68 protein-coding genes (1 of these 68 running past the window's edge) are annotated in these 93,805 nt (G+C 45.5%); 39 read left to right on the forward strand and 29 right to left on the reverse strand.

Features of this window, described 5'->3' with window-relative positions:
- Positions 1–918, forward strand: the 3' portion of a protein-coding gene (locus tag NB504_RS18070) for a magnesium transporter (protein ID WP_017046070.1). The gene continues 429 nt to the left of window position 1, outside the view; only the last 918 of its 1,347 coding nucleotides appear in the window; its start codon lies beyond the left edge, outside the window; its stop codon occupies positions 916–918.
- A gap of 122 nt (positions 919–1,040) precedes the next feature.
- On the opposite strand, the gene NB504_RS18075 is transcribed toward NB504_RS18070, so the two are convergent.
- The 6 genes from NB504_RS18075 to NB504_RS18100 all read right to left on the reverse strand — a co-directional run bounded on the left by NB504_RS18075 (position 1,041) and on the right by NB504_RS18100 (position 6,297).
- Positions 1,041–2,456, reverse strand: coding sequence for an aspartate kinase (locus tag NB504_RS18075; RefSeq protein ID WP_258429554.1), 1,416 nt, complete (start codon positions 2,454–2,456; stop codon positions 1,041–1,043).
- A 48-nt stretch (positions 2,457–2,504) separates the two neighbouring features.
- Positions 2,505–2,891, reverse strand: a complete 387-nt coding sequence (locus tag NB504_RS18080) for an ectoine synthase (protein WP_013867980.1) — start codon at positions 2,889–2,891, stop codon at positions 2,505–2,507.
- 9 nt (positions 2,892–2,900) lie between these two features.
- Positions 2,901–4,166, reverse strand: a complete 1,266-nt coding sequence (ectB, locus tag NB504_RS18085) for a diaminobutyrate--2-oxoglutarate transaminase (protein WP_047689962.1) — start codon at positions 4,164–4,166, stop codon at positions 2,901–2,903.
- 11 nt (positions 4,167–4,177) lie between these two features.
- Positions 4,178–4,744 (reverse strand): diaminobutyrate acetyltransferase, encoded by a 567-nt coding sequence (gene ectA / locus NB504_RS18090; protein WP_017046068.1) that lies wholly within the window; start codon positions 4,742–4,744, stop codon positions 4,178–4,180.
- A gap of 490 nt (positions 4,745–5,234) precedes the next feature.
- Positions 5,235–5,744, reverse strand: coding sequence for a hypothetical protein (locus NB504_RS18095; RefSeq protein WP_017046067.1), 510 nt, complete (start codon positions 5,742–5,744; stop codon positions 5,235–5,237).
- A gap of 40 nt (positions 5,745–5,784) precedes the next feature.
- On the reverse strand, positions 5,785–6,297 hold the full coding sequence (locus tag NB504_RS18100; protein ID WP_010318565.1) for a nicotinate-nicotinamide nucleotide adenylyltransferase: 513 nt from the start codon (positions 6,295–6,297) through the stop codon (positions 5,785–5,787).
- Between the two features lie 104 nt (positions 6,298–6,401).
- Here NB504_RS18100 and nadE point away from each other — a divergent pair, with 104 nt between their 5' ends.
- Positions 6,402–7,232 (forward strand): ammonia-dependent NAD(+) synthetase, encoded by an 831-nt coding sequence (gene nadE / locus NB504_RS18105; RefSeq protein WP_258429557.1) that lies wholly within the window; start codon positions 6,402–6,404, stop codon positions 7,230–7,232.
- A 93-nt stretch (positions 7,233–7,325) separates the two neighbouring features.
- Here the strand turns inward: nadE and NB504_RS18110 are convergent, their stop codons facing one another.
- On the reverse strand, positions 7,326–7,787 hold the full coding sequence (locus NB504_RS18110; protein WP_170899270.1) for a TetR/AcrR family transcriptional regulator: 462 nt from the start codon (positions 7,785–7,787) through the stop codon (positions 7,326–7,328).
- Positions 7,788–8,297: 510 nt separating this feature from the next.
- On the opposite strand from NB504_RS18110, the gene NB504_RS18115 reads away from it, so the two are divergent.
- Together NB504_RS18115 and NB504_RS18120 are read left to right on the forward strand one after the other, a co-directional pair.
- Positions 8,298–8,600: a YfcZ/YiiS family protein gene (locus NB504_RS18115; RefSeq protein WP_010318562.1), complete on the forward strand. Its 303-nt coding sequence runs from the start codon at positions 8,298–8,300 to the stop codon at positions 8,598–8,600.
- A 121-nt stretch (positions 8,601–8,721) separates the two neighbouring features.
- Positions 8,722–9,348: a hypothetical protein gene (locus NB504_RS18120; RefSeq protein ID WP_013867989.1), complete on the forward strand. Its 627-nt coding sequence runs from the start codon at positions 8,722–8,724 to the stop codon at positions 9,346–9,348.
- Between the two features lie 54 nt (positions 9,349–9,402).
- Here NB504_RS18120 and NB504_RS18125 read toward each other — a convergent pair whose 3' ends face one another.
- The gene (locus NB504_RS18125) at positions 9,403–10,509 is read right to left on the reverse strand and encodes a 1-acyl-sn-glycerol-3-phosphate acyltransferase (protein WP_026028217.1); all 1,107 of its coding nucleotides are present in this window, start codon (positions 10,507–10,509) and stop codon (positions 9,403–9,405) included.
- 176 nt (positions 10,510–10,685) lie between these two features.
- On the opposite strand from NB504_RS18125, the gene NB504_RS18130 reads away from it, so the two are divergent.
- Together NB504_RS18130 and NB504_RS18135 are read left to right on the forward strand one after the other, a co-directional pair.
- Entirely contained in the window at positions 10,686–11,294 is a 609-nt protein-coding gene (locus NB504_RS18130; RefSeq protein WP_258429558.1) for a hypothetical protein, read from the forward strand.
- Positions 11,295–11,391: 97 nt separating this feature from the next.
- The gene (locus NB504_RS18135; RefSeq protein WP_096037146.1) at positions 11,392–13,260 is read left to right on the forward strand and encodes a methyl-accepting chemotaxis protein; all 1,869 of its coding nucleotides are present in this window, start codon (positions 11,392–11,394) and stop codon (positions 13,258–13,260) included.
- A gap of 85 nt (positions 13,261–13,345) precedes the next feature.
- Here the strand turns inward: NB504_RS18135 and NB504_RS18140 are convergent, their stop codons facing one another.
- Positions 13,346–14,707: an alpha-amylase family protein gene (locus NB504_RS18140; RefSeq protein ID WP_258429559.1), complete on the reverse strand. Its 1,362-nt coding sequence runs from the start codon at positions 14,705–14,707 to the stop codon at positions 13,346–13,348.
- Positions 14,708–14,979: 272 nt separating this feature from the next.
- Between NB504_RS18140 and NB504_RS18145 the strand changes: the two genes are divergently transcribed.
- Positions 14,980–15,660, forward strand: coding sequence for a DsbA family oxidoreductase (locus NB504_RS18145; protein ID WP_258429560.1), 681 nt, complete (start codon positions 14,980–14,982; stop codon positions 15,658–15,660).
- A gap of 120 nt (positions 15,661–15,780) precedes the next feature.
- Here NB504_RS18145 and NB504_RS18150 read toward each other — a convergent pair whose 3' ends face one another.
- A complete protein-coding gene (locus NB504_RS18150) occupies positions 15,781–15,981 on the reverse strand; it encodes a restriction endonuclease subunit S (protein WP_013867995.1) in 201 nt (66 codons plus the stop codon).
- Between the two features lie 58 nt (positions 15,982–16,039).
- Positions 16,040–17,956, reverse strand: coding sequence for a methyl-accepting chemotaxis protein (locus NB504_RS18155; RefSeq protein WP_258429561.1), 1,917 nt, complete (start codon positions 17,954–17,956; stop codon positions 16,040–16,042).
- Between the two features lie 282 nt (positions 17,957–18,238).
- Between NB504_RS18155 and NB504_RS18160 the strand changes: the two genes are divergently transcribed.
- From NB504_RS18160 to NB504_RS18190, 7 genes are all read left to right on the forward strand, one after another.
- Positions 18,239–19,195 (forward strand): MoxR family ATPase, encoded by a 957-nt coding sequence (locus tag NB504_RS18160; protein ID WP_064626305.1) that lies wholly within the window; start codon positions 18,239–18,241, stop codon positions 19,193–19,195.
- A 20-nt stretch (positions 19,196–19,215) separates the two neighbouring features.
- Positions 19,216–20,142: a DUF58 domain-containing protein gene (locus NB504_RS18165; RefSeq protein ID WP_017048975.1), complete on the forward strand. Its 927-nt coding sequence runs from the start codon at positions 19,216–19,218 to the stop codon at positions 20,140–20,142.
- On the forward strand, positions 20,139–20,609 hold the full coding sequence (locus tag NB504_RS18170; protein ID WP_258429562.1) for a DUF4381 domain-containing protein: 471 nt from the start codon (positions 20,139–20,141) through the stop codon (positions 20,607–20,609). Before NB504_RS18165 ends, NB504_RS18170 begins: the two co-directional genes overlap by 4 nt.
- Positions 20,610–20,616: 7 nt before the next feature.
- Entirely contained in the window at positions 20,617–21,585 is a 969-nt protein-coding gene (locus NB504_RS18175; protein WP_258429563.1) for a VWA domain-containing protein, read from the forward strand.
- The gene (locus NB504_RS18180; protein ID WP_258429564.1) at positions 21,578–23,509 is read left to right on the forward strand and encodes a VWA domain-containing protein; all 1,932 of its coding nucleotides are present in this window, start codon (positions 21,578–21,580) and stop codon (positions 23,507–23,509) included. The genes NB504_RS18175 and NB504_RS18180 overlap by 8 nt, the downstream gene beginning before the upstream one ends.
- A complete protein-coding gene (locus tag NB504_RS18185) occupies positions 23,503–25,155 on the forward strand; it encodes a BatD family protein (protein WP_309303458.1) in 1,653 nt (550 codons plus the stop codon). The genes NB504_RS18180 and NB504_RS18185 overlap by 7 nt, the downstream gene beginning before the upstream one ends.
- A gap of 118 nt (positions 25,156–25,273) precedes the next feature.
- A complete protein-coding gene (locus tag NB504_RS18190) occupies positions 25,274–25,990 on the forward strand; it encodes an SIMPL domain-containing protein (protein ID WP_258429566.1) in 717 nt (238 codons plus the stop codon).
- A 47-nt stretch (positions 25,991–26,037) separates the two neighbouring features.
- Here NB504_RS18190 and NB504_RS18195 read toward each other — a convergent pair whose 3' ends face one another.
- Complete coding sequence (locus NB504_RS18195) at positions 26,038–28,185, reverse strand: GGDEF domain-containing protein (protein ID WP_258429567.1); 2,148 nt, start codon at positions 28,183–28,185, stop codon at positions 26,038–26,040.
- A 290-nt stretch (positions 28,186–28,475) separates the two neighbouring features.
- Here NB504_RS18195 and NB504_RS18200 point away from each other — a divergent pair, with 290 nt between their 5' ends.
- The gene (locus NB504_RS18200; protein ID WP_258429568.1) at positions 28,476–28,958 is read left to right on the forward strand and encodes a murein L,D-transpeptidase family protein; all 483 of its coding nucleotides are present in this window, start codon (positions 28,476–28,478) and stop codon (positions 28,956–28,958) included.
- 119 nt (positions 28,959–29,077) lie between these two features.
- Complete coding sequence (locus tag NB504_RS18205; RefSeq protein ID WP_010318547.1) at positions 29,078–29,422, forward strand: YajD family HNH nuclease; 345 nt, start codon at positions 29,078–29,080, stop codon at positions 29,420–29,422.
- 17 nt (positions 29,423–29,439) lie between these two features.
- On the opposite strand, the gene NB504_RS18210 is transcribed toward NB504_RS18205, so the two are convergent.
- Positions 29,440–29,655 carry a DUF3820 family protein gene (locus NB504_RS18210; protein WP_026028221.1) on the reverse strand — a complete coding sequence of 72 codons (216 nt, stop codon included), beginning with the start codon at positions 29,653–29,655 and terminating at the stop codon, positions 29,440–29,442.
- A 110-nt stretch (positions 29,656–29,765) separates the two neighbouring features.
- Complete coding sequence (locus NB504_RS18215) at positions 29,766–31,721, reverse strand: LTA synthase family protein (protein ID WP_038220420.1); 1,956 nt, start codon at positions 31,719–31,721, stop codon at positions 29,766–29,768.
- Positions 31,722–31,994: 273 nt separating this feature from the next.
- On the opposite strand from NB504_RS18215, the gene NB504_RS18220 reads away from it, so the two are divergent.
- Both NB504_RS18220 and NB504_RS18225 read left to right on the forward strand, forming a co-directional pair.
- Complete coding sequence (locus NB504_RS18220; protein WP_106439595.1) at positions 31,995–32,504, forward strand: cytochrome b/b6 domain-containing protein; 510 nt, start codon at positions 31,995–31,997, stop codon at positions 32,502–32,504.
- A 350-nt stretch (positions 32,505–32,854) separates the two neighbouring features.
- Positions 32,855–33,214: a diacylglycerol kinase gene (locus tag NB504_RS18225; protein ID WP_013868010.1), complete on the forward strand. Its 360-nt coding sequence runs from the start codon at positions 32,855–32,857 to the stop codon at positions 33,212–33,214.
- 166 nt (positions 33,215–33,380) lie between these two features.
- On the opposite strand, the gene tdh is transcribed toward NB504_RS18225, so the two are convergent.
- Positions 33,381–34,412, reverse strand: a complete 1,032-nt coding sequence (gene tdh, locus NB504_RS18230; RefSeq protein ID WP_258429569.1) for an L-threonine 3-dehydrogenase — start codon at positions 34,410–34,412, stop codon at positions 33,381–33,383.
- A complete protein-coding gene (locus NB504_RS18235) occupies positions 34,409–35,605 on the reverse strand; it encodes a glycine C-acetyltransferase (RefSeq protein WP_258429570.1) in 1,197 nt (398 codons plus the stop codon). Before NB504_RS18235 ends, tdh begins: the two co-directional genes overlap by 4 nt.
- Positions 35,606–35,780: 175 nt before the next feature.
- Between NB504_RS18235 and NB504_RS18240 the strand changes: the two genes are divergently transcribed.
- On the forward strand, positions 35,781–36,704 hold the full coding sequence (locus tag NB504_RS18240) for a LysR family transcriptional regulator (protein ID WP_258429571.1): 924 nt from the start codon (positions 35,781–35,783) through the stop codon (positions 36,702–36,704).
- A gap of 9 nt (positions 36,705–36,713) precedes the next feature.
- Positions 36,714–37,097 (forward strand): VOC family protein, encoded by a 384-nt coding sequence (locus NB504_RS18245; RefSeq protein WP_017046047.1) that lies wholly within the window; start codon positions 36,714–36,716, stop codon positions 37,095–37,097.
- Between the two features lie 29 nt (positions 37,098–37,126).
- Here NB504_RS18245 and NB504_RS18250 read toward each other — a convergent pair whose 3' ends face one another.
- Complete coding sequence (locus NB504_RS18250; protein WP_017046046.1) at positions 37,127–37,504, reverse strand: hypothetical protein; 378 nt, start codon at positions 37,502–37,504, stop codon at positions 37,127–37,129.
- 332 nt (positions 37,505–37,836) lie between these two features.
- Between NB504_RS18250 and uhpT the strand changes: the two genes are divergently transcribed.
- From uhpT to NB504_RS18270, 4 genes are all read left to right on the forward strand, one after another.
- Positions 37,837–39,231 carry a hexose-6-phosphate:phosphate antiporter gene (uhpT, locus tag NB504_RS18255; RefSeq protein WP_017048964.1) on the forward strand — a complete coding sequence of 465 codons (1,395 nt, stop codon included), beginning with the start codon at positions 37,837–37,839 and terminating at the stop codon, positions 39,229–39,231.
- Positions 39,232–39,426: 195 nt separating this feature from the next.
- Positions 39,427–40,032, forward strand: a complete 606-nt coding sequence (gene uhpA / locus NB504_RS18260; protein WP_258429572.1) for a transcriptional regulator UhpA — start codon at positions 39,427–39,429, stop codon at positions 40,030–40,032.
- Positions 40,032–41,567, forward strand: coding sequence for a signal transduction histidine-protein kinase/phosphatase UhpB (uhpB, locus tag NB504_RS18265; RefSeq protein ID WP_258429573.1), 1,536 nt, complete (start codon positions 40,032–40,034; stop codon positions 41,565–41,567). Before uhpA ends, uhpB begins: the two co-directional genes overlap by 1 nt.
- Before the next feature lie 19 nt (positions 41,568–41,586).
- Positions 41,587–42,921: an MFS transporter gene (locus NB504_RS18270; RefSeq protein ID WP_194567289.1), complete on the forward strand. Its 1,335-nt coding sequence runs from the start codon at positions 41,587–41,589 to the stop codon at positions 42,919–42,921.
- A 46-nt stretch (positions 42,922–42,967) separates the two neighbouring features.
- On the opposite strand, the gene NB504_RS18275 is transcribed toward NB504_RS18270, so the two are convergent.
- Entirely contained in the window at positions 42,968–43,354 is a 387-nt protein-coding gene (locus NB504_RS18275) for a cytochrome b562 (RefSeq protein WP_013868020.1), read from the reverse strand.
- 98 nt (positions 43,355–43,452) lie between these two features.
- On the reverse strand, positions 43,453–44,196 hold the full coding sequence (locus NB504_RS18280; protein WP_064626355.1) for a phosphatase: 744 nt from the start codon (positions 44,194–44,196) through the stop codon (positions 43,453–43,455).
- 189 nt (positions 44,197–44,385) lie between these two features.
- On the opposite strand from NB504_RS18280, the gene NB504_RS18285 reads away from it, so the two are divergent.
- A complete protein-coding gene (locus tag NB504_RS18285) occupies positions 44,386–47,262 on the forward strand; it encodes an HD domain-containing phosphohydrolase (protein ID WP_258429574.1) in 2,877 nt (958 codons plus the stop codon).
- On the opposite strand, the gene trmY is transcribed toward NB504_RS18285, so the two are convergent.
- The 7 genes from trmY to NB504_RS18320 all read right to left on the reverse strand — a co-directional run bounded on the left by trmY (position 47,259) and on the right by NB504_RS18320 (position 52,911).
- Positions 47,259–47,858 (reverse strand): tRNA (pseudouridine(54)-N(1))-methyltransferase TrmY, encoded by a 600-nt coding sequence (trmY, locus tag NB504_RS18290; protein ID WP_013868023.1) that lies wholly within the window; start codon positions 47,856–47,858, stop codon positions 47,259–47,261. The two genes, NB504_RS18285 and trmY, sit on opposite strands and share 4 nt — an antisense overlap.
- Positions 47,859–47,937: 79 nt before the next feature.
- Positions 47,938–49,170, reverse strand: coding sequence for an organoarsenical effux MFS transporter ArsJ (gene arsJ / locus NB504_RS18295; RefSeq protein ID WP_094132340.1), 1,233 nt, complete (start codon positions 49,168–49,170; stop codon positions 47,938–47,940).
- A 42-nt stretch (positions 49,171–49,212) separates the two neighbouring features.
- Positions 49,213–49,710, reverse strand: coding sequence for a cyclin-dependent kinase inhibitor 3 family protein (locus NB504_RS18300; protein ID WP_258429576.1), 498 nt, complete (start codon positions 49,708–49,710; stop codon positions 49,213–49,215).
- A 12-nt stretch (positions 49,711–49,722) separates the two neighbouring features.
- Entirely contained in the window at positions 49,723–50,724 is a 1,002-nt protein-coding gene (locus NB504_RS18305; RefSeq protein ID WP_094147402.1) for an ArsJ-associated glyceraldehyde-3-phosphate dehydrogenase, read from the reverse strand.
- A 21-nt stretch (positions 50,725–50,745) separates the two neighbouring features.
- On the reverse strand, positions 50,746–51,087 hold the full coding sequence (locus NB504_RS18310) for a metalloregulator ArsR/SmtB family transcription factor (RefSeq protein ID WP_258429577.1): 342 nt from the start codon (positions 51,085–51,087) through the stop codon (positions 50,746–50,748).
- Between the two features lie 351 nt (positions 51,088–51,438).
- Positions 51,439–52,497, reverse strand: a complete 1,059-nt coding sequence (arsB, locus tag NB504_RS18315; protein ID WP_017046038.1) for an ACR3 family arsenite efflux transporter — start codon at positions 52,495–52,497, stop codon at positions 51,439–51,441.
- 84 nt (positions 52,498–52,581) lie between these two features.
- Positions 52,582–52,911: a metalloregulator ArsR/SmtB family transcription factor gene (locus NB504_RS18320; RefSeq protein ID WP_017046037.1), complete on the reverse strand. Its 330-nt coding sequence runs from the start codon at positions 52,909–52,911 to the stop codon at positions 52,582–52,584.
- A 299-nt stretch (positions 52,912–53,210) separates the two neighbouring features.
- Between NB504_RS18320 and NB504_RS18325 the strand changes: the two genes are divergently transcribed.
- The 4 genes from NB504_RS18325 (at position 53,211) to NB504_RS18340 (ending at position 59,592) form a co-directional block, all read left to right on the forward strand.
- Entirely contained in the window at positions 53,211–54,701 is a 1,491-nt protein-coding gene (locus NB504_RS18325) for a SulP family inorganic anion transporter (protein ID WP_017048956.1), read from the forward strand.
- Positions 54,702–54,711: 10 nt separating this feature from the next.
- Complete coding sequence (locus NB504_RS18330) at positions 54,712–55,560, forward strand: universal stress protein (protein WP_258429578.1); 849 nt, start codon at positions 54,712–54,714, stop codon at positions 55,558–55,560.
- A 263-nt stretch (positions 55,561–55,823) separates the two neighbouring features.
- A complete protein-coding gene (locus NB504_RS18335) occupies positions 55,824–57,020 on the forward strand; it encodes an acyl-homoserine-lactone synthase (RefSeq protein WP_258429579.1) in 1,197 nt (398 codons plus the stop codon).
- The gene (locus tag NB504_RS18340; RefSeq protein WP_258429580.1) at positions 57,013–59,592 is read left to right on the forward strand and encodes a hybrid sensor histidine kinase/response regulator; all 2,580 of its coding nucleotides are present in this window, start codon (positions 57,013–57,015) and stop codon (positions 59,590–59,592) included. The genes NB504_RS18335 and NB504_RS18340 overlap by 8 nt, the downstream gene beginning before the upstream one ends.
- A gap of 357 nt (positions 59,593–59,949) precedes the next feature.
- Here the strand turns inward: NB504_RS18340 and NB504_RS18345 are convergent, their stop codons facing one another.
- A complete protein-coding gene (locus NB504_RS18345) occupies positions 59,950–60,258 on the reverse strand; it encodes a hypothetical protein (protein ID WP_258429581.1) in 309 nt (102 codons plus the stop codon).
- A 330-nt stretch (positions 60,259–60,588) separates the two neighbouring features.
- On the opposite strand from NB504_RS18345, the gene NB504_RS18350 reads away from it, so the two are divergent.
- The 10 genes from NB504_RS18350 to NB504_RS18395 all read left to right on the forward strand — a co-directional run bounded on the left by NB504_RS18350 (position 60,589) and on the right by NB504_RS18395 (position 89,557).
- Entirely contained in the window at positions 60,589–61,569 is a 981-nt protein-coding gene (locus NB504_RS18350; protein WP_258429582.1) for an AraC family transcriptional regulator, read from the forward strand.
- Between the two features lie 260 nt (positions 61,570–61,829).
- The gene (locus NB504_RS18355; RefSeq protein ID WP_258429601.1) at positions 61,830–62,708 is read left to right on the forward strand and encodes a helix-turn-helix transcriptional regulator; all 879 of its coding nucleotides are present in this window, start codon (positions 61,830–61,832) and stop codon (positions 62,706–62,708) included.
- A 374-nt stretch (positions 62,709–63,082) separates the two neighbouring features.
- On the forward strand, positions 63,083–65,026 hold the full coding sequence (locus NB504_RS18360) for a TonB-dependent receptor (protein WP_309303459.1): 1,944 nt from the start codon (positions 63,083–63,085) through the stop codon (positions 65,024–65,026).
- A 4-nt stretch (positions 65,027–65,030) separates the two neighbouring features.
- Entirely contained in the window at positions 65,031–66,299 is a 1,269-nt protein-coding gene (locus tag NB504_RS18365) for an MFS transporter (RefSeq protein ID WP_199871047.1), read from the forward strand.
- Between the two features lie 111 nt (positions 66,300–66,410).
- Positions 66,411–72,599: a non-ribosomal peptide synthetase gene (locus NB504_RS18370; protein WP_258429589.1), complete on the forward strand. Its 6,189-nt coding sequence runs from the start codon at positions 66,411–66,413 to the stop codon at positions 72,597–72,599.
- Positions 72,600–72,673: 74 nt separating this feature from the next.
- A complete protein-coding gene (locus tag NB504_RS18375) occupies positions 72,674–84,577 on the forward strand; it encodes a non-ribosomal peptide synthetase/type I polyketide synthase (RefSeq protein WP_258429591.1) in 11,904 nt (3,967 codons plus the stop codon).
- Complete coding sequence (locus NB504_RS18380) at positions 84,564–85,664, forward strand: thiazolinyl imide reductase (protein ID WP_017046026.1); 1,101 nt, start codon at positions 84,564–84,566, stop codon at positions 85,662–85,664. Before NB504_RS18375 ends, NB504_RS18380 begins: the two co-directional genes overlap by 14 nt.
- Entirely contained in the window at positions 85,661–86,515 is an 855-nt protein-coding gene (locus NB504_RS18385) for a thioesterase II family protein (protein ID WP_258429594.1), read from the forward strand. Before NB504_RS18380 ends, NB504_RS18385 begins: the two co-directional genes overlap by 4 nt.
- Positions 86,508–87,902, forward strand: coding sequence for a salicylate synthase (locus NB504_RS18390; protein WP_017046024.1), 1,395 nt, complete (start codon positions 86,508–86,510; stop codon positions 87,900–87,902). Before NB504_RS18385 ends, NB504_RS18390 begins: the two co-directional genes overlap by 8 nt.
- Positions 87,899–89,557 (forward strand): (2,3-dihydroxybenzoyl)adenylate synthase, encoded by a 1,659-nt coding sequence (locus NB504_RS18395; RefSeq protein WP_019281883.1) that lies wholly within the window; start codon positions 87,899–87,901, stop codon positions 89,555–89,557. Before NB504_RS18390 ends, NB504_RS18395 begins: the two co-directional genes overlap by 4 nt.
- A gap of 348 nt (positions 89,558–89,905) precedes the next feature.
- Here NB504_RS18395 and NB504_RS18400 read toward each other — a convergent pair whose 3' ends face one another.
- Both NB504_RS18400 and NB504_RS18405 read right to left on the reverse strand, forming a co-directional pair.
- Positions 89,906–91,603 carry an ABC transporter ATP-binding protein gene (locus NB504_RS18400; protein ID WP_258429597.1) on the reverse strand — a complete coding sequence of 566 codons (1,698 nt, stop codon included), beginning with the start codon at positions 91,601–91,603 and terminating at the stop codon, positions 89,906–89,908.
- Positions 91,596–93,251: an ABC transporter ATP-binding protein gene (locus NB504_RS18405; protein ID WP_258429598.1), complete on the reverse strand. Its 1,656-nt coding sequence runs from the start codon at positions 93,249–93,251 to the stop codon at positions 91,596–91,598. The genes NB504_RS18400 and NB504_RS18405 overlap by 8 nt, the downstream gene beginning before the upstream one ends.
- Positions 93,252–93,805 lie beyond the last annotated feature (554 nt).

Consider the following 93,805-nt stretch of genomic DNA (forward strand, 5'->3'; position numbering starts at 1 on the left):
AAAGTGTATACCTTGCCTTTCAGCATCAGTGTCGACAAAGCCAAGATACTATTGGAGAAATATCATTATGACTCTCCACAACATATCTATTTGATCAACAAAGCAAAAAAATTCCAAGGTATCGTGAGTTATACAGAAATTTTGCTTGCTGAAAGCAAAACTTTACTGAAAAACATCAAGCAAGATGATCTCTTTACGCTGAATGCTCACCAGTCACTTTCTGAAGCAGTAGAAGCGTTAGAACATTCCCAATTGCCGACTGTCGCCATCATTGATAACCATGAAATCTTAGTGGGTGAAATTGACTGGCAATTTGCCCTGAGTACACAACGAGAGATTTACGAATCGCGCTTAATGGCAGGTACAGGTATGGATGAAGGAGATGACTTATTTGCACCCATCATTAAAAGTTCCAAAAAACGAGGCCTTTGGCTCGGGATCAACCTGCTGACCGCCATCCTCGCTTCGGTCACTATAGGTATGTTTGAAACGGTCATCTCGCAAGTTGTCGCGTTAGCGGTGTTGATGCCAATTGTTGCCTCGATGGGCGGTATTGCGGGAAGTCAAACCTTAACCTTGATGGTACGTGCCATGGCATTGAACCAAATTACACCGGGTAACCGTTTTGCGTTGCTCAAAAATGAAATTGGTATTGGTTCCATTAACGGTTTGTTATGGGCGTTGATCATTGGTGCCTTGGCAGGGCTCTGGTTCCAGTCAGCGATGATTGGCGCCACCATTTCACTGGCCATTGTTGTAAATATCATTACCGCCGCGCTGTTTGGGGTACTCATCCCGATCACGCTTGATAAGTTTAAGCTTGACCCAGCATTAGCGGGCTCTGTCATCTTAACCACAGTAACGGATGTTGTCGGCTTCTTTGCCTTCTTGGGCACAGCAAGTTTAGTGATGTTGTAGCTTTCCAAACCGCTTGAAACCTAAGCGAGCTAAACCACTTAAAAAACAGCCGCTCAGAAAATAAATCCCCAATCACGTAGATTACTATGTGATTGGGGGGAACGATCCTTCAATCTGAACCGCTAAGCCGCTTTTTTGGTAGATAGCGGTTTCGCAATCAACACATCATGTAAAACACAAATGGCGCGATTGTAATCGTTGTCTTCTACTACGAATTGTACATTGACATTACGCATCGACGAGTGAGCGGCAATAGGGCTAATTTTTGCGTTAACTAATGCTTGCATGCCTTGCGTTAATGCGTTGTTGGTGTTCATTGATGCACCGATTGCGGAAATGAGGGCGACCATTTTTCCTGATACGGATGCATTCGGGTAGCGCTTCTCTATTTTGTACAACACGTGGTTTAAGTTATCGCTGCTGCCACTGAGGTAATACGTCATCGAGTTTGCATTCATCTCTTTACCAACGAGATGTACCTTAGCTTCGGCGATCACTTCCATCAATTCATAACTGGCATTATCAATTTTCCCGACCATGCTTTGGTCAAAAATATGCAAGGCGAACACTTTGTCCTTGCCCGCAATAATCTCTACCTTGTTGTTCTGAGGCTTATGGACATTGGAAATGAGAGTACCTTTATGCTCTGGTTCGAACGTATTTTTGATTTTGAGCTCAATCCCCTGCTGACGCAGCCCAGCCGCCGCATTCGGATGAATCGCTTCCATACCTAAATTAGCCAGTTGGTCTGCTACGTCAAAGTTCGTCAATCCCATCGGACTAACCTTATCGGCACCTACAATTCTCGGGTCTGCGGAACTTAAGTGATACTCTTTATGGATGATCGCTTGCGTTGCGTTGGTTAATGCAGCAATGCGGCTAAAGGTCATTTCACTATAGCCACGATCATAGGTTTTCATTAATCCTTCATTACAGTAGGCGTAGCCAGTCACGATTGGCAATTGCGTTGCTACATCAATGTCTTCGAAGGCAGCCAAAATCACCTCATCTAAGCTTCCTGCTTGCCCATTATTCCACCCGGAGAGATCAATGAAGCATGCATTAATCCCAAGAGTTTTTAGCTTCAAACTGGTGTTATAGGCACTATGAGCCTCGCCTATTGAAGATAAAAATTCTCGCACCTGAGGCAAATACTGACGCAATGAAAACTGCCCGTATTGACACGTTTCTAGAATATTATTAATGCAGTTGACTGCTTCTGAGATCCGCGAACGAATAAATTTATCCGCGCGAATACGACTCATCGGATCGGCGAACAAATGCTCATTAATTAGCAACATGCGCTGTTCAAGTTGGTACATGGCTTCTTGCCATTGCGTATCATGTTTCGCGATCATCTGGTAAATACCGGGCTTGCCAGTGCGTTTGCATTCCAGTAGGGCATCGGTAATGGTTGCATACGCTGATACCACAAACACTCGATCATAAGGGTGATGAGGCCTTAGTAAAATATTGTCGAGCACAGCATCAAAAGCGCTCATTGATGTTCCACCGATTTTTTCTACGGTGTAAGACATGGGATCTCCTTTTCTTTTAAATTGAATGCAGTGAATCGTCGCGAGTGATTACTCAATGATTGGGTAAACACCTTTTTCATCATGCGTTTCAGTTCCTGTCAGTGGCGGGTTAAAAACACATGCCATAACCATATCTGCACCAGAATAAGCTCTTAAATAGTGTTCATCATGTTGATCAAGGATGTACAAAGTGCCGGGCTTTATCGGGTAAGTTTCCCCTCCTATCACTTCGATTTCCCCTTCACCTGACATGCAATACACGGATTCCAAATGGTTTTGATAGTGAATATGGGTCTCGCCGCCTTTAAAAATGGTCGTAACATGGAATGAAAAACCCATATTGTCATCTTTCAGCAGCATACGAACGCTTTCCCAAGTTTGAGCAACAACCCGGCGCTCACTTTGGCGACACTCTTCTAATGTTCTAACAATCATTTTTTATTCCTAAGATGCTTTTTTTATTAACTGAGAGGCTAGCTCTTCTACCGCTTGTGCAAAAATATCTAAACCTTGGTCGAGTTCGGTTTCCGTGATAGTGAGTGGACAGAAAAACTTAATCACTTCGTCATTTGGGCCTGCGGTTTCAATCACCATCCCTAGTTGAAAACAACGACGAGCAATTTTATGGGCGATCTCACCACTGCTACATTCAATGCCTTGCATTAGTCCACGCCCTTTGTGGCGGTTAAACAGTGTGGGGAAACGACGCAGTGTGGTTTGAATGACATGCGTCACTTGCTTGGCTCGATGTGCGATATGAGTGGTAAAATCATCATTTGACCAATAGGTTTCCAGCGCTTTTGTAGCGGTTACAAAGGCGTGATTATTACCGCGAAAGGTTCCGTTGTGCTCTCCCGGTTTCCACACATCTAACTCAGGTTTCAGCAGCACAATTGCCATAGGTAACCCATAACCACTGAGTGATTTCGATAGCGTCACTATATCCGGTTTTATTGCTGATGGCTCAAAACTGAAAAAGGTTCCCGTACGTCCACAACCAGCTTGAATATCGTCAACGATAAGCAGAATATCGTTTTTCTTACAGAGACGACTTAAGCGTTGCAACCACTCGTTGGACGCGCAATTTAAGCCGCCCTCGCCTTGGACAACCTCCAATAATACCGCAGCCGGTTTGTCTAAACCCGATGAGTTATCATTCAGCATATTTTCAAATAGCGACAGGCCATCAATATTGGCATAGCCATCATAAGGGAGCCGCGTCACGCCACCTAAGCTAAGCCCAGCGCCGCCTCGATGATGTTGATTTCCTGTTGCGGCAAGTGCGCCATAAGAGCAACCATGAAAGCCGTTAGTGAAAGCCACAATATTACTTCTACCCGTAGCTTTTCTGGCCAGCTTCATTGCCGCCTCTACAGCATTAGTCCCAGTTGGACCAGTAAACTGCACTTTGTAGTCGAGGTTTCTTGGTTCAAGAATGAGACTTTCAAATACCGCGAGGAACTCAGCCTTGGCAGAGGAGTGCATATCCAAGCCGTGAGTAATGCCGTCTTTATCAATGTACTCCAATAGCGCCTGCTTAAAGAGGGCGTTATTGTGACCATAATTTAACGAACCAGCTCCAGCCAAAAAATCTAAGTAGCGATCACCAGAATCGGTAAATAGCCAGCTCCCTTTTGCCGTAGAGAAAACCACGGGAAAGTGATTGGCATAAGATTGCACGTTTGATTCTTTCTTTTTAAAAATGTCCATAACGATGATAGTTATCCTGTTAAGTTAGAACGAGGTTTGAGCGGAATGCGGTACAAATACTCGGTATCATGCTCTCCTTCAAAGTGACGAGTTTGATCGAGAAAGGTCGATACCTCTCCTTGCTCGCCATGTGCTCGATCAAACTTCTTAAAGAGGCTCCATGAACCTTGATTGTTTTTCGTGATAGTCGTTTCCAATACACGAACATCAGCCATAACGTCACGAGCGAGCAATTCATGTAACAAATGTGAGGCAAGTCCTAGCCCACGAGCATTTGGATGCACGGCCACTTGCCAAATAAACAATTCATCAGAATTGTCAGGCTTTAAATAGGCCGAAATAAACCCCACGGTTTCGCCATTTCTTTCCGCTAAGATGCAGGTCTCTTGAAAGTGAATCGCTTGTAGGAAGTTACAGTATGAGGAGTTTTCATCTAAGGGAGGGCATAGCCCAATCAAATCATGTACACGCTGCCCGTCGGCTTGATTAGGGGTACGAAACGTCCATTGTTCTGTCTTTGTTTGCATAATTTCCGGGTATGCAACCCAAGGTGCTGCTGTAATCATTGTCTGCCACATGAATAGTTAGAGCTCTAATTAAAAACCTCTATATAAACTAACAGTACAAATGAAAAATTCAACCCAAAAATTCAAAAAAACAACAACAATATATATAACTCACTGATTTAAAATAAATAAATAAGATTGAACATTTAACCAAAAAACAACCAATTAGTTAGATGTGTAATTAAATAAAAGTGAGATAGCAGAGTGAATGTGATTGAACCTAGCGGCATTAGCAATCTGAGTCGTTTTTGCAGTTTGCATTTGCAGCCTGCAAAAATTTTCTTGGGGAAGTTTGAAAAAACAAGGAAACAATAGCAACTAAGCGCTATAAAACTTGGCACGTATGCTGCAATAACTATATCGACCCTTCTTAAGCCGAGGGTCACCTAGCCAACTGACGTTGTTAGTGAATACTCTTTGTTCACAATTTACATAGGCCAATCGCGAATATTGCGGTTGGTTTTTTTGTTTTCTGAGGGAGTGTGTTTACTGAGGGAAAACGTTAGAAGGGAACTTCAATTTGCATCATGACAACGCTGTCGAAATCTTCATGCCAACGATAGTCAAAACGCATGCGCGGCTCACCCGCTTTTTTCTCGCCAAAACCGATACTCAGCTGTAAGCCGTGACTCATTAACCACTCTTCGGTTGACATATCACTTTGCTCGTCAAGCAATTCAGAGGGTATCCAGACTCCAAAGCCAATGTAGCTTGTGGCCAGTTTCTGAGTAAACAGGGGATCCGAATCGGCTTTTAAAAACCAATCGGCCCAGTAAGAAGAGTCGGCTGGAGATTCTTCAAATAAACCTAGAGCCAGCAGTTGTTTCGATGCGTAGCCCATACTATCTAATATAGAAAAGCAGACGCCCGATGCTGGTAACATTGTTGGGCTACTATCTGCACCTAGTGTTAATTCTAACTCTGGCGTTAATAATGAACCGGAATAGAGATCGCAAGCTTCCGTCAGCGACGAAAACATGATTAACGCACAAACAGCCACATTTAACTTCATGAATGCAAACAGCTCCGACCACGAAAAGGGCGTGGATTGTCTAGTAAAGTTTTCTTTGCTGCAAGATTTTCCTAACAGAGATAGTCGTTAAATCGGCAATATCTAAATTTTCAGCTAACCGCTGACGAATATCAGTACTACGAATCGCGACTTTTTCAGGACAGGCCATGACTGACCAGCGTTGCAAGATATCTTGAGCTTTATAGAATTTCGCAAAATTGAACAGATTATCCGGGCCCATTACAAAAGTAATGTCAGCATCAGGTGATTGTTTTTGCAGTAATGACAAAACAGCGTGAGTTGTGACGCTCTGCCCGGGCTGTTGCAGTTCCTCTTCGACTATTGAGCGTTGTATCTTATCTGACTGCAAATCACGAATAAAAGCATCAATAAGTTCACAACGGATCTCATAACTGAGCATCTGCTTACCCCAAGCGTGTGAAATGCTCGGTACCAACAGAATTAAATCGAAATGGCTTAGCGATTCAATCACACTTTTATGTCCTAAGCTCGGAGGGTTAAAAGCACTCCCAAAGACGGCAATTTTGGTCATAGCAATCCTATTCAAGTCTGAAAACCATTTTCTCGGTTTTCTAATCTGATGATTTCGGTATGATACACCAAAGATTTATATTGCTTGCAGGAAAAGGAACCCTAATGGAACAAATGATCCGTGATGAGATGCGTGTTCTCTCATCCATTGACCCTGTTTATGAAATTGAACGGCGCGTTGAGTTTATTAAACGCAAATTGGTTGAATCTGGTTGTAAGTCTTTAGTGCTTGGCATCAGTGGTGGCGTCGACTCAACAACGTGCGGCCGTCTAGCCCAGCTCGCCGTGGCACAACTCAACCAAGAATACGCGGTTAACGACTATCAGTTTATCGCCGTTCGTTTGCCCTATGGCGAACAAAAAGATGAGGATGAAGCGCAGCTTGCTCTCTCCTTCATTCAACCTACACACTCAATTTCGGTCAATATTAAAGCAGGTGTAGATGGCCTGCACTCAGCCTCTCTTGATGCGCTACAAGGCACAAGCTTAACTCCAACTGACAGTGCCAAAATTGATTTCGTGAAAGGAAATGTAAAGGCGCGCGCTCGCATGGTCGCGCAGTACGAAATTGCAGGTTTTGTTGGTGCGTTAGTACTCGGCACGGATCATTCCGCAGAAAACATCACCGGTTTTTATACTAAATTTGGTGATGGCGCGTGTGATTTAGCACCACTGTTTGGTTTGAGTAAACGTCAAGTGCGCGCGGTAGCGGCTCAATTAGGCGCACCACAACAATTGGTTCAAAAAACACCCACCGCGGATTTAGAAGAGCTCGCACCACAAAAAGCAGATGAAGATGCGTTAAACTTAAGTTATGACCAAATCGATGATTTTTTAGAAGGGAAGCCTGTTTTACAGCACGTGATTGACCGTCTTGTCGCGATTTACACAGCAACTCAGCATAAACGTCAACCGATCCCAACGTTGTACGACTGATCGACACAATCTCTCTATAAAAAGCACTAAAGCCAACTTCTCAGTTGGCTTTAGTGTTAAAGTCGACAATACAAGCTTGCACAAAGTGCCAAATTATTGACTCATTTTAATCAGTGATTTACCAATCAGCCACTCAAGCTCCCTTGCGCTCTCTTTGCCAAACTGTACAGCCACCGTTTTGTATAACCGATCAACACCGTTTGCTGCAAATTCATCCGCATTTTCAGTCGTCACAACATGATGAAATAATAAACGCAAAATAGCCAAAAATTGTGCATTTTCCAGCGCATTTATCCAGCTATCTGAAAAGCTTGAAAGGTCATTTTCAAAATCTAAATGCTCAACAAACAGCTTAAAAATCCGCCCATCTAAAGCGGCCGTAAAATCGGTTTTCTTTGGAAAATGGTGGCTAATCCCCGTTCGTGAAACCCCTGTTTGCTGACTCAACGTGGTATACGACATTTTGTCGTAACCCAGTCTCAATAACTGATCGACAACAGCATCCATTATTCTCTGAATGGTGATTTCAGTATCTTCTTTACTACGCTTTGGCATGGTCCAGACTCTTCTCTTTTTTATTAATCCATCTAACTCAATTGCGATGATAGTGCCGTTTCGCGAATCACCCCTCGTGGTATGGCATTTTCTGTCTAAAAAACCATCCCTTAAAACAGTAAATTCAAACCAGAATTATCTTGTTAAAAGCGTTATCTACTGGCTTGTTACTGTCACTCCTTTAGCTATCACTAATGAAACTTAAATTTCCAGTTTATTAGTCATCACCACTAATGGATGAAGCGCAATTTATAATATTAATAATTGTTTCAACCGAATAATCGTACAATCGTCAACAATTCGCAACGAACTGAACACTGTTCTGACAAATTTATGACACAAAAACTAGTGATTATTTGAGCAGTATCACACTCATTAATTCATAACGATGGCTAAAAACTTTCGAACAACCAAAATAAGACGCGATTTACCCCAAACCTGATTGGCTTTTTGTGGCTGATAAACGATTTGCCCGTTAGAATGTCCATACATTTACTAAGAGGATTCACAATGAGTATCGAAAAAGACGTTGATATCCAAGTCTGCGAAGCATGTGGCTGCGCTGGCGAAATTGGCTTTATTATCAAAGAAGGTGATGAAGTTGCCGAAGTGATGGTCATGGCACCCAACAAAGCTCAGCTAGAAGCTGAATTTGAGAAGTACCTCGCTCTTGCCAAACAAGTTTCAGATAATGTTGAGTTTGAAGTTTCACCGTTAGACGATAACTCTACTGAATTGCATGCACGTTTCAAATTTGAAGTCAGTGCCGAAAAACTTATTTTTGAACTGAAGTCGCGCTCTTTGGCTCGTTAATCTAATTGCTCTTAGCGGGCCTAATCATGGCTCGCTTTTTTATCGCCCAAGCACTTTGCTTTCTCATCCTAGGCAATGCATTATTGAAGCTTAACCGTAATCTGCCGATACTCTAGGTATCGTGTCTTCATCTGCAGGCTTTATGAATAAGTTTTCGCTTTTACTAACATTATGCAACCTTCTCTATGCCTCTTGTGCATGGTCACAGCCGCTCGATCAATATCAAATCCTTAACCACCTTGATAATTATGGCAATCTCTATTTGCGTAATAAACCCTACACAACATTGCCCGAAAATCTCACGCTTAAAGGCAACCTAAATATTGCTAAGACATCGATAAAATCCCTGCCTAAGGGCTTGAATGTGCAGGGTAGTTTAGAAGCATCTAATAGCTTGCTAGAGAATATTCCAAAAGGTACCACCATTCGTGGTTATGCGAACTTACTGGGTAGTAAAATCAAATCGTGGCCAATGAGAATCAAGGTCGGTGGTTACCTGAATTTCACGGATACACCGCTTGAAACGCTGCCTGCGAATCTCTTAGTCAAGGGGGATTTGAGCGTAATTCGAACGCCATTAACCCAATTGCCCGAAGGTTTGGTTGTGGAAGGGAGTTTGTTTATTGGCGGTTCCAAAATCACCGAATTTCCTGACACGATGACCGTCAATGGCAATATTTATTTGGGAGGTAATGTCATCAGTAAATGGCCAAGCAAACTGACCCTTGGCGGCGCGGTCGCAAGATAGGCTAGAAAAAGAGAAGAGAAGAAGCCGTGAGCCCCTCTCTTCATCGTTTAATGATTATTGCTGATTCTTTACTGGGTTGGCGTAGCTATCGAGTAAATAGCGCTGTGCCCCTTCAGGGATCTGAGTCAGCTTGCTTTCTAAGTGAGCGCGGATATCTGGCGTGATATCACTACTTTCTATCCCAGCCGCTAACTTATTGATCGGGAATAATTTGTAGTTTGCGTGAATTTGGCGATCGATCTCTTGCGCCAATGCTTCTGGCGTTTCAAATGCTTGAGTAATCACTTCACCAAAGCCAACATGCACTCGGCCTTTCTCACCGACAATACCTTGGACAATGCTTTCAATATCTTCAAATTCCCCTTTTTCATAACGCCCATGCGTCGCTTTTTCATATAACTCACACGCTTTGGCCATATCACACGGATCGTTTTCATATGAAATCGCGACCGGGACAATTTTGAGCGATTGAATATACTGAGCAAACTCTATTTTCTGCTTGCGCCCTTCCACATGGAACATTTTCAAAATGGCCGGATCGGTAAAATCGTTACCATCTTTTGCTCGTCCCTCTTTTTGCGCTATCCAGATAGAATTTCCAGTTTCAAGTGAGTGTTTAATGTAAGCAGATAAGGTACTGAGCGCTTTCATCATCTCGCGCGGGCCTTTAGCCGAGCGTTTCACAATAAAGCTCTTATTAAGACGCATCAGCTCTGTAGCACAAGGCTTTTTCAATAAGTTATCACCAATCGCAATACGTACAGTTTTATGCCCAGACATATACAGACCATAATTGACCAATGCTGGGTCCATCGCGATATCACGGTGGTTCGAAATAAATAAATAAGCCGTCTGTTTATCCAATTTATCGAGACCACTGAAGGTGACACCTTGTGTCGTTGATTCTAGTGTTTTTGTGAGGTATTTTTTCACTTCAAGTTGGATTGCTTCCACGGACGTGAGTTTGGCCCATTTAAACTTTAAGTATGCTTTTACAAAAGGGCTCAGTATCGATTTTAGCCAAGCAGATCGTTTATCAAAACGATGTTGCAAAATAGCTGAGATAAATTCTTCATCATTGATTAAACGGTCAATAGCCGCTGGAATCTCATCGTCGTTGTAAGGACGGATATCTACATAAGGATCAGTTGTGGTGGTCATATATTCATACATCAAATAAAAAGCTGGCTCATTCTACGCATAGTTGACGTAGCTCGCAGCTACAGTCGTAACAGATTCACTAAGGTCAGACCAGAATAAGGTGATTTTAGTTCGCATATTTGGCATTTTCTGTGAGACAAGGTACTCTTAGCGCACCAAAATCAGTGAGAAGTACCATGAACTACGCGATTCAATTTGAAGCCTTACTGTCTGCTAACTTAGTTGTCACCCCTCGCAAGAAAGTCATCAAACACAGTTTGATTCGAGTAATGAGCGGATTAGTACTGTGTAAACTTGGCAAACATGAATATTCAGTTGAAGCAAAGCAGAGTTTTTGGATCCCTTTTGACTGTTTATGCTCGCTGACTATTTTTCCTAATACGCAGTGGCAGCGTGTCGATTTTTCAGTACGTTTAACCGCCGCTTTTTCCCATCAAGCGGGTTACGTCACCTTATCTGAACTGAGCCAAGCTGCTTGCGATCACCTGAGTCAATGTCAACCTAACGATGAAATCTATTCGCACCTTCTTCATGTACTAAAAAGCGAAGCCACGCATTTTAAGCCCAAGTTATCGTTAAACAACTTCAGCGAAAAATTGTCAGCCTGGCAACCACATCAAGTAAGTGAGCTGCCAATTGAATGTCAAATCGCACTGCGTGTTCGTGAGGCACAAAAACGCAAGCTGTCTGGCATCAAACTGAGCCAAATCGTCGATGAGCTTTTCCAAGGAAATGAACAAGAGTGCCAACAACTTGCGCTTTTAGTTCTCGGGCGAAATTTGTAATTTTTCGCTTAAAAATGGATTGTTTACTGGCTGAATGATCAATCCCTAACTATACATTTATTAATAATATTAATATTTATTGATGGAAGGGATTGCCATGAAATTCAGCCATAAGATCGTCGCGGCGTCATCTTTGCTGCTGTTGGTCACCGTTACTCTGCTGACGATACAACAATACTTCACCGTCCAAAAAGAAGTGAAGTCACAAGTTGAAGCGAGTGTAACTGAAATAGTGGATGGGGTTAGCAATACAGCTGGTGCAGAGATCAATAGCCGCAAGGCCATTGCCGCTTACGCCACCAGCATGTTGGAAGTCGACATTAACCGAGAAAGTATGTCTAAGGTCATCACAAGGCCGATTGTCAAACAAACTTTTTTACTGGCTGGGGTCGGTTTTGAGAGTGATGGCTCTTACATCAGTAATGATCCTACTTGGAACCCAGGCGCATCATGGAATCCACGCGTGCGCCCTTGGTATATTGATGCAAAAAATGCCGACAAACTGATTATTACTGCACCTTACGCCGACTCTGCCACTAATGAAATATTGGTGTCTATTGCTACCCCAGTTAAAGATAATGGCAAATTTATCGGCGCCATTTTCTACGATGTTAGCCTTGCTGGGTTAGCAGAATTGGTCAACACCGTAAAATTATTTGATGCAGGCTATGTGTTTATTGTTTCATCCGATGGCACAACCATAGCCCACCCTCGAGCAGAGATGAACGGCAAGCCAATGAAAGAATACTTAGGCAATGCCGTTATCGTCGAAGAGCCTAAACAAGTGCTGATCGATAGCAAACACTACACACTCGATTTTTCAAAAGTCCCTGGAGAGGACTGGTACGTCGGTGTCGTTTTGGATGAAGAGATCGCCTATGCGTCTTTAGCAACACTGCGCAACAGTTCGATCATCTATACGTTAATCGCTTTAGTCTTCAGTATTGCGATACTGCTTGTGCTTATCCGTCTGTTGATGAAACCGCTTGATGCACTCAATAATGCAATACAGAACGTTGCCTCTGGTAGTGGTGACTTAACCCAACGCTTAGCCACCGACACGGATAAAGAATTCTCGGTATTAGCGGTCGGTTTCAATACCTTTACTGAAGCCTTACAACAACAAATTACCCAGTCTAAAGCCATCGGTTCAGAAATTTTACGCGGTTCGGAAATGACCTCTATGGGGTTGCAAGAATCGGCCGAAGCGATGCGTGATCAACTGCATGAACTTGAGCAATTAGCCACGGCCATGCATGAGATGGCCACCACTTCTGGCGATGTCGCCAACAACGCGCAAGGCGCGGCATCGGCGGCAAAAGATGCTGATGATGCGACTGAATTTGGTACCAATGTTGTGACCCAAACCACGCAAGCGATCGATAATCTTTCGACGCGTATTGATGAAGCAGTAACAGAGGTAAGTGCACTAGAAAATGCAACGGCAAACATCGAAACCATTTTGAAAGTGATCAACGACATTGCCGACCAAACCAACTTGCTGGCACTAAACGCAGCGATAGAGGCGGCTCGGGCTGGAGAGTCAGGCCGAGGCTTTGCGGTCGTTGCAGACGAAGTGCGTACGCTGGCGCAAAGAACGCAGCAATCCACGACGGAGATCCGTAATATGATTGAGAAGTTGCAGTCGAGCGCTACTTCTGTTGCCAATGCGATGAATCAGAGTAAAACAACGGCAGCTGAGGCGGTCAATCGTGCCGAAGAAGCGAATAATGCTCTGCTGAAAATCCGCGATGCTATTCAGCAAATTAGTGATATGAATATCCAAATAGCTTCGGCAGCCGAAGAACAAAGCTTGGTAGCAGAAGAGATCAACAACAACACGGTTAAGATCAAAGATCTTTCCGTTCAAGTTGCAGACGCCGCTGACAATGCCAACATCGCCATGCAAGCTCAAACCGAAAATATCAGAGAGCAAGATGCTATATTGAATAAATTTATCGTTTAATCCTCTACCGCAGCAACTGGGTAGACCAGTAAAGGCGCCGATTACGCGCCTTTACTTTTCTAACGACTCACCGTTTTATTCACCATCAGACATTTGATAGCCGACAAAGCATCGCGCTAGAACGAGCGGCGATATCCATGACAATCTTTTGGTTATTGGGTTGATACTGCTGCTTCGTAAACAATTCTACCATTGGATTTGCCCAATCAATTTCAACGCGCTGACTGCGTTGAGATTTGTTCAAAACCACTATCCCTTCCTTACCGCGGCTGAACACTAACAAGTCATCACTCGCTTCTAGCGTTTTCATTGGCAACGCATGCATTTTATTATGAAAAGCAATACACGCCGCCATTTGTGGCGAACACCATGCCTCTTGCCAGCGCGGAAGACCAGCATGGTTCAAAATGCCACTGGTGTTCAAATCAGTGTAAATTAATGGCACTCCCCCATCGCGACCAAGAATGTAGCTGTAGGCGATATTTTCTAAGGCTTCATCCATGACGAGGTCGGCAAACACAGCGTTGTTGGGGATATCATGCGTAATGGTGAACGTAATCGCTCGGTTGTTGGAAAGCGCCTGACCAAAACAATAAGGGTCAATCAGCCATTTCAGGCTACCTTTTGTTTGTAACGCATCGTATACCGTTTGAAATAGTGGGAAATCATAAGCACCCAACTTGGTTTCTTGCAGATAAGGCTCGAGAAAAAGTTGGTACTCTTCTTTGGTTGCACCGCCATCAGTAATGATCTCGCCAAAAATATGCATGCCTTGCGTAATGTCATCGGCCCATACTTTCTTCAAATGCTCAATAGACATATGCTTAGCAGCATCAATTCGAAATCCTTTGACTCCTAACGCTTTCAATGCCCTTAAATAAGCCTGTTGTTGCACAACCACATGTTCATTATCACGCAACGTGGGTAGGCCCGGATCATGCGCCCCTCCAGTAATGCGGCCATTTTGCACTTGCCAACGATCCTTCCAATCTTTTATACCAAACGCTTCCACAAAGTCATCTTTATCAAAGAGTGGCTGGGTCAGATCACCAAAGAGGCGCAGCGCTTGGTACTCATCGCTTTTATTCTGGTAGGAAGCTAAGTCTTGTGCGCTCGGGTATTGTAAATCCAAACGTAATTTGGATTCGTTGGCCATATGGTTGAACACCACATCGGCATAAATTCGCAAGCCTAATGCGGTTAAGGTTTCAACCATTTGTTTAAAATCATGGGTATTGCCCAGTTGATTATCAATGATGCGATAATCTTGCGGCTGGTAACGTTGCCACCATTTTGTACCTTGAGCGGTTTTGAACGATTTCATCGGCGGTGAAATCAACACCGTTTTATAACCCAGTTGGAAAATTTGCTCTGCACGCTCAGCGACTAAACGATACGGCCAATCAAAAGCATGCAAAATCACATCGGTTGGTTGAACATTTGTCATACGTCAATGTCCCTGTTCATCATGGTTAACTCACAAGTTGAAAGAGGCGAAACCTCACAATACGTCACTTGTTTCTCAAAGCGCAGTTTAATTCTCTGCATTTAACGTTTTTAGAGTATAGAGAGCGTTTCAGCAATTCCATCAGCCTTATTGCAATATTGTTTGTATGAGAGAAAAGGCGTAGAGCGATAAAAAAGCGCCTAGCTTTCCAAAGGGCTACACAACAAGTCACAGTTTATGCTGATAATCTCGCTATAATTAAGGTCAGTGAATTGCCAATCGCGGTAGGGAAGAAAATGAAAAAACTACGCATTGATATCGTGTCAGATGTTGTCTGCCCTTGGTGCATCATTGGCTATAAGCGGTTAGAGCAAGCGCTGCTGGCTCTCAGCGATACCATCGATGCAGACATCCATTGGCACCCTTTTGAACTCAACCCTGCTATGCCTGTAGGTGGTGAACACCTACAGCAACATTTAGCCAAAAAATATGGCACGTCGATAGAAGCAAGTTTACAAGCACGCCAAACCCTCAGCGCCCTAGGGCAAGAAGTCGGCTTTCAATTCAACTTCAGTGACGACATGCGTATTTATAATACCCGTAAAGCGCATCAATTATTAATGTGGGCGAATAGCCAAGGAAAACAATTAGAGCTGGAAATGGCACTATTTCGTGCTTATTTCACTTTCGGACAAGCCTTAGATGACGATGATGTCTTGCTCGACCTAGTACAGAGCCTTGGTTTAGACAGAGAAATCTGCCGCGCAGTTTTAACTGATGAGTCGTGGGCGAAAACCGTTTCTGTCACAGAGCAACAGTGGTTAGAGGCAGGAATTCAAGCTGTGCCAGCCTTGATCATTGAGCAACGCCATCTTATCTCAGGCGCGCAAACGACAGAGATCCTTCAACAGGCACTCGAAGATATCGCGCAACAGCTTCCTATGACTCAATAACGTTTTCTGATAAAAAAGGGCACCACTACTGTGTGCCCTAAAATACTATTGTGTACTCTAAATACTATTGTGTACTCTAAATAAACTTGTGTGCTCTAAATTAAATAAAGTGGGTTTGAATTAATGGACGGGGGTATCCGTTTCTGTAAAGAATTGTCCAAAATGCTTTTCCAGCACTTCTGGCGTCAGCTTGCCTTCCGCTTCTAGCTGCTTAAGCTCAGCCACAATCGCTTTTTGCTCTTCCAACGAAGGCAGTTTCACTTCAGGTTCACCCGCCACCTGTTGCGACAATTGTGCTAACTCTTTTTCGAAATCACTCATTTTACTTACCTAAACATAAACGTAATGGGGGAAGTGTACCGATTTCCCCCTCATGATTCTAGAGCTTAAAGCTACCCACCATTTTATCTAAACGGCCAGACAGATCACGCAACTCTTGGCTCGCTTCTGCCAACTCTTCTGCGGTGCTGGTGGTCACTTCATTGATGGCGTTGATCTCTTCAATATTTTGATTGATTGTGTGCACCACCGTTGATTGCTCTTCAGTCGCCGTGGCAACCTGAGTGTTGCGATCGGAAATATCGTGGATCCTGTTTGAAATATTCACTAAAACGTTCACCGCTTCATCGGAAGCGTCAACCCCTTCCTGTGTAACAGCCTTACCAGAAGACATCGCCGAGACCGCATCTTTTACATCGTTTTGTAATTGATTGATCATCTTTTGAATTTCTTCCGTTGAAGAGGCCGTGCGGCTGGCCAAATTGCGTACTTCGTCTGCCACCACAGCAAAACCTCGACCTTGCTCTCCAGCTCTCGCCGCTTCAATTGCAGCGTTTAATGCCAGCAAGTTGGTTTGTTCAGAAATACCACGGATAACACCTAAAATAGAGCCAATATCTTGAGTGGTCGATGCTAGCTGCTCCACCACTTTACCCGTATTTTCGATATCCGCTGCTAAACGACTGATGGCATCTTTGGCTTTGCTTACCACTTCACGTCCTACTTCAGTGTTATCAGCCGCGTGATTTGCTGTTTCAGCTGCCGTCGCCGCGTTAGAAGCAATTTCACTGATAGTGGCCCCCATTTGATTAATCGCCGCCACCACTTGTATAGTTTGGTCACGCTGTTCTTGGCTATTGTCATGAGTTCGCGTCGATTTTTCCGACACCCGACCCGCCGCCGACTGCAATGCATGGCTGGTAGAAGCGACTTCTTTCATCGATTGATGAATCTTCTCAATAAAACCGTTGAAGCCCGCTGATAATTGAGCGATTTCATCGCGGCCCAATACCTCAATCCGTTGCGATAAATCACCATCGCCTTTCCCTAAATCGGTAAAGCGTTGTGCAATCTGTTTAATTGGGTTGGCAATACTATTCGCGAGAAAAAGGCCCATCAAAATAAACAAACCCGCCACAGCTAAGGTTGTGAACAACATTTTTTGCGCAACAGCATTTAATTCGGCGAAGACTTCCGACACAGGTACTGAACCAATCACAAACCAGTCCATCGATTTCACGTAGACACTAGCGACAAAAACATCTTGGTTTTGATAGGTTGTCGAAATCAGGTTGAAGCGGCTTTTATTCAATAGTTGGTTTGCGTTTGAGCCGTACAATTGTGTTAATGAGGCTTTAGCTTTCTCTTTTTGGCGATGGATTTGCACTTCCCCTTTCGAGTTGGTCAAAAAGACAAAACCTGTGTCCTCGATTTTAAATCCATTGAGCAGGCTCACCATGTCATCCATTGATTTCGACAAACCAGACATCGTATCGCCACTGACATTTTGATAGTTGGCAAACATTTTCACTTCGCCACTTGCCTCTTGGAACATACTGACCATGGTCTTTTGTCCCGATTGCGTAAAACCAAAAAACCAGCCATCTTGCTGTTGATTAAGCTGACGCAGAAAACCATTTTGGTTCCAGTAATACGCCGTTTTTCGGTTAGCCACAGAAGCATCATTTAACGAATATTGATCGCGTACATTATTGAGCTGCTTAATCAGCATCGCCTCAGCGTCAGCATTAATATCGGTCGTCTGAACGGCTTGCTTGATGAATTCATTATTGGCTAGTTGCTCAGCAGAAAAGAGCAATTGCGATACTTCTCGATCTATCTGGCTACTGATTTGATCAAGTAACGAGGGAAGTTCGATATCAATTAATCGGTGCTCCAGTACCTCTCGTGCTTGACGCTGCGCCATTACACCAACGATAACCGTCGAAGCGAGTACCGCGAACGTAATTCCTAATACAACCTTTTGCTTAATACTCATCGAATTAAGTTTGAACATTATTTGCGCTCTTTATTATTGGCTTGTCATGAATAACTCTTTTGTATCGGCAACAAACCCTCTCTCTTGAGAAATTTATCGATAGAATCGATTTATCTTCACGTAGAATGTGATCATGGCCAACAATGGTTGTTCCTAAGCATAGTCGAGTATGGTGACCAAACATTCTTTCGTTTCGCCAAATGGATAATAATTCGCCAATCAGTTGATGCATCACACTTTTCATGGAACTTTTCGAATCAATAAATTACTAATTCAGCAAAACAACAGGAGACCCATTCAATGCCATCGCACGCATTTCAATCGCTACAACACTATTTAAATCAGCAAGTCATAGGCCAGACAGGTTTGGTTAAACAGTTATTAGTTGCACTTCTTGCTGATGGGCACATTTTGGTCGAGGGGCCTCCTGGCCTTGCAAAAACCCGTGCCGTGAAATCACTCGCCGATTGCATAGAAGGTGATTTTCATCGAATCCAATTTACGCCTGATCTGCTCCCCGCCGATTTAACCGGTACAGATATCTTCCGCCCTGAAACAGGTGAGTTTACCTTTCAAGCGGGCCCGATTTTTAACTCATTAGTATTGGCTGATGAAATCAACCGCGCTCCAGCCAAAGTACAAGCTGCGATGCTCGAGGCGATGGCCGAAAAACAGATCACGGCAGGTCGAAAAACCTACCCGTTACCTGAACTTTTTTTAGTGATGGCTACCCAAAACCCTATCGAGCAAGAGGGTACTTATCCTCTACCCGAAGCGCAGTTGGATCGTTTTTTATTGCATTTAAATGTTGATTATCCAGACGCTGAAAATGAACTCGCCATTTTACGTTTGAACCGCGGGGAAGCGCAGGGAATTGAGAAAGTCTCTCCGCCAACACTAAGCCAAAGCGATATTTTCAGTGCTCGGCAAGCAGTGCTGAACATTCACATGGCCGAACCTATTGAGCAATATATTATTCGCCTGATCATGGCAACGCGTAAACCCGCAGACTACGATGCCACGTTAGCACAATGGCTAGAGATGGGCGTCAGCCCGCGAGCAACCATCGCGCTTGATCGATGCGCTCGCGCTCATGCATGGCTCAGTGGGCGTGATTTTGTCAGCCCTGAAGATGTTCAAGCGATGGTATTTCCGGTTTTGCGCCACCGTCTATTATTGAGCTACCAAGCACAGGCTGAGGGCGTACATCCCAACCAAGTTATCACTCACTTACTGTCACTGGTTGGTAGTGCTTAGCACTAAGACTAAGGTTTACTATGCAAGAGTCACTTCCACCGTTTAGTACGGGTGTCACACTTTCATTGGCTGAACTGTTGCCTTACAAACAGCACGCTATTCGCTGGCTGCCACCTGCTAAAAGTTTATGGGCGCAAGTATTGGGGCAGCATCAGAGCAAGCAACTCGGCCGAGGAATGGACTTTGCTGAGGTCAGGCAATACCAAGCAGGAGATGATATTCGGACCATCGACTGGCGCGTTACTGCGCGTACGGGAAAGCCTCATACCAAACTGTTCAGTGAAGAACGAGAAAAACCCGTCATTCTTTACGTTGATCTGAGCCGCTCTATGCAGTTTGGATCGCAGTTAATGCTCAAATCAGTGCAAGCGGCGCACATGGCAAGCTTGCTCAGTTGGTTAAGCATTGCCAATAAGGACCGAGTGGGCGCGGTGATTGATACTGGTTCGACACTGGTTGAGTTAAAACCGACTAGCCGCCAAAAAGGGCCATTACAGCTGTTGCAACAGTTGGTGACACTACAAAACCAACAGCTGCTGGAGCTTGATAAAACGAAATCACACAGCATGCAGCGCGGCCTAACTGCGTTGAATCGTTTGTGTCCTAAAGGCAGTGAAGTGATTTTGATCAGTGACTTCGTCCATTTCAATGCCACATTACAACCAATACTCAACCAATTGCAGCGACATAATCGTGTAAAAATTGTGCACATTTACGATCCATTAGAGCAAGGAGAGACCCAATTTCGCGGTGTAGAACGCGTAACCGATGACCAACAGACGAGCTGGCTCAACTTTTCGAAAAATAGTACGCGCTTAGGGTTAAAAAAAGCCTTTGAATCTCAAAAAGAAAAACTAAAATCATTGAGTCAAACTATGGCAATTTCTTATACCTCACTCTCTAGTGAGAAACCTTTGTTGCAACAACTATCCGGATATAAAGAATGAAGGAATCATCAATAGCTACACTTTTAGATTTAAGCGCGATGCAACTGCCTGAGCTACCCTCTTGGTTTCCCTTGGCTTGGGGATGGTGGGCAAGCGCGGCGGGCATACTGCTCTGTCTGCTGATTCTGGTGTTCGTCATTCGTTGGCGTCGTAAACGCTTAGCCCCGAAAAAAACGGCGCTGCGTTTACTCAACCCCCAATTTGGGCATTTAACTCCTTCTTCAGCGATTGAGCTACTTCGTCAAGCCGCGCTTTGTTACTACCCTCGAATGGAAATCGCACATCTTACCGGCAAAGAGTGGTACACCTTTTTAGATTCACAAATTTCTTACCCTCTTTTTGTTCCCAATGAAACATTGTGGCAGCAAGCGTTATACCAAAAGCAGAAAACAGAAAACAGTCAAGAGCTGATTAATCACTGCTATCAATGGGTTAATGATGCTTTGCCGCCTAAAAAACGGAGATAGCTAGGCTTTGGCAAATATAGAGTTATTGTGGTGGTGGATGCTATGTCTGCTGCCACTCCCGCTGGTCGTTTATCAATTCTTACCACCAGCAAAAGAAAGGGCAGCGATTCACCTGCCCTACCTTCCTAAAGATAATCAGCGTCAAGTACCAAACCAGATCATCGCTAAAATCATTGCGAGCGTTATTTGGTGCTTAGTATTGATCGCCGCAGCCCGTCCAGTGTGGTTTGGCGACCCGGTTATTGCTCAGCCCAAACACCGAGATCTGATGCTGGTGGTTGACCTCTCTTACTCCATGAGCCAAGAAGATATGCTGCTTGGCGATCAGTACATTGATCGTTTGAGCGCCGTTAAAAATGTGCTCTCTGATTTTATTGACAAGCGCGAAGGTGATCGCCTTGGGTTAGTCTTATTTGCCGATCACGCCTATCTACAAACGCCTCTGACTCTGGATAAAAACACCATTCGCCAGCAGCTTAATCAAGCCGTCCTTAAGCTGATCGGCACCCAAACCGCCATTGGTGAAGGGATTGGGCTTGCGACCAAAACGTTTATCGATAGTGATGCCCCACAGCGGGTGATGATTTTACTCAGCGATGGCAGCAATACCGCTGGCGTGCTCGACCCAATCGAAGCTGCGAAAATTGCCCAAAAATACAATGCCACCATTTACACAGTCGGTGTTGGCGCTGGCGAAATGATGGTCAAAGAGTTTTTTATGACTCGAAAAATCAATACCGCGGAAGATTTAGATGAGAAGACGTTAACACAAATAGCGACCATGACTGGTGGCCAATATTTTCGCGCACGAAATAGCCAAGATCTGGCCAAAATATACGACACCATTAATCAATTAGAACCCATAAGCCAAGCAAGCCAAACTTGGCGTCCACAAAGCGAATGGTTTGGTTATCCGTTGGCGATAGCGCTCGCGCTTTCTGTACTCTTAGCGCTACTAAGGAGAAATCATGTCTGAGTTTGTTTTTCTTACACCTTGGTGGTTAACCGCACTATCCCCCTTAGCACTACTGCTGGGCTGGTTCACTCTGCGTGCCAAACGACACTCTTTGATAGCACCTCATCTGGCTAAGGCGATGGGTTTGAGCGATAAAAAGCATAACGCGACCATTGTGATCATCAGCATCAGTTGGCTGCTCGCAGTACTGGCGCTAGCTGGTCCGAGTTTTGAATCTCAAACACGCCCCAGTTACAGCAATAGTAACGCGCGCGTATTAGTGATGGACATGTCACTATCGATGTACGCTACTGATATAAAACCCAACCGCTTAACGCAAGCGCGTTATAAAGCGCTCGACTTACTCACACAATGGCAAGAAGGTAGTACAGGGCTTGTCGCCTATGCTGGTGATGCCTATACCGTTAGCCCATTAACCACCGACACCGCAACCCTAAGCAACTTAGTGCCCAATCTATCGCCCGATATTATGCCCTACCCCGGCGCAGATGCGGCTCGCGCGGTTCAATTAGCCATCGACATGATGAAAAATGCCGGCCTTGCACAAGGTGACATTGTGTTATTGACCGATGACATCGACTCACAAGAGCAAGCTCAGATTGAAACACAGCTTACCAATACGCGTTGGAAATTAGTGATCTTAGGCATTGGTACACAAGCGGGCGCGCCTATTACGCTCAGCGATGGCAGCTTACTGAAAAATGCACAAGGGCAGACCGTGGTGGCCAAGACCAACTTTGCCAATATGCAGTCGCTCGCGCAGAATATAAATGGATTATTTACGCCAATCAGCTTAGACAATAGCGATGTTGCAATGATCGCTAAGCTAGACCAAAACGAACAACCACACAGTACAACCAAGAGTCAACAAATGGTGAAAGAGCGCGTTAACAATGGCTATTGGTTAGTGCTGCTCCTCATTATCCCGTGTTTGCTTTTGTTTCGCCGTGGCGTCATTTTTTCTTTATTACTGCTCTTCATCCCTACACTACACAGCAATAGTGTACAGGCTTCTCCTTGGCTAAATAGCAATCAACAAGCCAAAAAAGCGTTTGATGCAAAGGAGTATCAAGCGGCCAGTGAACAATTTACAGACTTAGAGTGGAAAGGCATCGCTCAATATCAGGCTGGAGAATATCAGGCAGCGGTGGAGACCCTCTCTCAACTGCCACAAGACAATGTGCGAGTGCAAGACAATGTGCGAGTGCAATACAACTTGGCCAACGCCTACGCGCAAAATGGAGAATTGGAAAAGGCCCAAACCTTGTATGAAGAGGTGTTAAAACGCGACCCAAACCATAAAGATGCTCAGCATAATTTGGAAATCGTAAAAAAAGCGCAGCAACAGCAACAGCAACAGCAACAGCAACAGCAACAGCAACAGCAACAGCAACAGCAACAGCAACAGCAACAGCAACAGTCTGGTGAGCCTTCCGATCCAAATCAAGATCAAAATCGGTCGGAAAATAAAAATAATGCGCAGAATAAAAACGATGCACAACAACAAGATGGCGAACAAACAGAAGATAAATCTGACGACCAAAGCGATGGCTCACCGCAGAACGACGGCTCTCAGTCTTCGCCTCAATCGGCACAAAGTAAAAATGAGCAAAGTGAGCGCTCCAAGGTCAACACGGCGGATGAATCGCCTGCCTCTCAACAGCCGACTGAAGCGACTCAAACAAATGGATCAATGAACAACGAAGATGAGGTCAGTGACAAAGAAGCCTCTGAGCAGCAAACACAGAAGCAATCGCAACAGCAAAGCGATAGCCAAACTGTTGACCCGCAACTTCGCAAGCTAGAACAAGTCGAAAGTGCACGAGATCCTAGTGGCTTACTCAAAGCACAATTGTTGCTACAAGCAAGACAACGGCAAGAAGACCAAGCACAACCTCCACAAAACAACAGCAAGAAGTGGTAAGTATGAAATCGATCAAGCGTTCATTTTGGGCTGCGATTATCAGCCTAGTTTCTGTTGCTCTACTGAGCTCGGCCGCTAACGCGGCTGCACTTTACGCCAGCGTCAGTAAAAATAAGGTCGCGAAAAATGAAGTATTCCAATTACGAATTGTTGCCGATGAAAAAGTATCGACCGATGCGATCGACTTTAAGGTGTTAGAAGGCGATTTTTTTCTTGGCCGCCCAAGTTTTGGTACTTCGGTGAACATCATCAATGGCGATCGCAGCACGCGCAGTGAATGGAATGTATCGTTGGCAGCCAACAAACTCGGCATACTGACCATTCCTAGTTTTAGCGTCAATGGGGCAACTACTCAACCGATCGCGATTCAAGTTATCGCTGATGGTGAAGCGCCCAAGCAATCTGACCTTGTTGAAATACAAGCTGATCTAGAACGTAGCAAACTCTACCCGAGTGAAAGCACTTTTCTCAATGCTCGCCTAATCATCAAAGCTGATCCAAGAAGGCTGCAAAATCCACAAATTACGCCACCCGCTGTACAAGGATTAGAACTGACGACCGAGGGAGAAGCTAACCAATACCAAAGCTTATTGGATGGGGTTGAAGTCACTGTTGTAGACCAAAAATTTAGAGTCACGGCCCAAGAGGCAGGAACTTTCACGTTATCCGGCCCTGCGTTTAAAGCTGGCCTCATCTATGGTAACAACCAAACGGGCAGCACCCGCTTGCTGCAAGTCGATATTCCGGCCAAAACCTTTTCGCTGACCGTACTGCCGAAACCAGATAGCTATCAAGGCACTTGGCTACCTACACCAAAACTAACACTCAACCAAACGTGGCGAGATGCCACAGGGCAGATCATCACCGCCGAGAGCTTTAAAACCAAAGTGGGTGAATCGTTGACTCGTGAATGGATTCTGACAGTGAAAGGCCTTACGCAGACGCAGTTGCCTAACCTCTCAGTGCAATATCCAGACTCAATTCGGCTCTATGCTGAAAAGCCTCAGTTTAAAAGCTTAGATAATGGCGATGTGCAAATGACGCTAAAACAAGTACTCATCCCCAAAACCGTCGGTAAGGTTGAGCTAGCGGATCTCACCGTCAGTTGGTGGGACACCAAAAACGAATCTCAGCAAAGCGCGCAAGCCAAAGGATTAAAGCTAGAGGTTTCGCCAGGTGAATTACTCAACCCATCCACCTCTGTGCTGACACCACCAACAGTACAAACCGTCACCGTTAAAGATGCAGGATACTGGCCCTACTTTACCGCATTTTTTGCACTGTTATGGATGGCGACTATGGTAGTCGCTTGGTCATTTCGTAACGCGCCACAAACAGCAACACAGGAAACCAACGCTCATCATCAACCGCTTGAAGGCCACCAATATCAACAGTTAAAAGAAGCTGTACAAAGCCAAGATGGTGCCAAAATCAGCTATTACTTCACCCTCTGGCGCGATTCAGTCGTATTAAGTGATGAAGAGAAAACCGCACTAGATGCACAAGTCAACCAGCAACTTAAAACTTTGTACGCACCTCAGAAAAGTGATTGGGATGGCTCAGCGTTAATCTCTATGATTGATGCCATTCAAAAAAAGCAAACTAAGCGCCAGAATAAAAAGTTAGAATCTCTGGCAAAACTCTAACCGAAAATGGCTGTCGAAATCACAATCTCAAATCTAAGGTGTGTTGTTATATCCAAACGACTAGCCGCTGTGACTTCAAGTCATTTTGGGACTGTTGCCAACAAAAGGAAAACAAGGCATGCAAATAAAAAGTAGCGCTTCATTGATCATCGGTTTGAGTTTAATACTCGGGCTCACAACCCTCGGTTACTTTGTGCAGCAAACGGCTGTGAAATATAAAGAGTATGAGCGCGTGGTGACCGTTAAAGGATTATCAGAGCGAGAATATCCCGCCGACACAGTTGTTTGGCCGATCCAATTTAGTGTGGCCGATAATGATTTACCCACCATGTTCAACACGATTGAAAAGCAGAGCCAACTGGTGACCGCATTTTTAGCTCAACAAGGCATTGATGAAAAAAGTGTCTCGCTATCATCGCCAGCGGTGATCGACAAAAAAGCACAGCAGTATGGCGGAGAAAATTTAGTCGAGTTTCGTTATTTAGCGAACCAAACCATTACGGTGTACAGCAATCAAGTTGACCTAGTGCGCGAGGCCATTAATAAGCTCGGCAATTTAGGAAAACAAGGCATCGTTTTTAATCAAGATCCTTACAACAACCGCGTTGATTATTCATTCTCTGGACTGAATGAAATCAAACCCGACATGATTGAAGAAGCGACCAAACAAGCAAGAGAAGTCGCAGAGAAATTTGCCAAAGATTCGCAAAGCTCACTTGGCAAGATTAAACGCGCTTCACAGGGACAATTTAGTATTGTGGATCGTGATAACAATACTCCTTACATCAAAAAAGTACGCGTCGTTTCAACGGTTGAATATTACCTCTCAGACTGAATAATCTGCTGTTCTCATTATCCTTGCCATGACTCGCCGCGCCAACACTATGAATTTGGCGCGGCGACTTTATCACTTCGAGTATGGTGTTTTTGCTCAGAGTAACCAACGACTTGGTTTCTACCATTATCTTTTGCTTGGTAAAGTGCCTTATCTGCTTTGCTGTACATCTCCTCAAACTTAAGTTCACTGGGAAGGTACTGGGCAATAGTGTAACCAATCGAGACACTTAAGCAGTCACCATCAGGGTTCTCACTATGTTCAATCTGCTCTCGTTCAATACTAAAGCGTATGCTTTCAGCCAACGCTTTCACTTCTGCTGCATCGCGGTTGGCCACCAACAATATAAATTCTTCACCACCAATTCGGCAAAAGAGTTCATTCTCTGCCTGAGCATGTTGGTTGAGAATATGGCCAATGCGAATCAAAGCAATATCCCCTTCCAAGTGACCGTAGTAATTATTAAATAAACCAAAGTGATCAATATCAAGCAAAATTAAACCATAACTTACGGTCTCATTTTGTACTCTCGAACCGATGCGTTCCAATAAATGAGCTAACATCCGACGATTTCCAAGGCGAGTTAATGGATCCATTTTGGCCATTAAGTCCAGTTTGTCGTTCACTTTTTGTAACTCATAGGTACGGTTACGCACCTCAATTTCTAAATTCTCATTCAGTTCACTGATCGCCTGCTGAGCACTGGTGCGCATCAATACTTCGGTTAAATTAGAGGCGAACATGCGGATCACTTCTCGCAGTTGTGAGGTCAGTGGTGAGCGGCGGATCAAATTGTCCGCAGCAATAAAAGCAATAGGTTCGCCATTGTTGGTAAGCATGGTCATGGCTGTCCAGCCAAAACCAACAATGTTGCTGTCATGATAAATAGGGACTGACTCTTCAAACACCACCTCATTGGGGTTGGCTTTGGCCATATCAACAATCATATTATTGGTGGTCCCAGAACGAAAATACGATTCATCCACAATGTTGCCTTGGATATCGGTTCCCCACGTTCCTTGAATGTACGAGCAGTGTTTATCGGTCAAAAAAACTGCCATCCGATCAATGCCCATGCGGTTAATCGCAAAACTGACCGCCGATTTGCACACGTCACTCACCGTCATACAACGTGACAGTTCAACCATGCTCGCATGCAACATGCGAACATTTTGCTCCTGACGCTTGCGAATATAAATTTGCGCAAGCAATGAACCAAAAGATTCCAACATCTGCTTTTGGTATTCAGTAATGGGCTGTCGATTAATGTAGTTATCAATCGCGATCCAACCAATGGTTTCATTACCATCACGTAGGATTAACATCCCATTCCACCCTTGTCCTACCACATTGCCCGCCGTGTATAGAGGGGCATCGTCGATCAGCACCAAACTTTTAGTATCATCAGAAAGACCGCTTAAATAACTTTCTTCTAGCTGGTGCAAATCGTATTGGGTATGGTGTTCGCTCACCGTTTTTCCGCTTTCATCCGTACCATAAGTTCCGCTAAAACAACGTTTTTTCATATCAAGAACTAAAAAAGCGGCTCGATCAAATCCTAAGCGTGTTTTCGTTACATCAACGGCCGCTCTGTGCAGCGCATCTAAATTGTCTGGGTTAGCCAGTTCAATCGCTAATTGATGAACCAGCTTCATATTATCAATGAACATTTCGCGCTGTTTAATTTCATCCAAATACTTTGCTTCGCGGATATCTCTATTTTTAAACTCCTTTGCCGCTTCTGATTCCGCGCGAAGACATTGCCAACGAGCCGCAATCAGTTGTATACAATCGAGCTCTCCGGATTCTGTTTTCGCATGAATGTTGACGTTATCAATTGCCTCAAGCAGCAAATAGGTTCTTAAATCAGGGTGGTTATCTAACATAAAAAGATAAGACTCACCGCCCATCACACTACGGTAGTCCCAATTGCAGGTGTTGATCGCTAGTGGAATTAGACCATCAGAGGTGTCAAATTGTGCGGCCCAATTCCAAAAGGTATTTGGATAATTTTGCAGAGCAGTCGGTAAGTTGTACTCAAATAATGACTCATGGCGCTTGTTTAATGTTGGTGCATGAAAGATCCGCATTGATTTTGGAGAAATGAAACTTTGAAGAAAATCAAACGTTGCTTCCGCGAGCATACGGTGGCTGCGAGCAGAAGAAATCTGTTTGAGTAAAGTACGAGAAAACATATGAGCGGCCTGACATTGTAATAATTTTCATTGCAAAATTAGACAAAAGATCATGTGCAATCAAACTCTTAAGAAAGTCACTGTTAAGTCGGCCGCAAATTTGCACTCTATGTTTTTACATCCTAGAGTTAACCTACATTTTTGAGATTCTGTTTCCATTTATTACATGGTTAACCCTATTATTTTTAGCATTGTCTTATTTACAAGACACCATTGACAACTAGCCACGTTCATTCTTCCGCTGCATAATGTCTCTCTTTTTGCCACCTTATCAGTACTGACACTCGCTTATGACCCGATACTTTAGGCTACTTTTGTTTCTATGTTTTTCACTCAACAGCGCAGCGGCTGAGATTGATCTGGTCAAAGTGGATAAATCTAAACGTCGCATGTACTTAATCTCGGGACAGCAGATCATTCAAGAGTATCGAATTGCCTTGGGTAAAGAACCCAAAGGACATAAACAGCAAGAAGGCGATCAACGCACCCCAGAAGGTCGATACTATCTTGAAGCTATCAGTAATGATTCTGGCTATTATCGTTCGATTCATATCGGTTACCCGAATCATCAAGATAAAGTGCATGCACAGCGCTTAAGCATCAATCCCGGTGGTGATATAAAAATCCATGGTCTAAAAAATGGCGACAAGCAACGACCAGAATATGTGCAAAGTTTTGATTGGACTAATGGGTGTATTGCACTGACTAACTCAGAAATGGATGAATTTTTGAGCCTAGTCAAAGAAGGCACGCCGATTGAGATTGAGTGGTAAAAGTGACTTACGCTAAGGTGTGAGGGAGTGCATTAAAATAAATCACACAAACTTTGATTAGCGCAGATTTTTGGTTTTTAATATCGAAAAAGTATTTTTAATCAATGGTTGGAATTAACATGTCGTCAGATTTTTATGGTTCAAGTGCCAATTATGCTCGTAAAGAGAGCGGTTACCGAGAAAAAGCACTTAAACTTTACCCTTGGGTGTGTGGCAATTGCGCGCGTGAATTTGTTTATTCAAATTTACGGGAATTAACTGTGCACCACAAAGATCACGATCACACAAATAACCCTGAAGATGGCAGTAACTGGGAACTTTTATGCCTCTATTGTCACGATCATGAGCACTCTAAATATTCAGACCACGACCGATTTGGCGCTGAGCCTGTTGCGAGATTAGACGATCATCAAAGCGCGACCTATAACCCCTTTGCCGATCTCGCCAAACTGATGAAAAAATAACGCGGTTAGCCACTAGATCACATACGCTTTAGTGGCTTAACCACGCTATCCAATCCTTCAATTTTCAACGCTAAGCAAAGTTGCAGCAAACGCCCGAGCTCCCCTTCAGGGAAGCCCTTCTTATCAAACCACAGCAAATACTCTTCTGGTAAGTCGATAAGCGCTCGCCCTGCATACTTACCAAACGGCATTGGCATACGCGCAAGTTTAATCAGGTTCTCTTTTTCTAACATTTTGCGTCTCACAAACTGGCTAAACTTGTTTAAGTCCAACCAGTTTATGTTTCTCAGCCACTTTTGGGTACTGATTTATCGCATAACGCTGTAGGTGGATAAAAATATAATCAATATGAATCAGATGCGGTATAGTAGTTTTCTTTAAACGCTAAGCTTCCCCACATAGCATTGGCATGAGCACGTTTAACCACTTCTGGATCCAACTCTTTTTCTGTCAGGGTATCTGATTTAAAATCATATTGATAAGTAGAAATACCTTGCTCAGGCCGAATAACAACCAGTTGGTTGTCTGCTGTCATATAGCCATAGTTTTTATCTCGTTGCATCATTACTCGCTGCTTCTCAGCAGGAACATCATGAGTTAAATCGAACCCAATCATTGGGTTTTGGCTACTGATACCGGCCAAAGAAAGCAGTGTGGGTGCAAGGTCAATTTGACTAACTAGACGATCGTCAATGCGGTGTTCAATGCCGCCACCAAAAATCACCGCTGGAATTCGAAAGTAATCGACTGGTACAGGCTGATTACCCTGTGTTCTAGCATCATGATCTGCCACAGCAACAAACACCGTGTTATCCCAATATGGTGACTTTTTCGCTTTTTCAATGAACTGTCCAAGCGCATAGTCTGCATATTTCACCGCATTTTCCACCGTTTGTTTTGGCTCATTATACGGTTCAATCACGTTATCAGGGTATTCAAATGGGCTGTGGTTCGATGAGCTAAAAACTAAGCTAAAGAAGGGTTTACCTTCACGACTCATCTTCGTAAATTGCTGATCTGCCTTATTGTAGAGATCTTCATCTGACGCGCCCCATGAACCAACATATTTAGGCGACTCAAAAGTTGGGAAGTCTTGCATATCGACAAAACCGTTACCCAAGAAGAAACTCTTCATATTGTCAAAGTGGCTTTCACCACCGTAAATAAATTGTGTGTGGTAATTTCGAGACTTTAATAAATCAGCAATTGAAAAGAAATTCGTTTGGCTTTTACCTAATTTGACCACTGAACGTGCAGGAGTCGGAGAAAACCCAGTGGTCACCGCTTCAATACCACGAACAGAACGCGTTCCCGTTGCGTACAAACGGGTGAATGCCCACCCCTCATCAATCAGTTTATCGATATTGGGTGACGCATCGATACCACCAAGGCGGCTAACATAACGTGCACCGTGACTTTCAAGCAGAAGGATTACGATATTTTTAGGCTGGCCTTGATAGGTCGCTTGGTGCATTGCCATGCTAGGTTGTTGTGCAGAGACAAAGTCTTTATTGTCGACATTCATGGATGCACGAATTTCTTGGACGATCTCCTGCTTATCCATTTTCGGGTAAAACTCGAAAGCACTCGCTTCAGACTTCATCTGTTTGGCAGCAAAAATCGCTGAAAATGAGGAGTTTAACGTTAAATCATTCACCAAAGGGTCACTAGAAAAAGCCACCATCGCCGGATTTAATGGACGGTGTCCCAGTGAAGAACGCGCCCCCAAAATACCAATAGCCACAACAAAAATAGCAATCAGCGGACGCCAATACCATTTAGGAAAGCTTAAGTTCGAAACAAGCTGCTTGCTCCATTTCCAACCGACAAAAAGTGTGAACGTGGAAACTACGGCACCAAGGAAAAGTTCAAATTTATAGCCACTCCAAAGCATACTGAAAACTTCTTTGGGATAAATGAGATATTCGATAAAAATTCGATTAGGTCGCAGATCGTACTCGATAATAAACGGCGGTGTTGCTGCTTCCATGTAAACAATCAGCCACAAACCGCCGGTAATCCACACACGTAAAAACCAATGCCAAACCCGACCGACAGCATGATCGCCAGACAGTAGGCTAGATAACAACGCTGGTAAAATAAGCAAATAACAAAGAGAAACAATATCAACTCGCAGACCACTTAAGAAAATGGTGAGCCATCCACCAGCATCACTCACCCGTTCAAAATGCCAGATAGCCAGTCCTAAACGAGAGACAAAAAAGATAACTAGCCCCACCACGAATACGGCAGCAATCGGATAGAGAGGCCCTAAGTAGGGTTTGATTTTATTGAGCATAAATTTCAACAACTATTAAGATTAAATGAATGATTAGATAATACGTTAAGGCATTGATAAAAGAAATAAGTTCCATTTCATTTTGTAAAACGAAAAACTATCGCCTATTTTATCTTCATGCGTTAAATGTCTTAAGTTTTTCTTAAGATTAATATGGCAAATTCCTTTATCGAACACTGACAGAATTAAGAATGGCGGGATTTATTTAGATTAATTAAACGACAGAAATCCATTTCAATCTTGATAATATAAACAAAATAGAGGAACGCTAAAATGCCTAAAACTTACAAATGGGATCTATTTGTTCGCTTGACACATTGGATTGTGGCGGGATCTTTCTTAACCAACTACCTCATAACAGAAGAAGGTAGTAAAACACACCAATGGATTGGCTATCTACTGATGATCACGATATGCCTTCGTCTCATTTGGGGTCTTATTATCCATTCCCCTGCTCGCTTGTCTGCCTTTAAACCTTCAATACACAATGCGTTTATTCACATAAAGCAAGTGATAGAAACAAAAGAAGATCACCATGAAGGGCACAACCCAGCTGGAGCTGTGATGGTCTGGATTTTGTGGTCTGGCCTCCTCCTAACAGGACTTAGCGGCTGGGCAACACAACTGGACATGTTATCGGCAAATGACTGGCTCAGCGAATTGCATGGAGCGTTCGCAAATCTAACGATGCTGGCAACGATAAGCCATATAGCCGCCATTGTGATAATGAGCCACTGGACTGACCACAATTATTTAAAAAATATGCTGTTACATAAAAAATAGAAATATGTTCATTGAACCTGAGTGCTTAGGTTCATCAGGTTTAATCGACTAAGTAACAGGGGTGTCTTTACAAAAAGATCCGTATTTAATGCTCTATTTAACTTTTAATTAGTATTCATGACTGAAGAGGCCGTCTAAATTTTAATCATTACTATGGCGATTTTTGTTAATAGGGATAACATCAACTTTGTATTATTTCAAAAAAGTGACATGGCAATGAATTTTCATATAGAAAAATAATAGATAGATACAGTATGCTACATCCGATAGCACTTTTTAATAAGATGAGAGTCAACTCAAGCTATCGACATTTTTATTATCTCATTATTAACTATTAGGTTACTCACTTTATGAAACCAGGCCGTACAGGAATAAGTCGTTTATTTTACGCTACAGGTTATTCAATGAAAGGCCTTCAGGCTGCATGGAAAAATGAAGCCGCCTTTAGGCAAGAAATCGTCGCTTCTATCATTCTAATTGCGATCACTTTTTTCTTGCCGGTCAATGAATTAGAACAGTTAATGATGATCGGTAGCTTAGTACTGATTGTCATCGTTGAGCTTATGAATTCAGCCGTGGAAGCTGTAGTTGATCGCGTAGGTAGTGAGTGGCATGAGCTCAGTGGCCGTGCGAAGGATATAGGATCAGCTGCGGTTTTGATTGCACTACTTTTTGCTGCATTTACATGGATTTTTATTTTGGTACGCTAAATGAAGTGAGCGTTTGAAAATTATTCGTTTTCTTACGTCGGTATTAGTTTTCTCCTAGCGCTATATTTTGCCACCGCCGTTAACTTGCTTGTTTATTCTGTAGTCGCGGAGTAAATGCTGTTCAAAAAAAGCGCCCCAACCGGAGCGCTTCAACTTCAATATTCGATTATTCCCAATCAAGGATAACTTTGCCAGAAAGCCCGCTGCGCATAGCATCGAAGCCCGTTTGGAAGTCATCAATTTTGTAATGGTGAGTGATGATAGGCGTTAAATCGAGGCCAGATTGAATGAGGCTCGCCATCTTATACCAAGTTTCAAACATTTCACGGCCATAGATACCTTTGATCACCAAACCTTTGAAGATCACTTGGTTCCAATCGATCGCCATATCTGAAGGTGGGATACCTAATAAAGCAATACGACCACCGTGATTCATGGTTTTCAGCATAGAACTAAAGGCACTCGGTACGCCTGACATTTCAAGGCCGACGTCAAAACCTTCCGTCATGCCAAGTTCACTCATGACCTCTTCTAACTTTTGTTCCGCAACATTCACGGCGCGTGTCACGCCCATTTTGCGCGCAAGTTCAAGGCGATATTCGTTGACATCGGTGATCACCACATGGCGCGCACCAACGTGTTTCGCCACTGCGGCCGCCATGATACCGATTGGACCAGCACCAGTGATCAGCACATCTTCGCCGACTAAATCAAATGACAATGCGGTATGTACCGCGTTACCAAATGGGTCAAAAATCGAGGCTAGATCATCGGAAATACCATCTGGGATCTTGAAAGCATTAAACGCAGGGATAACTAAGTATTCAGAAAATGCACCAGTGCGGTTCACACCAACACCCACAGTATTACGACATAAGTGAGTACGACCACCGCGGCAATTTCGACAATGGCCGCAAGTAATATGACCTTCGCCAGACACGCGATCACCTAATTCAAAACCGCGAACTTCTTGACCAATGCCAACCACTTCACCGACGTATTCATGGCCAACCACCATTGGCACTGGGATGGTTTTTTGTGACCACTCATCCCAGTTATAGATGTGAACATCGGTGCCACAAATTGCGGTTTTCTTAATTTTAATCAGCAGATCGTTGTGACCAAGCTCAGGCAGTGGCACTTCGGTCATCCAAATACCTTGCTCTGGTTTAAGTTTGGATAATGCTTTAATTTTCATCTAATGAGCCCCATTTCTTGGCCAACAGCAATAAACGCATCAATGGCGTGGTCGAGTTGCTCGCGGCTATGCGCGGCTGACATTTGTGTTCTAATACGAGCTTGGCCTTTTGGCACGACAGGGAACGAGAAACCAACAACATAAATGCCCTTAGCTAGTGCTCGTTCTGCAAACTCTGCTGCAACGATAGCATCGCCGAGCATAATCGGGATGATGGCGTGATCCGCGCCACCCATAGTGAACCCCGCGCCTTCCATACGAGTACGGAAATGCGCGGCGTTATCCCAAAGTTGGTCGCGAAGCGCGACGCTTTCTGCCAGTAAATCCAGCACGCGAATCGATGCTGCAACAATCGCTGGCGCAACCGAATTAGAGAATAAATAAGGACGTGAACGTTGACGAAGCCAATCAATTACCTCTTTTTTACCGGAAGTGTAGCCACCTGAGGCACCACCCATCGCTTTACCAAGGGTACCGGTGATGATATCAATACGGTCAATCACATCATGGTATTCATGCGTGCCACGGCCATTTGCACCCATAAATCCAACCGCGTGTGAATCATCCACCATGACGAGCGCGTTGTATTGATCGGCTAAATCACAAATCGCGGGCAAGTTTGCGACTACGCCATCCATTGAGAATACACCATCCGTTACGATGAGCTTATTACGAGCGCCCGCCGCATCGGCTGCGATCAACTGCTGTTCCAACTCTTGCATGTTATTGTTGGAGTAACGAAAACGCATCGCTTTACATAAACGCACACCATCAATGATTGAGGCATGGTTCAACGCGTCAGAGATAATCGCGTCTTCTTTATCTAAAATAGTTTCAAATAAACCGGTGTTTGCATCAAAACATGAGGTGTAAAGAATCGTATCTTCTTTACCTAAGAATTGAGAGAGCTTCTGTTCCAGTTGCTTATGAATATCTTGCGTACCACAGATGAAACGTACCGAAGCCATACCAAAGCCGTGACTGTCCATGCCTTGCTTCGCCGCTTCAACCAACGCAGGGTGATTAGCCAAACCAAGGTAGTTGTTGGCACAGAAGTTCAACACTTCTTCACCAGTAGAAATTTCGACCGCCGCTTGTTGTTGCGAGGTAATCACACGTTCAGATTTATACAGACCTTCCGCTTTGATTTCCTCAAGCTGGTTTTGGATCTGTTGATAAAATGCAGAAGACATTGCTACGTCCTTATTTTTATATAGCGCAATAGCTATGGTGTAGGGCAGCCTAAACGAAAAATAGACCCTTCATTTACACTGTAAAATTGCTTAATGGTATTTTAGTTGATCCCATTTACGACTATTATCCCATGACATGGAAAACCATTCGTGAACTTCAGGCACAAATACAATTATGATCACGCATCGTCTTATCGCCCTGCTGCCTGATTTAGCGGCTTTCATTCTCGTCGTCAATGAAGGTAGCTTTACGGCAGCAGCTCAAAAGCTGGGGGTAACACCTTCGGCATTAAGTAAATTGATTACCCGTTTAGAACAAGCACTATCAGTGAAGTTATTTGAGCGAACCACGCGCCAACTCTTAATCACTCAGGCAGGAAAGCGCGTTTATGATCAAAGTCTGTTGATGGTCAACGCTGCGCAGCAAGCGGTTGAGCTTTCCACCTCTGACCACACCGAACCTGCAGGTGCACTCACTGTTGCGGCACCTGAAGCATTTTTGAATTCAGTTCTGCAACCCCTTGTGCTTCCTTTTCTAACTCAATACCCTGAAATTCAACTTAAGCTGAGAGCTGCAGATGGTGCGATCGATTTATTCAAACACAATATTGATGTGGCGTTTAAACTGACTGATAAGCCAGATGAAAACTTGGTACTGCGTGAAATTGGCAAAACCCACTTAGTGTTGTGCGCCAGCCCAGAATATATAGCGGCCAGAGGCGCGCCCACACACCCTATCGAATTAACGGATCACGACTGCTTGTATCTTGCCGAAACCGAGCGTGACCATCTCTGGGATTTTCATAAAGAAGATGAGTTCCATACAGTGGCCGTCTCAGGCCGCTATGCAGTAAACCACTCACAAATGCGTTTGAACGGCGTGAAAAATGGCTTAGGTATCGGCATCTTCCATGATTTTGTCATTCAGCAAGCGCTCGTTGAAGGCAGCGTCGTCCGGCTATTAGCCGATTGGACGATCAAAAGTAATTACTACGGATCAATTGCCATGCAATATCCACAAACCAAGTACATGCCAGCAAGGCTGCGGGTGTTCATTGATTACGTCACTGAACATTTGGTCAGCAAACTCAATAAATAAAGGTTAATCATGCTAAAACGAATCCACCACGCGGCAATTATTTGTTCAGACTACGCACGTTCCAAAGCGTTTTATACTCAGATCTTAGGGCTGCCTGTTATTGCTGAAAATTACCGCGCCGCTCGCGATTCATACAAGCTGGATCTTGCTTTGCCCGATGGCGGACAAATTGAACTGTTCTCATTTCCAAATACACCACCAAGACCAAGCTTCCCTGAAGCTCAAGGGCTACGACATTTAGCGTTTGTGGTGGACAGTGTCAGTGAAGTCAAAGCGTATTTAGAGGAAAAAGGCGTCATCGTCGAACCCATCCGCGTTGATGAGTTCACTGGTCGCGAATACACATTTTTCGCCGACCCAGATGGTTTACCGTTAGAGCTTTATTCTGAATAGTGAATAGTGGAAGGAATCAAGGCTATTTTCTAACGCCAGTACAACAGATTAAATAATGGTGGCGCACGAGGAACTTGTTTTTCAAATCGTACACTTAGAGCCAAAAAAGTGTAGCTGTCTGAAACAAACAAGTTCAGTCGTGTCAGTAAAGGTGTCGTTGGAAGTGAATCTTGATGAAAGGTGGAGAAATGAGCAAAGGGACAGGGTTTCGTATGCTGTGTCTGTACTTTTCCCTCTTCAATTTGAACCAGCTCAAAACCATTAATGGTACACAGTGTGGCCCAAACCCCCGCCGTATTGCCATGCGCGTTTATTACAGGCATAAGCGACACCAACACCCAACTGAGCGCGCTGGTGAGCAACATTATTCTGTTAAAACGGTTTAGGCGAATCATAGCAACACTCATTTTTTTCTTGTCGACACTATATAACGCAATGATAAAAATAACAGTGCGGCAGCGCTAAAAACTTAACAAATACCCTCAAGTTCGCTACAAATCGTTAGCTTAAAGACGACGTTTCAAGATGCATATCAATGTGACTCCATTCACGCTTTGTCTATCAACCCACCCAAACTAGGAAATATTCCTAACTCAGTTAGGCCATGCCCTCAAGTCAATCGCCAAGCCGATTTTTACAATCACTCTATGATGCAGCCAGACGGTTGCTAGCCATTCGACTCTGGTGTGAATTGACTGACAGCAGAGATTTCTTTGACGTGATTTTCTAAGGATTTCACATGCTAAAACTTTTGCAACAGGTTCGGCTACCGACCCTCGATCTCCCCGCAGCAGAACGCCGTAAAATGTGGTTCAAACCATTTTTACAATCATACCTTGTGGTGTTTATTGGCTACATGGCGATGTATTTAGTGCGCAAAAACTTCAACGTTGCACAAAACGATATGATTTCAACCTACGGCTTGTCGATGACACAGCTAGGGCTGATTGGTCTTGGTTTCTCCATCACTTACGGGATTGGTAAGACAGTGGTCTCTTACTACGCCGATGGCAAGAACACGAAACAGTTCCTACCTTTTATGCTGATCCTTTCTGGTATTGCAATGCTTGGATTTAGCATGAGCATGGGCGGTTCAAGCGTCAGCATTTTCCTAATGGTTGCTTTTTATGCGCTAAGCGGTTTTTTCCAAAGTACTGGTGGGCCATCAAGCTACTCCACTATCACCAAATGGACGCCCAAAAATAAACGCGGCACCTACTTGGGTTTATGGAATATGTCGCACAATGTCGGCGGCGCAGGTGCGGCAGGCGTAGCACTGTTTGGTGCAAACTATCTCTTTAATGGTCACGTTGTGGGCATGTTTGTATTCCCGTCGATCATCGCATTAGTGGTGGGTTTCATTGGTTTGCGTTACGGTAGTGACTCTCCTGAAGCATACGGTTTAGGTACGGTCGAAGAGTTGTTTGATGAAGCGGTCAGTGAGGAAGATATTGCTGCGGAAGAAAACCAAATGACCAAACGTGAGATCTTTGTTGAATACATTTTGAAAAACAAAGTGATTTGGTTACTCTGCTTTGCCAACATCTTCCTCTACATCGTGCGTATCGGCATCGACCAGTGGTCTACTGTGTATGCCTATCAAGAACTTGGTTTGTCAAAAGAAGCGGCCATTTCAGGCTTCACTCTCTTTGAAGTGGGCGCATTAGTCGGCACTTTAATGTGGGGTTATCTGTCCGATCTTGCTAATGGCCGCCGAGCTTTGGTCGCCTGTGTCTCTCTGGGACTCATCATTGTTGCGCTCGAATTCTATCAGCACGCCACCAGCGAGTTTATGTATCTCGGGTCACTGTTTGTGCTAGGTTTCCTTGTTTTTGGCCCACAATTGCTGATTGGTGTTGCTGCGGTTGGCTTTGTGCCGAAAAAAGCGATCAGTGTCGCCGATGGCGTTAAGGGCACCTTTGCTTACTTAATTGGTGATAGTTTTGCCAAACTTGGCCTAGGTATGATCGCCGACGGTACACCGATTTTTGGCCTCACCGGCTGGAAGGGCACCTTTGCTGCGCTCGACACTTCAGCGATGATCTGTATCGTGCTGCTGATTTTTGTCGCGATCGCAGAAGAGCGTAAGATCCGCCATGAGAAAAGGCTAAAGCTGGCCGCAGCTGCCGCTTAGCTCCCAGCAAAATCAAACGCGATATTCTCTTTTATGAGTGTGTCGCGTTTTATTGTGCCACCCCTTCCTTTTTGACGCGCTAGACTCCTCTACAATGGCATCCATAGCAAAGGGATATATTGCTTGTTTAATTGTCTCTGTGGCGTTAGTTTAAGCTCCCTTTGTACTCAGGCAATATAAACAGCGGGGATTGTGATGATCAAAGTAGCACTAGTGGATGACCATATCGTGGTACGTTCAGGCTTTGCCCAACTCATGAACCTTGAAGACGACATTCAAGTGGTCGGCCAATTTAGCTCGGCGGCCGAAGCGCGCGCAGGGCTTCCCGGCACGGGGGCAAACGTCTGTATTCTTGATATTTCAATGCCTGATGAAAGCGGGCTGTCGCTGCTTCAAGATCTACCCTCTGGGATAGCATGCATTATGCTGAGCGTTCACGATTCCGCGGCCATGGTCGAAAAAGCCTTGGAGGCTAGAGCAAGAGGCTACTTAAGCAAACGTTGTAGCCCAGATGAACTTATCCAAGCCGTACGAACCAGCGCCCATGGTGGTTGCTACTTAACACCCGATATTGCGCTTAAACTCACCTCTCCCAAGCGCGAGGCAAAGCTATTAGCACAGTTGACCAAACGTGAGCGGCAAATCAGTGAAATGCTGGCTGCCGGGCTGGATGTGAAAGCGGTCGCCAATGAGCTTGGACTTAGCCACAAAACCATTCATGTCCATCGCGCCAATGCCATGGATAAGTTAGGTGTGAGCAATAACGTGGCCTTAGCGAAATATTTTTCTGACTCATTCTAATGCCACGCTATTTTATTACGTCACTCTGCGCTTGGTTTCTGCTCTCTTGCAGTTGGTTTTGCTTGTGGGTTATCGCCTACTATTTTGTCAACGATCCGGAACTGGCGATCTTCTTCTTTCCTTTTGCTCTGCGTTTAGGCACTGCGCTGCACAGTCCACAACGTTACTGGCCCGCGATTTATGGTGCAGAATGGTGGCTGACGATTGCGCTCGCCATGCTAATGGAACAACCTCAATGGCTGACCGTACTCGCCGCCAGTATCGCAACGCTGCCCTTAAACCTGCTCGCCCAACGCTACTACCACGGAAGTCAGTGGCGTCGCTTTATTGTGATGGGCGGGTTGATCCTCGCCAGCGCTATCATTAATACGCTGGCCACCACCTACCACGGCCATGCCGCGTCAATGGTGATGTTAGTCAGCATCACAGCTGGCTTAATGATTGTGCCAAGCTGCTATTTGATATGGAATTATCTTTTCCAAAGCACTTGGGTTCCACTGACGGCAAACTTAGTCTCTCGTCATATCGAATTTCGCACGCGTCACGTCTTACTCTACTCTTTACTATTTATTTTAAGCATTGCGCTGCAAATTGGTTTACCTGATGAACTTCGGCGTTTTGCGCCATTTTGTTTAGCCATCCCGATCATTTTGCTCGCTTTTCGCTACGGCTGGCAAGGTGCATTGCTCGGTACTCTGCTCAATAGCATTGCATTGATCGCGGCTCGTAGTGGTGTCTCTAATATGGAAGTCACTGATCTCCTGCTCTCTCTTTCAGCACAAAGTTTAACCGGCATTTTGCTGGGAATGGGTGTGCAGCGACAAAGAGATCTCAACACCAAGCTGCGCCAACAGCTTGATCGTAACCAAAATTTGTCCCGCCAATTAGTCAAAGCTGAAGAATCCGTTCGGCGCGATATTGCTCGCGAGCTGCACGATGAGATCGGTCAAAACATTACCGCTATCCGTACTCAAGCCAGCATTATTCAACGCGTCGAATCTCAGCCCGTCACCAGCAATTGTGCTAAAACCATTGAATCTCTCTCTTTAAATGTTTACGACACAACTAAAAGTTTGCTAACCCGTTTACGCCCTAAAACCTTAGATGATTTAGGCCTAGTCGAAGCACTGGATCAACTGCTGCGTGACCTTGAATTTGAGACGCACGGTATTCAAACCCAAGTGGTTTGGACGGGGAATTCAACCGCTCAACTGCAAAAGTTAAGTGATGCCACCAAAGTGACCCTTTATCGATTGTGCCAAGAGGCGCTCAATAACGCCTTAAAATACGCGGAAGCTAGCCACATTGTGATTGAGTTTTCGTTGGCAAGTGATGTCACACTGCGCATTCACGATGATGGCATCGGTTTCAAAGTACAAGCGCAGCTGAACGGCTTTGGTTTACGGGGGATGCGTGAGCGAGTCGAGGCATTGGGTGGCCACTTTCAGATTATTAGCCACTGTCAGTCTACAACAGCCAACCACGATCTAAGCGAGAATGGCACTCAGCTTACCGTCACACTGCCCCACTTATAATCGTGGAATATAAAGCACTATGATAAATTTTCTACGCTCTCAACCACCGCAACCGCTTCTTGCATCAGCGCAGGAGGTTAACCAGCAGTACCGTTATTGGCGCTTTCACATCATGATGGCGATGTATGTCGGTTATGCGCTTTTCTACTTCACGCGTAAAAGTTTGAATTACGCCATGCCCGCGATGATTGCTGACCTCGGTTTAGATAAGAGTGATATTGGCATCATGGGCACGTTGTTTTACATCACCTATGGTATCTCAAAATTTCTGTCCGGGATTTTGTCGGACCGCTCCAATCCGCGCTATTTTATGGGCCTAGGGTTAATGGCAACGGGTTTTATCAATATTCTGTTTGGCTTTTCAAGCTCAATCAGTATGTTCATCTTACTCTGGGTGCTCAATGCTTGGTTCCAAGGTTGGGGATGGCCTTCTTGCTCTAAACTCCTGACAACTTGGTATTCACGCTCTGAACGTGGTTTTTGGTGGGCGTTATGGAATACCGCTCATAACGTGGGGGGCGCGTTGATCCCATTACTGGTTGGCTTTCTCACTTTCCATTTTAGTTGGCGCGAAGGTTTTATTGTGCCGGGCTGTTTAGCCGTTATTGGTGGGGTTTTCTTATGTTGGCGATTGCGTGATAAACCAATGACCCAAGGTTTACCCAGCGTTGGTCAATGGCGTAATGACGCCCTTGAACTGGCGCAAGAAAATGAAGGCCTCGGCCTTAGCACTAAACAGATCTTGCACACATATGTGTTAGGAAATAAGTACATTTGGTTACTCGCCTTAAGCTATGTACTGGTCTACATAGTGCGTACTGCCATCAATGATTGGGGAAATATCTACCTTACCGAGCAACAAGGCTATGATTTGATCACGGCTAATGGCGCGCTTTCGCTGTTTGAAGTCGGTGGGTTTATTGGATCGTTAGTCGCAGGCTGGGGCTCAGACAAACTGTTTGGCGGCAACCGTGGGCCAATGAACCTGATTTTTTCAATGGGCATTTTTCTTTCGGTGGCAGCGCTGTGGCTGATGCCGTTAACGGGGTTTGTATTCCAAGCCGCTGGCTTTTTTACGATTGGCTTTTTTGTCTTTGGCCCACAAATGTTAATTGGTATGGCCGCCGCGGAGTGTTCTCACAAAGATTCGGCTGGCGCAGCAACTGGGTTTGTGGGGTTATTTGCGTATATGGGCGCTGCGCTCGCCGGTTACCCGTTAGCCATTATTGTCGAGCAATTCGAATGGCGAGGCTTTTTTGTCACCATTTCTGTTTGCGCCGCTGTGATCGGCTTACTACTGCTGCCTTTCTTACAAGCTCAGTTTTCAGGCAGCGACCACCCCACGAACCATTGAACGTTATAACTAATCCAACGTTATCGTGAGGGGGCCACAAAGCTGATTAACCAAATAAGCGCTTCCAGATACTTGGGTTACGCTGCTCGTGGTATTCAACACGCAGTTCGTCTACCGTCCGCAGCGTTTGTTGAGCTTGCTCTAAATTTCCTTGCTCAAGATCCACTTCGATTTTGTCTAATGCCACTGAAAGCTTATTAAACCCTTCTAAATAGAGATCTTGCTTCTCCGGTGGATAATTTCCTCGTTTTGACTCTTCAACCAACTGACTTAATCTCTCAATGGGTGCTTGCATTGTTTCAACGCTGGTCGCTTCTGCCGCTTGTTTAAATTCAAGCTTCATTTGTTTCATGTTCTGTTTTAAGTCAACATTAGCCGCCGACACGCTAGCCGCAAATAATGCGCAAGCTGTTAATATCATTATTTTTTTCATAATTATTTCTTTTTATTCTGGCAAGAAGTGCCAAGTTTAATGGATCTCAAGATAAAAGAGGGACAAATTTTTGTCATTTTTTATGACCTCTTTACGGCTTATAGTGTTTGATATTCTGCGATCGCTTTTCGCCCGCGCAGAGCTAAAAAGGCCAGAAACTGCTCGACACTGTGCGTAATCACTTTCTCAGCAGCAATACCAACGTTCTCAAGCAGTTCACTGGCCAGGTGAAGTTGGCCGATATCTTGACAAAAATGGGCATCGCTGCCAGTGGTAACATAAGCACCATGCGCTTTCGCCACCTTAGCAATTTCATAACAGCGATCGACACTCCCTACCCTGCTGTGTCCTTTTAAGGTGCTGTTATTAATTTCTATCGCAACGTGATGCTGGGCGGCGCAGGCGATCACCTCATCAAAATCAAAATCGAAATTAGGGTTACCTAAGTGCCCTAGCGCATCCACTCGTCCACCTTTAATCACATTGATTAACGCTTCGGTATGCGCCGCTTTATCGGCAGGCTGAAATACGGGCTCATGAAAACTGGCAATCACCCAATCTAAGTTTTGATCAACAGAAGGGTGAACATCAATCTCGCCAGCACGATTCATGATGTTGGACTCAATGCCTCGGATAATGGCAACACCGTCTAAAAAGCGCGGCAAAATACGTTGATTGGAGAAGAACCAATAATGCGGCGCTCCAGGCATCGACTGCGCATGATCGGTTGTGCAAAACATTGCCAATCCATTTTCTTTAGCTGAACGCGCGTTTTCAATAAGCGTGCTGTATGCGTGACCGCTTGCATAAGTGTGAGTATGAGTATCAACGACAAGATTCATTTTAATTATTCCATTCCAACAGCGATGCTTCAGTGTAACAGCCTCGCTGATGGCACTTCAATCTAAGGGCGATATATTCACCATATCGACACTTTCTGACCGGATAAACACACACCGATGTGAAATGGTTTTTTGCAACTTACCCACATTGAACAATACTTAGCAATGTCATCCAATTCGGAGTTGGTTATGAAACGACGTCGTTACTCACTGAGCATTCACATTACGAGTCTCTTTTTAGTGCTCGCCATGGTGATCGGCATTGTATTGATTGGCATAAGTTATCACCATAGTCAGCAACTACTGACGGTAAGTGCACAAGGATTAAGTAGCGAAAACAGCAAAAAACTGGAATCAGCATTTAAACAAAGTGCCGCACCTATCTTGACTACGCTCGATTTTTTAGCTTTTAGTAACGTAATTGATCAACCGGATAAAGTCATCTCGGACCCACGCCAACTCGCCACCGTTTGGCTGACCTTCCAACGTAATCCACAGTTGGTCGCGCTCTATTATTGTGACGAAGCTGGAGCTTGTACTACATTTCGCTCGCTGAGCTTTGATAAAGCCAAACAGCGTTTTGATGCCCCCGCACAAGCTCAGCTATTGGCCCATTACACTCAAGTTGATGGCACTAACCGCTTTATCTATTTAGACCAGAACCTTAAAAGCCTGCTCGACAAACAAGATAACAACAATAAATTTGATCCTCGCGTGCGTCCTTGGTTTACCTCGGCAAGTCAAGATGGCGCGATACGCTTAACGGAACCTTATTTCTTTTTCTTCCTACAAACGAGCGGCGTCACACTGTCACGTAGATCGGCCGATGGAAAGAGTGTGCTTGGCGCCGATTTCACGCTTGACTCACTGTCAAAACAGATGAGTACGATGGGTTTTTCTGACAGTGCTCAGCTCATTTTGTTCGATAATCAATTTAGACCACTCGCCCAACACAATACTAAGTTCGAGCTACAACAAGATCCCTCACAGATTGCACAGCAGCTGCAGCAAAGTACTTTTGCACCAATATTGAATCGGGTCAGCAGCCAAACTTTGTATGAAACGGTCAATATGAATGGCACAACGTGGTCGGTGACGTTAACGCCGGTACTTTTAAACGACAATGTACGCTTGTTGCTGGCAGAAGCGGTACCGCAAGACGATTTGATCGCAGATTTGCTCTCGATGCGAGATCAGCAGATTTTTGTCGCGTTAATCATGCTCGCTATCGCTTTTGCAGTGGTTGGTTTTGTGGCGCAAAGGCTCGCCAGCCCTTTAGGTAACCTAGTGCAATTGACCGACAACATCACGCGCTTTGAATTTAAAAAGACACGCTACCCAAAAAGCCGGATCCGCGAAGTTGCCAATTTAACCCAATCGATAGAGCTCATGGAGCATACACTGCACGACTTGCTGCGACTATTACGCGAAACCGCCAGCAATCAAGAATTCGGTGTGTTAGCCAAAACGATTACCCATCAAAGCTATTTGATCACTCGAGCTGAAACTATTTTGCTCTACACTTATGCCAACGAAAATAACCAATTTATCACCGCAGCAAACCACGCCATCATTCCCTTTAAGCTTGATATCAACCAGTTGTCTCAAGAGATGCCGTGGCTACTTTCTGAACTGCGTAAAGGCCAAACGGTTCATTTATCTAAAACCGATAATTCGATGCGTAAGCATAAAGATGAGCTGTATAATTCTGATCTTTATCTTTTCCCACTGCTCAACCGAGACAAGCAGTTGGTTGGCGTATTAAACCTAGGCTACGAACGGGCCATCACTCCCGATCAGCAAGACAAACATGCATTTTTACGAGAGCTGCTCAGTTTTGCCGAAATCGCTAAAGACAATATCGACAAAATGCAACGGCAAAAGGAGATGCTCAACTCGTTTATTGAATTGATTGCATCGGCCATTGATACCAAATCCCCTTACACGGGTGGCCATTGTCAACGAGTTCCTGAATTAACCAAAATGATCACCAAAGCGGCTGAAAACGATCACACCTATTTCCCACAATTTTCCATGACCAATGAAGAGTGGGAAGAGCTCACGCTCGCCGCTTGGCTGCATGATTGTGGCAAAGTAACCACGCCTGAATATGTGATTGATAAAGCGACTAAATTAGAAACAATCTATGACAGAATTCACGAAATTAGAATGCGTTTTGAGCTGCTCAAATGTCAAGCTGAAACGGACTACTGGCAAGGTGTTGCGCAGGGCAAGAACGAGCCAGATCTCAAGCAGCAGTTGCTGACGAACCAACAAATCCTCGATGAGGAATTTGCTTTCGTCGCGCAATGTAATATTGGCAGTGAGTTTATGAGCGATGATGACCTTTCCCGCTTAGAGCGAATTGCGCAAAGAGAGTGGAAACGGACCTTAGATGATCAACTCGGTACTTCTTGGATAGAGAACCAACGTGCAGGAGAGTCAAAACCATTGCCCACTATGGAGCGCTTGCTTGATGATAAACCCGTACACCAGTTGCACTGGGTGAACGGTTGCCGTCCACAAGATCTGTGGCAAGAAAACTTTATTTTACAACCGGGAGAACTGCGCTATAACCGAGGTGAGCTCTATAATTTGTCCATTCGCCGTGGCACGCTCACTAACGAAGAACGCTTTATGATTAATGATCACATTGTGCAAACCATCATGATGCTCAAGCGGCTACCTTATCCTGAACATATGAAAAACGTTCCTGATATTGCGGGAAGCCACCATGAACGAATGGATGGCGCGGGTTATCCAAGAGGTTTAAGTGAAGAGCAGCTTTCCATCCCCGCTCGAGTGATGGCAATAGCCGATGTGTTTGAAGCACTGACCTCTAGCGATCGCCCCTATAAAAAGGCAAAAACGCTCAGCGAATCGATCGCGATCATGACCACCATGGCCACCACAGGCCATATTGATCCGAAGCTTTACTTACTCTTTTTAGAAAAAGAGATTTATCAAGACTATGCGGATCGGTTTTTACACTCCGATCAGCACAGCCCAATTGATAAAGAAGCACAGATAAAAAAAGTAAAAATGAGTTTGAAAAAGACTTTTTAAAGACCGCGAATATCTAACTCATTCTGGATCAGCACAATGCACTGCGAGGCAAACAGCATTCGAGGCCCAAGGCTGATTTTCTGTGTATTAAGGCGCTTTAAACTGTTCCAACTTTTTTTCGGCATCGGGATGTGGTCAGTAAGTAAAAAGCAGCTGTCGTCAGAAAATTGATGCTCACGGACACTTTCGCCTTTTTTATCCAGTAAATACAAGTGGTAACTTTCAGAAAGGCGTTGCACCAACTTTTCAAAACTGATGGTTTCAACCGTGAGTCCTTGCTCGACCTCTCGGGTTTGCTCTTTGCCCATACCCACGGAAACGTCTAAAGCGTGGCCTATTTTGGTCAGCAAGGCTTGCTCGTGAAAGCCACCGATATTGTGCAACTGGCTCGACTCAAAGCATAAAGTCCGCGAGAAATCTTGCGTACTTTCCAGCACTAAGTAGACCACCACGTCATCACGATGCGACTGCGCAGTAAAAATAGCGTTCATGAGTACGTGGGCCAAAATTTCGGTGTGGGCTTCTTGCCCAACAGAGGCTAAAAAAGTCTGTTTATCCGTGGAAGCGGCGCGGGCCCTTACAACAAAAGCTCTCATGTGACTGACTCAATTCATTCAATAAAGCACGGACTCTATCACAATCTCCATCTACTGGAATAGTGATCTACTGGTGAAGCTACGGTTCGCTCGTCAACACAGCTTTGCTTTTCGGGAGCCCCAATGAAATGAGAGTGGTCAGCAGCAGAAAACCAAACGAAACCCACAAACACGCCGCTAATCCCCAAAGTTGGAAAACCCACCCGGAAAGCACGGTACCGATTAAACGCCCCATCGCGTTTGCCATGTAGTAAAAACCAACATCAAGCGATACACCATCCCCCTTGGCATAGCTCACGATCAAATAGGAATGCAGCGATGAGTTAATCGCAAAGACCGCGCCGAAAAGCAGTAACCCCGCGATGATCACGACTTCCGGATGCCACTGCGCTTGAATGCTGTAGGCGATCAAACCAGTAATCAGCGCCAGTAGCGCCGCCCAACCGAGCGCAGATCGCCCATCCGGCACTTGGTCTGAAGCACTGCCCGTTATTTTAGGAGCAAACCCTTGGATCACGCCGTAGCCAATCACCCACAGCGCTAAAAAGCCGCCCACGGCACTGTGATCCCAACCAAAAACGCTGCCCAGATAAATGGGTAAGGCAATCACAAACCAAACGTCTCGCGCGCCAAATAAAAATAGGCGAGCCGCCGATAAAATATTCACGCTGCGCGATTTGGAGAAAATCTCTGAAAATTTCGGTTTGGTTTTGGCTTTGCCAATATCGGCTTGCAAGCTAAGCAAACTGCCGATAAAAACCAACAGCAATACCGCCGCCATAGCCGCTACCGCATATTGAAAGCCGATCCAAGAGAGCAAGACGCCACCGAGAAAAAAGCCGGCCCCTTTTAGAGCGTTTTTTGAACCCGTAAGAATGGCTATCCACTTGTAGAGTGCGCCTTGTGCATTTTCAGGGACTAACGTTTTGATCGCACTTTTTGCACTCATTTTATTGAGATCTTTTGCGATGCCCGATAACGCCTGCGCCGCCATCACCCAAGGAATGGTTAACCATGCAGCAGGTACAGCAAGCATCAAGAGCGCGAATATTTGCATGCCAAGGCCAATATTCATGGTGCGATTCAGCCCTAAACGCGCACCAAGCCAACCGCCAATCAGGTTCGTCACCACGCCAAAAAATTCATAAAAGAGAAACAAAGACGCAATCGCTAAGGTCGAATAACCCAAATCATAAAAATACAACACCACCAACATACGCAGCGCGCCGTCAGTGACGGTAAAATTCCAATAATTAAAAGTCACTAGTATGTACTGGCGAACGTTTTGCTTGAGTTGAGACAGCATAATCACTCTCTTTGCAAAAGAGCCGCCTAAGGCAGCTCTTTGGGACTGTTATTGATTAACAAATTGTTTGATGTACTCAACTTGTACATCTTTGGTAAACGCACCCGGTCTTAATGATTGAACTTGAGTAATAATGTTTTGCAGTTCCCAACCTTTCTCCAGCAATAAATGAGCAGCAAGTAAACCAGTACGACCCGATCCACCCATGCAATGCATGGCAATCTTATCTCCCTTGGTAAGCGCCTGATGAAGTGACGAGGAGATACTTTGCCAATGCGTTTGAAACTGGTGGTCGGGCGCGCAATCATCTTCAATTGGGGCGTGAAACCATTGCAGCCCCGCTTGTTCAACCACTTTAGGCAAGTCGCCAACGCCTTTCTCTTGCATCTCTTCGTGACTTAGAGCCGTCACCACAACGGTAACACCTTGAGATCTCAGTTGTTCAATACTCTCAACCAGAGGAAGATCTTTTGTCCCCGGGCAAGGCGTCAATACCAAACCAGCGCTGTTTTCTGCAACAGGCAGTTCCCATGTAGGATGTGTCATTTCTTTGCTCCTTTATGCCAAACCGACTTTGCGTACTAATTCTGCAGTACGCGTTGCGTAACCCATTTCGTTATCATACCAAGCGTAAATTTTCACCATGCGCTTGCCCACCACCATGGTCGAGAGTGCGTCGACAATCGTTGAACGTTGATCGCCTTTATAATCAATCGATACCAATGGCCGCGCTTCAAAACCGAGAATGCCTTTGAGCTCATTTTCTGAAGCCGCTTTAAGTAGCGCGTTGACTTCTTCCGCGCTGGTATCGCGTTTCACATCAAAAATAATGTCGGTTAACGAGGCATTGGCTAGCGGCACACGCACCGCGTGACCGTTAATTTTGTCTTTCAGATCGGGGAAGATTTCCACAATCGCTGTCGCAGAACCTGTAGTTGTTGGGATCAAACTCATACCACAAGCACGCGCACGACGTAGATCTTTATGCGGTGCATCCAAAATGGTTTGCGTATTGGTCAAGTCGTGAATGGTCGTAAACGAGGAATGTTCAATACCCAGTTGCTCGTGAATCACTTTGACGATAGGCGCAATGCAGTTGGTTGTGCAAGAAGCGGCCGTAACAATCTGATGTATTTGTGGATCAAAGATGTGGTCATTGACCCCAACCACGATATTGGCAATCCCCGCTTCTTTCACCGGGGCCGATACCACCACACGTTTGACACCTTGCGCGAGATACTGATTCAAAAACTCAGATTTGCGGTGTTTGCCTGTTGCTTCGATGACCACATCACAACCAGACCAATCCACATCATTGATCGCTTTTTGTTGTGAGGTACGAATAACCTTACCGTTGGCAATGATCGCATTACCGTCGCTTGTCACTTGGTGATGCCAACGGCCTTGTATTGAATCAAATTCGAGCAAATGAGCCAAGGTCGCCGCGTCACCCGCAACGTCGTTAATCTGGACAAATTCGATCTCTGGCCAATCAAATGACGCCCTTAATGCTAAACGACCAATGCGGCCAAATCCGTTAATTCCGACTTTAATCGACATATTTATTTCCTTTTATCCCTTCTAAACACAGCATTCTGGGCGATATTCCATCTCTGCCAGCCTTTGCATATCTTGTTGGTATTCTTTTTTCAGGCAGTTGGATTCCACCAGCCCTTGAATTTGTTTTTTCATCCATCCGGGTAGTTGGTCCGATAACCGATAAAACACCCATTGGCCTTGCCTTGTATCAACCACCACGCCACTGGAACGAAGTAGAGCCAGATGGCGAGAAATTTTCGGTTGGCTTTCATTTAACGCTTGCGTCAACTCGCCGACACACACTCGTTGCTCGCGTGCAATCATGAGCAAACAGCGCACCCGTGTTTCATCGGACAGCAATTTAAAAAACTGATGAGGTAGCATTTTACTTATCTCTGCATATACGGATGTACATATGTATCATATAAAAAGAAATCGCTGTCAATAGAAAAGTTACCGCTGACTTCAGAGAACAATGCTAAAGCGAGCAGTAAAATAGCTGATGGTATGTTGCAGGGCTTTTGTGGCATTTTGATTACAATCGATTTCCCAATAGATCTATTTTTGATACGCCGATCATACCCCGATGCATCGCAACATTGGGATCAAGAGTTCGTGCGTAGCAGAACATAGATGACGTTTCTAATTCATTCACAAACATTTCACATTTTTAAAACAGTCTACGGTTATGAAATTTAATGAGAAAAATATCCTGAAGTTCGGACTCAGAGAGCGCTAGTATTTCTTTTTCATACGCAGCGCGACGTTGACCAAGGCAATCAACACCGGCACTTCAACCAAGGGCCCAATCACACCCGCAAATGCTTGATCGGAATTTAAACCGAACACGGCAATGGAGACCGCAATCGCCAGTTCAAAGTTGTTGCCTGATGAGGTAAAAGCAATTGAGGCATTTTGATCGTAAGGAATGCCCAGTTTTTTACCAATGAAAAAGCTGACAAAAAACATCACTAAGAAATAAATCACTAAAGGGATGGCAACGCGTATCACGTCCATCGGCAGTTCAATGATCATCTCGCCTTTCAGGCTGAACATCAAAACTATCGTCGCTAGTAGTGCCACTAGCGTAATCGGTGAAATACGCGGAATAAACTCCTCGTTGTACCATTGCTCACCTTTCGCGGCCACCAACCATTTGCGGCTCAAAAAGCCAGCTAAAAATGGGATACCGAGATAAATCAGCACACTTTCTGCGATATCGAGAATGGTAATATCAACCACAAAGCTCTCGAGCCCAAAATACGGCGGCAAAACAGTAATAAATAGCCACGCCATAAAACTGTAAGTGACAATTTGAAATGCACTGTTGAGCGCCACCAACGCTGCGCCGTACTCTTTGTTCCCACCGCTGATATCATTCCACACCAATACCATCGCGATGCAACGCGCCAGACCAATTAAGATCAGTCCGACCATATAACCGGGATAATCGCGTAAGAAAATGATCGCCAATGCAAACATCAAGATAGGCCCGATAATCCAGTTCATCACTAAAGAGAGTGTGATGGCGCGTTTATCACGAGTCACTTCACCTAGTAGGCTGTAATTCACTTTTGCCAGTGGTGGATACATCATCAAAATCAAACCGATCGCCAGCGGAATATTGGTCGAACCGACCGACATGCTCTCATTCCACTGCGCCACTTGCGGAAAGAAGACACCGATCGCTACCCCTAACCCCATCGCAAGGAAAATCCACAAGGTTAGATAGCGATCGAGAAAACTCATTTTTTCGGCTGCAGAGGCTTCTGCGCAGACAGGTAATTCACTCATACATCACATCTCTCGGTCAGTCTAAAAAGGGAGCCGCGCACAACTTTCTACTTACAGCCATGGCGACATAGTAACGCTAAAATTTCATTCATTTTGGCAAGATGGGCCAGCAATACGCGTTAGCTCTTGCGCAATCAATGCGGTATTGTGGCTCAGCGTGATGTCCAATATCTGCACCATCCAACTTTCCAGCTCAGGATTGATTTGGTAGTACACCCACTTGCCGCGACGTTCATCAATCACTAGCTCATTTTTTCTCAGTTCAGCTAAATGACGGGACACTTTGGGCTGACTTAATTGCAACGCATTCATTAAATCACACACACACAACTGCCCTTTGTGCTTCATCAACAGCAAGGATTTGAGCCTCGTTTCTTCAGACAAGGATTTATAAAAAGATAAACTGCGGCACATAAACAATACATATGGAATATCGAATGTGTTTTAGTGTAAGGAGCAAAAGAATAAAAGTCAAACACCAGAACTATCCTCGCCTCGCGCACGACGGGCGGCGCTTGAAAAGCAGCGTGATAACGGGAGAAATGATTACTGCAATACAAATAACGATCGTTTGGTTGACCTATACCACATCAATGATTAGGATCACATTTTAAAAATCAACTAAGAGACGTTGCGAATGCTGCTTACGCCGCCCTAGATTGATCTTTACCTCTCACAACTCACCTTTTTATTTCATTTTTTAGAGATCAAGTATGCTACAAAATATTAAGCGCGATTGGTTTTCCAATGTGCGAGGGGATGTTCTAGCTGGCACTGTCGTTGCGTTAGCATTAGTTCCTGAGGCAATAGCCTTTTCTATCATCGCAGGTGTAGACCCTAAAATCGGCCTTTACGCTTCATTCAGTATTGCCGTGATCATTTCAATTGTCGGTGGACGACCCGGCATGATCTCAGCAGCTACTGGAGCAATGGCGCTGTTGATGGTCACTTTAGTCAAAGAGCATGGCTTGCAATATCTACTGGCAGCCACTGTTTTGACCGGGGTTCTACAAATACTGGCCGGTTACCTCAAACTGGGCGATTTGATGCGTTTTGTATCACGTTCGGTCGTGACGGGGTTTGTTAACGCGCTGGCGATTCTGATTTTTATGGCGCAATTACCAGAGCTGACCAATGTAACATGGCACGTTTATGCCATGACACTCGGTGGGCTGGCGATTATCTACCTATTCCCCTACGTTCCTGTGGTTGGCAAATTGCTACCTTCGCCATTAGTGTGCATTATCGCCTTAACTCTGATTGCTATCAGCTTTGGCATTGATATTCGCACTGTGGGCGATATGGGTGAATTACCAGATACTTTACCGATATTTTTATGGCCAGATGTTCCGCTCAACCTTGAAACCTTATGGATTATATTTCCTTATTCAGCCGGATTGGCCGTTGTCGGTTTATTAGAATCAATGATGACAGCAACCATTGTTGACGATTTAACCGATACCAGCAGTGATAAAAATCGCGAATGTAAAGGCCAAGGTATCGCCAACATTGCCACTGGCTTTCTTGGCGGCATGGCCGGTTGTGCGATGATTGGTCAATCGATCATCAACATTAAATCCGGCGGACGCGGCAGGCTCTCTACTTTTTGCGCCGGTATTCTACTGATCATCATGGTGGTGTTTTTAAGTGATTGGCTCAAGCTCATCCCGATGGCGGCTTTAGTCGCGGTAATGATCATGGTTTCCATTGGGACCTTCTCTTGGAGTTCGGTAAAGGATCTCAAAACTCACCCACTTTCTACCAGCATCGTGATGATCGCGACCGTTGTTGTTGTGGTTGCAACCCATAACTTAGCGATCGGTGTCGGTGTCGGCGTGCTGCTTGCTTCTCTTTTCTTTGCTAACAAAATTGGCCGCTTCATGGTGGTTAAAAGTGAACTCTCTGAAAATGGAGAAGAGCGTACCTATCGTGTTGTTGGGCAAGTCTTCTTTGCTTCGTCAGATCAATTTATGAACGCGTTTGACTTCAAAGAGGTCTTAGAGCGTGTCACTATCGACCTCTCTGCAGCGCACTTTTGGGATATTACTTCGGTTTCTTCGCTAGATCGTGCTGTTATCAAATTCCGACGCGAAGGGACCGATGTAAACATCATCGGTATGAATGAAGCAACAGCAACGATTGTCGATAAATTCGGCGTGCATGGTAAGCCAGAAGAAGTTGAAAAGCTGATGGGCGGACATTAAGGAACAGATTATGACCAAGATTATTGCTTGCATCGATGGATCGATTTATTCACAGTCGGTCGCCAATTTAAGCGTGTGGGCCGCCAAAAGCTTACACGCACCGTTAACCTTATTGCACGTACTTGATAAGGCGGCCAATCAAACCGAAAGTGAGCTGTCTGGTAACATCGGTTTAGGCAGCCGAGAACAGCTATTGAAAGAGCTGGTTGAACTAGACGAAAAGCGTTCTAAGCTGGCCTTAAGGCACGGTAAAGCGTTACTCAATGAGCTAGAAACTAAAGCTCATGAACAAGGTTTACAAGATGTGCATAAACTGCAAAAGCACGGCAACCTGCTGGAGACTTTGCTTGATCTTGAAAACGAAATTCGTGTATTGGTGGTCGGTAAATCAGGTGAAGTGCATCAAAACGACGCCATGGCTGTTGGATCTCAATTAGAGAGTATCGTGCGTACAATGAAGTCGCACACCTTAGTGGCAACGGGTGATTTTACGCCACCACAAAGCTATCTATTAGCCTTTGATGGCAGTGAAATTAGCCAGAAATTAGTGGATAAAGCGATTAAAACACCGCTGCTGAAAGGGCTAGAATGCCATTTGGTGATGGTGGAAGATAACCACGATAAAGCGATCGCGTTTAAAGCTGCCGCCGAAAAATTGTGTGAACACGGTATTCACGTTGTGGAAGCGTGCTTATCTGGCGAAGTTCATAAGGCGATTCTTCAGTACCAACAACAAAACCAACTTGGCATGATCGTCATGGGCGCGTTTGGACACTCTAAACTTCGTCAGTTTTTTGTTGGCAGTAACACCACTCGGCTCTTAGCCGAATCAAGCGTACCGATGCTATTGATACGATAATAATTGATAAATTAACTATATAGATAAAGCCTTCTTCGGAAGGCTTTTATTATAAAACTCTGTTGTGAAGGGTAAGTGCAAGTAGTAAACTTGCTGCGGATATGCAACTGGTACTTAGGATGTTAGGTACAAATAAAATCGCGGTTACGGTCACTAACTGACGTGACGCTAAATACTCTCCTAAATCAAAGTCTCATTTACTGGAGCCTATCTAATAAAACTAATAAAAAAATAATTAAATAAACCTAGGCTAGGTTAACTCTATGAAAATAATATCATCTTTAGGCTCACGGCTGACAAGCAGTCTGCCTATTGAAAAAAAACAGCGGGCTCTGGTAGAGTTCGTCATCAATACTTATCAACCACAGCAACTAGCTGATCTTTTCCGCGCCGTTACAGATCACCGCAAAAACCAATTACTCAACCTATTTCCTGAACATCACAATAAAAGCTTCTCAGTACTGTTTGAATTGATGGACTACCGAGAGCTCATCCGGCTCTATCCGAATACGTTAGGTGGAGAGATAGCACATCTTGAACAAGCCGTCAGCGAGTGCTATCCGCATTGGCTAGATTTCTGGTGTGAATGCGAAATTGCGGCTATAAAAACACTATTCCCTATCGAAGCGGATACTCCTCCTCGTATCGAACTGCCACTTAAAGACTGTGCCTACCGTGGTTTTTTGATCGACCAGATAGAGGATTCTGAACTTTGGGTCACAATGCCCAGTCACCCGCAAAAAATGCCTATCAAAGATGCGATCACCTTGAGCAATCTTGAGCTATTTATTAAAGGCGAAAAGTGGTACGAGATGCTGCCTTTATTGTCCTTATCACAAAAAGGGAAGCACTTTGTTTTACTCAAGCATCCTGATAACGAAGCATCTCCCACACTGGTCGCTTCAATGTTGGTACAAGATTGGTCAGTAAATCAGACTTGGCTCAGCTATGTGCCACAGTTCAGTAATAAGCAGTGGCAGTTCTGCTTACCCGATCATAGTTACGATGTTTTGATGGAATTACAGCTTTTCAAACCAGCACTGTCGAAATGCGACTCTCTCCCAGAATTCGATCAGCAATTCCAGCTACAATTGGCTGATAAGCGAGCGGTCTGTGAAGTGCTGCGTTTAACCGTCAGTGGTAACGCTCAGCAAAAGCTCTATTTTCTCTACCTTGCTCAAAAAAAATTCATGCAAGTAATGCATCAGGTAGGATACAAAATCGGTTTCACCATTATCGAACAACCCTTCATGCTCAGTTTTTATCAAGCTATTAACCCGAAAGCGTACTTCCATTGTGGATATTGCGATCTGAATAACGACGGAGTAAAAACTTATCGTGGTTTCTGGAATTTCGAATCAATGAACCGCGTCTTCAGTAATGCCGATTTTCGTGACTATAAACATGCGGTTTCTCAAAGCAGAAAGTACGATTTAATCAAAAAGGAAGAGTATGCTTAATTTCAGCTTAGAGCCAATTCTCTATCCTAAGGCAATAACGCTTATCACAGCGGTAGCTATGGTGCTAGTCTGGCTAACCTACTATTGTTATCGTCTTAAACAAAAAAATGAAGTGATCTGGGGGACACATCACCTACCCTACATAGCATATTCGATATGTATCGTTGCGTGGATCAGCAGTAATGCCTACTTTCATACTGATTTATTGCCTATTCTTGGAGCTTCATCGGCCGTATTTATGGCCAAACTTGCCAACCTCGCTTCTTTTTCTGCGTTTGCCTTTGCATGTTACTTTTCTTACCGACTATTACCCGATCAGCTCAAAAATAAGGTACGCTTATGGCAACAAACATTCTTTATTATCCTGACGTTTTATTCCCTTTATATTAATTTCCTTCCTGATTTGACCATAAAACATGTCGAGATTACGGGTCCCAGTCAGTTCGTTATCGAATTTGGTCCTCATACAAAGTATTTTTTTATTGGACTAATGAGCTTTCTTGCTCTTACTTTAGCCAACATAGTCGCCTTACGAGCCAACAGCAGTAAACTCATATTGACTAAAACCAATTATATGATTGCAGGAATCTTGGTATTCATGCTTTCAACACTCGTAATGCAAGTCGCAATGCCTTTTTTCCTTCAAAACTTTTCACTCACTTGGCTGCCTCCGGCACTCTCCATCAGCGAAATGATGTTTGTTGGCTATGCTCTTATCACTTCACGCTTCTACAGTGTGAAATACCTTGCTTACCTGTGTCTCAATACTGCGTTAGTATGTGGGGTTTTATTCATACCGCTCGGCGCGATCTTCATCCCTCTCACCGACAGCAACCAATGGCTGATTGCAATACCACTCTGTGCACTTATTGGTATTACTTGGAATCCACTCTACAAACGCTTGAGCCGTTACGCCTCTTTACTGATTTACGGCAATCAGCAGACTCCTGTAGAGCAAATTCTCGCTTTGGAAGACGATTTCAAGCGGTCAATTGATGATGCGATGCGCCGTTTAGGCCAGTTATTATACATCGCCGATGATAAGCTGCAGTTCGTTAATAGTAACTATAACGAAACCGTCTACGAACGTTACCTTTCATCCAAACAAACCGCACTAGTGTTTGATGAATTGTTTGAAAAATTAGACAACAAAACCGCGGCAAAAAACTCGATCAAAGCCCTTTATGACAAAATGAGCTCAAACAATACTGCGTTGGTTATGCCACTGTTTGGCCACAGCAAATTGGTCACACATTTATTAATCTCACCACACAAAATCAATAATCAGATGTTTTCTAATGAAGAAATCGCTGCACTTCAAACCTTGCTAACCCGAATACAAAGTATTATTGAAGCGGATAGACGTGTCTGCCAAAGTCGCGCATTAGCGAATTCAATTGCGCATGAAATGCGTAACCCGCTCGCTCAAGTACAATTACATTTTGAAATTTTAAAGCAACATATTGATAGTCAAGCGCCCGCACAACAAATTAAACAGGATATTGAGAACGGCCAAGCGGCTATTCAACGTGGGCGGCAGTTGATTGATATTATCTTGCGCGAGGTCAGCGATAGTTCACCTGAACACGAACCGATTACGATGACGTCGATCCACAAAGCCGTTGATCAGGCGGTCAGTCAATATGGCTTTGAGAACGAGAAAGTAATTGAGCGAATTCACTTACCACAACAAGATGACTTCGTAGCAAAACTTAATGAAACCTTATTCAACTTTATTATTTTCAACTTGATTCGTAACGCAATTTATTATTTTGATTCCTACCCAAATAGCCAAATTGAGATCACAACTCAAATCGGTACTTATGAAAATATTTTAATCTTCAGAGATACAGGCCCGGGGATTGACGACGCCATTTCTTATAAAATTTTCGATGACTTTTTCTCTTATCAAAAAAGCGGAGGCAGCGGTCTGGGGCTCGGCTATTGCCAGCGTGTCATGCGCTCTTTTGGCGGCCGAGTTGAATGCAAATCGAAACTGGGGGAGTTTACGGAATTCCACTTATACTTTCCTATGGTACCCAATGCCCCCCAAGCCGACTCGCTTCGTACTCCTGATTTCAAAAGTTGGCAACAACCTAAACCGAATACAGAGCAAAGAACCGTTGACGATATACAACCAATCGATAAGCCATTTCTAATCAATAACAAAGCACCCACGGTGCTCATCGTTGACGATAAAGAAGTACAACGCTCACTAGTTCAAATGTATCTGAACCAACTTGGTGTTAACAACTTGCAGGCAAACAACGGTGAAAATGCAGTAGAAATCTTTAAAGCGAATTCCATCGATTTGATTTTGATGGATATTCAAATGCCAGTTATGAATGGTTTTGAAGCCAGCAAAATCATTAAGGCGCATTCTCCGCAGGTTCCTATCATTGCGCTGTCAGGTGAATCTGGCGAACGTGAGCTAGAAATGATTAGCAAGCTGATGGACGGTCGTTTAGAGAAACCGACGTCATTAAATGCGTTACAGCAAGTAATCAGCCATTGGTTAAATAGAGACGTTGTACCCAATGCTCATACAGCAAAGAGTGGAACGGTTATTTGACGTGATTGAAGATACCAACATCTAGATAAAACTCAGCCAGTACCAAAACCATTTCAGTGCTGGCTGACATTTTAAAACCGCATAATCTATTATAAACCGTCTACTACCTATACTCGCCAAGCTTTGACCTCAGCGCACCCAAGTGGTTCTAGCTGAATACCTAATGAACCCATGCAAGTTATACATGCAACAATTACATATACACCTTGTTTCATATCTCATTTCATGAACGACAGGGTTGAGCACCGCACCTTTTCAGTCTATTGTTTGTAGCGAAAGACAGGTTCGACTTAAACAACACCTTTGCTTGCACACTTTTAGCCGCCTATTTTTGGCGGCTTTTTTCTTACTAGGCAATTATTTTCTTTTTAACAGCGCGATACACTCTTCGTAGTGAGGGGGATTATGGATGTCCCACAACTGTTTCGCAGCATAATGGGCAAAATCATCATCGGCGGGTAAGCCTTTTTTACGCTGATTTTTGATCTTGAGGTAGATAGCCTGCATATCTTTCTGCTGATCTCTGGAGATAGAGCGCGAATTGGTACACATGTCCGCCAATCCTTCGTAAGCATAGGCATTCACTTCAGCCATATTGATCTTGGCGAAAATCAAGGTAGGAGAAAGCAATACCACTCCTATCAGGGTATTGAATTTACTTGGCATTTCTTCCCCTCAAAAATGACACTTCTATCCATAGTATAGAAGACGACAGAGATTGGGGACGAACATGGTTCCTTCATTTGTTCGATCTTACAACATAGTCACGTCAGTCCACTACTCAATTCAGACTCCTAATCATGAAAAATCACTTCCAAATTGAGCAGACGGTAATCATAAAACGCCACAAAATAACTTTCAGTTTTATAAAACGAATAATAATAACGATGAGAGATCTCGATAGAACTCATGACTTCTTTGCGTGGCACGCTTTTCATTACACAGACGAAACACTAGGGGTAAATCCGACCCAAGCATTTTTGAATGGTATCTAAAATGAATCGTGTTGATTTAAAACCAAACTCCACATCCATACGCTTACCAAAACGCTGCCTAAGCCATCAGTCAAGCGTGCCGACTCCGCGACAACCGCTTGCCTGTCAATCTTTTGGGGGATGCCTTGGCTGCAATATACATACGCTATCGGGATATGGTGGCTGTACGTCGTATGAACCGAAGACTCACTCTGAACGATACTGCCTACGTTTACTGACCGTAATTAAAGGCGAGCAGCTCATTTGGTACAGTCATGATAATGAGCCCATCAGTTTACACAACGGAAAAAGTGTACTGATTTTCTCAGTTAATACCTTTAACGATGTATTCATTAGTGAAACAGAGAGTTACGTCGAGATTGCCGATATACGCTTTGACTGCCAACTTCTGGTGACTATTTACCAGCAAATGAGTGAGAGTTTGCGTGACAATGGTATTAATCCTTTAACGGAAAAACGCCGTTTTGTCTTTGATACCAGTGTTGAAATTCAGCAATTTATTAACCAGTTGCAAACTGGCTTAACCAACCAAACTGGTGCTGGTAGCTTGTATGCCGTCTCACAGGCTTATCAATGTTTGGCCAAACTACTCAGCCAGCTTGAGATGATAAAAAGCAACAAAAAGGACAGTGAGTGCTCCTCCCTTTCCAGTCGAACCTTAAATCGGATACGCAAAGCGCACTCGATGGTTTCTTCAGAACCAGAAAAAAATTGGAGCTTAAGCGAGCTTTGTCGACAAGTAGGCACGAATGAAACCAGCTTCAAACGAGGTTTTAAACTGCTTTTTAATACGACATTTTCCAAACTTCTTCAACACACACGAATGAAAATAGCAGCTGAATCATTAGAGCAGACCGATCGCCCGATTATCGACATCGCTTATCAAGTGGGATATGCCAGCCCTTCTCACTTTAGCAAACTATTCAAACAACACTTTGGGCAGAACCCTCTACAATATCGGAAACATCGTCAACGTCCCTAAATATCGATAAATAAAGCTTAAACCAGTCAAGGTTTCTCTTTCCTAACAGAACAGTAGTCGTGCTGGTGAAGTCATCTTGTCCCTTTTTTATGCGCATTTTGTTGAATACGCTTTTTTGTTGAACAGTTGAATAGTCATCATCAATCACTCCCTAGACAGACAATCATGATAATGATAACTTTTCTCATAAACCAATCGGACGTGATTTCACTATGCCTTACTATCGAGTTCCATTTAATTTGGATTTACTGGAAGAGTCCATGCAGACCAATGGCAATATCGTTTTTAAGCATGAACATTGCGAATTTTCGTTACGTTGCTGTGTGATCAATGATGACATGGTGATGAGCCAATTTAAGGGAAGGTTTGAAACACCCACCCAACTCGATACAACCGATAAAACCGAATACGACAGTGTGACTATCATGCTGAATTTAGGGAATGCGGTTTACTATCAAATTAATGGCTTAAATACGGCAAAGATTTTTCCGGCCAATACTATTGCTCTTTGTTATTCCGATACACGTCATGGCTTCTGTCGCTATCAGCCGCAAATCACTCAGTTATTTGCACTGCAAGTCCCAAGACTTCTATTGCTTGAGTACATCAACATCATGCAAATAAGTGAGCCACTAGCAGATAAGTTAGGACGTCGAGAGCCGTTTTTCCTAATCAGAACAGCTTCTGCTGCGTTGCAATTTATGGCCGTAAAACTTTCAGAGACCCATAATCAAAACAGCGCGATTCAACGCCAGCTTTGCTACTCATTCATCAGTGATGCAGCCCGATATCTAGTCTGCGATGACAGCACTCAACAACAAGGCGATAATAACAATCTCTTAGAAAAAGCGATGGGGATTCTTGATAGTGAGTACACTTTCCCACCCACCATCACCGAACTGGCTCGACGAATTGGAACCAATGAGACCTCTCTCAAACAGGGGTTTCGAAAAGAACTAAATACCACCATTCATCAGTACATCACTCAGCAAAGAATGACAAAAGCGGCTGAACTACTCAGCGCAGAAATCTACACTATTTCGCATATTGCTCATGAGGTGGGTTACTCCAATCATGGACATTTTTCCGCCGCTTTTAAAAAAGAATTCGGTTGTACACCATCCAAATACCTAGCATAACAGGGTGCTCTCACGCCTAAAAAGATGGTCCCAAAAGCGTCATGAGCCATACGGCGATCCTCTATTTTTGGCCCAACACCACCAGCTATTACTTTGACAGTAATTTGTTTGAAACTCATCTAAAGCAAAACCAGAAAATAAAATAAAAATCAATAAAATTAAACACTTAATTTTAATTAAGTTCAAAAACAGACGACCCGCTCTATTCCAACTTGTTTAAATAAGAATCATAAACGTCGATTCACGCTCTTTTTATGCCTTATTCAGTTAGCAGGTAAAAGACAGAATCGGCACTATAAATTCAATATGGATACCACAGGAAAACAGATTCAATGCATAGGAACAGCCTTAAACTTTCACCATTAACTTTAGCTATGACCTTAACTATGTTCACTTCAACCGCTTTCGCACTCGAAAGTGGCCATGATGTCATGGTGGTAGAATCGAGCAAGCAGTCGACCCTTCTTGAACAGATGGACAGTTCGGTCTTGATTAAAACAGGAGAAGAGCTTGAGCAAGCCGGAGTCGATCAAGTTCAAGACTTGGAGAAAGTGTTCCCGGGTCTATTGATCCAAACTCGCGGTAATCGTACTTATGCCAACACGACGATTCGTGGCATCAGTTCACCGGATTATTATTCCCCCACTATTAGCTTGTATGTTGATGGTGTGTTGCAAGACAGCGCCTTTTTAACTCAACCACTTGTTAATGTTGAGCGCGTCGAACTGCTAAGAGGCCCGCAAGGCACTTTGTACGGTGGTAATGCTCAAGGTGGTATTATCAATATCATCACAAAAAAAACCGTTGGACAGAACACAACCGTTGCTAGCGCGAGCTACAGTAACCTCAATGAGCAACTCAATGCTTCGGCAGCTCTCTCACTCAATGACTCGCTTTCCGCCGATATCGCACTGCGCGTAATCAAAGACAATGGCAACATTGAACACCTACCAAGTCAGCAGAAAAATGCTAATAATAGTCAACAATTCAGTGGGTTAGCTCGCTTACACTATTTACCACACAACTCGCCGTTCACTCTGACCTTATCAGTCGCCAATAGCAATCTGGATAGCCATGAAGAGTGGTATCTCACCCAAGCTGAATTTGACCAAAAAATGACGAGCCAAGCGATCCCTCAGCTCAAACGTATCGTTAACAGCTATGCGCTGCAAATGGGTTACGATTTAGGTGAAACTCAATTGACCAGTGTTACGGCTTATCAAAACCGTAACATCTATCGCCAGTTTATTGGAGGAGCTTGGCAAGAAGACCAAAATACTTTTAGCCAAGAGCTACGTGCCAATACGCAAGTCAGCGATGCCTTATCAACGCTATTTGGTGCTTATTTTGAACAACGCGACTTCGACGCAAAATCTGGCGTAGGCTCCCAAGTCACAAATCAGGTTGAAGCAACTCAATACGCTCTGTTTGGCCAAGCCATTTATGCGCTCAATGAACAGATTGACCTCACTTTAGGGCTGCGTGCCACTCACCTTTCGACTCGTGCGGATTACAGTGGTAATCCGTCTTGGATGATTGATGCTTACGCACAAAATAAATCAGAAAACACCCTATCCCCCAAAGCCGCTTTAGGTTGGCAAATCACACCGGACTCTAGAGTATTTACTTCTATATCAAGTGGTTATCGCCCTGGGGGGTTCAGTTTACAGCCACGCAGTAGCGGTGATAAAAATGGCTACAGCGCAGAGAAATCCCTCAATGGAGAGTTGGGCTGGCGTACTCGCTTAGCTGACAACATGGTTGATCTAAGCGGGGCTCTGTATTGGATAAGAACTGATGATATTCAACTCTATACTGGGACTCCTGGTAGCCAAGTGCTGCGCAATTTAGGGGAAGCGCAAAGCCGAGGCTTAGAGTTGCAGCTCGCTTTCTATCCCACGGATGATTTAACCCTGAATCTAGGCGGCACTTTCGGTGAGTCAAGCTTCAAATCGGGCAACCAAGATATTGAGGGGAACACACTACCATACGCACCCAAAACCACACTGGTGGCCGGAATAGACTATGTATTACCACAGGCTTGGTTTAATGGTGCTGTCTCCCTTTCCTCGAATGCTCGCTATACCTCAAGCGTCTTTTTCGATGAAAAAAACACCTTGTCACAAGCGGGTTACACCTTAGTCGACTTAGCCATTCAGTACCAAGTAAACCCACACCTTTCGATGCGCCTGTTTAGCAATAATGTGACCGACCAAGAATACAAAACCTATTCATTCGCAATGCCAAACTCCAGCGTCGCCTTGAGTAACTACGGGGTCGGCCGTGAAGTCGGACTTAACATCAAACTTGAGTGGTAATAGGATGAGTTTTCAAACAGCCAAACATTCCACGCTGAGCAAAGCTTCCTTGCTCAGTCTGTTAGCGGGGGTTTATACCACCCAAAGCCTGATTGGAATGTTTACACTGCAGGGTCTCCCTGCAGTGCTACGTTCAGAAGGTATCTCTACCTCTCAGATTGGGCTTTTCTACTTAGCTATGCTGCCGTGGGCCCTGAAATTTCTTTGGGCACCTTATGTGGAGAGCATTCGACAACAGGGCATCACTTTGACCCGTCACGCTTACCTGATTGGCTTGGCGCAAACCGGTATGCTACTGGTTTTAGGAGCCTTCTCATTTAACGCCGTGATCAGTGACCAAACGCTGTTGTTTGTTGGTGTACTCATATTGGCTTTACTCTCAACCTTTGCTGATATCACCACGGATGGCTTAGCTGTTGATGAGTTACCTGCCGATCAAAGACGTTTCGGCAATGTGATGCAAGTAGGTGGTGCTTATCTAGGAGCCGTGTTTGGTGGAGGCTTATTCATTTATCTCACTGCCAGTGTCAGTTGGCAAAATGCCATTCTACTGCTGATGGCGTTGCTCCTTTTCATGTCGCTACCAACTACCTCTTTATTTGGCAAACTGAAAACAGTGCAAAACCTTCATCATGAGCACCATCCATCTCTGAAAGCAGCCCTTACTAACCCCAAGGTAACTTTGGGTTTAGGATTAGTCGCGCTTTGCCAGTTAGGCACTCGGGGGGTGCAATCGATGATGATGCCCTTTTTATACGATCAAGGTATTGAACTGGAAGCACTTGGTCTGTTGGTTGCTGGTGGCGGTATTATCACCGCATTTATCGGGATAGGGCTAAGTGGTTGGTTGATGAAAAAAGTGAGCGCCATCAGCATTGTTCTCTTTTGTCTTGGGTTGGAGGCGTTGATATATAGTGGATTCACTTTCTATGCAGCACACATTATACCGCTAACCTATGGCCTAGAGGGGCTGTATGTACTCAATACGGTTCTGGTTGCCGCCAAATTTGTTGCTCTATATACCCTAATGATGGAATGGTCCTATGGTAATCAAGCAGGCGTTGATTTCTCTCTTTTCCAATCGATGGATATGTTGATCGCGATACTAATGGCGATGCTGTGTGGCTGGGTGATTGCTCAATTTGGTTACCAAGTTCATTACCTGCTGACATTCTCCGTTACTCTCTGCGCCCTACTGACACTGTATCAATTTCACGCCTACCAGCTAAGGCTAGGCAATAAGGATATTTACCATGTCTCTGAACACGCTTAATTTCTAAACTTCGCCCGCGATAACGCGGGCTATTCCATTAACTTTCTGCATGATGACACGGTTCATCAGGCGGGAGAGTTTTGCCTAAAATTTGCCGGGGTATGATGTCTTATGTCAGAACAACACCTGATTTTATCCACCTTTCGAGAGGCAATTTGCCAATCATTAGGCCTCTCCATTGACACGATCAGTGCAACAGACAATCTGTTTGAGCTGGGGGTCGATTCAATGCTGATGATGCGTATGGTAAATCAATGCCGCAGAGCCGGATGCAAGCTCACCTTAAAAGAAATATACCAAAATCCAACATTGGCACAAATTGGTGAGCTTATTCAAAGCAAGCTCGCGGGTAATCTCACAGGTAATGCTGGCGCGGTCAGTGAACAACGCCAACCCAACTTGTTACCCACTATGAGAGAGGGAACACCCTTTGCAATGACCTCGGTACAACTGGCTTATTATATTGGCCGTGATCCGCAGCAAGCCTTAGGTGGCAATGGTTGTCATCTGTATCAGGAGTTTAATAGTGTCGGTCTTGAAACCTCCGCGCTTGAACAGGCACTGAATCAATTACGTCTACGCCATCCCATGCTCTGTGTGCATTTCCAAAATGATGGTACTCAATGCTGGAAAGCGCCTAGCGCCCCATACCATATTACGGTGCACGACTTACGTCATTTAACCGATGATGACGCTGAACAAGCCATGCTGACGCTTCGTGAACAATTGAGTCATCAAGTGTTGGATGTAGAACATGGGCAAACCTTCGATTTTCAGATTGCCTTACTCTCTCATGAGCGGCGGCGTCTGTATGTCAGCATTGATCTGCTGGTGATGGATGCTTCCAGCTTTAGCTTGTTTTTCAATGAGCTCTCGCTACTCTTACAAAACAAAACCTTGCCTACTCATACTTCCGATTATGATTTTTGCAGTTATTTGCAGCAGGAACAGCAAGAGTTTGCGGCGCAAAAGAAGGCGGCTAATGATTTTTGGCAAACGCAATCCCCCCTGCTGCCCCCTGCGCCCAACTTACCCTTAGTGCAGGACCCATCCTTAGTTAAAAAACCGACTTTCCATCGGCGTAAACATTGGTTAAATCCAACTCAGTGGCAACAACTGCAAACGCTCTGCGCCGCCAATCAGGTCACACCGACCATGACTCTTGCCACTTTGTTTGCAGCAGTACTGTCACGTTGGAGTGGGCAAAGCCAGTTGTTGCTTAACCTAACCTTATTTGACTGTCACCCATTTAACCAGCATGTCCAGCAGATGCTCGCGGACTTTACTAACATTCTGCTCTTACCGACCGAGATTAACCAAGCCAGTCTGGCTGAGCTTTGCCAAACCCAGCAACAACGTTTTGCTGAGATTTATGAACACCGTTTTGTGTCTGGCGTTGAGGTGTTGCGTGAGTTAAAACGCCATGGTAGCCATCCTTACGGAGCCCCTATCGTATTCACTAGTAATCTTAACCATTCACTATTTGGTGATGATACCCATAGCCCACTGGGTGAACTCGGTTGGGGAATTTCACAAACTCCACAAGTGTGGCTCGATTTTGTTGCATCTAAGCAAGGTGATGGTATTGCACTGCAATGGGATGGGGTGGATGAACTGTTTGCGCAAGGTCTACTGGATACGCTGTTTAGCGCCTTTATTCAGTTGGTTGAGCATACACTACAAGGACAAGCAGCATGGCGGTCACCCTTACCAGACTTGCTTCCAACCAGCCAACGCCAAATCCGGGCTGAACGTAATCAGACCTCTAGTGAGCCGCCTCAGGGTTTACTGCATCAGCGAATTTTTGAGCAAGCGCAAGCCAACCCAAGCAACACCGCCCTTATCACTGCGGAACAAATCCTAAGTTATAACGATCTGGTAAGCCAAGCCAAACGGCTAGCCCAGACACTGCTCAACGCTGGAATGCAAAGTGGTGAGCATGTCGCCATCAGTATGGAAAAAGGGGTTGGACAAATCGTTGCCGTTTTGGCTATTTTGCACGCCGGTGGTGTTTATGTCCCTATTGCCCCTAATCAGCCTCTTAGCCGTCGTCAAGCGATTGAAGAGAGTGCTAATGTACGCATTGTGCTGCGCTGTGAGACCTGCGCGCAAAAGTTTGCATGGAGCTCAGCCACTCACATTGATTGGCAAACCCATGGCGATATTGCTCTTGAGACATCGCCATACTCATGTCAACCCGAGCAAGCGGCTTATATTATCTACACTTCCGGCTCAACCGGGACACCGAAAGGGGTGGTAGTCTCCCACCAATCTGCGCTCAATACTTGTCTTGATATCAACCAACGTCATCGTGTTTGCCATACCGATCGAATATTCGCCGTTGCTGCACTGCATTTTGACCTCTCGGTTTATGACATTTTCGGTGTGTTATCGGCCGGCGGAGCCTTAGTGCTACCTAAAGAGCAGCAAACTCGTGATCCTATGGCTTGGAATTCACTGGTCACGCAGCATAGTGTCACGCTTTGGAATAGTGTGCCTGCGCTGTTCGACATGTTCCTCACTTTTTGCGAGGGGATGAAATTCAACACACCGCAACAACTGAGAACAGTGATGCTCTCTGGTGATTGGATTGATCTCTCGCTACCCGGCCGCTACCGCTCTTTCCGTCCGCTCGGTACCTTCAGTGCCATGGGCGGCGCAACGGAGGCGGCGATTTGGTCAAACGAATATCTGGTTAATCACGTTGAACCACACTGGCGATCCATCCCTTATGGCTACCCATTGACCAATCAAGCTTATCGAGTGGTGGATGAGGCTGGCCGAGACTGCCCTGATTGGGTGCAAGGTGAACTTTGGATTGGGGGTCTTGGGGTTGCTCAAGGTTACTGGAATGATGAACCGCGAACAGCAACACAATTTGTTCATGCTGTTTGTCCAGATAGCCATCAAATCCAACGTTGGTATCGTACAGGAGATATGGGCTGTTATTGGCCTGACGGCACTCTTGAGTTCCTTGGCCGCAAGGATAACCAAGTCAAAGTGGGGGGGCATCGCATTGAGTTGGGAGAGATTGATGCAGCCTTGAATCGTATTCAAGGTGTGCGTCATGGCGTCACTCTGGCCACTGAGCTCGCCGGCAGCCGAGATAAACAACTGGAATGTGTGGTGGTGCTCGAAGGAACCACGCTCTGCTCGCAATTAAAATCCGACCCACGGCTGCCACAAGATTATGCAACACTTTTCGAAATGCAGCCTAATACCGACATTGAGGACACCGGATCTCAGGTTGCGGATTTCTTATCCTGGCATTTACTTCAGACGCTGCCTAATAGCCTGCAATCTCAACCTTTAGCCAAACTAGCCCAATCTTATGGTGTCTGTGCACCCTATTTAGAACTCTTTAAGCAGTGGTGGCAACTGCTGTGTTCTAGAGGTCAAGCCACCACAGAGCAACAAGGCGCTGAACACTACTATCAACTCGTTTCTCAATCTAGTGTACAACCACAGACCAGCGCACTTTGCACAAATTTTTCTCAAGTCAGCCCACTGCTGCAACAAATCATCACCGGCCAAGCGGCCCCTTCTGTGATACTGGAGACAGAACTTGCGCCTGAGGTGATGCTCTTCAAAACGCCAGCATTTCAGGCCTTGCTGTCACACACAATCAAGGCAATATCGAGCTTGGCAGAGCAACTGTGCAGACCAATAGTCTTGATTGAAACCGAAGCGCGCAGTGGCTTGTTGGCACAGCATATCTGCTCTGCGCTCGGTCCTGAAAAGGTGTATTACTATGCCTTAGACTCTTCATTAAGCTTCACCCAACGTGCCGCACAACGTTTACAACGTTTTAGCCATGTCACAATCCAACATGGTTCACTGACTCATCTGGATACACTTGCTGGTCAAGCTGACGTAGTGCTACTCAATAATGTGTTGCACCGCCAAACCAACTCTATTGACTATTTGCAACACATCACCGGATTACTTAAGCCGGAAGGCATGCTGTTGGTCAATGAGATGGCAAGCTTACCTGAAGCCAGTTTGATCAGTGCTCAGGTTTTACAACAGGCCCCGACTCTTTTATCGGACCAGCAGCTCGCAACCCACTTTGAGCTCGCCAAACTGTACTTACAACATGAGGCACTGGCCACAGAGCAACGACTTTATGTGCTCAGAAATCAACGTGTCTTGCTCAGCCCTGATAGCAGCCAATTATCCGCCAAACTCAGTTCACTACTACCGGCTTATATGGTGCCTAAACGCTTTACCTTTGTTGAATCTCTGCCACTCACGACAAATGGCAAAGTCGATAGAAAAGCGTTAATGGAATCCACTCGTGATACCAGCCGTCAGCAAGAACAATCTCAACCCGTACGGACCACCAAAGAGCAAATCGTCGCTCAAGTCTGGCAGGCGTTATTTCATCGCTCAGATTTACAAGCTGACAGTGATTTCTTCCTGATCGGAGGGGATAGTTTACTGGCAACGCGTTGTATGGGGGAATTACGCAAACAGGGTTACCAGGCGGATTTAACCGCTCTGTTTAGCCATCCCACTTTGTCACAATTCGCCGCCAGTTTAATTGAAATGACGGCTGATGAATCAAGCCCGCTTGCTCCTTTAGTCGCACAGCCCAGCCGGCGTTTTCTGCCTTTCCCAATGACGGAAGTGCAGCAAGCCTATTGGGTTGGTCGTCAATCTGGGTTTGCACTTGGAGAAATAAGCTCTCAATTCTTTATTGAGTTTCGAGCTGAACAACTGGATGTTGAGCGCTTTAACCAAGCGATGAATCGCTTAATCCAGCGCCACGATATGCTCCGTGCCGTAGTGCGTGATCATCAACAGCAGGTTTTGATTCAGGTTCCTGCTTTTACGCTGACTTGTCATTTATTGGATGATATTGATGGTTTTCAAGCCAATGCCCTGCGTGATGCATTAGCCCATCAGGTAAAAAATAGTGCGCTATGGCCGCTGTTTACGGTTGAGGCGGTTAGCGCTTCCCACGGCGAGGCGCGAATTTTTGTCAATCTCGATAATATGATGCTCGATGGCTTGAGCATGCAGATCTTCTTTTCTGAGCTGCAAGCGCTCTACCACAATCCCGACCTTGCTTTACCAGAGCTTGCGATCACCTTTAGAGATTATGTTGAATGGCAGCAACAAGCGGTCACCAAGCAAACACGTTCAACGGCGAAAAAATATTGGCTGCAGCGCTTGGCCGATCTGCCTGCGCCCCCGGCTTTGCCTCTGCAAAGTGATCCAAACCAGATTCACAAGCCTAAGTTTATTCGTGCCGCAGGCTCACTGTCTCCACAAGAGTGGCAAGCTTTGAAAAAGCTGGCCGCCAGACACCAAGTCACACCATCGGCTCTCTTGATCAATGCATATGCCAGTGTCCTCTCCGCTTGGAGCGATCAGCAAGCACTCACCCTCAACCTCACTTTATTTGATAGACCTGATGTCCATCCAAATATTGGGCAGATCATGGGCGATTTCACCACCCTACTGCTGCTCGCATGGCAGCCTGATCAGCATTGGCTCGCGAGCCTGCAGCGTCTACAACACCAGCTAGTCAACGATCTCAAACACAGCCAAGTTTCTGCGGTGTGGGTGATGCGTGAATTGGCTCGTCAGCAGCAGCGTACCAGCGCCACTATGCCGGTGGTGTTTACCAGCGCCTTGGGCACTTCTGAGCGCGATTTCCTCTCTGATTCGGGTTGGCTTAAACCGGTAGGAGGTCTATCACAAACCCCTCAGGTATGGTTGGATCACCAAGTCTATGAGTCCTCAGGACAACTCTGCCTCAACTGGGATGCCGTCGAGGAATTATTGCCTCAGCCCTTACTGGAACAGATGTTCAGCCAGTACCTCTCTCTGTTGCAAACGCTGGCGACTCAACCAGAGTCTTGGTCACAGCCATTAAACTTGCTGGTTCCCGCACCGCAAGGGGTAACTCGATTGATTCCCAGCCCAAGCAAGCTTGATAACCACGAAGCGATCTTGCCCCCAGTCGGCGGCGACCCGGTAACCATTTTAACCATTCGCGAACAGTTTCAGCAGATTGTGAATGTACCGATCAGCGAAAGAGAAAACTTCTTTGATGCGGGGGCTAACTCTTTGCAACTGGTTCAACTACACACCGCCTTACATTCACTGGCGATGCCGCTATCGGTTACCGACCTTTTTGCCTACCCCTCTCCGGCTTTACTCGCGGCTTGGTTATCGAAGGCGGAAAAGGTCGATAGCTCAAACGAAGCATTGAAAAGCAGGCAACAAAGAGTGAGCGATCGAAAAGCCAACCGTCGTCAACGAGCCACGTCATCCCCCCACATCGATTGACGTGAACAGAATCTATCAAATGCACAACAGGGTGGCGAAACTGACCACCCTGCAACTGAATTACGAGGATAACCATGAACACTCTCGACCCTTGCTTTGGCAACAGTGACCCCATCGCCGTCATTGGACTGGCTTGCCGCTTTCCGAAAGCACCAAATGCGGAGCAATTTTGGCACAACTTGGTGAATGGTATTTCTGGGCAAAGCTATTTTTCGGAACAAGAGCTACAAACGGCTGGAATAACCACTTCGCTCTCCGCGCAAGAGAACTTCGTGCCAAGCGGTGCCATTATTGATAATCCAGACTACTTTGATGCAAGCTTGTTTGGTTATTCGCCAACTGAAGCTCTCTCTATTGATCCCCAACAGCGGCTATTTTTACAGATAGTTTGGCATGCGCTTGAAGATGCAGGGTATGCACCAAACGCCATTCAATCGAAAACTGGTGTCTTCGGCTCGATTCGTACCAGTACCTACCCCTCTTTTGCCGACTTTGATGTCACTCAAGTTGGCCAAGTCAAGGGGCTACAAGCCTTATTGGGTAACGATAAAGATTACCTTGCCACGCGAGTCGCCCATAAATTTAACTTAACGGGTCCTGCGTTTACTGTTCAAACGGCTTGTTCTAGCTCTTTGGTCGCCTGCCACCTCGCCTGCGAAAGTCTGCGTTCGGGGGAATGCGATATGGCGATTGCGGGTGGTGTCGCGGTGTCATTTCCTCAAAGCTCAGGCTACTTGTACCAACCCGGTATGATCTTTTCTCCAGATGGGTTGTGTCGCCCGTTTGATATTGATGCCAATGGTACTTTTGGTGGTCACGGGCTAGGCTGTGTGGTGCTCAAACGCTGGGAGGATGCGCGACGCGATGGTGATACTATTCTGGCGTTGTTGCGTGGTAGTGCTATCAACAACGATGGTCAGGATAAAGTGGGGTTTACCGCTCCCTCGGTAAAAGGCCAAGCACAAGTGCTATCCGATGCCCTGCATTTGGCTGATGTATTACCCGATGAAGTGGAGATGATCGAGGCTCATGGTACAGGCACTAAACTCGGTGACCCTATCGAAGTTCGAGCCATCAAACAAGCTTATCAACGCAGCATTGAAGCCAAACCCTGCTTTTTGGGTTCAGTAAAAAGCGGATTCGGGCATCTGGACACAGCGGCAGGTATCGCCTCTTTAATCAAGACGGTGTTATCGGTATCGCGCCGCAAAATCCCGGCCTCACTCAACGTTTCTCAAGCTAACCCGGCTCTAGAGCTTACAGGTTCTGGTTTCCAGCTTGCGACCACTACCATTGATTGGCTGAACGAAACTCGCACTGCGGCGGTCTCTTCCTTTGGTATCGGTGGTACCAACTGCCATATGATTGTGCAATCGGCCCCTGAGCTGGCGGATCCTACGCCCCTCAATCCTCGATCCGAAAATGCAAAACTACTGATCTCCGCCAATAGTGAAACCTCGCTACGTAAACTGGCCGGTGAATATGCCACACGCTTAGAACAGCCAACACACCACAGTGATATTGCTTACTCCGCCATGTTAAAGCGAGCATTAGATCTCCCCTATCGACTGGCAATTGATTGCAATTCTGCGGCAATTCAGGCCCTACGTGATTTCGCGCTAACAGGGCAAGCTGGCCGTGATTTACATGTTGGCCAGCCTTCAGCAACAGGCAAGGTGGTGTGGTGCTTTACTGGCCAAGGCAGCCAATGGGCCAATATGGGACAAGAGTTATATCACCGCAGCGCCGCATTTCGTGACAGCATCGAACTGAGCCAACAATATGCGCTCGGCAGCTTAGAAATACGGCTTACTGATGCGTTATTCGGTCACCGCACAGAATTACTCCAACGTACCGACTACGCACAATTAGCGATTGTCGCTTTTGAAATCGCGATGGCCGCTCACTGGCAAAGTAAAGGGTTTAGGCCAGATATGGTGATGGGCCATTCGGTAGGTGAATTTGCTGCTTGTGTGGTGTCAGGATACCTCACTCACCAACAAGCGATTGCGCTTGTCAGCGAACGAGGACGGCTGATGCACTTATGTGCGCAACGCCAAGCGGGCTCTATGTTAGCGATTTTCGCTAAGCCAAACACATTAGAGACGATACCGGCTTTGCGCGAACTCGATCTGGCCGCGCATAATGGCGCGCAGCATTGGGTATATTCTGGCCATCAACGGGATGTCGACAACGCGATACTGGAACTTGATAAGCATGCCATTCGTTATAAAAAGTTAGACGTATCCTGCGCCGCACATTCACGCCTATTGGATGAAATGCTAGCGTCGTTTCATGAGTTTGCGGCTCCCATAACCGCAAAGCAAGGTACTATACCTCTGATTTCTAGTGTCACAGGACAGGTCGCCGATAATGCGGCATCGTTCAACGCTGAGTATTGGACCCGTCATGTCCGCGATACTGTACAATTCCAGCGTGCAATAGAGTCAGCCTTAGCCAAGCAGGCTAAGCTGTTGGTCGAAATGGGGCCAAGTGCACACCTCACAGCCATGGGGCAACGTGAAACATGGTCAACAGATTGTGTATGGCTAGGTACCTCTCACCCTAGCATCCCTACACAGCGTTTAGAAACTGAACTCTTAGCCGCTCTTTTTGTCGCGGGCTGCAATAATAAGTGGTCCGCGCTATTCGCGCTGCAGGGTCGACCTTGTCGATTGCCTCTGTATGTGTTCGATGAACAGAGATATTGGTATCCAACCTCCGATGTCAAAACAATCGAAACTGCACTGCCTAAGCAAACCTTGAGTGTACCGCCACCCACCACAATCGCGGCTCTCTATCCGATGCTGCGCTGTTGTGTGATCCGCGATTTGATTCACTCTTGTACGGCTCAGCCTCGTTTTACCCTGCGCGATCTGATCCGAGGGGGACGTTTGCTACCAAAACATCGAGATCTGATCACAACACTTTTAAACTCTTTACTTGAACACGGCTACTTGCAACAAGGGCATCAGTGTTATCAATTCACCGCCGTGTCTTTGCCAACCACAGACGTGGTTGCACAATGGCTGCGTGATGCTTTGGCCACCAATCAAGAGCCAGCGACAGTGCAATTGAGCGATATCCGAGCCTTATGCGAGACTCCGGCGCGCCTTAAGCAAGTATTACGTTGTTATCACACTTCGCCACTGCAACTAAAAAAGCAAGTGGCAGAAATAAAACAGCGTTTGCTCAGTCCACTGACTCCTTCGATTCAGCCAAACCTAGCAATACCATTCAGCAATCAAACGCAGTTGTTCTATGTAGATTGGGTAATGACACCAACAGAAACAGACTGGCATCAACTCATCACCCTGCATATGCCGAGTTTCGTACAAGAAGAGCGTAGCGACTGGTTGATTGTTGCAGCGCCATCTCTTGACCCTAAAACAATAACGCAACTGGTTGCACACAGAACGACTCAACTCTGGGGACAAGTCCAATACCAATTAAGAGGATGCTTAACTTCAGGAGAATGGGCTTGGATAGGTCAGATTCAAACCCCAAACTTTGATGATTCTCAACCACACGCGCTGTTACCAAGCCCCCATCAGCGCTATGAGTGGCAGTGGCTGCCAGTCGCCGCGAGCCAAGCTAGGCTCAACGTTAGTGAGTCTGATCTCCAACAAGCCCTACAGTGTCAAGGGGAGATTTACCGTGTCAATGAGACTGTCAGCCTGTTCGTATTGCCTGATGGTGAGCTTGTCGAGTGCGCTGAAAAAGTCATCCAATCACTAAGCGCTGATTTTACAACGCTGTATGTTTTGACCTCACAAGCCATGGCGACAGATGCAACGCAAAGTGTTGCTGCCGAGAAAGTGGCACTGATGTCTCTGCTGCGAGTTGCTCGCGCGGAACACAAACAGCAAGGTATCTATCTACTTGATATTGAGCCGTCTGTTGAGAATCATCACCATCAAGCCCTGATTCTGAGTCAGGCTTTAAACTCTGCTCCTTTCCATCTAGCGACTGAGATAGCTTATCGCAACCACAGCTACTGGATACCTCAATTGGTGCACGCCAAAACCGTGCCTGACCTCATCCCTTCCTCTTGGTTTACGACTTCAGGTTGGCATCTTGTCACTGGAGGTATGGGGGGCATAGGCCGACACATCATTAAATGGCTAGCACAATCCGGTGCCCGCCATATTGCGGTGATTGGGCGACGAGAACCCAGCGATTGGCCTGAGTTTTGCCAAACCATAACCAGATTCGGCTGTCAGGTGATGACCTTGCTTGGCGATGTGAGCCAAGAAGGGGAGCTGCAACGAATGCTTAATGATTGGCCGCGGACTTTACCTATCATAGGTGCGTTTCATGCTGCGGGAACATCGCTAACAGGCCTTATCAATCAATGGGATCCTCAGCAATCTGCCCTACTTATTCAAACCAAATGCCACGCTTTTGTCGCACTACACCAGTGGCTTGAAGCACAAGAAGCCCAATATTTACTGGGTTTATCCTCCGCAGCTTCACTAGGTGCGGTTGGACAAGGTGCTTATGCGTTAGCCAATGCCTTCTTAGATGGCTATGCTCTCGCCCAACAGGGCAGCAGCCGTTGCCGCGTGATGAGTATTGGATGGGGAGCTTGGGATAGCATAGGAATGACCGCCGATTCAGCGCTTCTCGATACACTGGCCAAAGAAGGTATGCATACCTTAAACGTACAAGAAGGTTTGTGGCAGATCAGTCAGAGTCTGCTCAGTAGCGCTCCTTTCGTACTGGCAATGAATATCGAACCTCAGCATGCTAATTTCCAGCCTTATCTTGACCCATTGAACACGGCAATAGATACAGTAGATACCATAGATTGCTTGGTATCACCCAAGCCGCTAACGCGTCCCACAGTGAGTGATGTAGGTCAATGGTTAACCGAACGACTTCGTTACCAATTGGGTATGAGTGACGATACACCAATCCGAGTCGATCAAGATTTACTGCAATTAGGTTTAGACTCTCTGCAATTTCTTGAGCTTAGTGCGGTTATTCAAAAACAGTTCGCAGTCAAGATCGATGCCGAACAAGCCTACAAAAACTTAACCATTTCAGGTTTGGTGGAAGCGATCGCCCGTGTCCCTGCTGCACCAGAATCAGATTCAATGCTCACACACTTTGTGAACGATCCTCACAACCGCTATACCCCCTTCCCACTCACGCCTATTCAACACGCGTATTGGATTGGTCGTGAACCCTGGGTTCAATATGGCGGTATTGCCTGTCACGTCGTCTTTGAGTGGGATAAGGATCTTACCGAGTTTAACCCACAACAATTTGCAGCCGCTTGGAATGCCTTAATCAAGCGTCACGACATGCTGCGCATGACAGTCAATCATGCAGGAGAACAAGTTGTTCACGCTGAGGTTGACTATTTTCCGATTGTAGAGAGAGACTTACGTTCACTCTCAGAAGAAGCACAACACGTTGAGCTTGAGCAAATACGCCAACAAATGCGTCATCAGGTACGGGCTGCGGATGTCTGGCCACTCTTTGATGTCCAACTCAGCCGTTTATCTGAGCACAAAGTGCGTTTGCACCTAAACCTCGACTTACTGCAGTTTGATGTACAAAGCTTCAAAATCATGATGGATGATTTAGCCACCGCCTATCAAGGCAAAGACTTGGAGCCTCTGTCGATCACTTTCCGTGACTACGTGATGCATGAGCAAACGTTACGCCATTCCGCCGAGTGGCAAAACTCATGGCACTACTGGCAACAAACGATCCCAACTCTGCCTAAAGCGCCTCAGTTGCCACTGAACCCGGATTATCAACACCATGCTCCGGAATTTATTACCTTAGAAGGCCGCCTTAGCGACTCTGAATGGCAAACGCTAAAATCGGTTTGGCAACAATGGGGGGTAACCCCTTCAGCTGGCCTGCTGACCCTATTTGCGCATACCTTGGCCAATTGGACTGCAAGCCCTGATTTTACGTTGAACATGACGTTCTTTAATCGTCAGCCTTTTCATGAGGCCGTCCAAGATCTGATTGGTGACTTCACCTCAGTCCTTCTAATGGATTTCCAACACGACTCAAGCACCGATTTGAAACAGCGTATCTTACAAACCCAAAGCAAACTTTGGCAACGCTTAGGCCATAGTCAAGTCAATGGGGTTGAGGTGATCCGCGAACTAGCCAAACACTGGAAATCCTCCGGTCAGCTCAGTGAGCAAGAAGCGGCACTGCCGTTAACTCCGGTGGTATTTACTAGCATGCTGGGAATGTCGATGGATGGCATGGATATCGAACAAGCCATGACCCATTTACTAGGGGATCCGGTTTATGTTCTGAGTCAAACCCCACAAGTCTGGCTTGATCATCAAATCATGGAAATTGAAGGTAATTTGGCGTTCAACTGGTATTGCATGGCCGGCGTACTGGCGCCAGATCTGTTGGAAAACTTATTCAACCAATATCTAAGCTTGCTGCAACAGTGTGCGGCAGACCCGCAGTTTTTCGAGCGATCATTGACTCAACCAGAGCCTCTGCACCCCCTTCTGCCGCCTGATCACGTCATCGCCGAATCCACCCTTGATTGGCACAACATGTCTCTCCCCGAAATTTCACCACAGATTGTACAAGAGGTGACGCAAGCGTGGGCGCAGCTTGAGCATCGTGCACTGCGTGGGATCTGGACAACCTTACGCAATCACCAGTTATTTACTTCGCCGGAGCAAGCCTATCGCGCACCACAAATTATTCAACAACTTAAAGTGACCGATAAACATCATAAGCTTATCCAACTTTGGTTAGATCAGTTATGCCGAGAGGGCGTGCTGACGGAGAAGGATGGAGAGTATCGCTTCCAAGACGATTTCCCCAAAGCACCACGATTACCTTTGCCTCAACAAGCTTGGTGTCAGCGTTTGGATACCTATCTTGAGGATTGCCTCAAGCAACACCCGGCTTTGTTGAATGGTCGCCACTCTGCACTCGAGTTGCTATTTTCTGACCCGGCGATCACCGATAGCCTCTACCGTTGTAATCCATCACTGCAAATATTGAATTTAAGTGCCGCGCGCGCCATTTATGCCCTTGGCCAACAGCAGGCGCAAGGTTTGAATATACTTGAAGTCGGGGCTGGCACTGCAGCCACCACTCGAGAGGTATTAAGCCTCGCCTCCTCAACGATTCGCCACTATCAGTTTACCGATGTGTCTCGTCTGTTCCTTCATGAAGCGCGCGAACTATTGTCTGAGTACCCACAGGTAAGCTATGGGCTATTTGATATTAATCAGCCCATTGATGAAGCACTAAAAATGGATGGTGGATATCAGGTTATTTTGGCCGTCAATGTTCTGCACGATGCCATCGATCTCGCAAAATGTTTGCAAGGTCTCCGTGCTCTGTTGGCCGATGATGGCTATTTGATTTTGATTGAGGCGACCGATCAGCACAGCCCAATGCAGTTGGCGACGGTTGGGTTTATTGAAGGAATCAACGCATTCAACGATTTTCGCCAATCCACTGGAAGTGGCATGCTGACACAACCAGCTTGGCTTACCCTGCTGGCGGAACAAGGTTTAGAGCCACAGTTGAGCTATCCCAACAGTGAGGTATCAGCATTACGTCAACATCTGATAGTAACCCAAAAACGTCCGCAACATAGTCCGCAGACCTTAGGTCAGTCTGAGTCCTATCAGCAACAAATAGAGCAGATAAAAAGTATATGGCAAACGTTTTTACATGGTGAGATTAACCACGACACCGATTTTTTCCTTGCCGGTGGTGATAGCTTAATGGCAACAAAGATGATCGTGGCACTACAACATGCGGGAATCAAACAAGCGAGCTTACAATCCTTGTTTGAGCATCCGAAATTCCAAGACTTCTGTTGCCAATTTGAGAGTGCCCCGTCTACTGCAACGACAACCGTTGAAACGGACATTATTGAGCCAAACACAACTCTTGAATCCCAAGATAATACAACACAACAGAAAAATGGCGTTTGCGTTCGACATTACCCACTCACACCGCTACAAAATGCCTACTGGCTTGGTGAAAATGCCTTGTTTTCCTTGGGAAATGGGGTTGCCCATTTCTATGCAGAGCTTGAAATTAAGCATCTTGATCGTCTGAGACTTACCCAAGCATGGAATCGACTGGTGCAATTACACGACCAGTTACGCGGTGAAATCGATGCAGGTCAATATCATATTCATCGCCAAGTACCAGAGTATCAACCACAGTTTCTCGACTTAAGCTCATGGGATGAACCACAAAAAACACGCTGGATTGATGAGGCAAGGACGCAGATCGCCGCCCACGGTGTAGCGACACATCAATGGCCTCTGTTTGATATCAGCATCCTGCAGGTAGACGGCGAAACCTCTTTGGTACATTTGGTACTCGATTTGGTCGTGGCTGATGGCAAAAGCCTCAATACTCTATTTCAACAATGGTTTGCACTGTATGACGATCTGAGTATCGAATTAGCATTGCCAACGATGAGTATCGACAACTATCTCCTTGAGCTTGAACAGCTCAAACAGTCAGAGCCTTACCAACAAGCTCAAGCTTACTGGCTTGACCGAGTACCGACACTACCAGAAGCTCCAGCACTGCCGTTAGCGGATAAACGCTCAGAGCATTTAGCACAAAGTGTACTCACTCACCACCTCAGTGCTGAACAGTGGAGTCAGATCCAAGCCGTCTCATTTGCCCATAATTTATTGCCGTCAATGAGTATGCTGTCCACATTTTGCCTTGTGATCAGCCATTGGAGTGCCCAGAAGCATTTTGCCATCAATATACTGCACAGTAACCGTCCGGCTATGCTGCCTCAATCCGCCGACGTCATTGGCAACCTTTCAACCACATCCATGCTTGAAGTAAGAACCCAACCCGGTTCATTGCTCGCGTTTGTTGAGCAAATTCAACAGCAGATGGCCGATGATATGGCACATTCCTTATTTGATGGTCAATCGGTGTTAACTGAAAAAAACCGTCATAATCATAATCTCAATGCGGGCATGCCAGTGGTGTTTAACGACACCTTATCGGTTGGGCAACATAGACCATTACCCTATGGCAAGCTCAATGCCTTTGGTGCACAAACCCCCCATGTTTACCTTGACAGTATGTTGATTCCGTCACCATGCGGCGGCGTTATCATCAAATGGACGATTCAAGAAAACTACTTAAAAAGTGGTGTCTTTGAAGCCATGTTTGCCGCTTATACCCACACGTTAGAAACGCTTACAAGCCGAGAATGGCAACAACCTCTCGCCCTAGCACTCCCCTCTGCACAGCAGCAGAAGCGTGATCAAGTCAATGCGACACAAGGTGAAGTCAAACTGGTTTTAGACAACCAAACTACGGCTTGTGTGGCGACATTGTGCGATTTAGTAAGGCTCGGTGTGGAACAGCACCCACAGCGAATTGCGATTGAGCAAGGCGAACTAGAACTGACTTATCAAACACTTTGGTTTTCCGCTCAGCACTTAGCTGCGCAGCTTATCGAACAGCAAGATGATGCACCATTAGTGGCGGTTGTGATGAACAAAGGATGGCAACAGGTAGTCGCTGTTCTCGCCATTCTGTTGGCAGGGAAAGCTTATATGCCCATTGATGGCGCTTATCCTGAACCTCGTATCCAAGCTCTGCTTAAGCAAGGAGCAGTCTCAACCATTATCAGCGATAGCTCTGAGCCTTGCCGCACCGATGACTATCGAGTTCTATTCCCTGCGTTAATGACAGAAGCCCAAGCGCATTTTATCCCAGTGGCAAACCAACCGACCGATCTGGCTTACGTCATTTTCACCTCTGGCTCCACGGGCCAACCTAAAGGGGTAATGATGGAGCATGGTGCCGTAGTCAATACCCTGCTCGATATTAACCAGCGTATTGCACTCGATCATCGTGACCGAGTATTGGCGATTTCCTCTCTCAATTTTGATCTCTCTGTGTTTGATATTTTCTCCACCCTAAGCTGTGGGGCAAGATTGGTAATACCACAGACATCGCCAAGTCAAGATCCTGAAGCACTGGTGCATTTAGCTCAGCAGTCAGCGATTACGGTGTGGAATAGTGTGCCAGCCTTCGCACAGTTATTGGTAGATTTACTAGAAAATCGATCAAATCCGCTGCCCCATTTACGTCAAATCATGATGAGTGGAGACTGGATACCCGTCAACTTACCAGACCGACTGAATACCCTTACGCCTCAGGCTAAATTGCTCAGCTTAGGTGGTGCTACCGAGGCCGCCATTTGGTCTATCTGCTATCCGATTGAGAAAAGCTATACCACACACAGCAGTATTCCCTATGGAAAACCGCTCACTCATCAACAATTTTATGTGCTCGATGAACAGCTCAATCCTTGTGCAGATTGGGTTACAGGAGAGCTTTACATTGGTGGACGTGGTCTCGCTCGCGGCTATTGGCATGATCAAGAAAAGACCGACTTCGCTTTTATCGAACATCCAACGCTTGGCCAACGCTTGTATAAAACGGGGGATTTAGGCCGCTATTTACCGGATGGTAACATTGAGTTTCTGGGCAGAAACGATCACCAAGTTAAAATTAACGGTTATCGTATTGAGCTTGGTGAAGTGGAAAATGCTCTACGTCAGTGTGCACTCAACGCGAGCGGAATAGACATCCTAGATGCCATCGTTCAGCCAGACAGAACGGCGCAAAATGGTGCACGTTTAGTGGCTTATATTCAGTACGCTCCCCACAGTCGACTTGATAATCAGGCTTTACTGGATCATGCTCGCCGACTGTTGCCCCAGTACTTATGTCCAAGCCAGATCATAACCTTAGAGCACCTTCCATTGACGGCCAACGGTAAGGTGGATCGTTCTGCACTACCGCGCCCAGATGCCCATATTGCAGCAGATCAATTACGCATGCCGCACTCACAGCAGGAACAACTTCTGGCTCAGATCTGGTCTGAATGCCTTAATTTCGCCCCTATTCCCGCCAATCAGAGCTTTTTCGATCTAGGCGGAAATTCATTGATCGCCGTACGCTTACTTAACCAAATCAATCACCGTTTAAACCTTGCTCTCACCGCAGGGCAGTTACAAACCCATGATACGGTTGAGCGCCTCGCCACCTTGCTGACAGAGCAAACCCAACCGCTCCATCATGCACCGGTAAAACTCTCATCAAACGGCAGTAACCGAACCAGTACACTCTTTATTGTGCATCCGATTGGCGGACACTTATTGAGCTATCAAGCATTAGCTAAAGAGCTCAGCCAGATCACTTTGTATGGACTTGCCTACCCAGATCGGCACGATAAATCTGCGCCAAAAACCGACATTGTGGCTTTAGCAGCACACTATATATCTATGATTCGTCACGTACAGCCAACTGGCCCTTACCAGCTGGCAGGTTGGTCATTTGGCGGAGTAGTGGCTTTTGAAATGGCTCGACAACTCATGGAACAGGGCGAAGAGGTCAGCCACTGCATCTTGATTGATAGTTATAAACCAAGCCAAAACCCAAATCAGCGATTAACCGAGGCGTCGATCCGCCAATACTTCTACGCAGATTGTATTGGCCGATTCCCGGCGCTGAAAGAGCATGTGATTTCGAACTTCGAATCAGAGACGCAATTTTGCGCAGAGCTTGCCAAGGCATTTTTAGAGACAGGATCAGGCTTATTAGACAGTGCAAGTCTTGCTGAGTTGCTAGCAATCTATCAGCAAAACTTGCGTGCCATGCTCGACTATCAGCCACCTTATTTGGAGACGCTCCCCATCACACTTTATAGCGCACAAAACCATTCACAGCTTGATTTTATGCGCTACCAACATCCTGAGATGGTAGAACGCCGCTGCCATGGTTGGAGTGATTGCTGTCATCCCATCATTCATCGCATGCAGGGAGATCACTACACCCTACTACAACAACCTCATGTGAAAACACTGGCGCACGAGATCTCTACTCTGCTCGGCCACCCTTCACATTCAATAAATTCGTTCCACCAACAAAACGTAAAAGAGCTAGAAAATGAAGAGTCGTAAGAAAGTCATTATCGTTGGGGCTAAATTTGGCGAACTGTACCTAAATGCCTTTATCGAATCTCATCCAGATCTCGAATTGGCAGGGATTCTGTCCCAAGGTAGCCTGCGTTCAAAGAATCTGGCCACTGCCTTTGGTATACCACTGTATGAAAAGGTGTCACAGTTGCCTCAGGATATTGCTATTGCCTGCGTGGTTGTTCGCGCCTCCGTTATCGGTGGGGGCGGTAACGTATTGGTCGAAGAGCTGCTCAAACGTCATATTCATGTTTTGCAAGAGCATCCCGTGTCGGCGAAAGAATTACAACGGCATCATGCGCTTGCTGAGCAATGTGGAGTCCAATACCGAGTCAACAGTTTCTATAGTTCGTCTCAAGCGGGGCAAACCATGATTTCAAGCGCACAGCAAGTCTCATTGCAAATGCGCCAGCCCGCCAGCTACGGCAATATTACGACAAGTCGGCAGTTGCTTTACTCAACATTGGATTTACTGCTGTTGGCATTAGGCCGCGATGGCAAAATTCAACCTATAAAATTAGGCAAACAACACCTTTTTGATCTGATTAGTCTTCAATCTCCTCACGGTGATTATCTGTTGCAGTTACAAAACTATCTGGATCCACAAGATCCAGATATGCACAGCCTCGCCATGCATCGTCTTATGTTAGGGTGGGAATCTGGCTATCTTTCGATGGTTGATAGCTATGGCCCGATACATTGGACACCAGCGCTTCATGCCGAAAAGCACCAGAATAACCAGCAAAGCCTGTATCAGGTCGTCAGCCTCGCTGAAGGAGACTATCTCAATCAACCGACTACGCAGACACTTTACGACCAACCTTGTCTCGTTAAAGATCTGTTTGAAGAATTCGGACCTGAAGGGGTATGCAACACTTTAGAGCAGTTTTGCCGTTTAATTGATGGGCAAGACACCGCGCCATTGTTGCTTATCTGTCACCAACTCAAGGTTGCTCAACTGTGGGAAGACATTCTCACATTATGTGGACAACCCCAAGAAAGGACCATGACTCCACCACCACGAATTTCATTTCGATTCAATCGCGCAGTGACCAAAGAGGTGGAGATATGAATCAGGTGTTCAAAACACTTTATCAGAATGGTGCCCAACCTCGTGAAATATGGATTATTTGTCCTTTTGCTGGAGGCAGTTTAAGTGCATTTAAAACATGGATGTCACTTGACTGCAATGCACTAGCAAAAGAAACGCTGGTACTGCTGGCCACTTACCCCGGCAGAGATCATCGAATGCGAGAGCGCCCCCTTACGAGTATTGAAGCAATAGCAGAGGATGTTGCTGAGGGATTGAGGACTTGGATAGCGGATCAAACCTTCATTAAAGAGACTCGAATAATACTCTGTGGACATAGCATGGGGGCACAAGTGGCCTATGAAGTATGTCATCGATTTGAGAGCAGTTTTGGAGCCCTATCACCGATCAAAAATCTGATCCTTTCTGCCTGCCATGCCCCGCATTTAAGCAGTCGAAGACGATTGAGCCAACTCAATGATGATGACTTTATTGACCAACTGATCGCGATTGGCAGCGGCAGTCCGATACTCAAGCAGCACCCTGAACTACTCCCGCTGTTTCTACCCATGTTGAGAGCGGATTTTTTAGCCACAGAGTGCTACCACCAAAAAGTTACAGCATCGAAATGTCTACAGTACACCCCATGCACACTCGTGTTTGGCGAACATGACCCTGAAGCTTGGGAGTCCGAAGTCGCTGCATGGCAACCATGGTTGATGCCAATCGATGACAAACCAACACTGATAGCCATATCAGGCGACCACTTTTACATCACAGCAACCCCTGAACACTTTCTCAGCAAGATTAGCGAACCAACAGTAACAAGGTCGGAGCATCGACCAACAACCTTAATAAATTACTCTCACGTTTCTGGAGAACAACATGGCTAACATTCATACGGCATATTTACATTCTTTGGTATTGCAACATCAATGTCATCCACTCCAACTCGTTGCCGAACTGACCTCGGCCTCTTTCTGTCATGAATATCTGGTCTATGAGCATGAGAATGAATGGGCGATCGGCATCAATAAACGACTGCAATTAACCGTCAACCATAGAAGCGAAGTTTGTGACTTTGAAGGAAAGGTCGCACAGGTAAACCCTCATCATCTGTGTCAATATATTCATCGTGCAACCCAAACTCTGAGTGGAGAGGACTGGCGACTCTTCGGCCGCGCTGATTTTGAATTCAGTCGCTTCGCTCACGATTTACCACAACAAGAGTGCCAACATCCACTGCTGGAACTGTTTGTAGCCGAAACCGAATTACGCATTACGGCCACTCACGTTATCATCCGTACCTTTGAAAGCTCAGTACTTGCGCAAATTCAAGCCATCATTACCCGGGTATCATGCTTACCTGCGCCATTGCCTCTGCAAGGGCAGCCCTGCTCTCAACAGGATATTGTTGGTGGCATTGAAGTGAAACATCACTATCAGCAGGCAGTCGATTTAGCCGTCAATGAAATCAAAGCCAACCAATACAAGAAAGTGATTTTATCTCGGCCAGCCATACTGCCGTTTAATATCGACATAACCAAAAGCTTTATTAACGGTAGAATGAACAACACGCCAGCTCGCTCTTTCATGCTCAAGCTAAATAACATGCAAGCATTTGGTTTCTCACCAGAAACAGTCTTAGAAGTCGATGAGCGGGGGACCTTGAGCACCCAACCTTTGGCCGGAACACGCTTACTACCCCAAGATAAAACCGACGCAGCAAGGCTAAAGAACGAACTGCTTAACGATCCTAAAGAAATTGCCGAACATGCCGCTTCCGTCAAGCTGGCTATCGAAGAGCTCGAACAGGTTTGTGATCCCTCAAGCGTTCATGTGTCTGAATTTATGACCGTATCAGAAAGAGGTAGCGTGCAACATTTAGCATCGCGAGTAAAAGGTCAGCTCGCCACAGACAAATCCGCATGGGATGCATTCCGAGTCCTCTTTCCTTCCATCACTGCCTCTGGCATTCCTAAACGTGAGGCGGTTGCCGCGATTGCTCGTTTTGAGAAACAACCCAGAAAACTGTACAGCGGTAGCGTATTCATTACAGACCGCAATGGATTTTTCGATGCGGCTTTGGTGTTAAGGGCGGGATACAAAACGGGTTCTGTTTCTCTGCTTCAAGCCGGAGCTGGCATTATCAGTTTGTCTAATCCTCAACGAGAATGGGAAGAAACTTGTGAAAAAATGGCCTGTGTACTCAATCATTTAGTCCTTGAAACCAGCGATGCACAGAACTCATCTTCCTTAATCAGTGAGGCAGTCGCATGAAAAACCGGCCAATGACAGCAGATTTACTCCGAGGCTTTATCGGCTACCAAACCGCACAAGCGATGCGTTATCAGCAAGCAGGACTTTGGGAAGACGCACCGCTTTGGTGCCTATTAACTCAAGGTGTTGAACAATACGGTGAGCAGATTGCCGTGCTAGATGAGCATCATCAGCTAACTTATCAAGCACTGCTAAACGCTGCGGATGGTATCGCGCATCGTTTGATAACCGATGGAATGCAAGTGGGTGAGCGCGTGGTGATCCAACTCTCAAATACTTGCCGTTTGCCAATCGCTCTTTTTGCCACTCTACGAGCTGGTTTAGTACCTATTTTGGCGCTGCCTGCTCATGGGCTTTCTGAAATCAAACACTTGGCTCAGCTCGGCGATGCCAAAGCGTATATTAGTGAAGAAATTCAAGGTGCGGCGTTGGCAAATAACTTAATAGCCAACTGCCAAGGCTTACAGCAGGTTTATCTGTTTGGTGAGCACGGTAACCACCATTCTCTTAATAATATTCAGCTTCACTCACCACTGATAGCTCCTACCATAAATCCAGGCCACCCTGCCCTATTTCTGGTATCTGGTGGCACGACAGGACTACCCAAGCTTATCCCTCGCACCCACAACGATTACCTGTTCAATATTCGTTGTTGCTGTCAGGCAAGTGAGATAAATGAGCGGGATGTTTATCTTGCCGTGCTGCCAGCTGCACACAATTTCACACTCGGCTGCCCGGGCTTTTTAGGGGTGCTCGCCAAAGGTGGAAAGGTCGTGTTTACCCAACACGCGGGGCCAGACCACTGTTTTGAGTTAATTGAACAGCACCAAATCAGCGCCACCGCTTTGGTGCCATCCTTAGCTCAATTATGGACAGAAGCCACACAATGGGAAGAAAGCGATCTTTCAAGCCTACGCTTGATACAAGTTGGAGGCTCGAAACTGGCCTACACTGATGCTTTAGCCATTCAAAAAGCCTTCCCTAATGCTCTACAACAAGTATTTGGTATGGCGGAAGGCCTTATCTGTTGCACTCGCTTGGGCGATCATCCTGAAATTATTGCGTCTCGACAAGGTCGTCCAGTCTGTGCACTCGATGAAATTCGAGTAGTCGACCCTCAAGGTTATCCCGTTGGCGAGGGAGAAGAAGGCGAATTGCTGACGCGAGGCCCCTATACCTTGCGTGGTTACTACCGAGCGAATGAACACAATCAAAAGGCTTTCACTCCAGATGGTTTTTATTGCAGTGGTGATAAAGTGCGCATGGATAGCGACCAATATCTCACCGTGACCGGGCGGATTAAAGATGTGGTCAATCGAGCTGGGGAATGTATTGCTACGGATGAAATTGAAGAGCATTTATTAGCTCATCCTCAAGTAGCGCAGGTCGCAGTGGTTGCAGTACCCGACTCTTATTTAGGCGAGCGGATCGGTGTCGCACTCATCTCCAAAGACTCTAGATTGACATTACAAGCACTCCGTCAGTTTTTAAAAGAGCGTAATCTCGCCTCATTTAAGCTTCCTGATGAACTGCACATCGTCAGCCATCTACCCAAAACCGCCGTCGGAAAAATAGATAAAAAAGCGATTTTAGGCCCCAGTGGGAAACCGTGGATGCTGGATATTCAGACTGGCTATAATACCATTCCGACCTGAAGCTGAAGCAGTGTTGGCTACGTTCGTTCACCCCAATCATCGAGTCGGTCGAGACTCATGGGGATGCATTCATTCGCCAACACGCAGAAACAGCCTTTCATCCTTCTTGCTCTTGTTAAATAGGCGAGGATGACATGGTAGTCGTCGATGGAGAAGACAGTAAAGCAGCTAATTGTTGATATAGCCAAACAACTTGAAATCGCAGGCTAGCGGTAAATGAGTGAGTCCCCAATCACAGCAATAGACCATGTGATTGGGGCGAAAAAACTCAGCCAAGATGGCGGTAGCTTCACATCGTTAAGGATAAACCGAGCACATATCTTGGCTCGATTTAAGAACCATTTTCCATTAAGCCATTTCGCTCTTTTTACAGAGTTGTGGTTTATAGAGTTGTGAGTTGGCTGTTGTAACCTCCTGTTGATACTGCTCAACCTTGCGCAATTGCCCTGCCTCCATCAAATAAACAGTATCAGCTTGCTGAATAGTCTCCAGGCGATGCGCTACGGAAATCACCGTTTTCCCTTGGCAAAGAATCTCAAGCGCTTGCAACACTTGGGCCTGAGTTTGGCTATCCAGTGCGGAGGTAAATTCATCAAGCAGTAAGATAGGCGCATCATGCAATAGCGCTCGCGCAATCGACAAACGCTGCCGCTCCCCGCCAGAGATTTGGTTACCATTTTCACCAATCCGCGAATCTAGTCCGTGCGGCAACTTAGCCACTAACTCACTCAAACCCGCCGCCTCTACTGCCTCGCACAACACTTGTTCACTCGCTTCGGGTTTGGCCAATAGCAAGTTATCTCGTAAGCTGCCGCCGAGGAGCTGAACCTCTTGCGTGACATAGGCGATATGCCGATACCAGTGCTCAGTACCTATTTCATCCAAGGTTTTTCCTCCCATAGTTAAGCAACCTTGTGTGGGGATATGAAACACAGCCAACACATCGAGTAAACTACTTTTACCTGAACCACTTTTGCCCACCAGCACAATATGCTCACCCTCCGCCACCTCAAGGTTAACCCCATTGAGTACTGGCTGGTCGTCTAAGCAAAGATGAATATTCTTGAGTGATAAATCAAAAGTACTAGGTTCTACGCCCTGTGAGGTTTGTTGCGGCAACTGGGAAAGCTGATGTAAACGTGATGCTGCTTTTAACATATAGCGGAGTAAGGCTGCATACACCGTCATCCGCGCTAGTGGACGAATAGAGACCACGGTGGCAACCACAGCAACCAAAAATTGTGAGTGATTCAACCAATCGAGATCCACCAACCACGCAGCCAAAACTAAATTGATCACGAGGCCAAGCTCTAAGATCAGCGTTGCTAACAATACACCACTTCCGCCAAGCCACTCTAATCCTAGTCCCTGATCTTTTTGCTTTTCAATCTGCTGGCAGAGCGGGTCCGCCAATCGCCCACTCTGTCCAAAGCTGCGCAGCATCGGCAAACAGTCTAGGTATTCGAGCAACAAGTTACTACTTTGCACATTGGTATGATGTGTGTGGTCTGCCTGATGGCTAAATCTCCGTTCTACGAGCACTAATACGCTAAACGCTAACCCAAAAATCAGCACTAGAGTCACGGCTAACCAAGGCTGAATCAGTGCAAGTACAATCATCATGACGATCGGTGTTGCCCAAGTTGCGACAAACTCGGTCAACAGGTGACTGAAAATATCTTCAAACTGTTTGAGATCAGAAGTGAGTAACTTTACTTTTTCACCTAAGCGTTTACCACGTAAAGCAGCCAAGGGTTGAAGACGGATATCGGTCAATAACTGATGACGTAATTGATGGGTAATTTGATAAGCACCAAGAAAACTGAGCTTGGTACTCTGGCCTACTATCCACTGCGCTAAGATCAACGACAGCGCTATCAATAACATGACAGTGAACGGCAATGACTCGGAAGAGAGCAGAAAGGTAAATAACATAATCCAGACCAGTAGCCCAATCAGCTCAGTAGCGACTTTGCCCAGTAAACCAAACCAAAAGTGCTGTGTCTTTGCACCACTATGTTCAATTAAACGCCTCAGACTATTCATCAGCTTTCTCCTCTAGTTGACCGTTCAGCAGTACCAAGCGGCGATCAACCTGCTGAATCTGACTGGCACGGTGGCTAATGATCAGTTGAATCTGAGCTGGTTCATAATGGCGTAACGCCTCAAAAACGCTCTGCTCTGAAAGCGCATCCAAATGGGCCGTTGCCTCATCCAAAATTAGGATCGGTGCTTTAGTGACAGCGGCGCGGATAATCGCCAAACGCTGCATTTCACCACCACTGAACAATCGACACGCTTCTCCAATTGGGCAATCGAGCTGCTGAGGTAGGCTTTGCACTAGCGGTTTAAGCCCAAACCAAGTCAGTAATTGCCAGATTTCATGCTCTTCAACGTGACGTTTCGTTAAAATTAAATTATCGCGTAAGGATCCAGAAAAAAAGACCACTCGCTGATCAACCGAGGCGAGATAATGACTACGGCTCTCATCGTCAATATCGGTTATTGACTGACCATTGATGTACCAAGCACCCGAAGTAGGCTCCAACTCACCGAGTAACGACGCAAGTAACGTGCTTTTCCCAACCCCAGACGCTCCCTCAATCGTTATGCGTTGTCCGGGATACGCTTTCAAATTCACCTGTTGCAATACGGCAACCTTTGGGTCGCGAGCCACAACAAGGTCACGGCACTCAAGAAGCATCAAAGACGAGGGGTAATGGAAAGGATGAGACTCAGGCTCACCGCATAAGGGAAGGATTCTGTCTATGGCGATGAACGATTGCTGAATTTGCGCAAACACTTGCGTTAAGTCTAACCACGGCTTAAGCAATCCCACACTCACGCATGCCACCATCACCAAATCAATGAGGGTTAATTGGCCCGTATTGGCGAGCATGATGGCAACAGGTAACACCAAGATCAGCGAAATTTGTGCCAGCGTGACAAATGTCACCCAAGCGCTAACCATCGTTTGAGTGTATCCCGTCACAATCTTATGATGAGATTGTAAGGTTCTGCTGAGTTCAAGGTAGGAATCCGCATCAACTGCAAGCAGTTTCATTACACCTATGGTGCGCAGAAATTCCATTTGTGATTGATGCAGATGAGCGACGATTTGATTATATTTCTGCTGTCTTTCAGCAAATCCACGCATCATCCAAATTTGTGCAGTCATTGCTAACGGCAGTGGCATTAAAGCAATCAGAGCGAGTCGCCAATCAATATAGAATAACAATCCCACCATAAACAGGGGCATCAAAAGGCCGTTGATGATATCCGTACCATGGTGAGCAATCAGCGGCTCAAGACTCTGGCATTCATCGGTGATGCGTTTTTCAATATCGCCCCGACTCAAGCTGCGCAGTTTATCCATTCTCATCTTGGCTAACGCACGCACTAAGTGTTGCCTTACTTTCTGAATAATGTGATAGGCCGCTAAATGTGCTTGCCATACTGCTAATGCATAAAAGGCGTAGCGACCCATTACCGTCAAACACATCATCAGAAAGTAAGCTGTCGCCGATTCGTTATGGTAAATCGCAGTGACGGCTAAATAGAGAAAAATCCAAGAGATAAGCTCAAAGACACTGCATAGAATGGCACTGGTTATCGATAAGGTGACGCGATTTCGCTCACTGAACAACAAGCTTTTCAGCGCTGCCATCCGGCTCATGTGATGCGAGAGCAACATAATAAAGCTCCATAAATGGAGGCTATGTTGGTTGAATATACATGCCATCGCTAACGCAATTAGGTATAAAATCGTCGCGTTTAGTCGTAACTAGACCACCACTCAGCAATCGGTATTAGTATATTAGTGGCCACATTCATTAATCCTCAATTGCTCAATATCGTATCAGCACCGCGGTGGGTGGCCGTACATCTGTAACCAACCAATTTAAGCGCACCTTATCGTCAAGTGGTATAGATTACGTTTGGTTGTATAAATCAAAACCAACCGAATCAAATAGAATATATAGGTAATCTTATTGATTGAAACAAACTCATTTGTATAAAAAAGAGCCGCAAAAGCGGCTCAGATTAATTATTGATGTTGAAACATGTCGATACTGTTGATACAACCATAAATTGATATTTACGATTCATTGTAAATCAATTAATTACGTAAAATAAAACCATATGTTGATATAACCAAATACAACCATAAGTTGATATTTTTGTGATACTTTGTATTAAAGCTAATTATTTATGTAGGAAACTTTCTTACATAAAAATCCCCCTGCA

The sequence above is a fragment of the Vibrio sp. RM-69-4 genome (assembly GCF_024743775.1).
Lineage (GTDB): Bacteria > Pseudomonadota > Gammaproteobacteria > Enterobacterales > Vibrionaceae > Vibrio > Vibrio anguillarum.

Bases quoted from the DNA above. Each gene is read 5' to 3' on its own strand.
- NB504_RS18205 (WP_010318547.1), top strand. From the start codon at position 29,078: ATGTCGTCAGATTTTTATGGTTCAAGTGCCAATTATGCTCGTAAAGAG.
- NB504_RS18150 (WP_013867995.1), bottom strand. From the start codon at position 15,981: ATGAGTGATTTCGAAAAAGAGTTAGCACAATTGTCGCAACAGGTGGCG.
- NB504_RS18250 (WP_017046046.1), bottom strand. From the start codon at position 37,504: ATGAGTGTTGCTATGATTCGCCTAAACCGTTTTAACAGAATAATGTTG.
- NB504_RS18135 (WP_096037146.1), top strand. From the start codon at position 11,392: ATGAAATTCAGCCATAAGATCGTCGCGGCGTCATCTTTGCTGCTGTTG.
- uhpT (WP_017048964.1), top strand. From the start codon at position 37,837: ATGCTAAAACTTTTGCAACAGGTTCGGCTACCGACCCTCGATCTCCCC.
- uhpB (WP_258429573.1), top strand. From the start codon at position 40,032: ATGCCACGCTATTTTATTACGTCACTCTGCGCTTGGTTTCTGCTCTCT.
- NB504_RS18285 (WP_258429574.1), top strand. From the start codon at position 44,386: ATGAAACGACGTCGTTACTCACTGAGCATTCACATTACGAGTCTCTTT.
- NB504_RS18245 (WP_017046047.1), top strand. From the start codon at position 36,714: ATGCTAAAACGAATCCACCACGCGGCAATTATTTGTTCAGACTACGCA.
- NB504_RS18365 (WP_199871047.1), top strand. From the start codon at position 65,031: ATGAGTTTTCAAACAGCCAAACATTCCACGCTGAGCAAAGCTTCCTTG.
- NB504_RS18200 (WP_258429568.1), top strand. From the start codon at position 28,476: ATGACCCGATACTTTAGGCTACTTTTGTTTCTATGTTTTTCACTCAAC.
- NB504_RS18190 (WP_258429566.1), top strand. From the start codon at position 25,274: ATGCAAATAAAAAGTAGCGCTTCATTGATCATCGGTTTGAGTTTAATA.
- NB504_RS18390 (WP_017046024.1), top strand. From the start codon at position 86,508: ATGGCTAACATTCATACGGCATATTTACATTCTTTGGTATTGCAACAT.
- NB504_RS18125 (WP_026028217.1), bottom strand. From the start codon at position 10,509: ATGACCACCACAACTGATCCTTATGTAGATATCCGTCCTTACAACGAC.
- NB504_RS18180 (WP_258429564.1), top strand. From the start codon at position 21,578: ATGTCTGAGTTTGTTTTTCTTACACCTTGGTGGTTAACCGCACTATCC.
- NB504_RS18130 (WP_258429558.1), top strand. From the start codon at position 10,686: ATGAACTACGCGATTCAATTTGAAGCCTTACTGTCTGCTAACTTAGTT.
- NB504_RS18270 (WP_194567289.1), top strand. From the start codon at position 41,587: ATGATAAATTTTCTACGCTCTCAACCACCGCAACCGCTTCTTGCATCA.
- NB504_RS18235 (WP_258429570.1), bottom strand. From the start codon at position 35,605: ATGTCTTCTGCATTTTATCAACAGATCCAAAACCAGCTTGAGGAAATC.
- trmY (WP_013868023.1), bottom strand. From the start codon at position 47,858: ATGAGAGCTTTTGTTGTAAGGGCCCGCGCCGCTTCCACGGATAAACAG.
- NB504_RS18370 (WP_258429589.1), top strand. From the start codon at position 66,411: ATGTCAGAACAACACCTGATTTTATCCACCTTTCGAGAGGCAATTTGC.
- NB504_RS18075 (WP_258429554.1), bottom strand. From the start codon at position 2,456: ATGTCTTACACCGTAGAAAAAATCGGTGGAACATCAATGAGCGCTTTT.
- NB504_RS18395 (WP_019281883.1), top strand. From the start codon at position 87,899: ATGAAAAACCGGCCAATGACAGCAGATTTACTCCGAGGCTTTATCGGC.
- NB504_RS18345 (WP_258429581.1), bottom strand. From the start codon at position 60,258: ATGCCAAGTAAATTCAATACCCTGATAGGAGTGGTATTGCTTTCTCCT.
- NB504_RS18325 (WP_017048956.1), top strand. From the start codon at position 53,211: ATGCTACAAAATATTAAGCGCGATTGGTTTTCCAATGTGCGAGGGGAT.
- ectB (WP_047689962.1), bottom strand. From the start codon at position 4,166: ATGGACATTTTTAAAAAGAAAGAATCAAACGTGCAATCTTATGCCAAT.
- NB504_RS18115 (WP_010318562.1), top strand. From the start codon at position 8,298: ATGAGTATCGAAAAAGACGTTGATATCCAAGTCTGCGAAGCATGTGGC.
- NB504_RS18375 (WP_258429591.1), top strand. From the start codon at position 72,674: ATGAACACTCTCGACCCTTGCTTTGGCAACAGTGACCCCATCGCCGTC.
- NB504_RS18195 (WP_258429567.1), bottom strand. From the start codon at position 28,185: ATGTTTTCTCGTACTTTACTCAAACAGATTTCTTCTGCTCGCAGCCAC.
- NB504_RS18400 (WP_258429597.1), bottom strand. From the start codon at position 91,603: ATGAATAGTCTGAGGCGTTTAATTGAACATAGTGGTGCAAAGACACAG.
- NB504_RS18320 (WP_017046037.1), bottom strand. From the start codon at position 52,911: ATGTGCCGCAGTTTATCTTTTTATAAATCCTTGTCTGAAGAAACGAGG.
- NB504_RS18170 (WP_258429562.1), top strand. From the start codon at position 20,139: ATGAAGGAATCATCAATAGCTACACTTTTAGATTTAAGCGCGATGCAA.
- NB504_RS18340 (WP_258429580.1), top strand. From the start codon at position 57,013: ATGCTTAATTTCAGCTTAGAGCCAATTCTCTATCCTAAGGCAATAACG.
- NB504_RS18110 (WP_170899270.1), bottom strand. From the start codon at position 7,787: ATGCCAAAGCGTAGTAAAGAAGATACTGAAATCACCATTCAGAGAATA.
- tdh (WP_258429569.1), bottom strand. From the start codon at position 34,412: ATGAAAATTAAAGCATTATCCAAACTTAAACCAGAGCAAGGTATTTGG.
- NB504_RS18240 (WP_258429571.1), top strand. From the start codon at position 35,781: ATGATCACGCATCGTCTTATCGCCCTGCTGCCTGATTTAGCGGCTTTC.
- NB504_RS18405 (WP_258429598.1), bottom strand. From the start codon at position 93,251: ATGTTGCTCTCGCATCACATGAGCCGGATGGCAGCGCTGAAAAGCTTG.
- NB504_RS18225 (WP_013868010.1), top strand. From the start codon at position 32,855: ATGAAACCAGGCCGTACAGGAATAAGTCGTTTATTTTACGCTACAGGT.
- NB504_RS18160 (WP_064626305.1), top strand. From the start codon at position 18,239: ATGCCATCGCACGCATTTCAATCGCTACAACACTATTTAAATCAGCAA.
- NB504_RS18330 (WP_258429578.1), top strand. From the start codon at position 54,712: ATGACCAAGATTATTGCTTGCATCGATGGATCGATTTATTCACAGTCG.
- NB504_RS18215 (WP_038220420.1), bottom strand. From the start codon at position 31,721: ATGCTCAATAAAATCAAACCCTACTTAGGGCCTCTCTATCCGATTGCT.
- NB504_RS18165 (WP_017048975.1), top strand. From the start codon at position 19,216: ATGCAAGAGTCACTTCCACCGTTTAGTACGGGTGTCACACTTTCATTG.
- NB504_RS18310 (WP_258429577.1), bottom strand. From the start codon at position 51,087: ATGCTACCTCATCAGTTTTTTAAATTGCTGTCCGATGAAACACGGGTG.
- NB504_RS18100 (WP_010318565.1), bottom strand. From the start codon at position 6,297: ATGACCAAAATTGCCGTCTTTGGGAGTGCTTTTAACCCTCCGAGCTTA.
- arsB (WP_017046038.1), bottom strand. From the start codon at position 52,497: ATGAGTGAATTACCTGTCTGCGCAGAAGCCTCTGCAGCCGAAAAAATG.
- NB504_RS18280 (WP_064626355.1), bottom strand. From the start codon at position 44,196: ATGAATCTTGTCGTTGATACTCATACTCACACTTATGCAAGCGGTCAC.
- NB504_RS18140 (WP_258429559.1), bottom strand. From the start codon at position 14,707: ATGACAAATGTTCAACCAACCGATGTGATTTTGCATGCTTTTGATTGG.
- NB504_RS18305 (WP_094147402.1), bottom strand. From the start codon at position 50,724: ATGTCGATTAAAGTCGGAATTAACGGATTTGGCCGCATTGGTCGTTTA.
- NB504_RS18155 (WP_258429561.1), bottom strand. From the start codon at position 17,956: ATGTTCAAACTTAATTCGATGAGTATTAAGCAAAAGGTTGTATTAGGA.
- NB504_RS18095 (WP_017046067.1), bottom strand. From the start codon at position 5,744: ATGAAGTTAAATGTGGCTGTTTGTGCGTTAATCATGTTTTCGTCGCTG.
- NB504_RS18355 (WP_258429601.1), top strand. From the start codon at position 61,830: ATGCAGACCAATGGCAATATCGTTTTTAAGCATGAACATTGCGAATTT.
- NB504_RS18335 (WP_258429579.1), top strand. From the start codon at position 55,824: ATGAAAATAATATCATCTTTAGGCTCACGGCTGACAAGCAGTCTGCCT.
- NB504_RS18380 (WP_017046026.1), top strand. From the start codon at position 84,564: ATGAAGAGTCGTAAGAAAGTCATTATCGTTGGGGCTAAATTTGGCGAA.
- nadE (WP_258429557.1), top strand. From the start codon at position 6,402: ATGGAACAAATGATCCGTGATGAGATGCGTGTTCTCTCATCCATTGAC.
- NB504_RS18275 (WP_013868020.1), bottom strand. From the start codon at position 43,354: ATGAAAAAAATAATGATATTAACAGCTTGCGCATTATTTGCGGCTAGC.
- NB504_RS18080 (WP_013867980.1), bottom strand. From the start codon at position 2,891: ATGATTGTTAGAACATTAGAAGAGTGTCGCCAAAGTGAGCGCCGGGTT.
- NB504_RS18360 (WP_309303459.1), top strand. From the start codon at position 63,083: ATGACCTTAACTATGTTCACTTCAACCGCTTTCGCACTCGAAAGTGGC.
- NB504_RS18210 (WP_026028221.1), bottom strand. From the start codon at position 29,655: ATGTTAGAAAAAGAGAACCTGATTAAACTTGCGCGTATGCCAATGCCG.
- NB504_RS18300 (WP_258429576.1), bottom strand. From the start codon at position 49,710: ATGACACATCCTACATGGGAACTGCCTGTTGCAGAAAACAGCGCTGGT.
- NB504_RS18220 (WP_106439595.1), top strand. From the start codon at position 31,995: ATGCCTAAAACTTACAAATGGGATCTATTTGTTCGCTTGACACATTGG.
- NB504_RS18350 (WP_258429582.1), top strand. From the start codon at position 60,589: ATGAATCGTGTTGATTTAAAACCAAACTCCACATCCATACGCTTACCA.
- NB504_RS18385 (WP_258429594.1), top strand. From the start codon at position 85,661: ATGAATCAGGTGTTCAAAACACTTTATCAGAATGGTGCCCAACCTCGT.
- ectA (WP_017046068.1), bottom strand. From the start codon at position 4,744: ATGTGGCAGACAATGATTACAGCAGCACCTTGGGTTGCATACCCGGAA.
- uhpA (WP_258429572.1), top strand. From the start codon at position 39,427: ATGATCAAAGTAGCACTAGTGGATGACCATATCGTGGTACGTTCAGGC.